This window comes from Paenibacillus alginolyticus DSM 5050 = NBRC 15375, from assembly GCF_000422905.1.
GTDB classification, from domain to species: domain Bacteria; phylum Bacillota; class Bacilli; order Paenibacillales; family NBRC-103111; genus Paenibacillus_E; species Paenibacillus_E alginolyticus.
Window position 1 is genome coordinate 1 of sequence record NZ_AUGY01000033.1, and the last position, 81,183, is coordinate 81,183.

Here is an 81,183-nt window from a genome sequence, read left to right on the forward strand (position 1 = left end):
CAGCGATAGATATCGTTCTTATCAAGCTTTGGCCAAAAATGGCTTCCACCATGAAGCCAAAAAGTACGACCTGAAAGAAAATCCAGATCATCTAAAGTGGCTTCATACGATCATCTCTAATGCGAAAGCTTTTATTGGTGGTACCTACCACGGCTTAGATCCTAAGCACCTACAAGCATATCTCGATGAGTTTTGCTATCGATTCAACCGCCGTGAGGTCAAAAGCGAGTTATTCAATAGGTTAGTTCATTGTTGCCTATCGTCTACGACGATTACCTATCCTGAGCTAGTTGGATAATCAAAAAAAATAAATATTTAAGCGTGATGGGGGTGAATTTATAGTGATTCCTTATATGCGAAGGAAACGGATTGTAGAAGAAGTAGGAAAAAAAGAAATCGTATATGTGGAAGAGCTGGCTAATTCGCTAAAAGATATTTCACTTTCTACGATAAGAAGAGACTTGAGATCGCTTGCCGAAGAAGGCCAAATTGAGTTGCTGCGCGGGGGAGCTGTAAGAGTAAAAGAGGATGCCTACGAGACTCCCATCCAAACAAAACAGTTCATGCACCTCGAGAAAAAGGATAAAATCGCCAAATTCGCTGCCTCTTTGGTTAATGATGGGGATGTTATTTACATTGATTCAGGCACAACCGTATTTGAAATGGTAAAATACCTCAAAAATAAAAATGTGAAAATGGTTACTTCTAACACAAAGGTCATTAACGAGCTGGAGGATACCAAATACACTTGCATGATATTGGGTGGAGAGATTACGAAATCTATAGCTTCCATCGCAGGTCCGATGACGGAAACTTTACTGGCGAATATGTTTTTTGACAAGGCCTTCTTGGGTGCCAGCGGTTTCGATACTCACAGCGGAATCAACACACCTGACCCTAAAGAAGCGAAAAAAAAGGAAATTGTTAAGAAAAATTCAAAGGAAACCTATGTGTTAGTTGATAGTTCGAAAGCGAATAAAACAACCTTTTGCAAGGTTTTTGATATTGATGAATGTATTATTATTACGGATGAAGCGAATGAAGTGTTAGAAGCGAAAGAGAATGCTAAGTATTTCGTGGTATCATAACCATGAAAAAAATTGGATTTATACGCCATGGTACTACGGAATGGAATTTGGCGGGTCGCATGCAGGGACAAATGGATACCCCTCTCGCGGAGATTGGAAGACTTCAAACCCGTTATTTGGGGGAGCGATTGCAACAGGAAACTTGGGACGGTATCATAGCCAGCGATTTGATTCGGGCGCAAGAAACTGCTGAGCTTGTGGCAAGCCTGGCAAATATCCCATTGTTAGGGATAGATGCTCGTATTCGCGAGAGGTCGTTTGGTGAATTAGAAGGCACTACTTTGCAAGAGAGGGTTTTAAAATGGGGGGAGCATTGGCGGGAACTGGATCTAGGCATGGAAACAAAAGATCAGGTGTTCATGCGCTGGCAATCGTTTTCGCAAAATATGGAGGACAAATATGCCGGGAAAAGGATTTTGGTTGTGAGCCACGGAGGTTTTATCGAGCCCGTCCTTGAGAATACATGTGGAAGGTTCATGAAAGGACATTTACTGAATACTTCCCTTACTGTCATTGAGCGTGAAGGAATGAAATGGTGCTGTAAGCTGTTAAATTGTACGAAGCATCTTGGTCCATTGGATACTTAATCATAGGTGTTAATTGCAAAAAACTCATCGAAACAACATAATAGCATGTGCTGCATGATGTGGGGAATTTTGTTAAACTAAGCTGAGTTTATTTTAAATCATGAAATGAAGCAACCAGAATCAACTGTTCTTCAACTGGGGACGAAAGCTGTTAATAATGAGCAAACTGCAACCATATATAACAATACTCAAATGAAGAAAAGACTTATAGATCAAGGCTTTAGACCACTGCAACAAATAGAAACAAAGTAACCTATGTTCCCGCATACGGTGCATGTGGAGTGTCTAATATTGATGGTTCGTAAATGAGATTTGACAGTATTGCATAAATGGAGTTATTGATATAGTTACTTAGTTCAGTTGGGAGCACGGCATGGTCAGTTACACTATACGAGCCTGAGGGTGATCCTCAGGCTTTTGTGTTTAATTGCAGGACATCATAACTAGGTTCAGAAGTTTGCTGTTAATAAGGAATTGTCATTTTTCACTATAGTGTAATTTACCCATTGGAGGATTTTCACTTATACTGTCGAATTATTATCCGATATATACAGTGGATTGGATACTACTGTTTAATAAGCGGAATTGTTGATTCTTCGACTATTAAGCGATAGGAAAAAGGTCGATGTGTTCCGAGCCGACTGGCCGCCGCGTGGAGTCAATGGGGCGGTTTGCATAAATTTCGATTCGGGGTTGAACCCATGGCTGAGCAAAAAATCGATAAAGATAACTTTGAGGATATCGTCGCGCTTACCCCGGTCCAAGAAGGAATGCTTTTCCACAATTTGACCGAACCGGATAGCAAGCAATATATGGAGCAGTTGACTTTGTCTTTCGAAGGGAAAATGGACGAGGGGATTTTCAGAAAGCTTGCGCAGCAAACAGTTTTGGTCCGATTATTTGGCGGGTTATCAGACGATAACGGTCTTGCCGACACAATCGGTTTCGCGAAACGGGACAAAGAAGCCGGTTGGCTTGATAAGGTGTCATCTTCAATCCTGCCCCTTCGATGATCTTCTATCATTTACCCGAATTGGCGTGTTATTTAAATCACAGATTCATTTTATTAATGGCTAGCCTTTTATTATTATCGGATGTGGCTTATCTGACAGATCTTCGCTTAAAGGCGGGAAATTTACTAGAGAAAAGGATATTTCAAAGCTTGTGGAATAGAAGACTATTACGTGAAAATAGAGAATTTTACGATATTGCCGGAACGAAAGCAGTTCCATTCATCAGGAACCTCAGGAGGGAGACTTCGCATGTCCACTTTTAAGAAGAACACCCGGCTGGTGAACGAGATGCGGAAGCATGGGCTGCTATGGCCGTTTCTGGGCACACTCCTCTTTGATGCCGTCGGCATAGGTTATCACTCCCGTCACTCGGAACAGGGTTTGCTGATGGGGGGAGCCTTCATCTTCTTTATCTGTCTAGCCTGGTGCTTTCGGAATCGGTGGAAAAGGCTCTTCGTCTTACTGTCTACCGTCAGCTTTGTATTCTACTCCCTGATGCTCGACGCCGCACATCCGAATATGGCAGAATTCGAGCAAATCATCTTTCAAGTGTTTCTGACTTATGCATTCCTTTATACTGGAATCGTCACCACCTATATGGTCGCTTTACTGCTCAGCATGTACCCTGCGACTTTCCTCGGAGGCCCGCAGCACTTGCTGGCGATCGACCAAATATTGGCCCTCATGACCGTACCCGGCATCTTGGCCATCCGGACGCGCAGGCTCCGTGAGCTGGCGCAAGAACGCGACCGTTATCGGATTGCCAGCATCACTGACAGCTTAACGGGGCTCTATGTCCTTCATTACTTGCTGGAGCGGGTCCAAGCGGACATCGACGAGGGCAAAGCCGTCACCGTTCTGCTCATCGACATGAATAAATTCAAACAAGTTAACGATACCTACGGCCATTGGGTCGGCAATCAGGTGCTGGTTCATGCGACGAATCTGCTCAGGCGGTTTCTGGAGGGTCGTCCCGGACTTATTGGCCGGCTGGGCGGGGATGAGTTCGTCATTTTCCTGTTAACCGAAGCAGAACAGGCCCCTTCCGGGGCTATACTGAGACAGGAACTCACCAAGCTGGTCACACAGCACCCCTTTGTTCAGGAGGAGGGCGTCCCGATTCCGATCTTATTCTCGGTGGGCATTGTTTCGACCGAACAGACGGGACTTAGGGACGTATCGGAGCTCCTGCAAGCAGCCGACAGGGAAATGTATGAGCACAAAAACCACTTGAAATCGCAAGAGAATCCTATGCCGCAAAAGAGGTAAATTTCGATTCTCACGTTGTGTAGCTGTAATAACACGGCATGGAATACCACTTTATCGAAGCTCTGCCGCGGGTATTGCTGTCAAGAGCGGCCAAACTCCAGCTCTGACGCCAAAGCCTGCGGGGCTCACCTTTGAGCAGACGGCGGCAATTCCACAGGCGGCTGTACTCGCTTTGCAGGGATTGCGCGATAAAGGAAAGATTCGAAAGAGCCAGCGGGTTCTCATCAATGGTGCGGGGGGCGGCGTTGGCACATTCGCAATTCAATACGCCAAAATGCTTGGGGCGGAAGTCACCGGTGTGGACAATGCCCAAAAGCTAGATATGTTGCGGTCCATCGGCGCGGATTGTGTCCTTGATTATGTGAAAGAGGATTTCACCGCCAACGGAACGCGATACGACCTGATTCTCGACGTGGTCGGAAACCGGTCGGTTTTGTCGATCAGGCGCGCACTAAGGCCGGGGGCACACATGCCATGGTCGGAGGGGCTCTTCCTCGCATACTCCAGACGTTGCTGGCGGCACCGCTGACGGCTTTGCTGGAAAAGAAGAGAATGGCCGTTCTTGTCCACAAGCCGAATCACGACGATCAACTGGTGTGGAAGGCGCTTATCGAAGCTGGCCAAATTACGCCCGTAGTCGATCGGAAGTATTCGTTAGAAGACGCTGCCCAGGCGCTTCTGTATTTCGGAGAAGGCCGCGCAAAAGGTAAGGTCGTCGTATGCATGGAACCGCCGATGGCTTCCCGGTGAAGACCTATAACAGGGGCATATTACGCCACCTCCCCCAAACATCCGTATCATTATTCGGCGGCGAATTGTGGTTTTGCTCAGCCACGGATCGCCTCCACCATGAAAAGCCCGACCTCATGCAGTCTGGGCTTTTCTTCTGCTCGAAATTGTAAACCGTTTGTAGACATCAGAAATATGTCGTCTAGTTTCTTACCATTGTTGTAGACAAAATGTCTACATGTAGAGTTTATATATTCCACACATATCGAATCAGTATGTCTATTGATTTATAAGGGGTATGAGTGAGAGAGTAATAGGTTTGGGGACGAATTGGGGAGGCAAAGGAACTTTTGTTTCCAATTAGATTTTATTTTGGTAATTGTGAACGTTTAAGATTAAATGCGGTGAACCGTACCATAAGTGAGGCGAAATTTTTGGCATTAACCGCTTGCTGGGCGCGGAAATGAAATAAATCGGTTACCTAAATTTTCATAGGCAACCGATCTTATTATGGTAAGTTCGAATTCAAGTTGGGCAAAAGACATTCTAAGCATCACGCCGCGAACTGGTCACTACAACAAACCCCGCACCTATGAGTGTTGGGTTTGTTTTTAATGAATCTTGTAGACATTCGTACCGCTCTCATGATCTGAGCGGTTTTTTCATCTAGTTTGATGGTCACTCCGGAGCCCAATGATTTGCTCGTTCGAGTTTTTGATATCTGTTATTCTCCTTTTGCCCCAGTCATACATCATTTCCAACAATGGCAGCAGCGTCATGCCCAGTTCGGTCATCGAATACTCCACTTTCGGGGGCACCTCAGGATATACCTCCCGATGTATAATGCCGTCATCCGTTAATTCTTTCAGCTGGCTAGTTAACATTTTATGTGTAATTTTCGGTAATAGTCTTTGAAGCTCGCTGAATCGCTGAGTGCCCTCTTTTCCGAGATGCCAGAGGATGATGAGCTTCCACTTACCGCCGATAATTGACAGAGTTAGTTCTTTCTCGCAATTGAAGTCGCCTTGTTTAAGCTTGTCGAGTATTTCTTCTCTTAAGTCTGACATATTCTTCCCCCTTACCGCTCAAAAGGCACTTTTTTGTAACCAGCGCACAAAAAAGTGCATTCTTTTTTTATTTCACAGTATCCATTAGAATCAAACCTATCGAAGTTCATTGTACCATTATACCAAAGAAACGGATCAATAAAACATCCGTTCAACCAATCAAAAGAGGAGTGAATATAATATGGAACTGCAATTGGCATTAGATCTTGTAAATATTCAGGAAGCGAAAGAACTGGTGAAAGAAGTCGAATCTTATATCGATATCGTTGAAATCGGCACGCCGGTTGTTATTAATGAAGGATTAAGAGCCGTGAAGGAAATCAAGGAGGCATTTCCTCATTTGAAAGTGTTGGCGGACCTTAAAGTGATGGATGCAGCCGGTTACGAAGTGATGAAGGCGTCTCAAGCTGGAGCCGATATCGTTACGATCTTGGGAGTTGCCGAAGATATGACGATCAAGGGAGCTCTTGAAGAGGCCAAAAAGCAAAACAAGAAAATTCTTGTCGATATGATCGGCGTAAAAGATATTGAAAGTAGGGCTAAAGAGCTTGATGCACTTGGAGTGGATTATATCTGTGTGCATACTGTTTACGATCTCCAGGCCATTGGGAAAAACTCCTTCGAGGATCTTACGACCATCAAGCGCGTCGTTAAAAATGCCAAAGTGGCGGTCGCTGGCGGTATTAAGCTAAGCACCTTGCCGGAAGTCATCAAGGCGCAGCCGGACTTGGTAATCGTAGGCGGCGGCATTACCGGTGCGGAAGACAAGCAGGCAACAGCGGCTGAAATGCAGAAGTTGATTAAGCAAGGATAAACATATTCATACGGATGGCAAAGCTTTTGCTTTCTGAATGATGCAAATGGGCAATGAAGCTCATGTAGTCGATGAAACCTTAATTGATGATCGTCCTCACTTTTGGTGGGGACGATTCTTTTTCCACACAAAACCGCTAATGAAGGGGTGAAAATGATGGATGCGATGACTTTTATTTTGTTCGGATCCACCGGCGACTTGGCCAAAAGAAAAATTTTTCCGGCACTGTTCAATCTCTATTTAGAGGGAAAATTACCGCGTTCTTTTTCATTGATCGGCTTGGGACGTAAACCATATACAGACGCTGAATTTAAAACCTATGTAGAGCTTTCTTTACAAACCTTCTCCAGAAGCAGGCCTAATGAGTTACTTATGCAAGAGTTTCTTCGCTTCTTCCGTTATCAGGACATAGATGTTACGAAAAAAGAGGGCTTTCGGGAGCTGCTCAACATCGTACTAGAGCAGGAAAAAGAGCTGGACATTCCTGAAAACCGCATGTTTTATTTATCCGTCGCCCCCGAGTTTTTTCAAACCATAGCGGCTAACATCAAGGAAAGCGGTTTGGCCACCGCCATAGGGTGGAAGCGGCTCATCATCGAAAAGCCATTTGGAAAGGACCTTATATCAGCTCGGGAGCTAAACGACAAACTGGTCCAAACTTTTGAGGAAAATGAAATTTACAGGATCGATCATTACCTGGGCAAACCCATGGTGCAGAATCTGGAAACTTTAGTGTCGGACAACCCTATTCTTAAGGCCCTATGGAACAATCGTTACATTGCCAATGTACAAATTACGGCGGCGGAAACGGTCGGAGTGGAAGATCGTGCAGGTTACTATGACAAAGCCGGAGCCATTCGGGATATGTTCCAGAACCATATGCTCCAGCTTCTGATGATGATTGCTATACACCAAATGGCGCATAGTCCCGATATTCCGATCGGCACACGAAAGAGCCATATTCTCAAATCGCTTCGTCCCTTGTCCAAAGAAAACGCAGCGCTCGATGTGGTTCGGGGACAGTATGAAGCGGGGGAAATCGGGGGTAACGCAGTGGCAGGATACAGAGAGGAGCATGGCGTAGGTGCGACTTCGATGGCCGATACTTTTGTCGCAGCTCGTTTGTGGATCGACGACCCGCATTGGAGTGGGGTGCCCTTTTACATCCGGACGGGAAAAAGAATGAGGGAGAAGTCGACCCGTATTGTCGTTGAGTTTAAAGATCCGCAGCAACATGCTTCTTCCAGCCGAAAGCGGACAACTTCCCCAAACTTGCTTACGATCCAGATCAATCCGGATGAAAAAATCACACTGCAATTGAACGGTAAAAATGTGTTGAAGAGCGGAGAAACGAAACCGGTATATATGGACTTCTCGCAGTCCTCGGTTCACATGCCTGAGGCCTACGAACTGCTGATATACGACGCTTTGAGGGGCGACGATACGTTTTTCGCGCGCTGGGAGGAAACAGAATCGGCTTGGGAGTGGGTAGAGCCCTTATTAGAAGCGTTCGAAGAAAACGTGCTGCCCTTGGAGTTGTATCCATCGGGTTCATATGGTCCCGAGACGTCTTGCCGCTTATTGTCGGAGCAAGGTTTCCATTGGTGGCATGATGAGCAAGAAGAAAAAGAACAAAGGAGGTTGCTTGTGATATGAAAATTGGGTTGGTCGGCTTGGGCAAAATGGGGTTGAATTTAGGTCGAAATTTGTTGGATCACAACTATGAAGTGGTTGCGTACGATCTAAATCAGACAGCGGTGAAAGAGCTTCAGATCCATGGTGCTGCGGGCGCCGCGAGCTTGGAGCAGTTAATTGGTTCCCTGGAAACGCCGAGAGTCCTCTGGATCATGGTTCCGCATTCCGTGGTCGATTCCGTGTTAGGCGAAATAAAGCCGTTACTTTCCAGAGGTGATATCGTCATCGAAGCCGGAAATTCTCACTATAAGGAATCCATCCGCCGGTATAACGAGTTAAATGAAGCAGGAGTCCATTTTATGGATGCCGGAACCTCGGGAGGGGTGGAAGGAGCACGATATGGGGCCTGCTATATGGTTGGAGGGGATCCGCTCGCTTGGCGTGCGACTGAACAGATTTTCCGGGATACCGCAGTGGAAAACGGCTATCTCTATGCAGGCAAATCCGGCAGCGGGCATTACTTGAAAATGATCCACAATGGAATCGAATACGGGATGATGGCCGCGATTGGTGAAGGTTTTGAGGTTCTGGAGAAAAGCGGATTCGACTTTGACTACGAGCAGGTGGCAAAGGTTTGGAACCATGGCTCGGTTATCCGTTCCTGGCTGATGGAATTGACGGAACGGGCTTTCTCGAAAGACGCAAAGCTGGAGGGGATTGAAGGCGTAATGTATTCTTCCGGCGAAGGAAAGTGGACGGTGGAGGAAGCGTTGGACCTTCAGGCTGCAACACCGATTATTGCGATGTCTCTACTGATGCGCTATCGATCCTTGGAACAAGATACGTTTACAGGCAAAGTGGTGGCTGCCTTGCGGAGCGAGTTCGGCGGGCATGCGGTGGAACGGTCACACCTAACGGAGTAAGCTTCAATTTCGGCATCATAGATATTCATAAAGCTTTAAGGAAAGTCTAAGCGAAGAACATCCAAATATTTGAAGAAAAGGAGTCTCAACTATGAATCGTTTTTACTATTCCGAGAGATGTTTATTACGGAGAAGGCTCTCTGGAAATATTGAAAAGTCTCCAAGGATATAAAGCCATGATCGTCATCGGCGGCCAATCGGTGAAGGTCTCGGGTTACCTGGAGAAAGTGGAAGCTTATTTAAAAGAACCGGCTTTCAAACGCGGTTGATCGAAGGGGTGGAGAACGGCCCATCCGTAACTACCGTTCAAAACGGCGCCCGGCAGATGACGGAATTTGAGCCTGACTGGATTGTCGCCGTCGGAGGCGGATCCCCAATCGATGCTGCCAAAGCAATGTGGATCCTGTATGAGCATCCGGAGCTTTCGTTTGAGCAAATAAAAGCCCCGAACCCGCTGGCCTGTTTTACGCAGCAAAGCACGTTTTGCTGCGATTTCTATGACGAGCGGAACGGGCACCGACGTTTCCCCTTTTTCCGTCACACGGATCGTGAAAAAGGAGTGAAGTACCCGGTATTCGGATACGAGATCACCCCAGATATCGCCGTTGTCGATTCGGAATTGACTTATTCCATGCCGCCAGAAATTGCGGCCTATACGGGAATGGACGCCTTGACTCACGGAATCGAAGCGTATGTATCAACTTTGCATGATCCGTTTGCCGATCCATTGGCGTTGCAGTCCATTAAATTGGCCGTGGACAACATTGAAAAATCGGTTACAGGAGATCAAAAAGCAAGAGGTGAGATGCACTATGCCCAATGCATAGCCGGTAGGGCTTTCTCTAATGGATTTTTGGGAATTGTACACAGCCTGTCCCACAAGAGCAGCGCGCTGTTCAATATTCCGCACGGTCTTGCCAACGCCCTTTATCTGCCTTATGTCATTGACTTTAACAAAAAGGCGGATAGCGTGCGTTACGCGGACATTGCCAGATTGCTCGGCTTAAAGGGAAGCACGGAAGAGGCGCTCGTCGATTCCTTAACGGAGATTCTCCGCGGATTGAACAAATCGTTAAGGCTTCCATTAACATTGAAGCAGTTCGGCATTACCGAAGCCGATTTCCAGAAAAAGCTGGATCAAATGGCAGCGGGGGCGATCCAGGATCCATGTACGCCCTCCAATCCCCGGCAAGTTACCAGTAGAGGACATGAAGCGAATTTTCATCTGTGCGTATACTGGAGATAAAGTTAACTTTTAATGTTGATTCTTCCTACTTGAAACCCAAAAAAATCCGGGTTTTGCCCGAATGGTTAAGATCCGGATTTGGTGGACAAAAAAGACCAAACAAACAAGCTGAGACCGGGTATTCTATTGGTATCAGCTTGTTTATGTGTTCGTGAATCAAAATCAGTACAGAGCGTTATGGCTCATAAGGGTTTCTTGCGTGGTGATCAAGTGGCGGAGAGAAATTTTGCCTTATTGATGATAGGTGAACCGTATCATAAGTGACGGGAATTGACTAACAAAGACGGAGTGAATACAATAGAAGATCATATTCGCCACTTTTCACAACTTGCTGTTTTTTGATGTGATTGTAATCGCTCAAGGCACCGTATTTTTTTCGACGCGGGACTTTGGATTGTATGATTTTTGTATCTTTGCTGACTAAGCGCGAACTTTTGCTCACTTTCATTCGCTACCTTCGCTGATGCCAGATGCCAATCCTAACCGTCATATCACATTCATTCAAAGCGAAGGCCGTCACGTTGCGGCATTTCGCTTTTTTAAATATTGAATGTTCCGTAAACAATGTGAAATCAGCTATAATATAGGGGTGGATGCCCGGGGTGTCAGCATGAGGAGATCACGATATGATGAATATTTTTAAGGATTTTTTGCTGCAATTGGCCATTATAGCAACCCTTGTTTTTACCTTTCATTTATTTTTTGCGGAAAGGTTAGGAAAAAATCATTTCAAAAGAGTCATCCAAACCTTATTATTTGCACTATCCATTTTGCTGTGCATGTCCTATCCTGCTAGTATTAACAATCATTTCAGTTTGGATATCAGAATCGTTCCTTTACTGTTAGGGACTTTATATAGCGGTATGGGAACAGGTATATTGCTAGCCGCCATTATCATTTTATACCGACTTTATCTTAGAATTGATCTGGGACTCTATACGACGATTCTGACCCTTGTGATAAGCATGCCGGTTTTCGTAATTTTTCAAAAGTTGTACATAAAAGCTAACATGGTCAAGCGGATAACCATTGCGCTGCTCCTATCCGGTTTATATTGTCTTGTTGGAATAACTTCAACGTATTTAGTTGGTAAATTGTCCTTTAACATTTTTAAGGCAGAACTTCTACATAGCATGATTACGTTAGCGGTTGTGTTTTTCTTTGTTTCACTTGATGAAATCATAAAGGAAACACTCAAAAAAAATCAGCAGCTGCAATCTAAAGTCAAGGACGCGGAAATTGCCTTTTTACGTTCACAGATCAACCCCCATTTCTATATAATGCTCTGAATTCGATCGCCGCATTATGTATCCACGAGCCTGGTAAGGCCGAGAAATTGACCTTGGATCTGTCGCAAGTTTTGAGAAGCGGTTTTGACTTCAAACAAATGGAAACGATGACAACTTTAGATAATGAATTGGAGCTCGTCAAAGCCTATCTCAATATCGAACAGGCACGTTTTGGCGCTAGATTGTGTGTCGAATACGATGTGAATGCCGATCTGGATATCCGGATCCCTCCGCTGATCCTGCAGCCATTGGTTGAAAATGCCGTTAGGCATGGACTGATGTCCAATGTACGGGGGGGAACCGTGAAAATAACGATTATCCAAAAGGAAGCGAGCGCTTCTGTCAACTTTACAGTAGAGGACAACGGATGCGGCATGAGCGATCAAAAACAGCAGGAAATCCTTCAAGAAGATACGACAAACAGAGGCATTGGGCTGAGAAATATTAGTCAGCGCCTCAAGCATCTTTATGGTGAAAGTATTTGTATTGAAAGCGCAGAAGCAAAAGGGACGAAGATTTACTTCGAGATTCCGGTACTTCCGCTAAGGCAGATGGGAGGTTGAAGCATGCTGAAAGCCATAATCGTAGATGATGAAGAATTATCGATATTACGGTTGAAGAACATACTCTCCGTGAGCGGTGAGATCGAAATCTGCCATACGTTTCTGAACCCGTGGGAAGCTTATGATTATGTGAAGACAAACCCGATACAACTTGCTTTTCTCGATATTTCCATGCCTGAAATTAACGGGATGAAGCTCTCCAGCTTGCTGCATGAACTCGATGTTTCCATAGACGTGATCTTTGTAACCGGTTATGACGATTATGCGGTTCAAGCTTTTGATCTGAGTGCGTTGGACTATCTGATGAAGCCCGTAACCGAACAAAGAATGTCCAGGACGTTGGACAAGATCCTAAAAAAACGATTAACTGCACCTGCTGCAATCGCCATGGAGATTGTCCGACAGGATCAAGAAATACTGACAGGGCAAGAATCACGGATTGTACGATTAATCACCGCAGGATTATCGAACAAAGAAATCGCCAATGAACTGAACGTTTCGGCAGAAACGGTGAAGACGCATATTAAAAATGTGTACAGAAAGCTGCAGGTTAACAATCGAGTTCAAGCCCTCCAGCGTGCGAAAGATTTGAACATAATTGCATGAGAATCCCCCAATCGGGGGATTTTTTTGCGAAGAAAACCAGCATAAAATTAGTATATAGCAAAATTTGTCGTCATTTAAGAGAAGAGTGCGATAGGGTTTTGTATTTGGTCAATACGAATAAACAGGAGGATGTTCAATTATGGGAATCTTAAGCGGGTTGTTGGGGAATGCCACGGAGATCGATGTACAGAAAGTCGAGAAAGAATTTGAACTCATACTCGCTCCTCAGGAGCAAATTGAAAAAGCGTTTCAGTTGATTCGCGATTTGCTGGTGTTCACCGATAAGCGGCTGGTTATGGTCGATAAGCAAGGCGTCACCGGTAAAAAAGTCGAATATCGTTCGATTCCGTATAAAAGCGTAACCAATTTTGCTGTCGAAACCGCCGGACATTTGGACTTGGATGCAGAGCTTAAAATTTGGGTATCCGGTATCCATGAACCGATTGTGAAAGAATTCAAAAAGGACAAAAACATCTTCGACGTACAGAAGACACTGGCGCGGTTCGTTTTAAAATAAAAAAGGACAACAGGCGGCGCCGGTATTGTACCGGCGCCGAATAAATGAAAAGAGGGCTATAGAGAATGGTGAACACGACAAAATCTTCCGGCTTCAAGGCGTTTGTCCACGGCCAAAAATTTGCCAACTTCATATTGACCGTTGTTTTCTTAAATGCAATCGTAATCGGATTTCAGAGCTATCCTGCGATTGACGAGGCTTACGGTTCGTTATTTCACACGCTCGATGTTATATTTTTGGGCATTTTCACCATTGAGGTCATATTGAAATTAGTTGTTGACCGGACTCGATATTTCAAGGACGGGTGGAATTTATTTGACTTTACCGTTGTTGCAGCGAGTCTTATCTTCATCAATTCCCAGTTTGTCAGTGTGCTTCGAATACTGCGGGTGCTGCGGATTCTCAAGACGATTTCCTCGATCCACTCATTGCGCAGAATCATTACATCGCTCTTCATGGCAATTCCAACCATTGGAAGTATTTCGTTATTAATGATCATCGTTTTTTTTATTTACGGAGTGGCAGGCGCCACGTTTTTTTCGGAGGCTTCCCCCCAATATTTTGGAGATTTATCCAAGTCCCTCATTACGCTCTTCCAGATCGCCACATTCGATGATTGGGCCAATATTTACCGCCCTATCGCCGAAAACTCGCAGTTTGCTTTGGCCTATTTTGTAACGTTCATTTTTATCGCTGTATTCGTCATGCTGAACCTGGTCGTCGGGGAAATTGTAAATAATGCGTCTAAGATCCCAAGTGAGGTTCAAGAAGATATTGCCGATATTGAGAAAGAAGTTCATGAAATCAAAGTAGACTCGTCTGAAATTGCACTGCTGCGGAAGGAACTTCAGGACTTGAAGCTCTTATTGATGAATGAGAGAAAAGAACTGATAACGAAATCAAGTTAAGGAGATGCCATTCCACGTGCAAGAGACCCTCATGAACATCACAAAGAAACAGAAAAAAGGATTAATCATTTGTGCAATTATTATTGTAGCCATATATTTGGGAATGACCGTGTATTTCGGTTTATTTATGTCAAACGTGCGAAAAACTTCAGTTATAGATCACAAGAACCGTATGGATGTTACTCAGGCAGAGGCCCAATATCCTCCGAAGAAACCCGATTTTACTGAGGTAAAGATTGGTTCTTACTTGGAGAACATACGTAATGTTTCCATAGCGGATTCGTCATTTTCTGCCGATCTCTATATCTGGTTCTCCTGGCAGGGCAATAAGGAACTAAATCCAGGTGATCTGTTTCAAATTGTAGGTGGAAAAATAGATTCTAAGGAACTTTCAAGTGAGCACTATTCAGACGACGGCAGCAATTATCAACGCTATAAGATTAGCATTACAGCAGATAAGGTTTATAACACAACGCGGTTCTCACTTGAAGACCATATGCTTAATATTCTTATTGAAGATAAAAAGAACGACGGTGCAGCATTAAACTATGTGGTGGATGACAAATCGGCTATGAGTTCCAGAGTGAAAGTTCCCGGTTATCGTGTCACTAAATTTGAAGAAGTGGTTAAACCGCACGAGTATAAGTCCACTTTTAGTTCGCCCAATGCTAAAGGCCAGTATCGGGTTTTCTCCCAGTATGCTATAGGTATTTCAATGATCAGAACCGACTGGAGCTTTTATTTTAAAATATTTCTCCCTTACTTATTGTCTGTTGGTCTCGGCTTAGTAGTATTATGGACAAAACCCGAACTTATCGATGCCCGAACGGGCCTCGGCGGCGCTTCATTTTTTGGCGTCATTGCCAATGCCTATGTAGTCAATTCCCTCGTGCCGGCAAATTCAGGCACATTCGGGCTTTTGGATATTCTCACTTTATCGGCGTTGCTTTCGGTCTTTTTAATTGTGGCCGCGGCCATTTTGTCCTATAACTTATATCAAAAACAAGAAAAGCCCGAATTATCGGTAGCATTCGACAGAGTTGTATTTTATTCCATTACGTTTGGATACTTGTTGTTATCCTTAGTTTTACCATTCTGTACTTATTTGAACGTTTGACCTAGAATAACCGCCGGAAAAGAGAAAGTCGTATTGCTACCGCCAAATAGCAATGCGACTTTTTGTACTTCTACTTATTTGCTAGAAAATTCGCGTTAGACCCGATACGGAGAACTGTACCATAAATAGTGGTAAAGCAAAGAGTTGAAGTAGCAGTTGTTTTTAATGCCATTGAAAAAAGTCTTTCTCTTATTGTCAACGTTACGATAACTAATTGAAATGATGAAAAGCCGTTAAGGGGTTCATAAGCCATCTTAAAAGATTATATTAGAACAGATTACTTACATGAAAACCCAGAATGATTAAGGTTTCAGCGGACTATAACAGATTGCATCGGAAGGTCGGATTGACTCGCATATAGTGCATATAGAGGTTGTTACAATGATGGAATGGAGGGGAGGGGGAGCCTAAATAGGCTATGCCCTTTTCTTATCAATTAGTTTTGGAAGTTTAACTGATTTCGGTTGAACCGTCTTCGTGAACGTCAATTTGATTAATCATCTTGTGAATCATATTTCGTAGAAGCTCCTCGTTGCTAACCACGAAGAGGGCGGCAAATTTAGTTAATTCCCACTTAAAAGTCGAAACTCGTGAGGTTGTTTGCTAAATCTGATTGATTTTTTTGCGTTAAAATTAAACTTCAATTGCACAATATGTTCACTTGAAATCTGGGGGAAGTAATATTCGATTGACAGTTTTATTTTTATCCCCTAAAGATTTATATACTCGCTTAAATTCAATAAGTAGGATACTGGACTTAGGAAGCATTATTTTATCGCAATCTTCCGTAGGTTTGGGTTTATCACCAATAAGAATGTTTCCATCAACACTTTGTCGTAAGATGTACTTATTGTAGAGCACTGTACCATTGTTTAGAGTGATTGTCGCTAAAATGACTGTGGTAGAGATTTTGTTAAAAATAATGACCATAGGTTGTAGGAAAGCTCTGTATAGTACATATAGTAGTAAAAAGATAATAGAAATGCCTATGTATGATTTAAAAGTAGGTAATACTAATAATGTATCAACAGATTCTTTCTGTTTTAGACTGAGGGAGGAATTAAGGTAACTCAGAATCCAATTGATGAAGTAACCAAAGTGAGAACTAAGGATAGCTAAATAAATTATAAATAGTATTGGAAATAAAATTGACGTTTTTTTATTCTTTTTAAATTTCTTTAAGCAAAAGGCCAATAATTTATCGTTTATCGAAAGAATTAGAAAACTGATAAGTAATAACATTGCAATGGCTTGGAAAATTAAAATCATTAAATTTGAAATGATAGGATTTTCCGTATATGGGTAAGTAATACTTAATGGATGTTCCATATTATTAAATGATGTAGAAAATACCGCCATATATGTAAGCACACTCATTGCTGAAAATTCAAGAATAAGCATTCTAATTACTCGTTGATAACCGGTTAAAAAAGCTTTTTCTTCAAGAGTAATAAATATAACTGGATGTGGAACAAAAATAAATTTTAACAAGCCTAATACTGTAAGTATGAGTGTTACTCCAATACCACTGAAAACCCAAGACACAGTTTGCTGATCCAAAATATCATCTCCTTATTATAATAGGAATATAGTACCATAGTTTCGACATATTATTAGATAATAGATTAATAGCTTCTCATTGATCATTGAAAAGCAAGGCTTTTACTATCTTTTTGTCGAATAAGTAAGAAGAATATAGAATTTTTAAAATTCTTAATTTCATACTTTTATAAAAAGGTGATAAATGTGACTCTACCTTCGGAGCTATTAAACATATTTTTAAGCAAGCAAAAATCCTACAAAATGATACTCGTTTTAGCACTCTTATCTGAGGTGCGTGAAACCGAACTAAGGGTTGTCTCTTTATTGAAATTAAAACAACGGTTCCTCTCGCTGCTTCAAGAGAGAGAATCAAACGGTCTTTTGGTCGACCGGCCACCTGAAAAAGCGGGAGCCACTTGGAATAGCATGACTGTAGGCAACGTACAGTCTGTCATTTCCACCCCAATTTCAGCACTCTCCTTCATTTTGGAACAAAATAGCGAATCCATCGGCTTTAAGAAAGAGCTATATGAGTCCTGGTCAGACGATGTTCTAAGTGAACTTTACAATTACGCTCAAACAGAATTAGAAAACTATTACAATCAGCAGACACCAGAAAACTTCTCCATAAAAGAAGCGCTATCCGATATTTTATCCACCTATCTAGCAGCAAAAAGAGAAACGTTCGCAGGACACAGACTCGGCAATCTTGTAAGACAACTGATACCAACCGAGTTAAGGAAGTTGCCTTTTACCCACTCGGAATTAAAGATAACTGGGTCAGTAGGACAAGGAAATTGGGCTACCATTCCTTGGATCGCTATCATGGATAAGCGAATCACAGAGACAACACGCCATGGCGAGTATCTGGTCTACCTTTTCGCAGAGGATATGAAATCCGTCTACCTGACGTTCCTTCAAGGAGTCACGATCCCAATCGAAACGAAAGGTAAGGCAGCGGCCTATCAATATTTCAAAGAAAAAGTGCAAGAAATTCGAAACATGCTCCCTCTCGAAGGCATGGTTAAAGACGATGCGATTTATCTAACATCTGGCGGCATTGGCCAGGATTATCAGGTGTCTACAGTAGCTTATTACCGTTACGATTTGGACCAAATACCAGATGATGAACAGCTCGTCGCAGACCTTAGCAATGCTTTAATTAACTATAACGAATATGTAAATAAGGTGCTCCATCCGAAAGATGAACCTGAGGCACTCATTAGTTTCAATTATACGATCAGTCATTTGTATGCTGGGCAAGGTATTTTGAATTATCTGCATGATAATGAGCCGAATCCTATCTCCTTAGAGGAATTAGTAACCAATCAAGGCAGTGTTCTTCTATCCGGGGATGATGTGAAGCATCCAAAGGAAAGAGTCCGACATCTGGGACGAGCATTGCAAGATTTGAATTTATTATCTATAAATGAGAATCAGTTCTCCTTGACCGAGCTAGGTCAGGAGTATACGAACCATTTTAGCGAGAATAAATGGGTCTTAAGTGATCTCCAAGTCAAGATAATTCGAGATCACCTAAATAACTCGGAAATTCAAACTCCGCTTACTAGAAGCATTAATAAAGCTATCGAACTATGTAAGGAGCTAGGCTCCTTCACCTTAGACGAATTCTCTCCAATGTTTAACAATGCTCTCGGCACTCTTGAGACTTGGGGAGAAGTTACCCAGAAGCAAAGGTCTATTTTTATACTCAACTGGCTAGAGATATTGAAGTTTGTTACCAAATCAGGTCAGCAGTACACGTATAACGAGTGGGAGGAGACACCTCTTGTGGATTCACTAACAGTAATCGAGCGAGTAGCTACGATTAAGAGTTTCATCGCCAGCAAAGGGTTCATGTACCCTGATCATTGGATCGAGAACTTCTTCTTATCTCTAAAAGCAAAGCCCTTCGTCATTCTGGCAGGAGTTTCAGGCTCTGGCAAAACAAAGCTCGTGAAGCTATTCGCTGAGGCAGTAGGAGCAACCGCGAGTAATGGCCAATTCTCATTAATCCCAGTCCGCCCGGATTGGAGCGATCCTTCTGATCTGTTGGGCTACAAGGATTTGTCGGGTGTTTTTCGACCTGGGAAATTAACTGAAGTGTTGGTTGAGGCTTCAAAGCCGAGTAATCAGCATAAGCCCTATTTTATATGCTTGGATGAAATGAATTTGGCTAGGGTTGAGCATTATTTCAGTGATTTACTGAGTGTGCTTGAGACGCAAGAGTGGGATAATCAACGGATTGTAACAACGCCGCTTATACATAGAGACTCCCTGCAAAATGAGTCAGATAAGCAATTGTACGGCAACCTGCATCTGCCAGATAATGTTTATATTGTTGGAACGGTGAATATGGATGAGACGACGCATCCTTTTAGCAAAAAGGTATTAGACCGCGCCAACACGATCGAGTTTAATTACATTGACCTTGGTCAGTATCCAAAGGGTAAAGGGATGCCGGTTAGTGAAGGTGCTGCGGTTCCTCCTAATTCATTATTGCGAAGCGAATATTTGCAATTGGTTGATGTTTATCGTGACTATAAGCAGTTAACGGAAGAGACGACTGAGTTATTGGTGAAGATCAATGGGATTTTGGAGCAGATTCATTCGCACGTAGGGTTTCGGATCCGGGATGCGGTGAGTTTTTACATGATTTATAATGATCGGTTTGCTTTGCTCAGTAAGGAAGCGGCATTCGATATGCAGTTGTTGCAGAAGATTTTGCCTCGTATTCAAGGGAGTAATTCGTCTGTGAAAAAAGCTTTGCTTCAATTGATGCAGGTGGCTCAGGATCGTAGCTTACCTATTACGGAGTATATGGAGGATGCCTCTAAGCTTTATCTCTCTCCAGAAACGTTAGCAGCATCCAAATATCCACAAAGCGCAAGGAAAATCGCCTTCATGCTACGGAGGTTAGAAGAAGATGGCTTTACCTCATACTGGCTCTCTTAATCAAAGCACGGAATTGCTGCGAATCGAGACGAATCTGTTCAATCTCTATATTCAGGGCAAGCCGTTCCATCCCACGGTTGAAACTTTGAATCTCCATCGTAATGGGGATGAGGAGTGGGTAGATGCCCATTTTCACGCTGCACCGCTGGTGGATTCGTTGGTCATAGATTCTATTTCTGTTTTCTCTCATGAACACAGGGTGATGACGAGTTGGAGTTCGGGCGATGTGTGTGCGCCGACTTTTTATGAAACGCAGGCCTATGAACTGGTCATTGAAAAGAAGGCGGATATCCCCTTAACCTTTCACCACGACAACATCCATGTGAGACAGGCGATTAAGCCGCTGGGGAAGATGATTTTATCAGGGATTCTTAATTTTCAAAATGAAGTTGGACTCTCTGAGCTGGAGCTTCGATTGAATGGTGAGGCTATTTTTCGTCTTCAGTTAGAGATTTTTCCATCGAAAATCGATTATAAGAATGACTATCAGATGATCCTTAACGATGTTAATGAACAGATTTATAATCTTTCCTTCGATTTTCTGCGGAAAACGTACAACCTGACAGGGTTAAAAGAAACGAATCATCAGAGTTTGACGGAGTATTTTACGATTTTGCTGCATGTATTTACGCAGCTTGTGCAGGCTGTTGAGAGGATCAAGCTGTCGCCACATTTTAAGCTTCAAAGCGAGAATCGTCTAGTAGATGCTGCACGTGTGAAAAGAGCCGGAAAAGAGAACATTGCCTACCTAGCCAAGCGCCCACATCTATTAGCTAAGGATCCTGTGAACGGGATCATTCAGGTAGAGGGCCAGCGGTTTACACCGACTCATTTGCTTGAGACTAGACGCCATGTTCATTATGATACGGCCGAGAATCGCTTCGTGAAATGGGTGCTTGTACGCATTGGGCAGAAGCTTAAGGATGTTAAAACGCGTTTAGCTCAAAAAAGTCGTATAGAAGATCCTAATCTTACGAAGAAGCTTAATTTTATGCAGAGTCAGGTGCAGCGGTTGTTACAGCATGATTTTTTGGAAGTTGGCGAGATGAGTCAGCTGTCTATTTCTCTGGTTTTGCAAATGGCATCGGGGTACCGAGAGGTATACCGTTATTATTTAATGCTGTTAAAAGGTTTGTCGATTCAGAATGATCTTTTCCGATTATCGATGAAAGATTTGGCTCAGCTCTATGAATACTGGTGTTTCTTGAAGATTCACCATCTTTTAAGCAAAAAGTATGAGCTGCTCAAACAAGATATTATCAAAATCAATCGGAGTGGGCTGTTCGTCACACTGGATAAGTCCCAGCAGGCGAAGATGGTGTATAAAAACCCGCCCAACGGGGAGATTTTTACGCTGTTTTATAATGCGCTGCCCAAAGATGATCAGCATAGTCCAACTCTGTCCCAGCGGCCAGATAATGTCCTGACTTTGAAAAAGAACGACGCCGCGGCGGAGTATAAATACATTTTCGATGCTAAATATCGCATTAATCCTGCTTATGAGGGTACGCCGTACTTCGAGAGATACCGGATGCCGGGGCCGGAAGAGGATGATATTAATACGATGCACCGCTATCGGGATGCGATTGTGTATTCGGAGGGGCAGGGGAAAGAGTACGAGCGGAGCATGTTTGGGGCTTATGTGTTGTTTCCCTATCATGATGAGGAGCGGTTCCAGCAGCATAAGTTCTATAAAAGTGTGGAGCTCATTAATATTGGGGCTTTTCCATTTTTACCGAATTCGACGAGTTTAATGGAGAAATTCCTGGACGAGATTATCATGGATAGTCCGGAGAAAGCCTATGAGCGGACGACGAGGCCGCGAGGGACTAAGGAGTATTACGGTAATAAATTGTCTGGGAAAAATGTGTTGGTTGGGGCACTGAGTAAGAAGCCGCAACTGGATGCTGCGTTGGAGCATGGATTTTACCATACGCCTTTGCGAAATATTACGGATCATAAGGTGTTGACTAGATTGGAATACGTTGCGTTGTATCAGTCGATTCGTTTGTTTGGTGCGGATGATGCGGGCATCTCGTGGTATGGAAGAGTGAGAGAGTGGAAGGTTGTTCCACGCTCGGCGATAACGGCTATTCCCTCAAGTCGAGGTGCGACGGATGAGCTTTATGTTGTGTTTGAGGTGGATGAATGGGTTAGAAGAGAGAAAGCGATAATTCCCGCGGGGCATGGGATTTATCGGATTTTGTATACGACGGATTATATGCTTAATAGGGCGAAGGAGGTCTCTGAACTGCGTTTGGAGACTGAAGAGGAACTTAGAGATTGGCGGGAGAAGCGGCGTGTGGGTAAGGTGAAGGTGACGCTTGATCGGGAGCATTTGGATTTGGGGAGTTCGGTGTTAGGGATTGGGGTAACCTCTTCAGACTGAGATAAATAAGGGGCACGATGCGAAAAAGTAATGGGAAGCGAATGATTAGATGCTATTGCCGTTGTGGTATAATGGTAATAGTAATCGAAAGGTGGGGTTATCCATGAGCGTGAATCGTGAAGAGTTGAAACGTTTGATCGACCATATTCCTGAACAAGATGCGGCTGAAGTTCTTGACTTTATTGGTTACTTGAACATGAAGCGAGAACGTGAAGCTGCTCAGCAATTGGATATCGAGGCTCTTTCTGAAGATGCGGATCTTATACCACAGGTTCAAAAAAGCCGCGAAGATAGAAACTCTGGACGCGTTTATGGCCAACAAGAAGGGCTCGATTATCTCCGTGTAAAGGTGGAGGAATTTGAGCGTGGACAAAGTTTATAATGTATATTGGTCGCAAACAGCTCTTGATGAGCTAGCTGGTATACTGGCTTATCCTCCTGAAGTGAAGGAAAGAATTTATTTGGAGTCTTTTAAACGACTATCTTACACACCAACCCTTACCGCTGTTTTGGTTAATTGGAAGGTTATTGGGCAAGACTTGGTCTCTACCAAGTCATTCTTGTGTTTGAGGTAGATGAAGATAAATCTGTCATTTGGATAGATGGAATTAAGCATAAGCGTGAAAACGTCTATTGGAAGAAGTGAATGGCAAAATTTCAACTAGCAACCTCCCCCCAATCATGCGGCGGAGGTTTTTTGTTTTGCAAATTATTGGAAGTTTTGAAAGATCTCATGTACCAACAAATGGTTTACTAAAAGATGAGCAAAATCACAAGAGAAGATACTTCTACTTGCTTTCGTTAATCACAATTAATGATTGGAGCAGTATAAATCATATCAACTTTTTTATCAATCTTCGTGAGTATGATAATGCATTTTTATCAAGACAAAGTTTGAACATCTCATCCGCTAAAATTCGTGGATTAACAGCATCCAGTAAATGCAGCATTCTGTACCAAGTTAAATAAATGGGAAGGTTTCGTGTGGAAACTCCCCGCATTTTACGATAGAAACGAAGAAAATCTATTTCAATTGATTGAATTGTGCTAGCTGAGTTTGCAGGCTTCACTTCAATCTGTAATGCCTGTTCTGTACCATGTAGCACATTAGCAAATAGTTGATTAGGGGCCTCTCGAACAGCCCGAACTGCGGTTGGAGACGGAAGAGGAATTGCGGGATTGGCGTGAGAAACGGCGTGTGGGTAAGGTGAAGGTGACGCTGGATCGGGAGCATTTGGATTTGGGGAGTGCGGTTTTGGGGATTGGGTTAGAGTAGTAATAGGAGAAATCAAAAGCACTCGATAATTGGGTGCTTATTTTCTGTTTAATAAAATAAGAAAGACTTGTATTAGAATAACTCTGGGGCGACTACACCTAATCATAATACGCGAAATGTTGCGTCCCTAATATTTATGTGAAGAAACTTTCATTCATTACGGTAGAATATCTAATATTCGCATGGATAAAATGAACAGGGATTCGACTCCCACGCTTTTCTGAACCCTTCCATGCCAGCGTAACAAAGTGAACTTTAATGCCATAAAGTGACTATTTCGCTAAGAAAGCGACGCTTTCAAAAAAACTACGACAATATTCGTGAAAAATAATAGAAATATAGAGATTTTCACTTTCTTCCACTTTGCATAAAAGCTAGAATCTGATAGGATATAAAGAAAGACGATGGATTTAGTAAGAATTAAAAGGAGGCACCTTTTCATGGAAAAACAATTGCTTGATTCCATAGATGAAATGACGCATCTGGATCAACTCGAGGCTGAAGCGATTTATATTATTCGAGAAGTAGCGGCGGAATGTGAAAATCCCGTGATGCTGTATTCGATCGGGAAGGATAGTTCCGTGATGCTGCATTTGGCGCTGAAAGCTTTTTATCCCGAGAAGCCGCCATTTCCTTTCATGCATATTGATACAACCTGGAAGTTTAAAGAAATGATCGAATTCCGCGATCGCAAAGCGAAAGAATTTGGGATCGAAATGATTGTTCACTCGAACGAGGAAGGTGTTAAACAAGGGATCAACCCATTTGATCATGGTTCCGCGTACACCGATATTATGAAAACTCAAGCATTAAAACAGGGATTGGACAAATACGGTTTTACAGCTGCGTTCGGCGGCGGAAGACGTGACGAGGAGAAGTCGCGTGCGAAGGAGCGGATATTCTCTTTCCGTAATAAAAACCATGCCTGGGATCCGAAAAACCAACGACCAGAAATGTGGAAGCTTTTTAATACAAGAATCAATAAGGGCGAAAGCACCCGCGTATTCCCAATATCCAACTGGACGGAAAAAGACATCTGGCAATACATTCGCAGAGAGAACATTGATATTGTGCCACTCTATTTTGCAAAAGAAAGACCTGTACTCGAACGCGACGGACATCTCATCATGGTTGACGATGATCGCATGAAACTCGAAGCTCATGAGAAAATTGAAATGAAGAAGATGCGGTTTCGTACATTAGGCTGCTATCCCCTTACTGGCGGAGCCGAGTCGGAGGCGGATACGATAGATGCCATTATTGAAGAAACGCTTGGTGCGGTCTCATCCGAACGGACAACACGGGTAATTGACCAAGAAGCGGCGGGAAGTATGGAAAGACGTAAACGGGAGGGTTATTTCTAAAATGAAAAGTCTGCTTAAATTTATTACTTGCGGAAGTGTAGACGACGGAAAATCCACCTTAATCGGACATATGCTATATGAGGCCAAGCTATTATTCGCCGACCAAGAAAGAGCGTTAGAGCTGGATAGCAGACTGGGCAGCCGCGGCGGCAAAATTGACTATTCCTTGCTTCTAGATGGGTTACTGGCGGAGCGTGAACAAGGGATTACCATTGATGTGGCTTATCGGTATTTTACGACGGACAACCGTTCGTTCATCGTAGCGGATACACCCGGACACGAAGAATATACCCGTAACATGGCCGTAGGCGCATCTTTTGCAGATCTGGCTATCATTCTTGTGGACGCGAAAAAAGGGGTTATTACTCAAACCAAGCGCCACACTCGGATTTGCGCACTTATGGGCATTAAACATCTTGTTTTAGCTGTGAATAAAATGGATTTAGTGAATTTTGATCCTAAGATATTTGATGCGATCAAACAAGAATTCTTGCAATTGACCGCTGAGTTTCACTTTGAAAGCATTCAGGTGATCCCTGTCTCTGCAACAGAAGGGGATAACATTACGAAAAAATCGCCAAATACCGCTTGGTACGAAGGCCTTGCTTTGCTGCCGTATTTGGAAAATGTGGACGTTCATCAGAACGACAATGCGAAGCAATTTATGATGCCGATTCAACGTGTATGCCGTCCGGACCATACGTTTCGCGGCTTCCAAGGGCAGATCGAGGGTGGGCGTATCGCGGTTGGCGATGAGCTGACAACGCTGCCTAGTCATGAGAAGGCGAAAGTTAAACGGATTCTCGTGGGAGACCAAGATCGGGATTACGCCTATGCTGGGCAGCCCGTAACGATTCAATTGGATCGGGAAGTCGACGTTTCGCGGGGCTGTGTATTCACGAAGGATAGTCAAATTCAAGAAGCGGACAGTTTTAACGCCACGATCCTTTGGATGGACGATTCCGTACTGACGCCAGGTAAAAACTATCTGGTCAAAGTAGGTACGAAAGTACTGCCAGGTACCGTAACGGCCATTACGCATAAAATCGAAATTAATACTGGAAAAACGGTTCCAACCGATCATATTGTCAAAAATGAATTGGCAAAATGTGAGTTTTCTTTATCAGACAAAATCGTTATTGATTCTTTTGAACAAAATAAAAGCATTGGCGGATTTATTCTGATCGATCGTGTCACCAATATGACATCCGCTTGCGGAGTGATCGAGCAAACCCTTCAAGGCTCAGATAAAGTTGTACAGTTAGATACGGAAATCACCAGAGAAGTTCGTGCTCAGCAAAAAGGTCAAAATCCTTTGACCCTTTGGTTCACGGGTTCGGTTTCAGATCAATCGGCCCTTGCGAAGGAAGTTGAAAAACGTTTGGTATCGACAGGTCATCACACCATGTTACTCAAGAATGGCCAAGGTGAATCGTTGCAGCGATTAGCAGAGGTTGCCAAATTGATGAACGATGCTGGACTGATTGCATTGGTATCGAATGATTCCCCGATCGAAAACGACCAGGCCGCGCGTGACATCATTGGCCAAGAATTTGTTGAAGTTTATGTAAACAGAACGGTTGCAGGCAGTTCGAGCACAAATACTACACCTGGGAACCCGGAAATCGTAATCGATACAAGCAAGTTTTCAATCGAAGAAGCTGCAAATTATGTAGTGAAACGAATTATCAAATATTTAATCAATGAGAGTAGTCGTGGACAATTCCTTAATTTCTAATACTTAAATAAATCGACGCAACGAAATAGTCTTTGAAAAATAGTATCCCTACATCACCGTGAATGGTGATGTAGGGATTTTTTTCTTGTGTCCGCGGCATGGGGCACCTGTTAAGACTCTATTGGTGTGAAAATTGGTGTTAAGTTGGTGAAAAAACCTCTCCTTGTTAGCGAAGTCTTTGGCGCAAAAGTAGGCTGGGACGAGAAGGAACGCATGGTTATTATTGATAAACAATAAGAATTTAAAGATCGCATTATAGAGGTCGTAAAGCTAAAGCCATCCTAATAAGAATGGCTTTAGCTTTTATTTTGTCGATAGTAATGTAAAGGTAGCAATCACAATCACAGTCTAATTATTGTTCCTTGTGATATAATGGTAATATTGTGATGGGGAGGGGTATTATGGATTTTGTTAAAATAGATCATTTAAAAAGAGAACTGGATGATCTCAGACCTTTACCATCCGCGGCTGTAAGGAACTTAGATGAGGTTTATCGCGTTGAGTGGACATACAACTCAAATGCAATCGAAGGTAATACGTTAACTCTACTAGAAACCAAATTAGTCTTAGAAGAAGGACTAACCATAGGTGGCAAAAAGCTACGTGAACACTTCGAAGTTATCAATCATTCGGAAGCAATCAACTACGTTCAGGATGTTGCAACTCGGAACATTGAACTTACAGAATATGTAATAAAGTCAGTTCATCAACTCGTTCTTAAAAACATTGACGATGAAAACGCAGGGCGATATCGGATGATTAATGTTATGATATCAGGCTCACAGCATACCCCACCGCATTTTACAGTAGTTCCTGAGCAAATGGAAAAGCTAGTTCAGTGGTATCATGAACAAAAAGATAAACTACATCCAGTTGAACTAGCCGCGCAGTTCCATTTCCACTTCGTATACATTCATCCTTTTTCTGATGGGAATGGGCATACAGCACGACTATTAATGAATTTATTTTTAATGGCATACGGATTTCCGCCTGCAATTGTAAAAGCTGAAAATGATGCAAGACTGAAATATTATGTGACTTTAGAAACAGCAAGTATAGGCAATGATCTAGGGCCATTCGTAGAACTAATTGCCGGATGTGTAGAGGATAGTTTGCAAAGATATATTGGAGCTGTAAAGTGACTTCGGTTAACCCTGTCTTTATTATGGATGGGGTTATTTGGTTTCTATGCGGGTTGTTTCGTTTGAATAATGAACTAAAAGATGCTATTTTGTGATTACGATTATGTACAATTAAAATCCTTCGGAAAAGAGAGCCAAACGCGATGAACAAAATAATCAGGTCGAAAGTAGAAGCCGAGCTTCAAGCCTTCGTCGGGACTGACGCTTATATCCACAGCGAAGCGACTTCATTTGTCTTCGTTCGCAATTTCAAGGTCAAGGTTACCCATGCCTTTATAGCGGGGGAAGGCCCTTTTCGTGCCGCTCTACGATTCGATGGGCATGGCTGGCTGCGAATGGAGGCACTCACGCATTATGAGGTAGATGGGAATGGTCGTCTTTTGCTGGCCGGCTATGATGACAGAGGTCGGATGAATGTTGCTCTGCACTTGGGAAAGGAGCCGTTTCCAGAATGAACAATATCGATAAAGCCAAAAAGCTGCTTGCGGTGTTTGCCCATCCTGACGATGAGTCGTTTATTTGTGGAGGTACTCTCGCCAAATACGCCAGTGAGGGGGTCGACATTACGTTGGTGAGCGCCACGCGGGGTGAAATGGGACGACGCATGGGCAATCCGCCCTATCTCAACCGGGAATCGATGGCGGCTGCCCGTGAAATGGAACTACGGCAAGCCTGCGAGAGCCTGGGCATCCAGCAGCTCCTATTTTTGGATATCCGCGACAAAACAGTGGAGTTTGCCGATGAGGATAGCCTGACAGCACGGATTGCGGCTCTCATTAATGAAGTGGATCCCGATGTCGTGCTTACGTTTCACGAAACGCTGGGTGGACACCCAGATCATTGCGCAATTGGAAAAGCGACGACGGCCGCGTTTCAACGAATAGGACATCGGGGCGCTTTATATTTCATTACGTTCGGCGACGCGATGGAGCGTCCGGAGCGGTTCGGGTATTCCCGTAAGGATGTCATCAAAATCGACGTGCTTGCACATCTGAAAGCAAAGCTAGCCGCGTTTCGGGCCCACCGATGCCAGACTGAAATCGACGAATGGGTATGGCTGCCCGACCAAGAGGCGCTGGCGAGATTCGGTAGATATGAATACTTTTTGAAGGCGGATAGGGAGGCTCCGGCGCGGGCTCTTGATGATTTGTTTTAGCGTCTGTCTCGGATCACATGGGTGTCTCGGCTAAAGCGGTTTTAGCCAAGGTTTGAAGCACTGTACTATCCATTGGCGGATTGTGCAGGCCTGCACGAACATCGCGGTAATACCGTTCCAAAGGCCGATTGCGGGACAAACTCGCGGCACCGACAATTCTCATCGCCAAGTCCACGATTTTGATGGCGTTGTTGGTGGCAACATACTTGGCCAAGCCGAGCTCAGGTTTCAAAGCGGGTCGGTCTTCCTTCTCACGATCCCAGCGATCCGCCGCCGCATAAAGGAGCGAGCGTGCGGTTCGCAATTCGATTTCCATCTCTCCGATCGAATGCTGGACGGAAGGGAGTGCGGCGATCGGTTCGTTCATATGGTTGGGGCGATAGGAGCGGGCAAATTCAAGGGCGTAATCACGTGCCGCCATGGCAATGCCCATGTAACAGGCCGGAATATGCAGAAGCCAGCCGCCCCCGTCATCCATGCCTTTTCCGGAGAGCCTCATGTCTTTGTCTACAAAAACGCCATCCAACACCACATCGTGACTTCCGGTCGCGCGCATCCCGAGTGTATCCCAGGTTTCCACCAAGGTCACCCGGTCCGTCCGATGAATCAGGAAGTCGTCTGTACAGTCTTCATCCGGGATATACGCCGATACTACAAAACGATCGAGGATAGGGGAAAGCGTGCTAAACGTTTTGCGTCCCGTAATCCGCCATCCGCCGTCTGTAGGTACTGCCGTCGTTTCGGGCTTTCCGCCACGGCTGGGACTGCCGGAGGCTGCTTCGCTAGCAAAGGTGTTGATCATCGTCCCGTCGCTCACGACGGAACGGCACAAATCGGCAAAAATGGCCTCCGGCCATTTCCGGGTTGTCCGGAGATGAAGGATCTGACCGACATGCCAGCCAACGGCCAATGCGGTTGATCCATCCCCGTAAGCGAGCCTCTCCTGCAGCATGACGAGGGCGTAAAGGGAGAGTCCATTCCCGCCGAATTCTTGAGGGACGGTTAGCTTTAAGTACCCGGCCTCACGCAGGTCTGCGAAATTCTCAAAAGGAAACGATCCCTCTTGGTCATGCTTCGCGGCCCTCCCCGCAAAATGGGCAGCCAGCTCCTCTGTTTTTCTGGCCCAAGCCCGCTCTTCCTCGCTGCGTATATATTGATCAATGACTCGATTCATCCACTACACACTCCTTTCCTTCTTATTATATCAGCTGGCGTATAGCCGAGTTAAACAGGAAACACAGATAGGGGATCTTCAGCTGTTTATTTGGAGCTTCCTTTTTATGAGGAACTTTCATCATACCCAAAGAACCCGAACGATTGGTACACAAATCGTTCGGGTTCTTTTGCGTCTTAGCGATTTTAAACGGGATAATCCGTTCGAAAGGTGTTTATCCCAAGCGGGAAAAGTTACGCATTCACATAACTTCGATATTCCACATATAAAAATAGGTGAATCACGCTTATAGATCTTTCATAATGAGGAGAAGTCCATGATCTTAATCGAAGGTACCAGCAATGTAGCCTTTGGAGAAGGTACGCTGTCTGAGTCAGAACTAACCATTTATCAAAAGAAGAAGAACAGCCCTATTGAGTATCGGTATGATTCCGTTGATACCCTGTTGTTTGAACTGTACATGCGAACGCAGATTATGGAGTCCGCGAAAGAGCTGAATAAAGCTCGTGTCTATTTTGCAGATTTCAAAAAAACGCTATGTAACCCGATGTATTGGCACTTAACTAATCATGGGAGGTTCCAGCTGAATAGCGGAGTTGCTCCACAAGATGCGATAAGGGATATATTCACAAATGGCAGCTCTTACGCATTCGAATGCTCAATGGCTGTCATCGTCGTCTTGTACAAAGCCCTATTAGAATCCATAGATCCTAGACAATTCGATATATTGTTTGCGGACCTTTTATTATTTGATTGGCATTCAAACAGCAAATTGCACCTAATCGACCGGACATGTAATGAGGAAGCTGTGGTTGGTGATGTGCTCTATTTTGAGAACCCCGACTTTGTACCTTCGGTACCCTGGTGGAAAGGAGAAAACGTCGTCCTGATGGAAAACGACCTTTTTTATGGACATGGACATGGCCTCGGAATTACTTCTGGGGAACAAGTCATTAAAGTCCTGAATAACAACAGAATGATTGGCAGTACAAAATCAGCATTTCTGTCAGATCGTTATGTTCATCCGGATTTCTCCTGCTTCGCAGAATTTCAGCATCGTTTACGGAAGAAACCCATTATTGCGAAAGTAGGAGATTGGATTTATGTTCGAAAAAGCTGAATTTTTAACAAAACATGGTAAATGTGCCCAATTTATATAGACAATGACCTATTTGCGAAACCTTGCATATGATGACGTATGCCTACTTCAGAAAGGGGAAAGAAAATGACAAATCGTAATTTATCGACGGAGGATAACCTCCCTATTTATCAAGCTGGAACAAGGACGGAGACCTACCATCCTGCTCAACAAGCTCCGACATTGACGGAGGCCTACCATCCAGTTCAACAAGCTCCGATATTGACAGGAGATAACCTCCCTATCTATCAGCAGCCTTCAGCAGCACCGGGAGCGCATTATCCAATGCATCCACATCACGAACATGCTCATTATACACATCCTCACCATGCTTACCATGCACATCTTCATCACGCCTATAACCAACAACACCATCATGCCTATCATCCCATGCACCATCTTGCGTACCATCCGATGCATCACCACGGTGCCTACTACCCACATCATCATTACATGCATCACCATCCTATGCATCACCATCCTATGCATCACCATCCTATGCATCATCATCCTATGCATCATGATCCCATGCATCATCATCAACACCATACTCAGCATCCTCACCATACACAACATCACCACCATACCGGGCAAACCCATCATCATCATCACCAACAGCATCATATGCCTTCACAATCAAACTAATGCGTTAACCGACCACCCACTATAAGCAGCCTACTTCAAACTTGTTCATTGACCCGCATACGAGGTGCATGTAAATAAATATTAAAACAAAAACCTAGAAGCTGTTGCTTCTAGGTTTTCTTGCTTTCGCGCGAAACTTCGTAATGCTTGATTAGCACAGTGTGCAGCTCAGGGGCGAGTTAGTGAAGCTGAGCGCCATTGCTCTAACCCCCAAGAATTGTTATATGAATCTACAAGTTTTGAATCTATCGGCCCTATTTTATCGCGTGATACAATTGAATCAATAAGCCAAAACCGACGATGGTTTTGGGTAAAGCGCCTCGTGCTCTTGGACTGAGGCTTTTTTGCCTATTCGGGAAATCCGGCGATTGCTTCGAAGAACGTATACATGCCTCCGTTACGCTTCGTATACTGAAGATATCCGACTATGTTATAGGGAGTGAATCACCACGATGCCAATCTGGCGCCGCTTGTTTCCGAACACCTTGAAAATTAGGCTTATCATGGCTTACATCACCCTCCTGATGGTTCCTTTGTGTGTTGCCATTTTTTATTTGTTTCAGCATTTCGAATCCATTCGCCAGAAGGACATGATGGACCAAATGTCGGAGCGTATGCAGCAGGTTCATACGTCTTTGACGGATATGATGGCATTCGCCTATAAGGCGAACATCATGCTGAGCCAGGATGAGAGTTTGATCCAGATTATGGACGATCCGGATAAGTATGACCCCCTTGACCGAAAGAAAGCGATTGAAAGCAAAATGTTTGGAATTAACAACAGCTTTTTCTTCCATCAAACGGAGCTATATTTTCGATTCATCGATCGGAAGGGCCATGTATACACCTCCTATGCTCCCAATGGGAAGTTGACCAATGGGCTGAAAGAAATGCAAGATTGGCAGAATAAGCTGCAAAACGGATCCCATCCATACCGCTGGGTGGCAGATGATTGGAATGATGTGAACGGCAGCCAAGGGAGCAAGCTTCTGAGCCTGTACACCATCTTGGATGACCAACTGCGGGGAAATTTCGGATTGGCGCGCATCAGCATCAACATACAAGAATGGTTCCGCAGCACGTTAAAGGATAGCCCGGCCAACAAGGATCTGACCATCTTTACAGGCCAAGGAGAGATCGTTCTGCAAAGCAATGAATCGGCTTTCCGCATGGATTTGATGCAAAGGATCATGTCTGCACGGGCGTCGGAAGGACATTTCGAAGACGAACGAGCCTTGTCTCTTGTCAATTTCACCTATCTAGAGGAACTGGACTGGTATGTGGTCAGCCAAATGCCTTTAAGCGAGCTGCAGCAGGAGATCCAGCGGTTAAGGCTTATTGCTTTCTTCTTTCTGGCCATTCTGGTCATTGTCTTCGTCCTGGTGACGATCTTTCTATCGGCCCGCATGACGGAGCCGCTGTATGTCCTGGAGCGGAGCATGGAGGAAGCATCGGACAAGAAGCTGAATGTCAAAATATCCATCGGCAAAGGTGCAACGGACGAGGTGCGCTCTCTAGGAGAAAGCTTCAACCGGATGATTGATGATGTCGTCGTACTCATAAACAAGCTTAAGCTGGAGGAGCGGCAAAAGCAGGCGGTTCGATTCCAAATGCTGCTCTCCCAAATGAACCCGCATTTTCTGTTGAACACCTTGAACACGGTCAAATGGATGGCAAGAAAAGAAAAGCAGGAAGCGATCGCGGGTATCTGTACCTCTTTGGGGTTCATTCTGGAGGCAAGCCTCAGCTCGGAAATTGAGCTGGTCACCCTTAAAGAAGAAATAAAACTATTACGCTCCTACGAATCCATTCAGGCGTTTCGCTTCCGGGATCATTTCACCATCCATTATGAAATGGATGAATCGGTTCAATACGCTCTAGTTCCCAAGTTTAGTCTGCAGCCTCTGGTGGAAAATTCCATGACACATGGCTTTGACGCGGCCAAAGGCCGCTGCACCATCTGGGTCAGGGCCAAGGCGGAGGGAAGCGAACTAATTCTTGAGGTAGAAGATAACGGCATCGGCATGGAGGAGGCCGCCCGCAGGCCGGTAAGGCGAAGCGGACACGGGATCGGACTAAGCAACCTGAGAGAAAGGCTGCAGCTGCTTTTTAAGCGGGAGGGCTCCATTGATTTTGTATCCGGCGCGGAAGGGACCCTGGTCCGGGTCCAGCTGCCTTTGCTGATTGCGACGCCTTATTCACAGGAAGGAGATGGTGGACATGTGGACGGTTTTGCTGGTGGAAGATGAAGGTTTTGTCCGGGAGGCCATCCGGGAAACCGTGGACTGGGGACGCCACGGCTTTTGCATTGCGGGTGAGGCAGGTAACGGAAGGGAGGCTCTGGCGGCTATCCTGGAGCTTAAGCCCGATGTTGTGATCGCCGATATTGTCATGCCTGGCATGGACGGGATTGAGCTGCTAAAGGAAACACGGAAGGCGGGAATCCGCAGTCGGTTTATTATGCTGACGGCGATGAGCCACTTTGATTACGCTCGGGACGCCCTTCAATACGGCGCCTTCAACTATCTATTAAAGCTGTCTTTAAATGATGATGTGCTGCTGGAAAACCTGGCACGGATCAAGGAGGAATTGCTTGAAGAGCTTCGGGGTGCGGGAGAGGCGCTTTATCCTCTTTATCACCGTACCTGGTCGGGCATCCGAGGAACAAGCACATCGGCTCATGAGGATCCGGCTGGAACGGTTACGGCAGCGGAGAAATTTCGTAGTCTGAGGCTTGATATTATTGCCGTGCTGAGCGGAGCTGTTCCCGCTGCTGCGGATCAGGCGGGTATCCGGCCGGAAGCGTATCTGTTGGTCCAATTCTTCTATGAAGGGGGACAGACAACCTTCTTTTGCTGGAGTTTTCAGGAGAAGGAAGACCATGCCCGCTGGAATAAGCCGAACCGTCCGGCCGGACTGACAGCCGGCAGCAGTCTGGCTCATCTGTCCCAGGATTGGCGCTCAGCGCTGAATCAGTTGAACGGCGATTGGTACGGCCGACAGGCAAGCCCGGTGAAGGAGCGGCATGAGCTGCCGCCTATCGCGGAGTTGGAAGCCGAATTGATCCGCTGCTTTGAAGAACGCAATGAACCCAAATGCGCTGAGGTGGCAACCCTTATCTGGGAGAGCATGGAAGCCTCGTCGTTCTCCCATATGGAAGCGAAAATGCTGGCGGCCCATCTTCTTCAAATCCTGGCGATGCTGGCAGGACGAAAATCGGAGGTTCTTGAGGGAATCAGCGTCAACTCGGCCATAAGCCATGAAACGCTGCTGGCGCATGTGCTGCAAACCATACGGGAGCTTATCCGGCACCTGAAGGAGGAACAGGTCAGCTTTACGGACCATCCCGAGGTGAACCGGGTAATTCAATATATGCTGGAGCATTACCAGGAAAATATCAAGGTTGCGGATTTAGCCAAGCTGGTAGCTATCAATGTGGATTACTTAAGCACCGTGTTCGGCAAAAAAACCGGACTGACGCCTATCGCCTATTTGCAAAACATCCGGATCGAACAGGCGAAGCGCTTGCTGCTGCATTCAAAGCTAAGTGTGGAGGAGATCGCCTTTCAATCGGGCTTTGCCGACGATGCCTACTTCATCAAAGTATTCAAGCGCATGGTTGGGCAAACGCCCAGCTCATTCAGACGGGAGAACAATATCTAAGTTTTGTACTATCAACCTGCAAGTTTCACCCCTTAGAAGCAAAGGCGCGGCTTGGTATAGTTGGGATGCATCAAACATCCGATTACAGGGAGGTTACAGGTAAGATGAGAAACAGAAAATGGATGCGTGCAGGACTGGCTGCGCTTGTGGCAGTGCCCCTAGCGCTTGCCGGATGCGGTGGAAAGGTCGGCAATCAAACAGAGGGAACGACTTTGCCTACGGCAAGCACGGCGCCTAGCGCAGCGGCAAAAAAGGAACCGATCAAGCTTACCATGTGGGGAGGCGTGCCGCCCGAGAATGGTCCTCAAGCTGTTGTAGACAACTGGAACAAGCAAAATCAGGATATCCAGGTGGAGTATGTGCGGTTCGTCAACGACGATGCGGGAAATCTAAAGCTGGATACGGCTCTTATTTCCAGCCAGCCCGTGGACATGTACATGAGCTATGATTTCGGCCTCTACGAGAAGCGGATCAAAGCAGGCAACGCTCTTGATCTGAGCAAGTTCACCGACTACAATGTCGACCAAAAAATGGGTACAGGCGCCTCTTTGTGGAAGGTTGACGGCAAGTATTACGGCGTTCCCACCCAGAAGGGCATGTCCTTTGTCTGGTTGAACAAGGACATGCTGGATGCCAAGGGGCTTAAGGTTCCCACGGACTGGGGTATGGACGAATTCAGGGATTATGCCAACAAGCTGAAGGGAGACAAGGTGTGGGGAGCGGCGCAGAGCGATTATTACTTCAATGTGCCTATCAATGGCTCCATGCTGAAGCAAGGTCTGCAGCTGACCAAACCGGACGGCACCTCAGCCTTCGATAATCCGCAGACGGTTAAGACGCTTCAGGTGTATTCGGATATGATGTTCAAAGACAAGAGCATTATGCCCCATACGGAGCAGATCACCTCGAAGCCGGCCCTGGATCAGATGTTTGTGAAGGGGGAAACGGCGATGCTGTTCTCCACTAACCAGATTTTCAGGACTACCAACAATGTGAAAGATTATCCCCGCACCTTCAAGGTGGCTGCAGCACCGGCTCCCAAGGTAAGCAAGGATCAGACCGACTATATCAACGCCGGCGGATTAGGTGATGTGCTCTCCATCAATCCCCGCACCAAGAATCCGGAAGCAGCCTGGAAATTTATGAAGTGGTATTCGGATACGGGGATGCTGCCGATGGCGGCAGGCGGAAGAGTGCCATCATCCAAAGACTTCCCCGCTGATGAGGCTATCGCTCTGATGTTCAAGGGCGTGGAGAACACCTATGATATTGATTCCATCAAGCGGGTTATGTTCGGCAGCCTTCCGCTCGGATTAAGCCGTCTTGACAAGAAAACGGGAATCGAGCAGCAGGTCATCTATGACAAGGTCTTCACTCAGAAGTTGACTCCCGAAGAAGGTGCGAAGGAACTGGCACGGGTGCATAACGAGAACTTGCAAGCGGCCAAAAAATAAGATACCTGAAAGCTAAAGGAGAGGCAGGGACATTCGTGCCGCGCTTCTCCTTTGCTGTAAGCCCATATTATAGAGAAAGGTGGTGACCGATCGTGAACTGGATGAAACGGCAGAGGCTGCTCGGCTATGTATTCATCGCCCCTAATCTTATCGGAATGATGATTTTCATGCTGATTCCAGCCCTGTTCTCCTTTTATTTGATGTTTACGGATTGGGTATTCGCTAGCGGGGAACCACCGCATTTTATCGGATTGGACAATTTCAAGATGATGGTGAGAGACGACTTATTTGCTATATCGGTCAAAAACACCCTGTTGGTGTTAATCCCTGTGCCGATTGCGATTATGCTGGGATTTATGATCGCGGTCATGCTGAACAATCGTGTCTATTTCCAGAAGACGCTGCGTGCCTTCTTCTTCGCTCCGTATTTTACAAGCGGCATCGCCATTGCCTTCGTCTGGATGGTGCTGTTCCAGCCTGCAAACGGTCCCATTAATGCCTTCCTGCATTCTATCGGCATAGCAGATCCGCCCAAATGGTTTGCCTCTCCCGATACGGCCATGTATGCGGTGCTCGTCATGATGATCGCAGGCGGCATCGGGTACAACATGATTATTTATTTGGCTGCCCTGCAGGAAATATCCTCAGAGCAGTTGGAAGCCGCCAAGATGGACGGAGCGACGTTTGGGCAGCTGCTGCGTCTTATTATTCTACCATTGGTCAGTCCGACGACATTTTTTCTGATGATTACCGGCTGTATCGGCTCCATCAAGGGCTTTGGCATGATCTATGCCATTACCCAGGGAGGACCCGCCAACAGTACGACGGTTTTCTCCATTTTCGCCTACAAGAAAGCCTTCAACTTCTATGAAATGGGATATGCGTCCGCCGTTTCGTGGACCATGTTCTTGCTTATCCTTTGCATTACGCTTATTCAGTGGGCAGGTCAGAAAAAGTGGGTCCATTACTAAGGAAGGGGGAAAGACGCAACATGAATGCAAGAAGCACCAGAATGATCAAAGAGCGGCTGGGCAAGGGCTTGAATACCATTATCATGGTCCTAGTCAGCCTGCTTTTGCTGTTGCCAATGATCTGGATGATTAGCACTTCGTTTAAGAAAGCCAAGGACGTCTTCACCTACCCGATCCAGTGGATTCCGCTTGACCCGGTGCTGACCAACCACATCAAGGTCTGGACGGCCGGAGACGGATTTGCCCTCTTTTATTTGAACTCTCTGAAGATTTCCGTGTTTCTGATGATCGGAGCACCGCTGCTCGCCGCTTTGGCCGCATATGGATTCAGCCGCATTGAGTTCAAGGGCAGGAACGCCATTTTCCTCTTGTATCTGTGTCTGATGATGATTCCGCAGCAAGTGCTGTTTGTCCCCAAATTCATCATGTTTGAGTGGATGCATATTTACAATACCCATTGGGCGCTGATTCTCCCGGGCTTGTTTACGGTATTCGGCGTATTTATGATCCGGCAGTTTTTCATGAGCATTCCCCATGAAATATCCGAAGCGGCCTTCATTGACGGGGCGGGGCATTTCCGGATTTTCTTTCAATTGTTCCTGCCACTCTCCAAGCCGGCACTGGCCACCTTCGCTATCATTGATTTTACATGGACGTGGAACGATTATGAGAACGCGCTGATTTTCCTGCTGGACAAGAAGCTTTACACGGTTCCGCTTGGCATGCAGAATTTCATGCTGGAAGCCGGCGTGGATTACAACTTGATGATGGCTGCCGCCACAGCAGGCGTCGTGCCGCTGCTTATCGTATTCTTTTTGGGCCAGAAGTATATTATTCAAGGTTTTTCAAGCTCTGCCGTCAAAGGATGATGAGCTACGGCAAGCAAAAAGTCTAGTATGAAACAAACGATGATGATGGAGGTACGAAATGAGGATAAGCAGAAGGGCAATTCGTGTATGGCTCATCATGTTATCAGTATTATTGGTATCTGGAGGACTTATTCCTCCAGGGGGAATTTCGGTTTCCGCTGCTGCGTCGGACGTAATTTACGCTCGCTTAGGAAACGATCCGATTTTTAACGGATTGACGGTGCTGCCCGGGGATACTTCCACGACCCCGCAAGTGGCCGTGAAAGGCGGCGAGCAAAGTTGGGGGACGAACAAAAGCGGAGGCGTTCAGTTTATGTATTTGAATGCGGCTCCTGGCTTTTTCATTGAAGGGCAGAGCCAGGTAGAGGTTTCGGTCGATTATTACGACGGTGGGACCGGCAAATTCAATCTGATGTATGTAAAGCAAGGCGCGTGGCAGGAAGAGAAATATGTTCAGCTAACCGGAAGCAACACTTGGAAGACGCATCGATTTTACGTTTCCGATGGCGCTCTGATTACAAAAATGCGTCTAGGCCTGTACGGACCCAAGATGGGGAGCAGCCAAGAGGATGTCTTCATTAAATCGGTGACCCTGGCCAAACTGCCGGATTACAGCACGGCAAGCTCGGTGCGGGCGGTGTTGAAGAGCAACAGGACCTATGAGGGCATTAAAGTGCGGCTGGGCGGCAATGAAAAGTACGCCGAGCCGATAGTCTCCTATGGTTCCAGGGAGGGGTGGTCTACGCAAATCAGCAATAATTACGCCTACATGTACTTTGATCTCGACAGTTCATATGGAAGCGGAAAAAATCAAAAAGTGGCAGTCGACTACTTCGATCGCGGCACAGGTAAGTTTAATTTGCGTTTCACCGCGTCAAATGGCAGTACCGAATCGGAGATGGTGCAACTGACGGGGACAAATGAGTGGAAAACACGCGTTTTTCAGCCGGTGGACGCTGACTATACGACGATTCGATTGGCAGGGAGCGGGGAAGATGTCGTCATCGGCTCCATTAAGGTTTCGAAAGCGGACGATCCGGAGCCCGTTCATGAGGTTGTTACGGCGACATTAGGTGCGAATCCCGTATTCAGCGGCATGCATATGTTTCCCGGGGACCCGCAATTGCGCGACCAGAGCGGCAAGGCCGAAGTCATCGGGGGCAAGGACAGCTGGCGCACGGATAAAAGCAATTCCCGCAACTTTCTTTATATGGAAGTGACCGATGAGGAATTTGTCTCTAGAGGAGATCGTCGCGTCGAAGTGACGGTCGAATATTTTGACGGACCTGTTGGGAAGTTCGCCTTGTCATATCTGAATGACACCGGCTGGCATGATATGAAGCATATTCGACTGACGGGTTCGAACAGCTGGAAAAAGGAGCGGTTTATCGTGCTGCAGGCCGACTTGAGGCGAGTTATGCGCCTCGGCATTTGGTCGAGCGAAATGGGTACCACCAGCGAGAAGGACGTTAATTTCCGTGAGGTTTCAATCCGGCCTTTGGACAACTACAGTGACGCGCAGTCGGTGAAAGCTCAGTTAAATAGCGACTGGAAGTACGAGGGAATTAATGTGTTCCCGGGAGACAATGCCAAAAATAAAGCGCCGATCGTTGTAAGATCAGAAAAGGAAGGCTGGTCGACGGATACGGCGAATAGCGCGAAATACCTCTATTTCAATGTAGATGATACGTATGTTTACGATGTGGATATGCCGATCGAAGTTGAGTTGACTTATCTCGACGTTGGCAAAGGCACGATCGTTACCGAGTATGATGCCGTGAATGGCGGGTTTACGAAAGTAAAACCGATTCAATTGACGGACTCGGGGACATGGAAGACGATTACCATCTCTCTGCCTCACGCTAAGTTTTCCAATCGTGCCAACGGCACGGATTATCGTTTTTCTTATGCAAAAGCATCCGTAGATACGGCTCAGGATGTCGTGATCTCGGCGGTCACCGTGAACAAATACGTGCCTGAGACGCGGGATATGAAGATCATTCCGACGACAACGGGAAATGTATTTCTTGTGGGAGAACCAATCAGCATTGACTTGAAAACGGTTGCAAAACAGGTGGATTGGAAACTAGAAAATTATTGGGGTGCGTCTTTCGGCAACGGATCGGCTCCCGTCGGCAAGGATGGGAACCTGACCCTCCCGCTGCCGTCGCTGGATAAAGGTTACTATAAACTTCAATTAACGGCCAAAGACGGAGAACAAATCGTTAAGAATGCGACGACTTCGGTTACAGTGCTCGCTCCCAAAGCGGATCTCGCCGACGCCCCTTCGTCATTCGGCGTTGCGACCCATTTCGGCCAGAATTGGGATCCTATTCTGATTCCGCTCGTTTCCAGACTGGGTGTCAGCATGGTACGCGACGAGCTTAATTGGGGTGCGATTGAGAAGGAAAAGGGCGTTTATCAATTCCCGGAGCGGTACGATTCGTATATGGCAGCCTTAAAGCAGCAACGAATCTCGCCGTTTATCGTGCTGACATATAACAATAACCTATATCCCGGCGGCTTTCATATTAAAGACCCTGCAGGGGTAGCAGGCTTTGCGAATTACGCGCGCGCCGTATTGAATCATTACGGTGATCAGATCAAGAATGTTGAAGTATGGAACGAGTATAACGCCTTTGGCGGCGGAGCATCTGCGTCGTATTATTATCCGCTGCTGAAAGAGACATACAATGCTGTAAAGGAGCTTCGCGAGGATGTGCGCGTGATCGGACCTGCCGGAGTGACCATTCCTTACGATTGGATTGAAGAATTGTTTGCGATGGGCGGTCTGAACTATCTGGACGGCGTCTCCGTGCACCCGTACCGTTTTCCGGAAATCCCAGAGGGCGGCGATCTAGCTTTAGACAAGCTGAACAAGCTGATTGCAAAATATAATACTTCTGGTAAGGAAATACCGCTTTGGCTGACAGAGATGGGCTGGCATACGAAGTTGGGCGGAGATGGCGTCTCGGAGGATAAACAAGCGGAATACCTTGCCCGTTATAATATCCTGGCGATCTCCGAAGGCGTGGAAAATATCACCTGGTACGATTTGAAAAATGACGGTACAGACGCAGAGAACCGAGAGCATAACTTCGGTATTATCGTAAACGAGGAAGATGGACGGGGCGCCTATACGGCCAAGCCAGCTTTTGCAACTTACGCGGTTCAGACGAGGCAGTTGGCCGGAGCGGAATATATAGGGCAGGAGCAGGTTTATGGCAACGTAAGAAGCTATCTGTTCCGCAAGAACGGCGAAGATCTGCGCGTTCTATGGTCGCTTACTCCGCAGAAAGTGGTCTTGTCGACGGAAAGCCCTGTGATCGTAACGGATTTCACTGGAGAAGAGCAGACGCTTATGCCTTTGAATGGCAAAGTCTATTTAAAGCTTGGCAATCAGATGTTTTATGTGAAGGGCAACATTTCCGGCATTCAGGCTGGCGGCTTATTCTCTGCAGATGACGTTGTTGCGGCCGTGAACGATCATGTTCGCATACGGGTAAAGCTCGATAATACGGGCAGCACTACAGCGATGGAAGCCGAGGTTGAAGTGGCCGGCGTCACGCAGACTGTATCCGTCCCGGCGAACGGGCAGCTTGACGTGCCGATCTCCCTGCCCGTGGTTCCAGAGATTGGGAGCCGGACCTATATTGCCAATGTGAAAGTAGACGGCAAGCCCAGCGCTCACTTGCTTGTGAACGCCCGAATCGAGAAGCCGTTCGGCGTGGCGGTCGAGCCGTATATCGTATCCCTTGGCGATCAGACGGGTCAGTTGAAAATCTCTTATACGAACAATTCTACCGTATCCGGTTATACGCTAACGAGCTTAGATTGGCAGATGGGCGAGCTTTCCGGCTCGAAAACATATAACGAAGCAATTCCACCTGCTTCCGCGTGGCAGGGCAGCATAGATATTCCGATTCCTGCATACGGCAAACCTTATGTTTACCAAGTGAAGCTGAAATTTAAAGAAACGGCACCCGTAACGTTGGATGGCTACACCGAGTTCAATCCGATAATCAAGAAAACGGCTTCCGGCGAACGCTTGCAGGAAGTCCAGGTTCCCGGATACGCTCTGAATCTAATTGAGACGGGCAACAATCGGGTGAGAAGCTGGAAGGGGCCGGATGATTTAAGCGGCGATTTCTGGTTGAACTGGGATGAGGAGCATTTCTATTTGACCGCCAAGATTAAAGACGACATCCATTATCAGGATCAATGCGGTTCCTCATCCTGGACCGGCGACGGGATCCAGTTTGCTCTCTTCTCAGGCGTTGCGGGAAAGGAGATACCTGATAAGTACGAGTATGGTTTTGCGGTTTGCCCGAACGGGCAAACCGTCGTTCACCGCTGGAGCACTCCGCAGGGCGTTGAAGTGGGAGACGTAACGAATGTGGAAGCAAAAGTGATCCGAGATGAAGAAACGAAATATACGTATTACTATATTGCCCTTCCGTGGAAAGAGCTTGCTCCAGTCCATCCAAATAAGGGAATGATGAGCTTCAGCTTGTTGTTCAACGAGAACGACGGAGCAGGCCGGAGAGATTTCTTCGAATGGGGTGGCGGAATCGGCTCTTCGAAAGACTATAAGGAGCTGCGTCCGATGCAGTTTATGAGGGCAACCGTGCAAGAAGCCGACAAAACCGCGCTGATGAGCGCGATTTCCGGGGCCAGACAGCTTCATGGCGCAGCCGTGGTCGGCAATAAAGCCGGTCAATATCCGGCTTCGGCGAAAGAAGAGTTTCTAACGGCTATTGAGGCGGCGGAACCGGTGGTGGCCGCTACGGGAGTTTCGCAGGCAGCGGTGGATGCCGCAGTGACGCAGTTGAGTGCAGCAACGGCTAAATTCAAGGCAGCCGAAATCAAAGAAGATCTGGGTGAAGGCAAGTCTACTTTGACAGGTGTACAGCAGGTGAACCAGGGCCAAAACTTTAATGTAACGATGGGATTGACTGGCTTTACGCAAAGTGTATACCAGCAAGTGTATGCGCAAGATTTGACTCTTCATTATGATCCAGCGAATTTGCAATTTAATTCAGTTACTTCACTGAAAGACGGATTTCAAGTCATCGATCAAAAGGAGGCCGTGCCAGGGCAAGTCCGGATTTTGGTTTCCAGTGTGGGCGCGAACCAAGGGGTGCTGGCTCAAGGCGACTTGTTGACTATCAAATTTACGGCTAAACCTGTCACTCAGGCAACCTTTACGACAATTTCTGTAAGTAATGTCATTATTGCCAATGGACAGGGGAATGAACTGCAAGTAGGCGGAGCCTCTCGCGAGATACAAATAAGTACTCCTGGTATACCTGTAGATAAGTCGCTGTTGAATGCGTTGATCACAAGCGCACAGGCCAAGTACAATACTGCAGTGGAAGGCAATGGGGACGGGCTGTATGCGATTGGCTCCAAAGCGCAATTGCAGTCTGCTATCGATGCAGCCACTGCGACAGCAAACAATACGAATGCCACACAGCAGCAGGTAGATAGTGCGAAAGCCGCATTGGAAGCTGCCATTCAAGTGTTTAACACGAAGAGAATAACGGCAGATGTCAATGGAGATGGAATTATTTCTATTGGAGACTTGGCTATTGTAGCAGGGACTTATGGTAAGCAGCAAGGTCAAGCGGGTTGGAATGAGAAAGCGGATATCAATCATGACGGTAAGGTTGATATTGAAGACCTGGCAATTGTGGCCAGAACGATTTTACGATAAAAAAACACGCATAATGTGTGCTGGAACGGATTCTTACTCGTATTAGCGAAGATAGGATTGAGGGGGAGAGCTGAATAGGCTCTCTCTCCAATTATTCAGAAATATGTACCGAAAGGGCGTACTTCATCGATGTTAAAAAAACTCCTCGTATTCAGTCTGACGTTACTTTTGACTATGTTCTTACTTCCTCAAATCGTTATACATGCAAACTCCGGACCAACCTTTTTACTTTCCATCACGAACCAAAGTGTTTCTGAAGGAAATGACTTCCAGGTGACGGTAAGCGGAAAACAATTAAGCGATATGTACGCATATGAGGTTAATTTAACCTTTGATCCCAGCCATTTGAAGTTTGTAAAGAGCGTTAGCAAAAGTGAAGGCTATACGGTTAATCCGATTGTAAACGGGAATAAGATTCAAATCGCGCATACGCAAATAGGCAATAAACCAGGCGAGAACGGGGATGTAACACTGGCTACACTGACATTTCATGCGGTTAATCAGGGTTCGGCCAATATTGAACTAGACAGTGTGAAACTAATGAATTCGCAATTAGTGCCTAATATTGTTTCGATAAAAAGCAAGCTATCGGTTCTTGTAAAGCGATCGGGTAACAGCGGCAAACCTGCGGTGGATATATTCAATAGTGATATTGTCAATGTAATAAACTTAGTTCGTTCTATCGAGTCCAAAGTAATGGAAGCCAAGAAGTCTACTGCCAAGATTGAACTGGCTGACATTGAAGGGCACTGGGCTGAAAAGACCATCGATACGTTCGTGAAACTGCACGTTATCGATGGGTATGAAAATGGAACTTTTCAACCGGATGGCAAAATTACACGCGCGGAGTTTGCAGTGATGATCTTCCGTGTATTCGATATCAGCGGCGACATGAATCATTCACTTGTTCTGAACGATATTGATCGCCATTGGGCTAAAAACGAAATTGAGAAACTTGCTAGCGCAGGGGTGATTGCCGGTTACGGAGACGGAACCTTCCAACCGGACAAAACCATCAGCCGGGAAGAAATGGTCGTTATGTTGTCCCGAATTGTCAACTTGAGTAAAGCGGACAAGGATACTTCCAAGGGCAACTTTGCCGATATGGCAAGTGCAAGCTCCTATGCAATGAATCAAATCAAAGATGCAGCAGAGGCAGGCATCATCAGCGGGAAGAATGACGGGATATTCGATCCGCAAGGCAACTCCACACGAGCAGAGGCACTTACAATCATTCTGAATGCATTGAACCTTGATCCTCAAGTGAAAACGCTCTTGGACAGCTTGAACTAATCTAAGGCGGATGGTCCCGTAGTCATCATTGTTGCTTATGCAGAATTACCCATCAAGCGAGCGACCCGAGTCCAGTTTGGAATGGAAAGCAACAATTCCGATTTAAAATTGTAAATGAGAGATTGAAGCTGGGTTACTGGAACGAATCGGCACCGTAGTCTGCTAGTTCTATACTACAGCGACAGTTTAGGCGCGCCGCGGCCAGCCCCGGTTAAGGACGCTGAACCCACCTGGGGCCCATGCAACCGCGCATGGGCCTCTCTTTAACCATTCTAGTGACTATGATCGTGCTCATGTTTGTGATCATGATGGTCGTGATCATGATCGTGGTGGTGTGTATGGTCATGATCGTGATCATGATCATGCGTATGCTCGTGGTGATGGTGGTGATCGTGACCATGATAGTGATGATGATCCTCATGTGCGTGCTCATGATGGTGGTCATGCGCCAAATGCTCGTGCGTGAGCTGCCATTTGCCAATGTACGGATCGATCTGTCCGACGACGATGCCTGCGATAATGCCGGCCCCTGTCGGCGTTGTCATCTCCATGGCGTATGGTGTAGAAGCAATCGGCACGCCAACCATCATTTCAAGCGTTGCCGGCGCCGGCACTGGGTAAATGCCGTGGTCGATATGGATCGTGCCGGAACCGAGTGGCACTGGCGAAGCGTAAATACGCTCAATGTGCAAGGAGTCGATGGCCAGCGCTACGCCGACAATATCGACGATGGAATCGATGGCGCCTACTTCGTGAAAGTGAACTTTTTCGATGGAGGTGCCATGAATTTTGGCTTCCGCGATCGCGATTTTTTCAAAAATCGCCAAGCTCAGCGCAGTAGCGCGATCCGAGAATTTCGCTTCGCGAATGACTTTCACGATTTCGGAATAGTGACGGTGATGCTTCGGCGGATGCTCCGGATCGAGCACGACGTCTAGCTTCGTCGCGGAGATGCCGCGTTTGATCACGCGCTTCCAGTCCAGCGAGTAGGGCTCGAGTTTGATTTTGGACAACTCATCTTCAATATAAGCGCGGTCTGCTCCCGCATCGACTAAGGCGCCAAGCGTCATATCGCCGCTTATGCCCGAGAAGCAGTCCAAGTATAGAATACGCATGGTGGTTGATCACGCTCGTTTCGACATATTTTTGTTGATGAGACCGGCGTAGTAGCCTGCGCCAAAGCCGTTGTCGATGTTGACAACGGAAATGCCCGGCGAGCAGCTGTTCAGCATGGACAGCAGCGGGGCGACCCCGCCCAGATGGGCGCCGTAGCCGATGCTCGTCGGCACTGCGACGATCGGCTTCGCCACGAGCCCGCCGACGACGGAGGCGAGCGCGCCTTCCATGCCGGCTACGACGACAATCGCATTCGCCCCGCGAATGAGCTCCAGCCGGCGGAACAAGCGGTGAATGCCAGCTACGCCCACGTCGAAAATACGTTCGACATGGCTGCCCAGGCATTCCGCTGTAAGGGCCACCTCCTCCGCCACGGGGAGGTCGGAGGTGCCTGCGCAGACGACGGCGATATAGCCGTCGTGTACTTTCAGCAGCGGGCGCTTGAACCAGGTGAGGGCCCGCGCCGTTTCGTGATAGGTGACCCCTGCCACGTTCGCGACAACCTGAGCGGCTTTCTCCGCATCTACCCGCGTGGCCAGCACGCGGTCCGTGTGTTCCATCAGCCGCCGGAAGATCGTCTCGATCTGCTCGGCGGTTTTGCCTTCCCCAAAGATCACCCCCGGGAAGCCTGTCGGCTTCTCGCGCTCGACGTCGAGCTGCGCGAAGCCGAGATCAAGGTTGGCAGGGCCTGCGCTGCCGTCCTTGATAATTTGCTTTTTGGCTTCTTCAACATCCAAATCGCCCGTTTGGACGAGCTTTAGTATTTTGTCTAAATCCATCATAGGGAAGCTTCTTTCACCTTATCTTTGGTTTCTTTGGAGAGTACCTCATTCAAGCTGCCTGTGCGGTAGCCTTGCAAGTCGAGCGTGACATATGTGAAGCCAAGCTTGGTAAACTTCTCGTAGATCGCTTCGCGGTGCTCGACGACTTTCATAATCTCGTCCGGCATGACCTCAATGCGGGCAATCTTATCGTGGTGACGCACACGAACTTGATACAGGCCAAGCTGGGACAAGAGAAACTCGCCTTCGTCGAGCTGGTCGATTTTCCATTTTTCAATGATCGTACCGCAGGGAATCCGCGAAGAGAGGCAGGCAAATGAAGGTTTGTCCCATGTGCTCAGTCCGAGCTCTTTGGAAAGCGCGCGAATCTCGTCCTTCGTCAGGCCGGCTTCTTGCAGCGTACTGCGCACGCCCTGCTCATTCTTTGCTTGAAGGCCCGGCCGGTAGTCGCCCAGGTCATCCACGTTGGAGCCGTCCAAAATATAAGGATAACCCAGTTCTTTCGCGATATTTTGCAAATGGGAATAAAGTCCTGTCTTGCAGTGGTAGCATCGATCAGGATTGTTGGCTACGAAATTGGCGTTCTCCAATTCCTTGACCTCTGTTCTATGCAAACGGACGCCGAATTGCTCCGCCAATTGAACGGCCGCATCAAACTCCCTCGAGGGAAACGTTGCGGTGATGGCGAGGGATAAGCGCTTCCGAGATGTCGATGAGCAGCACTGGGCGTTCCGGACTCTGCAAGCGTTGTCGGCCAAGCACATCATTAATGGGGTAGCGGCTGATCGGTTTGACCCCGAGGGTACGACGACGCGGTCTGAGTTTACAGCTTTGCTGGTCCGCACACTGGGCTTGGCCAAAGCGCGGACAGCCGCTCCGTTCAGCGACGTACTTGCAGGCGCCTGGTACGCCGAAGATGTAGCGGCCGCATATGAGGCGGGCCTTATCGAAGGAGAATCGGTAAGCCTTCGCTCCGGATGAGCGGATTACTCGCGAACAGATGGCAGCGCTGACTGTAAGGGTTTATGAATATTTGAATGGCACGGTTGCCACCGGCAGTACGGAGCTTGAGCGTTATGCCGACGCTGACCAAGTCTCGGCTTGGGCTCGTGAAGCTATTATGAAGGCCGTGGCTGGCGGGTTCATGCAAGGCCAGGCGCCGGATCGCTTCAATCCGCAGGCCGAGGCTACCCGGGCGGAGGCCGCGCAGTTGATCCGTAATCTGCTGCAGCGCTATTAATTAGGAAGAAGAAGGGATATCTAAAAAGCGGCGGAACAGAATGGTTATCCTGTTCCGCCGCTTTTCCGTTCCGGGCATATGGTCCCGGGGAATCGATCTTCATGATGTAGCTTGGATCTATTCGTATGAGGAGGATGCGAAGATGTTGACTGGATCACGAGGTTTTTCGTTGACAGTTGTTCCTATACAGACTTTTACGGTATCCTTGGATTTGATTATATCCAATCTGCGGGATTGGTGATTGATTCCAAAGCATTGAAAGAGAATTCGATCAACTGTTCTATTCTTATCTACTGCGTGAATAAATATTCAAGGATATATTGGCCTGAAAACTCCAAGCCTAGGCTGGCCACTTCGCAGTACATTTTTTTATACAGTACAAGGAGAGGGCGAGTAGAATTATATGACGCGGCCAAGCATGATAGTATTGGGAAATTTACCAAGCGAGTAATGGTAAGCTTTAGGTCTGCAAGGTAGGTGAAGTAGAAGTTCCTTCAACTGCACTTCCCAATGATACGGTAACGGATGGACGGGATGCCTCCGATGGCGGTGGTTCCGACAGCGTATACTTCCCACTTGAGAATCACTCACGTGATTTCCTAGCTAAGAATATTAGCTCCATAAGTGTGGATGGTAAGAGACTGAAGCTATATGTGGACAACGATGAAGTTATAGGGAATGAATACCAGACCGATATCGGCAGAATTGATCTCATTTGGAGTATTATTTGCTGGACGTGTTATTCAAGCAGTGGGTGCAGCAGTTTCAAAGGGATGGTCAGACTCATTAGACTGGCGGAAAGTCAGTTATACCTATAAAACGGGATCGGCGGAAACCTCTTTTTCCCTTGTATTCCTGTCCGAAAATCAGCAGATTCTCTGGCTCGATGATCTGTGCATGATCAAACTGGGCGGAAGTGAGGATCTGGTACAGAATGCCGGTTTTGAGGAAACTCCGAATGGGGATGCTGACCCCGCCAAGGATTAGTATTGTATTACGGATTACCTGAAGGCCGATACTTTAGAAACGCTTAAAAACGCGGAAAAGCAAATATTGCTGTGAATTTGCTCCTCTCTCCCCACTATTTCCCGGATTGGATGCTGAAAAAATACCCGGGGCTCAAGAGCAACAGCGCGGGGAACATCAAATTCGTGATTGGTCAACCGAAAACAAAAGAAGTCATCGAGGATTATTTGCGGACCGTGATCCCTTTAGTTAAGGATTACAAGTCCTTGTTGACGGTTACGATAACCAACGAGCCGGTATACCAAACCAATCGCGACCCTTATTATTTGCCTGCGTGGCATGACTACCTGAAGGAGCTGTACGGAAACAAGCTGGCTGAGCTGAATCAGGTATATGGAACGGCTTATACCACTTTTGAGCAGATCCAGATGCCTTCGGCAATTGCAGCCACGCCTATTGTATATGATTGGGTAACCTTTAATAACAAGGTGTTCTCTGATTGGCATCAGTGGATGGCGGACATTATTCATGAGATGGCTCCGGACCTGCCTGTACAGTCCAAGACGATGGCAAAGCTGCAGGATAGTCTGAATTGGGGCGTAGACTACGAGCAGTTCTCGGCCTTCAGCCAGATCCATGGCAATGACGCCTACAATGTCATCGGAGACGGGCCTGACGGGTTTATCAAAGAGCTCAGCTTCTATGATTTGCAGCGTTCCTTCCATCAGGCACCGATTTTCAACTCGGAGCATCATTTCATTAAAGACGGAGACGACCTGTATATTCCCGAGCAGGCAAAGCGGGTAAGGGCTATCTTGTGGCAAGGCGCCGTTCATGGCAAAAGTGCTTCCACAAACTGGGTGTGGGAACGCACCTATGATACTACCAACGATTTTATGGGCAGTCTTCTCCACCGGCCTGATGTGGTGGCGGATATCGGCAGGACCAATCTTGATCTCAACCGGCTGGCGGAAGAGGTGACGGCGCTGCAGAATGTGAAGCCCCAAGCCGCCATTCTATATTCCCTGGCTTCCGGCATCTACAACAATGCCAGCGAGGATACGCTGCGAAAAAGCTATGCGGCTTTAGCCTACAGCGGACAAAGGATCGGTTTTGTCAGTGAGAAGCAGGCCGCTCAAGGAGGCCTTGCCGGATACAAGCTCTTGATTGTGCCGGCTGCTGCGCATGTAAGCGCGGATACCCTTGCCGCCGTGAAGGCATTCGGCGAGACAGGCGGCAAGGTGGTGCTGGTCGGCGAAGAATCTCTTTCGCGCAACGAGCATGATCAACCGCTATCTGCTGTGCTGCATGATGCCGTCGTGAGCCGGGCGATCGTCATGCCGGCTGCATTTGGCGCAGGTAAGTTGATGTCGCCAGGCGTCGCGGATATCCGGGAAACTCTAATTCCGTTGCTGGAGCAAATGAATGCGCTTCCAGTGCGGGTGACGGATGCCGGTACAGGTTCTTTGGTCACTGATGTGGGTTGGCAGACGGCCGTGCATAAGGGGCGGCTGCTGCTGAACCTGGTCAACTGCAGCGGGGAAGCCAAGCACGTCATGGTGCTGCGGGAAGAGCGTCCGGCAAGCGTCTCTAAAGAGCTAATAGAGGATGTTTCCGTGAATGCTTCCGATCTGGAGCTGGCGCCTTTTACACCGTACTTGTTGGATCTGGGCTCATCTGCCTCGGTTAATAAAAGTGTGCTGAGCGGAAGTCCGGACCGGGTTATGGCAGATGGCATCAGCGTGGCGACAATCAAGCTGGAGCTGAAAGATAAGGATGGAAACGCCGTTACCACGGGCGCCTCTGTTCAGCTTGCGGCTTCTCTTGGACAGTTAAGTCCGATTGTGGAGGAGAACGGAGTGTATACGGCAACCCTTACTTCAACCGAAGCAGGTACAGCCCTTGTTGAGGCCACTTTGGATGGTGTGCCGCTGCCGCAAAGGGTTCAGATTGTATTTTACAAGATAAGCCAGGAAAGCCCATCTTCCTATGTTCCTCCCGTAAGCAGTCTTACGACGGGCAAGCTGACTTTGGCGGCCGGAGAGGCAGGGGATGTGGGATTGGGCCAGGAGGTGCGCCTGCACATTCCTGCCGGAAGTTTAAACACTTCCGTACGAATTACCATTGAGAAGCTGTATGATATCAAAGGGCTGACAGTCCGTTCGCCGGGTACATTCTTAAGCCCTGTCTATGAAATTACAAAGGATGTGGAAGGCCCCTTTACCCATGCGGTGACCTTGACGCTGCAGTTTAAGCCAGGGGAGATTAAAGACGGCCAAAAGGCTGCTATCTTCTACTACAACGAAAAAGCGCGTGAATGGGTGGAAATCGGCGGTACAGTAAACGGGAACGCCATCACCGTCCAAGTAGATCACTTTGCCAAGTTTGCCGTGTTTGCCATGGACAGCAAGCCGGAGCATCCGGGCAATACCTATCATCCCGCAAATCTACCAACGGATATTGAAGGCCATTGGGCGGAGTCCGGCATCAGGGAGGCGTTAGCCCAAGGTTTGGTCAATGGATATGAGGATTACACCTTCAAACCAGACAGGTCGGTGACCAGGGAGGAATTCCTGGTGCTGTTGGTGCGGGCTATGAAGCCTGCGGCAAGCGGCGGGAATCTTGATTTTGCGGATTCCGGCGCCATCAGCTCATGGGCGAAGCAAGCTGTGGCCGATGCCGTATTTGCTGGATGGCTGGAGGGTTACGAGGATAGCACCATTCGTTCCCAGTCGTTTATTTCACGCGCTGAAATGACGGTGCTGCTCATGCGCGCCACCGGTCAAACAGGGATCGCAAGCCCGGCAACGGGCAAGGCTTTCTCGGATCATGCCGATATCCCACAATGGGCCGCCGGGTATGTATACGAAGCAGCCCGGAAGGGCGTTATAGAGGGGGATGGAGAACGGTTCTATCCGGATGGACTAACCACACGGGCAGAAACGGTTATTGCCATTCTAAGGTTAATTTCCCTTAAGCGTTAAGCTGGCAAGGGAAGCAAGCTTACCCGGTAATAGGAAGAGGGAGCAAAAGAATTCCGGTTGTCATCTGCGACAGCCGGAGTTTTTTTGTATGACGATCATCCGCTCTTCAAAATGCTGAAAATTGCATAAGCAATCTAGGCGTGCTTAATGTTGGCTAATACGCCCTGAAAGCAATGTTTACCAGCAAATAAGCATGTGCTGTGGTCTAATATGACGAGATGCTTCGATATTAGAATGAATAAGCAAACTGAGCGTGCTTAAACATTTAAAGGACCTAGTCACAGGCCAGGTTTAACTCTTACACCCAACTCTGATAATGGAATGTCGTCATATACTTTTGGGGTCGGTTTCCTTACAATTAACACTATTAACTAACATAAGGGATGTGGTGTAGAAGTATGTTATACTTCCGTTAGCGACAAGTGAAAAGGAGATTTATAATGCCTACGATTACGAAAAGACCATTCGATCAAGAGTTCCAAACGATATTAAGTGAATTGCAATCCGGGTACCATGCAGGGGAATTGAGTAAGAAGGAAAGCTCAGAGCTGCCTAATGATGTATATCTCATTGAAGTTGAAAATACGATGGTGGGGTATGCCGTGGTTTGGGAATACACGAGTGCGAAGCAGTTGATTCAGAAAGCGGAGAAAGATTATTTTAACGATGATGAAAAATACTTAGAACAAGACTTCTATATTGATATCAAGAACAAAACAGATTATGTATTTATAGAAGCATTGGATGTACTGAAAGAATTTGAACGAAAGGGCTATGCAGCATTCTTCATGGATTGGCTTAAACTGACATACCCGAATAAGAAAATGTATGTTTACTCATTAGAAAAGTCACGTAATTTTTGGTATAAGCAGGGTTTTGAGGTTGTAGGTCATACAGTATGGATGTCGTATAATTAATTCTCGAGTTGAGGTAGGATCACCTCTGTATAAACGGAGGCGATCCTACTTACTCAAAGGTAACGATTTTACTTATTAACCAGATAAGCCGCAACTTCTGCTAATCGCGAAGCGTAACCCCATTCGTTATCGTACCAAGTTGCAACGGATAGGATTTCACCCTGCAGTTGGGTCAATGGTAGGTCAATGATGGAGGAGTGGGGGTCGCCGACGATACGAGATGATGCCCATTCACCTTCCAGAACATCAAGAACTCCCTTTAATTGACCATCTTTGGCAGCACTGCGGAAAATATCATTTACCTGCTGTACCGTACACGGCTTTTCCGTCACAAGGTTTAATTCAGCAATACTTCCAGTGCGCGTTGGAATGCGGTATGCCTTTCCGGTAATCTGCAAATCATTCCAGATAAATTTAAGGGCTCTTGCAGCTCCTGATGAAGATGGAATGATATTCTCAGCTGCAGCCCACGAATCTCGGCGATCCTTCATAGGCTGATCCGTTAGCGACTGGGTGTTCGTGTAAGAATGGACGGTGGAGAAAAGACCATACTTAATCCCGAAGTTTTCTTTGACTATTTTGACCACTGGAGCCAATGCGTTGGTCGTACAACTCGCCATACTAATAATTTTATGCTTTTCTGGATCAAAACTATCCAGATTTATCCCTTTCAGCAAGACAGCGTCACAATCTTCAAGACTCTTGCTAGGCCCACTAACTAATACTCTATTTGCCCCGCGATCCAAATGAACTTGAGCAACAGCTCGGGTGACAGCTCGGCCTGTACAGTCAATTACCAGATCTACATCTAATTCTTTCCAATTAGGGACTTCCTTCGATGAATCGATAAACTGAATTTCGCGTCCGCCGATCACCATACTGCCTTCTTGTGCCGATACGACTTCGTGCCAGCGCTTATAATTGGTATCAACTTCGAACAGAGCGGCAAGTGTTGCTGCGTCTTTAATATCGGAGATGGACACGGGAACGAATAGTTGATCCTGTAAAGCCACTCTTAACAATTGTCTGCCAATACGCCCAAATCCATATATTCCTATTTTGCCCATGGTATAACCTCCATTGAATAATATGAATTTCCTTACAGGTACGCCACAATTTTATCACGTTTTGGTCCCTATCACACAGGAAGCATTTATTTATCAGCTAATTTGGCCTGTTCTTGTTTTAATCTTTCAGGGGTAACATTATCTCCGTTCGGATCAATAATAGTAGAATTCAAGAGCAAGCTGTCTATTGAACCACGAAATATTTGAAGATATTCTTTTCGCAAATTGGCTTGTTCTGTTTTTTCAATCTCCGTTAACCCGATTTCCCTCTCTTTTCTTGAAAGCTCATTAATTTTATTTAAAATGGTAAGCATGGTGAATCACTCCTTTTATGATTTGTGTAAAGTTGGTAAATTTTTATTCAGAAGTTTTCAAAATATCATGATCAACGTATCTTTCCCCATTCATTTCGCTTATGACATTTATCGCCACTCTAGCTCCGTCACCGGCGGTGATGATGGCATGTACGCTAACGCCAGCTGCTGTACCTGCTGCCCAAATACCATCGAAACTTGTTTGGCCATTTGTATCAACCTCAATGATCGTCTTAATTCGCGGTTCGGTTGCTGGTTTTGTTTTCAAGCCCAAATGTTCCGCAAGCTCTGTTAAAGCTCCTGTTGCAATAATGATATATGCAGCTTCATGTTGTCCGATATTGGTTTCAATGCGAAAACCTGCATCTATTTTAACGATATTTTGAACCTTCTCTTCCTGCAATGCAGCGCCAAATTTAACGGCCTGTTTCTTCCCAATATCGATAAGATCAGGGCCGGATATTTCTTCAATACCATAATAATTTTCAAGCCAAGCCCTTTTTGTCATGCTTTTGTCATTATGGAGGAGTAAAGTATTCTTTCCTGCTTTTGCTGCAAACAATGCTGCACTTGCTCCAGCCGGACCTGCGCCAATCACTGCGATATCATACATATCAACAACTCCTTCGAATGTGGTTAATTTAGTTTAAATTATCTCAAATTTAAGATTCTTAGTTATGAGATAATAATAGGCTTTATAAAGTGAAAAGTCAATAGGTATTTTATTAGCAATGGAAAGAACTAACTTAGTTTTGGTGGTTATAAATTAATCATGTTTGTACTAGGAACCGATAAAATACGTATGATAGGAGTTAAAGAAATAAAACATGAGTTTTAAGGGGAAATGTTCTCATTCAAAGAATCCGAGTATGCCCTTATAAACAACTTTATGGTTAGTATTATTTTTTAAAATTATAATTAATGTGATTAACCTCTCGAGATGGGAGGTTTTTTCGTTTAAGCATTAATAAATTCCCACCCCATACTTACTCCAATGTTACTAACTGACAACTTTTTCAGTTCTTATAAAGACTTTTGTTTCCTTGTATAATAGCAGTGAACGAATACAGTTTATGGATGGAGGGCTGAAAGTGAACTTTAGAACTCTTGGAAAAACGGGATTACAGATATCGGAAATCGGGTATGGTGCATGGGGCATCGGCAAAACGGCTTGGATCGGTGCATCCGACGATGAATCGATCGATGCGCTGAATCGTTCCATTGAGCTGGGGCTGAATTTTATCGATACAGCCTTGGGTTATGGAGACGGTCACAGTGAAAGACTGGTCGGGCAAGTTGTAAAAGCCCACGATAAGCCAATTTATGTGGCTACCAAAATACCTCCAAAAAATAGACAATGGCCTGCTCGGGACGGGGTTCCTGTGGAAGAAGCGTTCACTGCAGAGCATGTTATTGCTAGTACAGAGCAAAGTTTGCGAAATCTGGGCTTGGATACGATCGATGTGCAGCAGTTTCATGTCTGGTCGGACGAGTGGGTTGGTCAAGGAGATTGGCTGGAAGGGATCCGCAAACTTAAAGAGCAAGGTAAAATCCGCCATTTTGGCGTATCGATTAATGATCATCAACCGAACAACGCCATCAAGTTGATAGAATCTGGGCTTGTAGATACAGTACAGGTCATTTATAACATTTTTGATCAAAGCCCTGAGGATCAACTGCTGCCTGCCTGTGCCGAGCATAATATCGGTGTCATTGTCAGAGTTTCGCTGGATGAAGGCGGCTTGACGGGGCGAATTACCCCGGATACGACGTTCAGTGAGGGTGACTTCCGCAATAACTATTTCCGAGGTGACCGCAAACAGCAGGTGTATGAACGTGTTCAGAAGATCGCTTCCGATCTGGATATTTCCATTGATAACATGCCGGAAATCGCACTGCGGTACGTGCTCAGCCATCCTGTTGTTTCAACAGTCATTCCGGGGATGCGCTCAGTTCGTAATGTGGAGAATAATATGCGGGTTGGAGATGGGCAAGGATTAACAAAGGAACAAATCGAGAAGCTCAAGCCGCATCGCTGGATTCGGGATTTCTATAGAGGTTGATTCATTAATGAATAAGCGGTTAATCCTTTAGGGGATTAGCCGTTTTTTTATACCAATTTGTCAGTCTACCAAGCTTAAAATTCCGGAACCGAATGTCCAACTGACGTTAGGGTATGATTGCCTATACATTCTGGAAAAGATGATATAATAAGACTACTAAATAGGTGCCTATGAAAGGAGAAGTCATGGACGGAATCAAAATTAATTATGAATCTATAGATGCATATATTTCTATGTTTCCACCAGATGTTCAGGAGATCCTTAACAGATTAAGAGACGTAATCAAAGAGTCGGCTCCAGGTGCAGAGGAAAAGATCAGTTATCAAATGCTTACGTTTGCTTTACATGGAAACTTAGTACATTTCGCCGCTTATAAAAATCATATCGGATTTTATCCAGCAGCTAGCGGAATTGAAGCTTTTAAAGATGAGTTATCCCAATATAAAGGAGCAAAAGGATCCGTGCAATTTCCAATAGAAAAGCCGCTTCCTTATGATTTAATAAGTAGGATTGTTAAATATAGGGTGGCTGAGAATCTAAGGAAAGCAGAGGGTAAATCGAAAAAGTTGAAGTAACTTTGCCTAGTATATCGAATGTCATTTTATATCGAATTTTTGAATATTTTGAATAATATTTTTATTGTATAAAAAAACCATTAAAAGTATAATTTCTTTAATGGATTTTTCCATTTGACTAGACATTCTTTTCAAACAAAGGGGAGGAAATACAATGAAAAATTGGAAAAATTGGATACTTATGATTTTGGTTCTGACAGCCATGGTTTATTCATCCGTTGTATCGCAACCTTGGGCGCCATAATCCCAAAAAGGAGCTAGGCGAAACCTAGTTCCTTTTCACTTTTAAATAAAGGAATGAACAAATATGATCTACTTTATACTTGCAGGTATTATACTTTGTCTCATGTTGAAACGTAATTTATTGACAATTGTGAATTCCTTTGCAGCATTTAGAATGCCTTATTTACTGATCGGTACCTTTGCGTTTCAAATTTTTGTTTATTGGTTGAGTATTCGAACGGGGCGCAATTATTCTATTCTGCTTGAACTCTCTTTCGCTGTAATGATCGCAAGTCTATGGATGAACAGGCATTTACCAGGCATTATTTTTATATGCTTTGGGGCTGTGTTTAATCTAATAGCGCTTATTATACACGGTGGATTAATGCCGGTATCAGAGAAGGCTATGATGATGTCTGGGTTTAATGGTTCTTCTCTTGATACAGACAATCCTCGACATCAATTAATGAATACATCCCATTTTTGGTGGTTGGGAGATTGGATTCCTTTTTTCAATCATGCGATAAGTATAGGGGATATTTTTGTAGGTTCCGGCTTTATTCGATTTCTATTAGGAACCGCTTCAAAGAGGGAGTAGCATGAAGGACAAAAACTGGTACACCATGGTATTATTCTTGACCGGAATATATACACTCTATATCGGCTTCGGATTTATTCAGTCCAATAAGGATTGGAAATCTATAATTATAATTTGCTTAATATTAATAGTTGATCTGTTTCCGACAAAGTTGCCAAATGGACTTTGGTACAGCGTTGGAACACTAAGTATTCTTTATTTAACGTATTCAAAAGGTATCTCAGCAAGCACGGTTCCGATCATACTCAGTACATTAATGTTTTTTTTGGTAGCTAGCAAACCTTTCTATAAAATTAACTGGTATCGCTTGTTTTCAACTTTAGGGATGTACTTTATTAGTATGGTATGTTCGGCGATTACATTGAAATTTATGAATCAATTACCACTCATCGTTCAAATTCTGGGTATTACCTTCGTTTTTGAAAATGTTAACTTTTTATTACTTGCGGGAATCATGAAGTTTGTAAATAAAGCTCCGTTTTTCAATAAAATAGCGTTAAAGCAAATTTATTTATTTCATGTTTGCATACTATCCATTCCTTTGTATCATCTAGTTCAGTCTACGAATGCAATTGATCTTCTTACTGAGACAATGATTACTGCCTTTCTCATGCTAGTTATTAACTTCCTAATCACAGCCTATAACAAACATATCTATAAAATAGAAGAAAGCAAACAACGCTACCAGTCTTTATTTGACCGTAATCCAGATATTGTTTTTACATTAGATCTATCTGGTAAGGTTACGAGCATTAACCCAATGTTAGAAAAATTACTTGGCTATTCTCCGGAGTCTATATTGGATGTTAATTTATTTGAATATGTGATTTCTACAGGGAAACAAGAAGCTCTACATCATATAGAACAATTATTGCTGGGAAATCCACAGCAATTTACAATGGGCTTTTCGACGAAAGATGGTTCTGGCCGTGAACTGTTCATAACTTGTGGTCCGACTGTAGTGAACGATCAAATAGTTGGGGTCTATGGAATTGCTAAGGATATTACCGAGCAAAAGCAAGCAGAACAGATTATTCATAGAATGGCGTACTTCGATGAAATAACCGGGCTTCCGAACCGGAGCAACTTTCAAGAGTGTATGGCGGAAACACTGGAAAAGACTAGCGACAACTCCTTAGCAGGATTAATGTTTCTGGATCTAGATAAATTCAAACAAGTAAATGATACGATGGGGCATCATATAGGTGATCTTCTTTTAGTTGATGTGTCCAAACGCATTATCCAATCCGTTCCGCAAGGATCTATCGTATCTAGGCTGGGGGGCGATGAATTTACGATTATTTTTCCGAATCTAAGTCATACAGAAGAGGTCATACCCATTGCCGATGCGATCTTACGAGCATTAGCCGAACCTTTTTATTTGAATAATAGAGAATTATATATAACGACCAGCATAGGGATTTGTGTATACCCTGACCATGGAATTGATGTGGAGACACTGATCAAAAATGCAGATGCCTCTATGTATCGTGCCAAAGAATCCGGTGGAAACACCTACAGCGTATATTCTAAAAATATTCAAGAGCTTAATGAAACCAAGCACAAGATACATTCTAACTTGCACAAAGCAATTGAGCGCGAAGAATTTTATTTGCATTTTCAACCGAAGATCGATTTGACTACTGATAAAATAAACGGAGTAGAGGCCCTTATTCGATGGGAAAATCAAGAATTGGGACCTATGTCGCCCGTTCAGTTTATTCCGATCGCTGAGGAGAGTGGCTTGATCCTGCCCATCGGGGAATGGGTGTTAAGGACGGCATGTAAGCAGAATAAAGCTTGGCAGGATGCAGGCTTCCCTCCTATTGTGATGTCGGTTAATCTTTCCTCGATTCAATTGCAGAATGAGCATTTAGTCCGTACGATTGGGCAAATTTTGCGGATGACGGAGCTAGATCCTCAGTGGCTGGAAATCGAGATAACGGAGAGCATGCTGCTGCAGAATACCCAACATACGATGAAGGTGCTTGAAGAAATAAAAGAGCTCGGTATCTCTATTTCCATCGATGATTTTGGAGTGGGTTACTCATCACTTAGCTATTTGAAGCATTTTTCATTTGATTATTTGAAAATGGACAAGTCTTTTATTGATAACTTAAACATGTCTCCAAAAGACGAATTGATTATAAGCGGTATTATCAAATTGGCACATAGCTTAAACATGAAAGTTATCGCCGAAGGGGTCGAATCGAGTGAACAGCTTTCTTACTTGCGTGAGCAAGGTTGTGATGGCGTTCAAGGGTATTTGATTAGTAAACCTTTGTCGGCAGAGGATTTTATTGAGCGGGCGTGGTCTCTAAAAAATGAGAGATCACATAATATCTAGATTTTATATAAGATTTTAACCACCGTCTGTATCACGATTTAATGTGAATGGACGGTTTTTCTTGTTCAAATCTCTATTATTAATGTGATAAACTAACCTTACAAAGTTACATTTTCCGGAGGAATTATGAACGATCTAGCAAGAAAGTTGGAGCTCGCGCTGAAAGAAATTGAACGATTGAATCAGGAGAATTTTCAACTGAAGCAAAAGCTTGCTGTTATTTCAAAAGATGATTCTGAGGTTGTTAATTTGAATCTTCCTCAAGATGCTATTGTGATGAATGAACCAATCGTTAAGATAGAACTCGAAAAGGGCAACGTCCATAATTACTCTACACCGAGTGAAAAGATTGCGTTATTTCGCAGTCTTTTTCGTGGTCGTGAAGACGTTTATCCAAACAGATGGGAAAGTAAAACGGGAAAATCTGGGTACTCTCCAGTATGTGGTAACGAATGGTCATTTGTTTGTAAGAAACCTCAGATCAAATGCTCAGACTGCTCCCATAAAGAGTTTCTCCCTGTAACGGATGAGATCGTATCACATCATCTTGATGCAAAGATTAACCGTACGATTGGTGTTTATCCAATGCTGCAGGATGAAACTTGTTGGTTTCTAGCAATTGATTTTGATAAACAAGATTGGAAACAGGATGTAGCCGCCGTCATAACAACTTGTGAAGAACTTCAGATTCCTGCTTCGTTGGAACGCTCCCGTTCGGGAAATGGGGGGCATGTATGGATATTTTTTGATCAGCCTATTGAAGCAAGTTTGGCACGGAAATTCGGATGTGCTCTTTTAACCAGGACGATGGAAAATAGATATGAGCTTGGTTTGGACTCCTATGATCGTCTTTTTCCTAACCAAGATACGCTTCCAAGAGGTGGATTTGGCAATTTGATAGCTCTACCTTTGCAAGGAGGCCCTCGAAAAGAAGGGAATAGTGTTTTTGTAGATAGGGATTTTATTCCGTATGAAGATCAATGGAGTTTTTTATCAGGTTTAAGGAAAATGAGTATTTCTCAAGTAGAAACTAAACTGAAGCAGATTACAAGAAATTCAAAGGTTTTAAACGTGGGTCTTTGGGAAGAGGAAACAGAAGAGGATAGACCATGGGAATTAAAGCAAATGAATTTGGACGTAGAAGAAATGGATATGATACTGCCATCGAAGGTTCATATCACTTTATCTAATATGATCTATATTGAAAAGAACGGATTATCAGGTAAAGCAATTAATCGTATTAGGCAGCTCGCATCCTTTCAAAATCCAGATTTTTATAAAACACAAGCAATGCGGTTGCCTACTTATGGCAAACCTCGCGTCATCGGATGTGCAGAAGACTTTCCTAAGCATATTGCTTTGCCCAGAGGGTGTCTCCATTTAGTCATTAATTTGTTAAATAAGTACAATGTTGAATGTTCGATAACCGATGAGAGAAATAAGGGGTTAGAGGTAGATATACAGTTTTCAGGTCAACTCTCAATCCTGCAGGATACAGCGGCGAGATCAATTTTAGCTCATGATACAGGTATTCTCTCTGCTACAACGGCTTTTGGAAAAACGGTAGTTGCAGCATCAATTATTGCTTCGAGAAAAGTAAATACCCTAGTGTTGGTACATCGCCGTGAATTGATGGATCAGTGGAAGGAAAGATTAAATACTTTTCTAAATCTGCAAACAAAAGATATTGGTGTCATTGGGGGCGGGAAGGAAAAACGAACGGGTGTTATCGATATTGCTGTCATTCAAAGCCTAAATAATAAAGGTCAAATAAAGGATTACTTAACAGAGTACGGGCAAATCATTGTAGACGAATGCCATCATGTTTCGGCTTTTAGCTTTGAGCAAGTATTGAAAAAGGCAAATGCCAAATATGTAGTTGGTTTAACGGCTACTCCAACCAGGCAAGATGGTCAACAACCTATTGTTCTTATGCAGTGCGGTCCGATTCGAACTAGAATAGACGCGAAGTCACAAGCTTTAGTAAGGGGATTTGAACATAAAGTGTTGCCAAGGTATACATCTTTTCAATTGCCATCTCAGACGGTCAGTCCTTCTATTCAGACAATTTATCAGTTATTAGTAGAAGATGAAAAAAGGAATGAGATGATTTTTGACGATTTATTAAAATGTTTAGAACAAGGAAGATCACCGATCCTTCTAGCAGAACGAACAGCGCATGTAGAGTATTTTGAAAAGAAGCTTGAAAAGTTCGCTAAAAATGTGATTGTGTTACGAGGCGGTATGGGCAAAAAGCAGAGGGAAGCGATTAGGCAACGGATTGCGAGCATACCTGATAACGAAGAACGAGTTTTTATTGCAACGGGTAAATTGATTGGAGAAGGCTTCGATGATGCTAGGCTGGATACGTTATTTTTAGTTCATCCAATCTCGTGGAAAGGAAGCTTGCAGCAATACGCAGGGAGATTACATCGGTCACATGCTAACAAACAAGATGTTCAAATTTATGATTATGTTGACATTCAGGTACCACTTCTCATGAGTATGTATAGAAAAAGGGTAAAAGGATACCGAACAATGGGGTATAGCGGGATGGAATTGTAGATATGACAGAATAACCACCATAAATGAAAGGAAAGAAATTTACTATGACCAAGATTTCAATACCGGAGCTTAAGAAACAATTAAAAACTTATAAAGCTGAAGAGCTAGTCTCTATCATTATCGATTGTTATAAATCAAGTAGCGATGTAAAGAGCTATATTCATATGATGCTGGAGCCTGAAAGTACAGAAAATCAATTGTTTGATGCAGCCGAAAGGAAAATTTCGCAACAGTTTTTCCCTGACCGCGGCCATCCAAAGCTTAAATTGGCAGAAGCAAAAAAGGCTATTTCTGAATTCAGCAAGCTTTGCAACAATCAAGCGAGAACGATAGAATTGATGATCTATTATGTAGAACTCGGTGTGAGTTTTACTAGCAGTTACGGAGATATCGATGAACCATTTTATTATAGTATGGAGTCTATGTATCAAAATGCTTTAAATAAAATCAGAACAGATAGCGGAAGTGGATTGTATCATCTCTTTCGAGACAGGCTTAAGGGGATTGTTCGGAATACAGATGGAATGGGTTGGGGCTTTCATGATCAACTAGCTGGAATGTTTTATGAATTTGCAGCCGACTATGAAGATGAAATTGAGTAGTTATTACAGATAAAAGGAGATATGTCATATGACGTATCTCCTTTTAATCTCAATCAACGATAGAGATCATATATTCTCCCCGATTTTCACCAGGTTTTATTACTCCTAAATCTTTCAGTTTTGATAAATTCTTGGCAATACTTGATGAGGATGCATCTAATGTGTCGTCGAATAACTGCCTATGAAAGACCTCGCCATCTTCCATTCTAGCTATTAGTTCAAACATCGTTCTTGCGTGGCTCTTCCCAAGTATCTCTCGCATGTATTTAATTTTGTCATACCTTTGGAGTTCATTAAGCACTCTTGTAAGAGAGGCATTAACACACTCAAGGTAAAAAATGAGGAATGGCTTTAGATCGCCTTGTGTAGCCATCATTAGAGTATCATAATAATCTTCTATTCGTTTGTCGAAATACTCTTCAACACTAAATGCATCTTTGATCTTAGAGAGATCGTTATGAATTAATCCTACTAAGGTCGAATATGCTCGAGCCGTCCGTCCGTTTCCATCAGGAAATGGATGAACATATCCGATCAAATGATGGGTAATGCCCGATATTAAAAGTGGATGAAGCTTTTTCTCTTGAATGATTTCAGAATCATAGGCACTCATACATCCTGTTACACTAGTATATAACCAAGAGAAGAAGGCATTCATCAAATGGGGGGCCTGATTAAAAGCGGGAGGCTGATAACTAATGTTTCCATCGCCGTCTTGAAGTGCAACAGGAATTTGCCTATAGCCCTCCGGGTATCCGGTTAAATCTTTCATTAGTAATTGTTAATGGATTCTTTTTGTAATCTTGATAAAGCTTTTCAACTTCTTTATATTCTAATTTGTTTTGTTCTATTTTAGTTGTAAAATGTGCGGTCTTAACTAATGAATTACGCAGAATATTTGGTTTTAGCGGGTGACTTTTTAGACCCAGCCTTGCCAGTGCACCAATATTCCTTTCTGCTTCAAGAATAAGTTGTTGAATCTCGTAGTCGAAGGGATTAACATTAGGGCGATATACCAACCGAGCCCCATCATACATGAAATGTTCAGATGAAAAAGTATATGTCATTTTACATCACTCTTTTACACTTGAAAATCCTTATATATTAAGGGTTTATACTAGTAATTATTATATTCAATTACACTTATTATGTACACATTTAAATGCAGATAAACTAGCCTAGTTTTTCCTCAAAGAGTAACTATAGGTTAGCTCAAATTCATTCATTAGCTGAGAGAAAAAGTAGAAGCGGCATATTCCTTGTACAACCCGCATATCCATAATCAAAAGCATAAATAGCAGGCAAAGGTGCCTTAGGTCCAAGAGCGACACGTCGTTCTCTGCACCTGGGCACCTTTTTGTTTTCATTCATTTAGGCGAAGAGGTGAAAGGAGTGAAACAACAACCAATTCGGGCCATTCCGCTCGCTGTCAGGATCATCCCAAATGTGGATGCCGGCTTGGCTCTTCAGTTGGAATTGAAGCCGGGCATTCGCAGCCTCGGTCTGTTAACGTCCAGCATCGATGATGTGGGCTACACCGCTATCGATGAAGCAACGAAGAATGCAGCAGTCGAAGTGGTATATGCTCGTTCATTTTATGCGGGATCAGGTCATGCTTCTGGACCGCTATCAGGAGAATTTATAGGGATCATAGGCGGTGCATCGCCCGCCGAAGTGAGAAGCGGGCTTGATGCGGCTATCCAGGTGATGGAGACTGGGGCTTGTTTTTACTCCCTCAACGACGAGGGAACGCATGCTTACTATGCTCATGTTGTCTCCAGAACCGGTTCTTATCTGTCCACATTGGCGGAAATTCAAGAAGGAGAGCCTCTTGCCTATTTGATTGCTCCGCCACTCGAAGCTGTTTTCGGACTCGATGCTGCACTCAAGGCAGCCGATGTGCGAATGTGTAAGTTTTACGGCCCTCCGACGGAGACAAATTTTGGGGGAGGATTATTGACAGGCAGTCAATCTTCTTGTACGGCAGCAGCCGAAGCGTTCGCGGAGGCCGTTCAAAGCGTTGCTCGAGAGCCTAAGAAAATAGGGTGAAAAGAAGCGGGTGTTTACAAATGGATGGAAGATTGATGTCTTTGGGCATGATCGAAACGTACGGTCTGCCTGCTTTGATTGCAGCCGCAGATGCTGCAGCCAAAACCGCAGATGTGAAGGTAACGACTTATGAAAAAGTGGATGCCGGCATTGTAACGATCTATATTTTGGGCGATGTTGCAGCGGTCAAAGCTGCTGTGGATGCAGGTGCGGCAGAAGCGAAGCGAGTGGGCAAGCTGTTATCCACACATGTTATACCTCGACCTGATCCTGCTGTACACACGATGATTCAGGAGGCTTGGGCTAAAAACCAACCGAAAGCTTCATCAAAGGAGGAGCTCAATAAGGCTCCAGCGCCGCATGAAGTGAGCGCACCAAATTGGAGCAAAATGACCGTAGCACAGCTCAGAGAGCTTGCGCATCATACCCCCCGATTCCCAATAACCGGTCGAGATATCCAATTGGTTAGCAAAGCCGAACTGGTAAGGCTTTTCGCGGGAATGGAGGGGGAGAGCTAATAACATGAAGCTCGATAGCGATTTACAAGCGATCCAGGAGGTCCGCCATTTCCTTCAAGAGGCGAAGGCGGCACAAAAACAACTGGAGCAAATGACGCAATCGCAAATTGACGTCATCGTAGCAGCCATGGCTCAAGCGGCGGAGTCGGAAGCGGAGCGGCTGGGCGTTCTGGCCGTAGAAGAGACAGGCTTCGGAAAAGTCGCGGATAAAAAAGCGAAAAATCTCTTCGTTGCAAGAGATGTCTACTCGGCAATCAAGGATATGCAAACGGTCGGTATTATCCGCAAGGATGATGTGAAGCAAGTCTGGGAAATCGCTCAACCCGTCGGTATTGTTGCAGCCATTATACCTTCAACGAACCCAACATCGACGGTCTTGTTCAAATGTATGATCTCACTTAAATCAAGAAACGCCATCGTGATCAGTCCGCATCCATCGGCACTGCGATGTTCGCAGGAGTCGGCAGTCGTCATGCGTGCTGCAGCGGAGAAGGCAGGAGCCCCGCCCGGGCTGATTCATTGTCTATCGGTTCCGTCCCTTGAGGCGAGCGGCGAATTAATGAAGCATAAGCTGACCGATCTCATCTTGGCAACGGGCGGAACCGCAATGGTCAAGGCCGCTTACAGCTCCGGTAAGCCTGCATACGGTGTCGGACCTGGCAATGTGCCGGTTTACATACACAGGAGTGCGAATATCGCCCGAGCTGTGAGCTTAATTTTGCAAAGCAAAACGTTCGACTATGGAACCATTTGCGCTTCGGAACAAGCGCTTGTCGTCGATCAAGCGATAAAGGCGGAGCTGGTCGCGGAATTGAAGCGGCAGGGGGCTTACTTTTTGAACACGCAAGAAAAAGAAAAGGTCGGCTCGATCCTCACCATTGGAAAAGGAATGAACCCGCATGTGGTTGGCCGTTCTCCGCAAGTGATTGCGGGCAAGGCTGGCATAACCGTTCCAGAGGATGCAAGGGTACTTATCGCGGAGGAGTCGGAGGTAGGGCATGTGTATCCATTTTCCATGGAGAAACTCAGTCCTGTACTTGCTTTATATACCGTTAACGACTGGCAAGAAGGCTGCCACCGCTGTATCCAACTGTTGGAGCTCGGAGGTCTTGGACATACACTCGGCATTCATGCCGAGGACTTGTCGATCATTGAGGCGTTCGGTTTGGAGAAACCAGCATCGCGCATTGTGGTGAATACAGGCACTACGTTCGGTGGCATTGGTGCAACGACGGGGATTATGCCATCGATGACGCTGGGCTGTGGTTCCTATGGCAACAACATCACATCCGATAACATCGGACCTCAGCATTTGCTGAACATCAAGCGAGTAGCTTTTGGCATAAAAGAGATGCCGACGGAGTCCGATACGAACCGTGTTGTAGCTCTAGTGGCGGAAAATTTGGAAAGCTCTAATAAACTAGGTATTACGCGCGATGAAGTTGCGCAGATCATAAAAAGCGTGCTTTCCGAAATGCATTTGCATACATAACCCAAGGAGGAAATTCAAATGGCAGGAGAAATGACAGCTTTAGGTTTAGTGGAAACGAAAGGCTTGGTAGGTTCAATTGAAGCGGCAGACGCCATGGTCAAGGCAGCGAATGTGAGATTGGTCGGTAAAGTTCACGTTGGCGGAGGACTGGTCACGGTCATGGTTAGAGGAGATGTCGGCGCTGTCAAGGCAGCTACGGATGCAGGCGCTGCGGCTGCGGAAAAAGTGGGAGAGCTTGTTTCGGTTCACGTGATTCCTCGTCCGCATTCAGACATTGAGTTCATTCTTCCTAAACTCGAAGGTTAAATACGTCTATGACGCTTATTACGGAATCGCATCTGCGAATGCAACTGATTAAAGGTCTGCCGAATCCGTTTCCAATAACGGAAGGGGATAAGCTGACGCCAGCAGCGGCTGACTTTTTAAAAGATAGGGGAATTCCATTGCGGCGCGTGGCCCCTTCGGAGTCAACAATCCTTCCCAGGAGCGAGGATATGGGGCTCAAGCTCATTCCAGTCGGCGTGTCAAACCGGCATGTTCACCTTTCTCCTGGGCATGTTGAAGCGTTGTTCGGCGTCGGTTACGCATTAACGCCTCAACGTGAGTTATCCCAAAAAGGTCAGTTCGCTGCGCGCGAAACCGTGACATTGGTTGGTCCAAAAGGGATCCTCCAACATGTCCGCATTCTGGGTCCTTCACGTGGAGCTACACAGGTGGAGATCTCGCGTACAGACGGATATGCGTTGGGTGTTCACCCCCCGGTCCGATTATCAGGTGATATCCAAGGGACACCAAGTATTACACTCGTTGGTGCGAGCGGAACGATTGTTTTGCAGCAGGGACTGATCATTGCCAAGAATCATGTCCACATGTCCCCTGAAGATGCCCAAACCTTTCAGGTCAACGAAGGAGACCGCATCATTGTCCAAGCAATGGGGGAGCGGCCGATTATCTTTGCCGATACGATCGTGAGAGTTAGCACGCATTTTTCACTGGATTTTCATATCGACATTGACGAAGCGAATGCTGCCCATTTGAATACAGGGGATGTGGTTCGGATGATCGGCAAAAACGGTGAAATCACGCGCGCCGAAAGGAGGCAGCTCTAGGTGGAGATCAAGCAAATGGTCGAAACTATTGTTCGTGAGCTCATTGATTCATTGGAGAAGCAAGCGGCCAAGCGGCCAAAGGTGCTTTACATTTTTTACGACAGTACGGCTCATGAGGCTTTTACCGATCATTTTATATGGTTAAATAATCACCAGGTTAATCATGATATTTTGTTCCTGGATGGCGAAGCTTCTTCTTGGCTGGGTAGGCATCAAATTGAATGCGGCGGTCGTGGAAAAACGATTGCATCCGACGAGTTCGCCCCGTCGCCACTAGAGGTGCCTCTCGAATATGAGGGCATCGTGATCCCGGAAATTGATCTTGATAATGCGGCAAGGGCCGCTCTTGGCATGAAAGGGACCATCATATCGGAGATCATCTTTTCCACATTAGTTCTGAATAAATTTGTACTCATCGGCGATGATATTTCCGGGTTAAAACGGGCAGATCGGCGGACGCTCAGGACAATAACACTGCCTAAGCCTTATGTGAACCTTTTTGATTATTACAAAATGGAACTGCAAATGTATGGCGTTGAATTTGGTCCGTTGAAGCTGCTGGCTGAAATGGTTGTGAATAAAATCCGTTCGGATTCTGAAGTCGCAGAAGCGGACAGCACATTGAAAACAGACGAGCGCACCGAGGATAGCGGGCACATCTTTTATGAAGGAAAGCTCATATCAGCGGAATGGGTGACGCAGGAATCCAAAAATAAATCTCTTCGCTCGCTGCGAGTTGGCAAGAGAACGATCATATCTTCACTGGCCCAAGACATGCTGAAAGAGAAAGGCATCACGATCGAATATGCAGCTGAAAGGTGAGGTCCTATGTTTTTAGGAAAAGTAATCGGCAGTGTATGGGCTACGCAAAAAGAAGTGGGCATGGACAATTTGAAATTGCTTGTGATCCAGCCGATGGATTTCAGAGACAGCGAAGCGGGCACTCCGATTATTGCCGCAGACCGTATTGGAGCTGGTGTTGGCGAGAACGTGATTGTGTCCAGAGGGAGTCCGGCCCGAACCTTGTTCACAGATAAAATGGTTCCTATCGATGCAATGATCGTAGGCATTGTAGATAGCTATGAAGTCACGCAAGAAACCGAGGAGGAAGTATGGAAGAGCAGAAGCAAAGAGTGATTCAGGAATATGTGCCCGGCAAACAACTGACACTGGCTCATGTGATTGCCAATCCAGACCCGGTTTTGTATACGAAGCTCGGTATTGAAGAGAGGAATGCGATCGGGATTTTAACACTTACTCCCACGGAAACGGCCATCATTGCTGCTGACATTGCGACTAAAGCGGCAAGTGTGGGCATCGGTTATTTAGATCGGTTCACGGGCTCGCTCGTGCTCACGGGGGAAGTAGCAGCTGTGGAGATGGCGATTGAGGCTGTGAATGCTTTTTTGCAGGATAAGCTGAAATTTGCGACTGCACCCATAACGAGGTCATGAATTTATGAAAAAAGTAATGATCATCGGCGCTGTCCGAGCTGGAAAGTCAACGTTAATCAAAGCCCTGTTTGGAGAATCGGAGCCTGCGAGCAAAACCCAAAGTCTCATATATCGAGATTGGATCATTGATACACCCGGTGAATACAGCGAGAATCCTTTGTATTATCGCTCCCTGATAGCGACCTCTCATGAGACTGCAGCTGTTGTACTTGTGCAGGATGCTACTCGGAACAGAAACTATTTTCCTCCCGGATTTGAACAGGGGTTTCCGATGTTGACACTTGGGGTCGTGACTAAAATTGATCACCCGAAGGCAGACATAGATAGAGCCATAAGCCTTCTAAGGCAGTCATTGCCTGAAGGTGAAATCTTTTTAACATCGGCTGCATCCACTGAGGGAATTCAAAAGCTGAAGGAAAGACTAATGGAGATTGTAAAGGACTAAATCCACGATGTGAAGAGGGATTCATGGTGGCACCGATCATGGAATTGTGCAGGAATCACACGATTTTAAGCGAGGAAGAAGCCCAGACGATCAAGGAGATGGCCGCTCAGCTGCAATTGATAGCCGATGTGTCGGAATCGGATGTATTTATTGACTGCCCGCTTGCAGACAAGGGTTCGGCGCTTGTGGTTGCCGAGGCACATCCATCCTCAGCCCCATCCCTGTATAAAACATCCGTCGTCGGACAATATGCTTTTGCGCAAAATGAGCCTGCTGTAATGTTTTGTCTACTTTCCGGGCAATCCGTGATCGGGTCGAGAGGCATCTCACAGGAGCAGATTGCTATTCAGCAGAACGTCGTGCCAATCCGCTCAAGAAGCGGCAATGTCATCGGAGCCTTGATTATGGAAAAAGACATCTCCGAAAAGCTCGAGCAGGAGAAAAATGTGACGAGATTAATGGAAACAACCGAACAGCTGAGCGAAACGCTGCTTACTGTGGCGATGTCTCAAGGCAGTATGCAGTCGCTTATGCACGAAGGCATTGTTTTATTTGATGATAAAGAGTGTGTGACTTATACCAATCCCCGAGCTGCCGAAATGCTGAAGGAAATCGGTCATGTCGGTGTGATTAACGGGTACCCGATTGCCCAGTTGTTTTATGGCAGATTGGAAGGGAACCCTCTTATTGGCCACAAAGGACTCATCCATCAGGAGCTGCAAATTGGGCATGTATCCTTTGATCTAAAAGCCATGTCCATCTACCGGGATCAGCGGGAGGTTGGCGGCATTATTCTCATTCGCGACATTTCGGATATAAAAGAAAAAGAAAAGCAGCTAGTGATCAAATCCGCTGTTATTAAAGAAATTCATCATCGTGTAAAAAATAATTTGCAGACCGTCTCCAGTCTACTCCGGTTACAGATGCGAAGGACCAAGCTTGAAGAAGTGGAGAGAGTCTATCGCGACAGTATCAACCGTATAAACAGCATTGCTGTCATTCATGAAATGCTTGCTTATGAAGGAATTGAGACGATTCACTTCAACGATGTAGTGGACCGAATTACGAAGAACATTATCTCGTCCTCTTCCAAACCGGATCAGAACATTTACCTGAAAATTTCAGGGGATGAGCTTATTTTACAGTCCGAAGTTGCTACGACGCTTGCGCTTGTCGTCAATGAGCTTGTTCAGAACTGTGTGCTGCATGCTTTTGGGGAGAGACGTACCGGGGTTATTGAAATTTCCCTGCAATGTAGTGGCACCATCGTCTGTGTCCGTGTATCTGACAATGGCGTCGGATTGGATGGGGCAAACCATTCAGACAGGAAGGGTCATCTTGGCTTGAAAATCACAGAGACACTTGTCGAGGAAAATCTCAGCGGTGTCATTAACATAACTTCGGGTGAACAGGGTACGAATGTTCAAATCACTTTTCCGCTTTCCAAAGCGCAGCATAAGGAGGACGAATAGCCATGAAAAACGCCATCGTTGTTGTGGATGATGATCCGATCATTCGTATGGATATTCGCGAAATGCTGGAAGAGGGCGGATATTGGGTCGCAGGAGAAGCCAAAAATGGCGAGGAAGCGGTAGAACTCGTTGCCAGATTAAAACCGGACCTAGCCATCATGGATATTAAAATGCCGGTCATGAACGGTATCAAAGCGTCCCAAATTATACGCAAGCTGCAGCAGGATACCTCCGTTTTACTGCTTACGGCGTACAGCCAGAAGGAATTAGTGAAGGATGCCCGTGAGGCGGGGGTGGCCGCTTTTTTGGTCAAACCGGTGTCAGAGGAAGATTTGCTGCCCGCTGTGGAAATTGCTTTGAGTCAAAAAGAAAAAATGGATTCACTAAAACAAGACATCAAACAGTTAAAGCAATCCATTGAAGAGCGCAAAGTGATCGAAAAAGCGAAAGGCATCGTGATGATGGCATACGCCTTAAACGAGGAAGAGGCCTATCAGAAAATGCGAGCTGCGAGCATGACGACGCGTATTTCTCTTTCGAAGCTGGCGGCAAGCATTATCGTTGATGGTGTGGGGCCTTTATCCGGTGCGGTGCAGGATAGGTGAACGGGGAGATGAATAACCAGTGGATTACAAGTGTCGGCCTGGATATCGGAACGAGCACGACCAAGATGGTTATAAGTCGTTTGAAATTAGTGCGATCGTCGGGTGCTCTCAGCCTGCCTCGATTTGAGATCGCGGAGCGGGAATTACTGTACACGAGTCCGATTTACAGCACTCCGCTGAAGGGCGGCGATGAAATTAATGCGGAGCGCATATGGGAAATCGTGACCAAAGAGTACGAGCAGGCAGGAATCCGTCCGGCGGATTTGAAATCCGGCGCCGTGATCATTACCGGCGAAACAGCGAATAAAACAAACGCGAGACAAATTCTGCATCTGCTCGCCGAACGCTCGGGCGATTTCGTTGTAGCAACAGCAGGCGCTGATTTAGAAGGGCTGCTTGCTGGCAAAGGCGCTGGAGCGGAGCGCCGTTCCATGCAGATTCGAGGTGCAGTCGCCAATATCGATATCGGCGGGGGTACAGCCAATGCAGCTATTTTTCAAAGAGGCAAGCTGGTTGGAACGGTCACCTTTCATGTTGGCGGCAGGCTTATTCAATTAGACTCGAACGGTGTGGTTGTAGACGTATCGCCATCGATTCGTCCGTGGCTGAAGACGAACGGATACAACGTTAAAGCAGGTGACACAATCAGCTTTAGGTTCATAAAGGAGATCTGCATGGGAATGTGCCACTGCATGATGGATTATTTAGCCGGGCAGATCAATCCTGAGCATGATGAATCGCTTCGCTCCTTGCTGAACGGCGAGCCGCTTGCGTCAATGCCTCCCATTGGAGAATGGATGGTATCCGGAGGGATCGGCCTGTTGATGGAGGCGAAGCTGCCGGAAAACTTGGCGGATGTGGCGGTGCATCAAGATATTGGCCCTCTGCTGGCACACACATGGAAGGAACTATCGGTCCAATATCCGATTCGACTCATCCGTGCTGATCAAACGGTCAGAGCGACCGTCATAGGTGCAGGGATGCAGAGTACCGAAATCAGCGGCGCTACGGTGCATTTGGATGCATCGCTGTTACCGATACGTAATCTGCCCGTACTGGGGCTTGATATATCTCCGCAGATACTGGAACAAAATGGGCTGCTAGTGGATGCGCTAGATGCGTTGATGAAAAGCGGTGCAAGCCTCTTTGATCGGGATCAGTCACCTCCGTTCGGGCTTGCTTTAACAGGAATGAATAACCTTACTTATTCATCGCTTCAGCACTTAGCGGATCGACTGCATTTGAGCTTTATTCAACATTTTCCTGCTAGCGAAGCTATGGTGATCATCTGTGAAACGGATATCGCGAAGGCGCTCGGACAATCTCTAGCTAGACGCTGTGGACGCCGTCCGAAAGTCATTTGCATCGATCAAATCCGTGTGGAGCATGGGGATTATATCGATTTGGGCGAGCCGATATCTGGGATCATGATTCCGGTGGTGGTGAAGACGTTAGCCTTTCACAACAGAGCGGAGGGGATAAGTCAGTGAACCTGAAAACGACGTTGCTGGGTACAACCTTTCAATTCAAAGATTTAAAGGAAGTCATGGCGAAGGCAAACGAGGAGAAATCAGGCGATCAGTTGGCCGGCATCTCCGCACAGGATGCGAAGGAGCGCATTGCTGCCAAGCTGGTCCTGTCCGATTTGACGCTGGCCGATATCCGCAATCATCCACTGCTGCCGCCGGAAATCGATGAGGTGTCGCGGATCATTGAGGACGGAATGAATGAAAAGATATACACCGAGGTTCGCAATTGGACGGTAGCTGAGCTGCGTGAGTACTTGCTGCGGCAAGAAACGGGAAATGATGAAATTCGTAGACTTTCTCGCGGCTTAACGAGTGAGATGGTGGCCGCTGCCGCCAAATTAATGAGCAACCTTGATCTTGTGCAAGCTGCATCGAAAATGGAAGTTACAACGCATTGCAACATTACGATTGGCCAAAAGGGAGTGCTGTCTGGTCGGGCCCAACCCAATCATCCTACGGACAATATTCAGGGGATCAAGGCTGCTTTATTTGAAGCATTAAGCTATGGGATCGGGGATGCAGTTATCGGTATCAATCCGGTAATTGATTCAGCGGATAGCGTCAAAAATATTTTGCTGGTTACCAAAGAAGTGATGGAAAAGTGGCAGATCCCGACGCAGAATTGTGTCTTGGCACATATCAAAACCCAAATGCGCGCTATTCGTCAAGGCGCTCCTGCCGACATGGTGTTTCAAAGCTTGGCCGGCACGGAAGCTGGCAATAAAGCGTTCGGCATCGATATTGCGCTGCTGGATGAAGCCGATGAGCTTATTGCCAGGGAAGGCACAGGGACGGGGCCGAATCTGTGGTATTTTGAAACGGGCCAAGGCTCCGAATTGTCAGCCGAAGCGCATCACGGCATCGATCAGGTCACGCTCGAATCCCGTTGTTATGGCCTTGCTCGAAAATATAAGCCGTTTATTGTCAACACGGTTGTGGGCTTCATCGGACCTGAGTATTTGTACGACAGCAAGCAGGTCATTCGGGCTGGTTTGGAAGACCATTTCATGGGCAAGCTTCAGCAGCTGCCGATGGGGGTAGATGTTTGCTACACCAACCATATGAAGGCAGATCAGAACGATATGGACAATTTGGCGGTGCTGCTTTCCGCTGCAGGTGTCAATTACCTGATTGGTGTGGCCATGGCGGATGATTGCATGCTCAATTACCAATCTACCAGTTATCACGATATTGCCACTTTGAGGGAATTGATGAGGCTGCGCCCGGCCCCGGCTTTTGAACAATGGCTGGTGAAAATGGGGATCATGGAAAATGGCCGATTAACACCGCTGGCGGGAGATCCGACTATTTTTATGTAACATTGTTGATTCTTATGAAGCCAGTTTTGCTCTTGCAAAACTCTAAGGAGGAACAAACATGAACAAAGCTGTCCCCATGGATCAGCTTGTCGATATGGTGATGGCAGAGCTCGAGAAAAAGCTGTCCGCATCAAAAGCTGCTTATAATCCGGCGGCCATTCGCTCTATGAACTCTGTTCTAGATAATGAGGAAGCGCAACGATCTACCCAAGTAGAAAAGGTGTCACTGGTGTCTGAACTGGACTCAGCCCCGGCGCCCGAATTGGACACCTTCACCTCCAAAATACCAACTCCCAAATGGGAGGAAGGCATGAATGAGCTGCTTGCCAGCACCCCTGCACGTATCGGCGTATGGCGCACGGGAACGAGGGCGCTTACCAAAGAGGTGCTGAAATTTCGCCGGGACCATGCCGCTGCTGTAGATTCCATTTATGGAGAAGCGAGTCAGGCGCTTTTGGACGAATTCGGTTTGTTTACGGTGGAGACTCGTTACGAGAATACGGAAAACTATTTAAAACGCCCGGATATGGGACGTATTGTTACCGAAGAAGGAATTGCCGCCATCCAGAAAAAGTGCAAGATGAAGCCGCAGGTGCAAATTGTCGTTTCGGATGGGCTGAGCGCCAACGCGGTAGATGCCAATTTAGGCGATGTCTATCCTTCATTACTGGATTCGCTGAGTGCTTACGGGTTATCCACAGGTACTCCATTTTTCGTCCGTGGCGGGAGGGTCGCTGTCATGGATCACATTGGCGAAATTGTGCAGCCGGAGGTGCTTGTGCTTTTGATCGGGGAAAGACCTGGACTCGTTTCGTCAAAATCGCTAAGTGCTTACATCTGCTACAAACCGCGTAAAGGTACGGTAGAGAGCGACCGCACGGTGATTTCCAACATTCATCGCGGAGGTACCCCTCCTCTGGAAGGCGGTGCGCATATCGGCACAATCGTGAATAAAATGCTCGAGCAAAAGACGAGCGGTGTCAACTTGGAAATCTAACATCTAACCGTCAGTGTTCCCCTTAAGAATGTGCTTCGTTAAGAAGCTTTTCTATAAAGATGGTCCGGAGAAGGAGGTGGAGGCCGAATGGAACTGACGATTGGAATCGTAATTATTGCGGTAACGTGTTTGTTTGCTTTATGGATTGTCAGAATCGCCAACAAAAGCATTCGCGAATTCGATGAAAGCAAGCATGAAAGTTTCCTAGGGAAATGAGACTTGTGACTTGTTTGTACAAATCGTATTTATTTGATGAGGAGGATAAGAGATGAGCATACCTTCCAATCATCATGAAAAAGACAAAAGGGATTTAAACAAGTTCGGTTATGCCCAAGAACTGCTGCGTAGTATGGGTGGATTTTCCAATTTTGCGATTTCATTCTCCATCATTTCCATTCTTACTGGCGCTGTATCGCTATACGGTCACGGATTAACTTATGGCGGTGCGGGTATGATGGGCTTTGGCTGGCCGATTGTCGCCCTTTTTGTTATGTTCGTAGCGGCAGTCATGGCTGAGCTCGCTTCCGCGATTCCGACGGCTGGTGCCTTGTACCACTGGGCGGCTATTTTGAAAAACAAACGCTGGGGCTGGTACACCGCATGGATCAATCTAATCGGCCAAATCGGGATTGTGGCTGGTATCGATTATTCGGTAGCCCTATTCGCTGATCCGCTCATCGCGAGTGTGTTCGGTTATGAATCTAACAATACAACCGTGTTGATTTGTTTCACGATCATTTTACTTACGCATGGCATTCTGAATCATATTGGGATTCGTATCGTTTCAAGACTTAACGACTTCTCCGCATGGTACCATATCGCTGTGGTGGCGGTGCTTGTTTTGTCTCTTGCCTTTTTCACCAAAGGAAACTTGAATCCTGTCGATTATTTGTTTAAAGTGGGCGAAACATTCTCAGATAAACCGTATATGTTTGCTTTTCTGATCGGACTTTTGCAAGCGCAGTGGACATTTACGGGGTACGACGCCTCCGCTCATACCATCGAAGAGACCATTAACCCTCGTGTTCGGGCGCCTTGGGGTATTTTCACATCCGTTGCCTACTCGTTTGTCATTGGATTCGTGATGCTTGCTTTTGTTACCTTGTCCATCAAGGATGCCGGTGCTGCTGCGGGTTCAAGCAATGCCTTCATCTATGTCATCAGCCAAGCGCTTGGCGGTACATTCGGTTCTGTTATCCTATGGCTGGTCACCGCCGCGATGTGGTTCTGCGGTCTAGCTTCCATCACTTCCTTTTCACGTATGATGTATGCCTTTTCTCGAGACAAAGGGATGCCGATGAGCCATCAATGGGCCCAGATTTCAAAGAAATACCGTACACCTGCTAAAGCCATTTGGCTGGCCATAATTCTATCTTTCCTACTCGCTTTCATCGACTATATCATCAAAATGGTTAATCCCGATGCGACTTATACGACGATTGCGTTCCTAACAGCGGTTAGCGTTGTGGGCCTATATGTGGCTTACGGCATTCCGATCTATCTCAAGCTGAGAGCGAAAGCAGAAGGCAGATTTCAAGATAAGCATCTCGGACCGTGGAATCTCGGAAAATACAGCACGTTCATCTCAGTCGTCGCGCTTTTGTGGATCATCTTCATCTGTATCGTCATGGTGATTCCTCCCAATCAAATGGCCGGCTATGCCGTAGCTGGGATGCTGATACTTCTGATCATTATGGATTTGGCTTATTATAAAAATCACTTCCCTGGGCCACAGGCCGCACTTAACACTTCCATGGAAGAAATCGTTCGCCGGGAAAAAGAACTTGAGAAAACCTCCTCTGTATAACATTTGCTAGATTGGGGCATCCTTTTACTAGAGTTTAAGATTCTAGTAACGAGGTGCCTTTTTATATGCAGAAATCTTGGATATTATCGATCATTTGTATCTCCATTATAAGTATAATTTTTGGCTGGGTTCGCCATGCCGATGCGCAAGGTGAGCAAGAAGCACTTCAGTTATTGAACACAGTGAAACCGTACATGACGAGTGAGAATCAAATAACCTTCAAATATACAGGCTATTACAGTACGTGCAGTGGTATTAATCAAAATTTGCTGCAAGTTGGGAAGAAACTATCTCAAGCTTTTGGAACTCCTCAGGCAGAAGTGTTGAGTGAATCTAATTCACATCCGATCTATACAGCGAAATCCGAGGTTGCACCCGGAGCGGTCGTCACCGTAACCGTTGCAAGTCCGCTGGGACAAGCTGCCTGTTATGTCGTCTTGCGATTAGACGCTTCTGATGAAGCCGAACAGTCGGAGTTGGTTAATTGGCAAGAGCAAGCAGGCGAACAATTAAAGAGGCTGGGTATCAATGGCCAATGGAATGTTATGGTGCAAGGTTATGTTAATGAACAAGAACAGTCTGGTCAAAAGAGTTCCACTGAGCTGGTAAATGCTATTGCTCTAGCTTTTAAAGGCAAAATCGTAGAAAGCTATAAGGACCAGAAAACGGTAAGTGCGTCGTTGGCGTCTAAGGAGTTCCATTCTTCTGTTAAGAGCGGTAGCCAAACGGTGAATCTGCAGGTTGCTATGCATCAAGAATCTACGACAGGCAAGTTTCGACTAACCGTAGGCACTCCGATCATAACGATGGAGTATTGAAAGTACAGTGTGAAGGTGCAGTTAATGCTGCTCCTTTTTTATTTGCTTCTATTTTTGGGTCAGATCAAATTTAATAGTTTTCTCAGGTTTAATAGATAAATAGATTGGTTAGAATGAGTAACAAATAGAAAATAAAATTGAAGTATATAAGAAAGTAAGCAAGGAGGTGATCTTAACATGCTGAAGAAAGCCAATCAAAAGAAGCCGATCCTGCCATCGAATAATCCCGTTATTATAAATAATCGCTATTGTTTCCTGATGTGGGCCAAAACGGGTAATAAACGATATCTGAATATACTCCGAGGAGTGGGAATATGACAACGATAACCAAGCCGGTCATCCCTAGTATAATTGCAGAATCGATTGAAAGCCTCCGTAGTGAGGGATGGGTGGATGACGACTTCTTTAACTTTTCGCAATATGATGAGGAATGTCCAGAAGCTCGCATTTTATTTCATTACTTTCGGAACAATCGTGCAACTTTTGCAGCGGCTATCGTCAACAGTTATGTGGTTCATGAAAGGATTATGGAAACTAGAGCAGCAGAATAAGCTGCTAGTTGAACAAAATTATAATGCCTTTGTTTTCGGATTACTAAACATTAATCGGTTTGACGATTGCTTTCAAAAAAGGAGTATAAAGAACACGTGCTCAAGCGGCAGGTGTTTTTTTGTTACCACATAAGAAAATATAAGTTTTCGGTTCCCAAAAACCGAATTTCTTATTGGCGATAAAACCTCATATAGGGATCTTTGGTCGTAGAGCAAAGTCTCTCCGCTATAGGGATCTTTGGTCGTAGACCAAAGTCTCTCCTCGTTAAACGCGGTCGCTCATCTTTGAATAAGTAAGGGGATGTTATTAAAGTAGGTAAGTATCAACCTTATAAACTTTTTTGTAATTGGAAAAATAAAACATTGCAATACGTTTAATAACCATGGTATATTATCACTCCGGCCGCAAGACAGGCTGGTGAAAGTAACTTGAAAAAAACTAGTTGCAAAATAAAAATCAGTATGGTATATTACTTTTCGCTGCTTCGGTAACACGGCAGTGAACGAAAGAAATTGATCTTTGAAAACTGAACAACGAGTGAGTAAGCACGAACGAGAAATCGTTCAAAAAGAGATTGTAAAATCTCGCTAGCAACGCAAATGAGCAATTAAGCTTTCAAATAGTTTTACTATTATGGAGAGTTTGATCCTGGCTCAGGACGAACGCTGGCGGCGTGCCTAATACATGCAAGTCGAGCGGGTTTATCCTTCGGGATAAGCTAGCGGCGGACGGGTGAGTAACACGTAGGTAACCTGCCTATAAGATCGGGATAACTATCGGAAACGATAGCTAAGACCGGATAA

The 81,183-nt window shown here is 45.7% G+C and carries 76 protein-coding genes and 1 rRNA gene; 66 read left to right on the top strand and 11 right to left on the bottom strand.

Translation table 11 applies throughout. The features are described 5' to 3' along the window. The 7 genes from G519_RS43155 to G519_RS52185 form a co-directional block, all read left to right on the top strand. On the top strand, window positions 1–298 hold a 298-nt coding region (locus G519_RS43155), incomplete at its 5' end, for a transposase (protein WP_244280112.1). Window positions 299–341: 43 nt separating this feature from the next. Beyond that, window positions 342–1,088, top strand: coding sequence for a DeoR/GlpR family DNA-binding transcription regulator (locus G519_RS0115550; RefSeq protein ID WP_029195499.1), 747 nt, complete (start codon window positions 342–344; stop codon window positions 1,086–1,088). Between the two features lie 2 nt (window positions 1,089–1,090). Continuing rightward, the gene (locus tag G519_RS0115555; RefSeq protein WP_029195500.1) at window positions 1,091–1,675 is read left to right on the top strand and encodes a histidine phosphatase family protein; all 585 of its coding nucleotides are present in this window, start codon (window positions 1,091–1,093) and stop codon (window positions 1,673–1,675) included. Between the two features lie 701 nt (window positions 1,676–2,376). Beyond that, the gene (locus tag G519_RS0115560; RefSeq protein WP_029195501.1) at window positions 2,377–2,688 is read left to right on the top strand and encodes a hypothetical protein; all 312 of its coding nucleotides are present in this window, start codon (window positions 2,377–2,379) and stop codon (window positions 2,686–2,688) included. A 387-nt stretch (window positions 2,689–3,075) separates the two neighbouring features. After that, window positions 3,076–3,957, top strand: a complete 882-nt coding sequence (locus G519_RS0115565; RefSeq protein WP_161632926.1) for a GGDEF domain-containing protein — start codon at window positions 3,076–3,078, stop codon at window positions 3,955–3,957. A gap of 172 nt (window positions 3,958–4,129) precedes the next feature. Beyond that, on the top strand, window positions 4,130–4,486 hold the full coding sequence (locus tag G519_RS52180; RefSeq protein ID WP_029195503.1) for a zinc-binding dehydrogenase: 357 nt from the start codon (window positions 4,130–4,132) through the stop codon (window positions 4,484–4,486). Then, window positions 4,432–4,707, top strand: a complete 276-nt coding sequence (locus G519_RS52185; RefSeq protein WP_244280126.1) for a zinc-binding dehydrogenase — start codon at window positions 4,432–4,434, stop codon at window positions 4,705–4,707. Before G519_RS52180 ends, G519_RS52185 begins: the two co-directional genes overlap by 55 nt. A 641-nt stretch (window positions 4,708–5,348) precedes the next feature. Here the strand turns inward: G519_RS52185 and G519_RS0115580 are convergent. After that, on the bottom strand, window positions 5,349–5,753 hold the full coding sequence (locus G519_RS0115580; protein WP_029195505.1) for a winged helix-turn-helix transcriptional regulator: 405 nt from the start codon (window positions 5,751–5,753) through the stop codon (window positions 5,349–5,351). A 181-nt stretch (window positions 5,754–5,934) separates the two neighbouring features. Here G519_RS0115580 and hxlA point away from each other — a divergent pair, with 181 nt between their 5' ends. From hxlA to G519_RS0115635, 11 genes are all read left to right on the top strand, one after another. After that, window positions 5,935–6,567, top strand: coding sequence for a 3-hexulose-6-phosphate synthase (gene hxlA, locus G519_RS0115585; protein WP_029195506.1), 633 nt, complete (start codon window positions 5,935–5,937; stop codon window positions 6,565–6,567). Between the two features lie 156 nt (window positions 6,568–6,723). Further along, window positions 6,724–8,223 (top strand): glucose-6-phosphate dehydrogenase, encoded by a 1,500-nt coding sequence (gene zwf, locus G519_RS43165; protein ID WP_051253423.1) that lies wholly within the window; start codon window positions 6,724–6,726, stop codon window positions 8,221–8,223. Next, window positions 8,220–9,125, top strand: coding sequence for a phosphogluconate dehydrogenase (NAD(+)-dependent, decarboxylating) (gnd, locus tag G519_RS0115595; protein WP_029195507.1), 906 nt, complete (start codon window positions 8,220–8,222; stop codon window positions 9,123–9,125). The genes zwf and gnd overlap by 4 nt, the downstream gene beginning before the upstream one ends. A gap of 149 nt (window positions 9,126–9,274) precedes the next feature. Continuing rightward, window positions 9,275–9,394: an iron-containing alcohol dehydrogenase gene (locus tag G519_RS52975; RefSeq protein ID WP_161632927.1), complete on the top strand. Its 120-nt coding sequence runs from the start codon at window positions 9,275–9,277 to the stop codon at window positions 9,392–9,394. 8 nt (window positions 9,395–9,402) lie between these two features. Then, entirely contained in the window at window positions 9,403–10,371 is a 969-nt protein-coding gene (locus G519_RS43170; RefSeq protein WP_161632928.1) for an iron-containing alcohol dehydrogenase, read from the top strand. A 626-nt stretch (window positions 10,372–10,997) separates the two neighbouring features. Then, window positions 10,998–11,660, top strand: coding sequence for a LytS/YhcK type 5TM receptor domain-containing protein (locus tag G519_RS47520; RefSeq protein WP_029195508.1), 663 nt, complete (start codon window positions 10,998–11,000; stop codon window positions 11,658–11,660). A gap of 20 nt (window positions 11,661–11,680) precedes the next feature. Continuing rightward, window positions 11,681–12,223 carry a sensor histidine kinase gene (locus G519_RS47525; RefSeq protein ID WP_244280132.1) on the top strand — a complete coding sequence of 181 codons (543 nt, stop codon included), beginning with the start codon at window positions 11,681–11,683 and terminating at the stop codon, window positions 12,221–12,223. 3 nt (window positions 12,224–12,226) lie between these two features. Next, window positions 12,227–12,829: a response regulator transcription factor gene (locus G519_RS47530; RefSeq protein ID WP_051253424.1), complete on the top strand. Its 603-nt coding sequence runs from the start codon at window positions 12,227–12,229 to the stop codon at window positions 12,827–12,829. 139 nt (window positions 12,830–12,968) lie between these two features. After that, window positions 12,969–13,346 (top strand): PH domain-containing protein, encoded by a 378-nt coding sequence (locus G519_RS0115625; RefSeq protein WP_029195510.1) that lies wholly within the window; start codon window positions 12,969–12,971, stop codon window positions 13,344–13,346. A gap of 65 nt (window positions 13,347–13,411) precedes the next feature. Beyond that, window positions 13,412–14,254 carry an ion transporter gene (locus G519_RS0115630; protein ID WP_051253425.1) on the top strand — a complete coding sequence of 281 codons (843 nt, stop codon included), beginning with the start codon at window positions 13,412–13,414 and terminating at the stop codon, window positions 14,252–14,254. Window positions 14,255–14,285: 31 nt separating this feature from the next. Next, window positions 14,286–15,371 (top strand): hypothetical protein, encoded by a 1,086-nt coding sequence (locus G519_RS0115635; protein WP_127527896.1) that lies wholly within the window; start codon window positions 14,286–14,288, stop codon window positions 15,369–15,371. A 657-nt stretch (window positions 15,372–16,028) separates the two neighbouring features. Here G519_RS0115635 and G519_RS0115640 read toward each other — a convergent pair. Next, window positions 16,029–16,931 (bottom strand): hypothetical protein, encoded by a 903-nt coding sequence (locus G519_RS0115640; protein WP_029195513.1) that lies wholly within the window; start codon window positions 16,929–16,931, stop codon window positions 16,029–16,031. Between the two features lie 306 nt (window positions 16,932–17,237). Between G519_RS0115640 and G519_RS47535 the strand changes: the two genes are divergently transcribed. The 9 genes from G519_RS47535 to G519_RS43200 all read left to right on the top strand — a co-directional run bounded on the left by G519_RS47535 (window position 17,238) and on the right by G519_RS43200 (window position 28,933). Further along, window positions 17,238–19,868 (top strand): MrcB family domain-containing protein, encoded by a 2,631-nt coding sequence (locus tag G519_RS47535; protein WP_161632929.1) that lies wholly within the window; start codon window positions 17,238–17,240, stop codon window positions 19,866–19,868. After that, complete coding sequence (locus tag G519_RS0115650) at window positions 19,840–22,257, top strand: restriction endonuclease-like protein (protein ID WP_029195514.1); 2,418 nt, start codon at window positions 19,840–19,842, stop codon at window positions 22,255–22,257. The genes G519_RS47535 and G519_RS0115650 overlap by 29 nt, the downstream gene beginning before the upstream one ends. A gap of 103 nt (window positions 22,258–22,360) precedes the next feature. Next, window positions 22,361–22,639, top strand: coding sequence for a hypothetical protein (locus tag G519_RS0115655; RefSeq protein ID WP_029195515.1), 279 nt, complete (start codon window positions 22,361–22,363; stop codon window positions 22,637–22,639). Continuing rightward, on the top strand, window positions 22,623–22,832 hold the full coding sequence (locus G519_RS0115660; RefSeq protein ID WP_029195516.1) for a hypothetical protein: 210 nt from the start codon (window positions 22,623–22,625) through the stop codon (window positions 22,830–22,832). The genes G519_RS0115655 and G519_RS0115660 overlap by 17 nt, the downstream gene beginning before the upstream one ends. A 1,141-nt stretch (window positions 22,833–23,973) precedes the next feature. After that, window positions 23,974–24,897 carry a sulfate adenylyltransferase subunit CysD gene (cysD, locus tag G519_RS0115670; RefSeq protein WP_244280127.1) on the top strand — a complete coding sequence of 308 codons (924 nt, stop codon included), beginning with the start codon at window positions 23,974–23,976 and terminating at the stop codon, window positions 24,895–24,897. Window position 24,898: 1 nt separating this feature from the next. Further along, window positions 24,899–26,635, top strand: coding sequence for a GTP-binding protein (locus G519_RS47540; protein WP_064743467.1), 1,737 nt, complete (start codon window positions 24,899–24,901; stop codon window positions 26,633–26,635). A gap of 401 nt (window positions 26,636–27,036) precedes the next feature. Then, the gene (locus G519_RS0115680) at window positions 27,037–27,777 is read left to right on the top strand and encodes a Fic family protein (RefSeq protein ID WP_029195519.1); all 741 of its coding nucleotides are present in this window, start codon (window positions 27,037–27,039) and stop codon (window positions 27,775–27,777) included. A 143-nt stretch (window positions 27,778–27,920) separates the two neighbouring features. Further along, window positions 27,921–28,232: a DUF1806 family protein gene (locus G519_RS0115685; RefSeq protein WP_029195520.1), complete on the top strand. Its 312-nt coding sequence runs from the start codon at window positions 27,921–27,923 to the stop codon at window positions 28,230–28,232. Then, entirely contained in the window at window positions 28,229–28,933 is a 705-nt protein-coding gene (locus G519_RS43200) for a PIG-L family deacetylase (protein WP_036633071.1), read from the top strand. Before G519_RS0115685 ends, G519_RS43200 begins: the two co-directional genes overlap by 4 nt. A gap of 13 nt (window positions 28,934–28,946) precedes the next feature. Here G519_RS43200 and G519_RS0115695 read toward each other — a convergent pair whose 3' ends face one another. Continuing rightward, window positions 28,947–30,107, bottom strand: a complete 1,161-nt coding sequence (locus G519_RS0115695) for an acyl-CoA dehydrogenase family protein (RefSeq protein ID WP_029195521.1) — start codon at window positions 30,105–30,107, stop codon at window positions 28,947–28,949. A gap of 316 nt (window positions 30,108–30,423) precedes the next feature. On the opposite strand from G519_RS0115695, the gene G519_RS43205 reads away from it, so the two are divergent. The 9 genes from G519_RS43205 (at window position 30,424) to G519_RS47545 (ending at window position 45,856) form a co-directional block, all read left to right on the top strand. Continuing rightward, on the top strand, window positions 30,424–31,227 hold the full coding sequence (locus tag G519_RS43205; RefSeq protein ID WP_036633075.1) for a hypothetical protein: 804 nt from the start codon (window positions 30,424–30,426) through the stop codon (window positions 31,225–31,227). A gap of 105 nt (window positions 31,228–31,332) precedes the next feature. Then, window positions 31,333–31,890, top strand: a complete 558-nt coding sequence (locus G519_RS50220) for a hypothetical protein (RefSeq protein ID WP_154669576.1) — start codon at window positions 31,333–31,335, stop codon at window positions 31,888–31,890. Between the two features lie 452 nt (window positions 31,891–32,342). Next, window positions 32,343–34,139, top strand: a complete 1,797-nt coding sequence (locus G519_RS43210) for a cache domain-containing sensor histidine kinase (protein WP_036633077.1) — start codon at window positions 32,343–32,345, stop codon at window positions 34,137–34,139. After that, entirely contained in the window at window positions 34,111–35,553 is a 1,443-nt protein-coding gene (locus G519_RS0115720; protein WP_029195523.1) for a helix-turn-helix domain-containing protein, read from the top strand. Before G519_RS43210 ends, G519_RS0115720 begins: the two co-directional genes overlap by 29 nt. A gap of 104 nt (window positions 35,554–35,657) precedes the next feature. Then, entirely contained in the window at window positions 35,658–37,007 is a 1,350-nt protein-coding gene (locus G519_RS0115725) for an ABC transporter substrate-binding protein (RefSeq protein ID WP_029195524.1), read from the top strand. A 101-nt stretch (window positions 37,008–37,108) separates the two neighbouring features. Next, window positions 37,109–37,978, top strand: coding sequence for a carbohydrate ABC transporter permease (locus G519_RS0115730; protein WP_029195525.1), 870 nt, complete (start codon window positions 37,109–37,111; stop codon window positions 37,976–37,978). A 20-nt stretch (window positions 37,979–37,998) separates the two neighbouring features. Continuing rightward, window positions 37,999–38,847, top strand: coding sequence for a carbohydrate ABC transporter permease (locus G519_RS0115735; RefSeq protein ID WP_244280128.1), 849 nt, complete (start codon window positions 37,999–38,001; stop codon window positions 38,845–38,847). A 58-nt stretch (window positions 38,848–38,905) separates the two neighbouring features. Then, window positions 38,906–44,563 carry a cohesin domain-containing protein gene (locus tag G519_RS0115740; RefSeq protein ID WP_029195527.1) on the top strand — a complete coding sequence of 1,886 codons (5,658 nt, stop codon included), beginning with the start codon at window positions 38,906–38,908 and terminating at the stop codon, window positions 44,561–44,563. A 129-nt stretch (window positions 44,564–44,692) separates the two neighbouring features. Next, a complete protein-coding gene (locus G519_RS47545; RefSeq protein WP_051253427.1) occupies window positions 44,693–45,856 on the top strand; it encodes an S-layer homology domain-containing protein in 1,164 nt (387 codons plus the stop codon). 272 nt (window positions 45,857–46,128) lie between these two features. Here G519_RS47545 and larC read toward each other — a convergent pair whose 3' ends face one another. From larC to larE, 3 genes are read right to left on the bottom strand one after another with little or no spacing between them, the layout of a single operon-like run. Next, a complete protein-coding gene (larC, locus tag G519_RS43220; RefSeq protein ID WP_036633091.1) occupies window positions 46,129–46,971 on the bottom strand; it encodes a nickel pincer cofactor biosynthesis protein LarC in 843 nt (280 codons plus the stop codon). Between the two features lie 9 nt (window positions 46,972–46,980). After that, a complete protein-coding gene (larB, locus tag G519_RS0115755; protein ID WP_029195528.1) occupies window positions 46,981–47,754 on the bottom strand; it encodes a nickel pincer cofactor biosynthesis protein LarB in 774 nt (257 codons plus the stop codon). Further along, window positions 47,751–48,521 carry an ATP-dependent sacrificial sulfur transferase LarE gene (gene larE / locus G519_RS43225; RefSeq protein ID WP_084160181.1) on the bottom strand — a complete coding sequence of 257 codons (771 nt, stop codon included), beginning with the start codon at window positions 48,519–48,521 and terminating at the stop codon, window positions 47,751–47,753. The genes larB and larE overlap by 4 nt, the downstream gene beginning before the upstream one ends. Here larE and G519_RS0115765 point away from each other — a divergent pair. From G519_RS0115765 to G519_RS0115790, 5 genes are all read left to right on the top strand, one after another. Then, the gene (locus G519_RS0115765) at window positions 48,436–48,735 is read left to right on the top strand and encodes an S-layer homology domain-containing protein (protein WP_051253429.1); all 300 of its coding nucleotides are present in this window, start codon (window positions 48,436–48,438) and stop codon (window positions 48,733–48,735) included. The genes larE and G519_RS0115765 overlap by 86 nt on opposite strands. Before the next feature lie 19 nt (window positions 48,736–48,754). Continuing rightward, on the top strand, window positions 48,755–48,994 hold the full coding sequence (locus G519_RS0115770; RefSeq protein ID WP_029195530.1) for an S-layer homology domain-containing protein: 240 nt from the start codon (window positions 48,755–48,757) through the stop codon (window positions 48,992–48,994). A 678-nt stretch (window positions 48,995–49,672) separates the two neighbouring features. Beyond that, window positions 49,673–49,981 carry a hypothetical protein gene (locus tag G519_RS0115780; RefSeq protein WP_029195532.1) on the top strand — a complete coding sequence of 103 codons (309 nt, stop codon included), beginning with the start codon at window positions 49,673–49,675 and terminating at the stop codon, window positions 49,979–49,981. A gap of 65 nt (window positions 49,982–50,046) precedes the next feature. Continuing rightward, window positions 50,047–52,944, top strand: a complete 2,898-nt coding sequence (locus G519_RS47550) for an S-layer homology domain-containing protein (RefSeq protein WP_327195610.1) — start codon at window positions 50,047–50,049, stop codon at window positions 52,942–52,944. 440 nt (window positions 52,945–53,384) lie between these two features. Next, the gene (locus G519_RS0115790; protein ID WP_029195534.1) at window positions 53,385–53,861 is read left to right on the top strand and encodes a GNAT family protein; all 477 of its coding nucleotides are present in this window, start codon (window positions 53,385–53,387) and stop codon (window positions 53,859–53,861) included. Window positions 53,862–53,929: 68 nt separating this feature from the next. Here the strand turns inward: G519_RS0115790 and G519_RS0115795 are convergent, their stop codons facing one another. The 3 genes from G519_RS0115795 to G519_RS0115805 all read right to left on the bottom strand — a co-directional run bounded on the left by G519_RS0115795 (window position 53,930) and on the right by G519_RS0115805 (window position 55,855). Then, complete coding sequence (locus tag G519_RS0115795) at window positions 53,930–54,928, bottom strand: type I glyceraldehyde-3-phosphate dehydrogenase (RefSeq protein WP_029195535.1); 999 nt, start codon at window positions 54,926–54,928, stop codon at window positions 53,930–53,932. Between the two features lie 86 nt (window positions 54,929–55,014). Next, complete coding sequence (locus G519_RS0115800; RefSeq protein ID WP_029195536.1) at window positions 55,015–55,242, bottom strand: DUF896 domain-containing protein; 228 nt, start codon at window positions 55,240–55,242, stop codon at window positions 55,015–55,017. A 43-nt stretch (window positions 55,243–55,285) separates the two neighbouring features. Next, window positions 55,286–55,855: an FAD-dependent oxidoreductase gene (locus G519_RS0115805; RefSeq protein ID WP_029195537.1), complete on the bottom strand. Its 570-nt coding sequence runs from the start codon at window positions 55,853–55,855 to the stop codon at window positions 55,286–55,288. 478 nt (window positions 55,856–56,333) lie between these two features. Between G519_RS0115805 and G519_RS0115810 the strand changes: the two genes are divergently transcribed. The 6 genes from G519_RS0115810 to G519_RS0115840 all read left to right on the top strand — a co-directional run bounded on the left by G519_RS0115810 (window position 56,334) and on the right by G519_RS0115840 (window position 64,214). Beyond that, the gene (locus G519_RS0115810) at window positions 56,334–57,305 is read left to right on the top strand and encodes an aldo/keto reductase (RefSeq protein ID WP_029195538.1); all 972 of its coding nucleotides are present in this window, start codon (window positions 56,334–56,336) and stop codon (window positions 57,303–57,305) included. A gap of 185 nt (window positions 57,306–57,490) precedes the next feature. After that, a complete protein-coding gene (locus tag G519_RS0115815; RefSeq protein WP_029195539.1) occupies window positions 57,491–57,880 on the top strand; it encodes an iron chaperone in 390 nt (129 codons plus the stop codon). 307 nt (window positions 57,881–58,187) lie between these two features. Then, window positions 58,188–58,700 carry a DUF5317 family protein gene (locus tag G519_RS0115825; protein WP_029195541.1) on the top strand — a complete coding sequence of 171 codons (513 nt, stop codon included), beginning with the start codon at window positions 58,188–58,190 and terminating at the stop codon, window positions 58,698–58,700. A gap of 1 nt (window position 58,701) precedes the next feature. Next, on the top strand, window positions 58,702–61,047 hold the full coding sequence (locus G519_RS47555) for a sensor domain-containing protein (protein ID WP_051253430.1): 2,346 nt from the start codon (window positions 58,702–58,704) through the stop codon (window positions 61,045–61,047). A gap of 126 nt (window positions 61,048–61,173) precedes the next feature. Beyond that, the gene (locus tag G519_RS0115835; protein WP_029195542.1) at window positions 61,174–63,612 is read left to right on the top strand and encodes a TOTE conflict system archaeo-eukaryotic primase domain-containing protein; all 2,439 of its coding nucleotides are present in this window, start codon (window positions 61,174–61,176) and stop codon (window positions 63,610–63,612) included. Between the two features lie 44 nt (window positions 63,613–63,656). Beyond that, window positions 63,657–64,214, top strand: coding sequence for a DUF6155 family protein (locus G519_RS0115840; protein ID WP_029195543.1), 558 nt, complete (start codon window positions 63,657–63,659; stop codon window positions 64,212–64,214). Window positions 64,215–64,263: 49 nt separating this feature from the next. Here G519_RS0115840 and G519_RS43240 read toward each other — a convergent pair whose 3' ends face one another. Next, window positions 64,264–64,986: a Fic family protein gene (locus G519_RS43240; protein ID WP_244280130.1), complete on the bottom strand. Its 723-nt coding sequence runs from the start codon at window positions 64,984–64,986 to the stop codon at window positions 64,264–64,266. Then, window positions 64,952–65,281: a hypothetical protein gene (locus G519_RS52195; RefSeq protein ID WP_244280131.1), complete on the bottom strand. Its 330-nt coding sequence runs from the start codon at window positions 65,279–65,281 to the stop codon at window positions 64,952–64,954. Before G519_RS52195 ends, G519_RS43240 begins: the two co-directional genes overlap by 35 nt. A gap of 325 nt (window positions 65,282–65,606) precedes the next feature. Between G519_RS52195 and eutL the strand changes: the two genes are divergently transcribed. The 19 genes from eutL to G519_RS0115945 form a co-directional block, all read left to right on the top strand. Continuing rightward, the gene (eutL, locus tag G519_RS0115850; protein WP_029195544.1) at window positions 65,607–66,263 is read left to right on the top strand and encodes an ethanolamine utilization microcompartment protein EutL; all 657 of its coding nucleotides are present in this window, start codon (window positions 65,607–65,609) and stop codon (window positions 66,261–66,263) included. 20 nt (window positions 66,264–66,283) lie between these two features. After that, window positions 66,284–66,781, top strand: coding sequence for a BMC domain-containing protein (locus tag G519_RS52980; protein ID WP_029195545.1), 498 nt, complete (start codon window positions 66,284–66,286; stop codon window positions 66,779–66,781). Window positions 66,782–66,785: 4 nt separating this feature from the next. Then, complete coding sequence (locus G519_RS43245) at window positions 66,786–68,273, top strand: acetaldehyde dehydrogenase (acetylating) (RefSeq protein ID WP_064743470.1); 1,488 nt, start codon at window positions 66,786–66,788, stop codon at window positions 68,271–68,273. 18 nt (window positions 68,274–68,291) lie between these two features. Further along, window positions 68,292–68,579, top strand: coding sequence for a BMC domain-containing protein (locus G519_RS0115865; protein WP_029195546.1), 288 nt, complete (start codon window positions 68,292–68,294; stop codon window positions 68,577–68,579). A gap of 8 nt (window positions 68,580–68,587) precedes the next feature. Beyond that, on the top strand, window positions 68,588–69,382 hold the full coding sequence (gene pduL, locus G519_RS0115870) for a phosphate propanoyltransferase (protein WP_029195547.1): 795 nt from the start codon (window positions 68,588–68,590) through the stop codon (window positions 69,380–69,382). Continuing rightward, the gene (locus tag G519_RS0115875) at window positions 69,383–70,204 is read left to right on the top strand and encodes a hypothetical protein (RefSeq protein ID WP_029195548.1); all 822 of its coding nucleotides are present in this window, start codon (window positions 69,383–69,385) and stop codon (window positions 70,202–70,204) included. 6 nt (window positions 70,205–70,210) lie between these two features. After that, the gene (locus G519_RS0115880; RefSeq protein WP_029195549.1) at window positions 70,211–70,519 is read left to right on the top strand and encodes a EutN/CcmL family microcompartment protein; all 309 of its coding nucleotides are present in this window, start codon (window positions 70,211–70,213) and stop codon (window positions 70,517–70,519) included. After that, a complete protein-coding gene (locus G519_RS0115885) occupies window positions 70,495–70,836 on the top strand; it encodes a BMC domain-containing protein (RefSeq protein ID WP_029195550.1) in 342 nt (113 codons plus the stop codon). Before G519_RS0115880 ends, G519_RS0115885 begins: the two co-directional genes overlap by 25 nt. 4 nt (window positions 70,837–70,840) lie before the next feature. Then, complete coding sequence (locus G519_RS0115890) at window positions 70,841–71,281, top strand: EutP/PduV family microcompartment system protein (RefSeq protein ID WP_029195551.1); 441 nt, start codon at window positions 70,841–70,843, stop codon at window positions 71,279–71,281. A 23-nt stretch (window positions 71,282–71,304) separates the two neighbouring features. Beyond that, window positions 71,305–72,753, top strand: a complete 1,449-nt coding sequence (locus tag G519_RS0115895; RefSeq protein ID WP_029195552.1) for a sensor histidine kinase — start codon at window positions 71,305–71,307, stop codon at window positions 72,751–72,753. A gap of 2 nt (window positions 72,754–72,755) precedes the next feature. Further along, window positions 72,756–73,358, top strand: coding sequence for an ANTAR domain-containing response regulator (locus tag G519_RS43250; RefSeq protein WP_051253431.1), 603 nt, complete (start codon window positions 72,756–72,758; stop codon window positions 73,356–73,358). Between the two features lie 8 nt (window positions 73,359–73,366). Beyond that, window positions 73,367–74,848: an ethanolamine ammonia-lyase reactivating factor EutA gene (locus G519_RS0115905; RefSeq protein ID WP_029195553.1), complete on the top strand. Its 1,482-nt coding sequence runs from the start codon at window positions 73,367–73,369 to the stop codon at window positions 74,846–74,848. After that, window positions 74,845–76,206, top strand: a complete 1,362-nt coding sequence (locus G519_RS0115910; RefSeq protein ID WP_029195554.1) for an ethanolamine ammonia-lyase subunit EutB — start codon at window positions 74,845–74,847, stop codon at window positions 76,204–76,206. Before G519_RS0115905 ends, G519_RS0115910 begins: the two co-directional genes overlap by 4 nt. A 58-nt stretch (window positions 76,207–76,264) precedes the next feature. After that, on the top strand, window positions 76,265–77,203 hold the full coding sequence (gene eutC, locus G519_RS0115915) for an ethanolamine ammonia-lyase subunit EutC (protein WP_029195555.1): 939 nt from the start codon (window positions 76,265–76,267) through the stop codon (window positions 77,201–77,203). A gap of 87 nt (window positions 77,204–77,290) precedes the next feature. Next, a complete protein-coding gene (locus tag G519_RS52985; RefSeq protein WP_261304047.1) occupies window positions 77,291–77,419 on the top strand; it encodes a hypothetical protein in 129 nt (42 codons plus the stop codon). Window positions 77,420–77,471: 52 nt separating this feature from the next. Continuing rightward, window positions 77,472–79,010: an amino acid permease gene (locus G519_RS0115925; RefSeq protein ID WP_029195556.1), complete on the top strand. Its 1,539-nt coding sequence runs from the start codon at window positions 77,472–77,474 to the stop codon at window positions 79,008–79,010. A gap of 65 nt (window positions 79,011–79,075) precedes the next feature. Next, window positions 79,076–79,828 (top strand): YwmB family TATA-box binding protein, encoded by a 753-nt coding sequence (locus G519_RS0115930; protein ID WP_029195557.1) that lies wholly within the window; start codon window positions 79,076–79,078, stop codon window positions 79,826–79,828. 314 nt (window positions 79,829–80,142) lie between these two features. Continuing rightward, the gene (locus G519_RS0115940; protein ID WP_029195558.1) at window positions 80,143–80,379 is read left to right on the top strand and encodes a hypothetical protein; all 237 of its coding nucleotides are present in this window, start codon (window positions 80,143–80,145) and stop codon (window positions 80,377–80,379) included. Window positions 80,380–81,010: 631 nt separating this feature from the next. Beyond that, window positions 81,011–81,183 (top strand): 16S ribosomal RNA (locus tag G519_RS0115945); the annotation flags it as partial.

What these genes read in the sequence shown, in the direction of transcription:
- G519_RS0115555 (WP_029195500.1), top strand. Translation starts at nt 1,091, where the DNA reads ATGAAAAAAATTGGATTTATACGCCATGGTACTACGGAATGGAATTTG.
- G519_RS0115560 (WP_029195501.1), top strand. Translation starts at nt 2,377, where the DNA reads ATGGCTGAGCAAAAAATCGATAAAGATAACTTTGAGGATATCGTCGCG.
- G519_RS0115565 (WP_161632926.1), top strand. Translation starts at nt 3,076, where the DNA reads ATGGGGGGAGCCTTCATCTTCTTTATCTGTCTAGCCTGGTGCTTTCGG.
- G519_RS52185 (WP_244280126.1), top strand. Translation starts at nt 4,432, where the DNA reads ATGGTCGGAGGGGCTCTTCCTCGCATACTCCAGACGTTGCTGGCGGCA.
- G519_RS0115580 (WP_029195505.1), bottom strand. Translation starts at nt 5,753, where the DNA reads ATGTCAGACTTAAGAGAAGAAATACTCGACAAGCTTAAACAAGGCGAC.
- hxlA (WP_029195506.1), top strand. Translation starts at nt 5,935, where the DNA reads ATGGAACTGCAATTGGCATTAGATCTTGTAAATATTCAGGAAGCGAAA.
- zwf (WP_051253423.1), top strand. Translation starts at nt 6,724, where the DNA reads ATGGATGCGATGACTTTTATTTTGTTCGGATCCACCGGCGACTTGGCC.
- gnd (WP_029195507.1), top strand. Translation starts at nt 8,220, where the DNA reads ATGAAAATTGGGTTGGTCGGCTTGGGCAAAATGGGGTTGAATTTAGGT.
- G519_RS47520 (WP_029195508.1), top strand. Translation starts at nt 10,998, where the DNA reads ATGATGAATATTTTTAAGGATTTTTTGCTGCAATTGGCCATTATAGCA.
- G519_RS47530 (WP_051253424.1), top strand. Translation starts at nt 12,227, where the DNA reads ATGCTGAAAGCCATAATCGTAGATGATGAAGAATTATCGATATTACGG.
- G519_RS0115625 (WP_029195510.1), top strand. Translation starts at nt 12,969, where the DNA reads ATGGGAATCTTAAGCGGGTTGTTGGGGAATGCCACGGAGATCGATGTA.
- G519_RS0115630 (WP_051253425.1), top strand. Translation starts at nt 13,412, where the DNA reads ATGGTGAACACGACAAAATCTTCCGGCTTCAAGGCGTTTGTCCACGGC.
- G519_RS0115635 (WP_127527896.1), top strand. Translation starts at nt 14,286, where the DNA reads ATGAACATCACAAAGAAACAGAAAAAAGGATTAATCATTTGTGCAATT.
- G519_RS0115650 (WP_029195514.1), top strand. Translation starts at nt 19,840, where the DNA reads ATGGCTTTACCTCATACTGGCTCTCTTAATCAAAGCACGGAATTGCTG.
- G519_RS0115655 (WP_029195515.1), top strand. Translation starts at nt 22,361, where the DNA reads ATGAGCGTGAATCGTGAAGAGTTGAAACGTTTGATCGACCATATTCCT.
- cysD (WP_244280127.1), top strand. Translation starts at nt 23,974, where the DNA reads ATGGAAAAACAATTGCTTGATTCCATAGATGAAATGACGCATCTGGAT.
- G519_RS47540 (WP_064743467.1), top strand. Translation starts at nt 24,899, where the DNA reads ATGAAAAGTCTGCTTAAATTTATTACTTGCGGAAGTGTAGACGACGGA.
- G519_RS0115680 (WP_029195519.1), top strand. Translation starts at nt 27,037, where the DNA reads ATGGATTTTGTTAAAATAGATCATTTAAAAAGAGAACTGGATGATCTC.
- G519_RS0115685 (WP_029195520.1), top strand. Translation starts at nt 27,921, where the DNA reads ATGAACAAAATAATCAGGTCGAAAGTAGAAGCCGAGCTTCAAGCCTTC.
- G519_RS43200 (WP_036633071.1), top strand. Translation starts at nt 28,229, where the DNA reads ATGAACAATATCGATAAAGCCAAAAAGCTGCTTGCGGTGTTTGCCCAT.
- G519_RS0115695 (WP_029195521.1), bottom strand. Translation starts at nt 30,107, where the DNA reads ATGAATCGAGTCATTGATCAATATATACGCAGCGAGGAAGAGCGGGCT.
- G519_RS43205 (WP_036633075.1), top strand. Translation starts at nt 30,424, where the DNA reads ATGATCTTAATCGAAGGTACCAGCAATGTAGCCTTTGGAGAAGGTACG.
- G519_RS50220 (WP_154669576.1), top strand. Translation starts at nt 31,333, where the DNA reads ATGACAAATCGTAATTTATCGACGGAGGATAACCTCCCTATTTATCAA.
- G519_RS43210 (WP_036633077.1), top strand. Translation starts at nt 32,343, where the DNA reads ATGCCAATCTGGCGCCGCTTGTTTCCGAACACCTTGAAAATTAGGCTT.
- G519_RS0115720 (WP_029195523.1), top strand. Translation starts at nt 34,111, where the DNA reads ATGTGGACGGTTTTGCTGGTGGAAGATGAAGGTTTTGTCCGGGAGGCC.
- G519_RS0115725 (WP_029195524.1), top strand. Translation starts at nt 35,658, where the DNA reads ATGAGAAACAGAAAATGGATGCGTGCAGGACTGGCTGCGCTTGTGGCA.
- G519_RS0115730 (WP_029195525.1), top strand. Translation starts at nt 37,109, where the DNA reads ATGAAACGGCAGAGGCTGCTCGGCTATGTATTCATCGCCCCTAATCTT.
- G519_RS0115735 (WP_244280128.1), top strand. Translation starts at nt 37,999, where the DNA reads ATGAATGCAAGAAGCACCAGAATGATCAAAGAGCGGCTGGGCAAGGGC.
- G519_RS0115740 (WP_029195527.1), top strand. Translation starts at nt 38,906, where the DNA reads ATGAGGATAAGCAGAAGGGCAATTCGTGTATGGCTCATCATGTTATCA.
- G519_RS47545 (WP_051253427.1), top strand. Translation starts at nt 44,693, where the DNA reads ATGTTAAAAAAACTCCTCGTATTCAGTCTGACGTTACTTTTGACTATG.
- larC (WP_036633091.1), bottom strand. Translation starts at nt 46,971, where the DNA reads ATGCGTATTCTATACTTGGACTGCTTCTCGGGCATAAGCGGCGATATG.
- larB (WP_029195528.1), bottom strand. Translation starts at nt 47,754, where the DNA reads ATGATGGATTTAGACAAAATACTAAAGCTCGTCCAAACGGGCGATTTG.
- G519_RS0115765 (WP_051253429.1), top strand. Translation starts at nt 48,436, where the DNA reads ATGGCGAGGGATAAGCGCTTCCGAGATGTCGATGAGCAGCACTGGGCG.
- larE (WP_084160181.1), bottom strand. Translation starts at nt 48,521, where the DNA reads ATGATGTGCTTGGCCGACAACGCTTGCAGAGTCCGGAACGCCCAGTGC.
- G519_RS0115770 (WP_029195530.1), top strand. Translation starts at nt 48,755, where the DNA reads ATGGCAGCGCTGACTGTAAGGGTTTATGAATATTTGAATGGCACGGTT.
- G519_RS0115780 (WP_029195532.1), top strand. Translation starts at nt 49,673, where the DNA reads ATGAATACCAGACCGATATCGGCAGAATTGATCTCATTTGGAGTATTA.
- G519_RS0115790 (WP_029195534.1), top strand. Translation starts at nt 53,385, where the DNA reads ATGCCTACGATTACGAAAAGACCATTCGATCAAGAGTTCCAAACGATA.
- G519_RS0115795 (WP_029195535.1), bottom strand. Translation starts at nt 54,928, where the DNA reads ATGGGCAAAATAGGAATATATGGATTTGGGCGTATTGGCAGACAATTG.
- G519_RS0115800 (WP_029195536.1), bottom strand. Translation starts at nt 55,242, where the DNA reads ATGCTTACCATTTTAAATAAAATTAATGAGCTTTCAAGAAAAGAGAGG.
- G519_RS0115805 (WP_029195537.1), bottom strand. Translation starts at nt 55,855, where the DNA reads ATGTATGATATCGCAGTGATTGGCGCAGGTCCGGCTGGAGCAAGTGCA.
- G519_RS0115815 (WP_029195539.1), top strand. Translation starts at nt 57,491, where the DNA reads ATGGACGGAATCAAAATTAATTATGAATCTATAGATGCATATATTTCT.
- G519_RS0115825 (WP_029195541.1), top strand. Translation starts at nt 58,188, where the DNA reads ATGATCTACTTTATACTTGCAGGTATTATACTTTGTCTCATGTTGAAA.
- G519_RS47555 (WP_051253430.1), top strand. Translation starts at nt 58,702, where the DNA reads ATGAAGGACAAAAACTGGTACACCATGGTATTATTCTTGACCGGAATA.
- G519_RS0115835 (WP_029195542.1), top strand. Translation starts at nt 61,174, where the DNA reads ATGAACGATCTAGCAAGAAAGTTGGAGCTCGCGCTGAAAGAAATTGAA.
- G519_RS0115840 (WP_029195543.1), top strand. Translation starts at nt 63,657, where the DNA reads ATGACCAAGATTTCAATACCGGAGCTTAAGAAACAATTAAAAACTTAT.
- G519_RS43240 (WP_244280130.1), bottom strand. Translation starts at nt 64,986, where the DNA reads ATGAAAGATTTAACCGGATACCCGGAGGGCTATAGGCAAATTCCTGTT.
- G519_RS52195 (WP_244280131.1), bottom strand. Translation starts at nt 65,281, where the DNA reads ATGACATATACTTTTTCATCTGAACATTTCATGTATGATGGGGCTCGG.
- G519_RS52980 (WP_029195545.1), top strand. Translation starts at nt 66,284, where the DNA reads ATGGATGGAAGATTGATGTCTTTGGGCATGATCGAAACGTACGGTCTG.
- G519_RS43245 (WP_064743470.1), top strand. Translation starts at nt 66,786, where the DNA reads ATGAAGCTCGATAGCGATTTACAAGCGATCCAGGAGGTCCGCCATTTC.
- G519_RS0115865 (WP_029195546.1), top strand. Translation starts at nt 68,292, where the DNA reads ATGGCAGGAGAAATGACAGCTTTAGGTTTAGTGGAAACGAAAGGCTTG.
- pduL (WP_029195547.1), top strand. Translation starts at nt 68,588, where the DNA reads ATGACGCTTATTACGGAATCGCATCTGCGAATGCAACTGATTAAAGGT.
- G519_RS0115880 (WP_029195549.1), top strand. Translation starts at nt 70,211, where the DNA reads ATGTTTTTAGGAAAAGTAATCGGCAGTGTATGGGCTACGCAAAAAGAA.
- G519_RS0115885 (WP_029195550.1), top strand. Translation starts at nt 70,495, where the DNA reads ATGGAAGAGCAGAAGCAAAGAGTGATTCAGGAATATGTGCCCGGCAAA.
- G519_RS0115890 (WP_029195551.1), top strand. Translation starts at nt 70,841, where the DNA reads ATGAAAAAAGTAATGATCATCGGCGCTGTCCGAGCTGGAAAGTCAACG.
- G519_RS0115895 (WP_029195552.1), top strand. Translation starts at nt 71,305, where the DNA reads ATGGTGGCACCGATCATGGAATTGTGCAGGAATCACACGATTTTAAGC.
- G519_RS43250 (WP_051253431.1), top strand. Translation starts at nt 72,756, where the DNA reads ATGAAAAACGCCATCGTTGTTGTGGATGATGATCCGATCATTCGTATG.
- G519_RS0115905 (WP_029195553.1), top strand. Translation starts at nt 73,367, where the DNA reads ATGAATAACCAGTGGATTACAAGTGTCGGCCTGGATATCGGAACGAGC.
- eutC (WP_029195555.1), top strand. Translation starts at nt 76,265, where the DNA reads ATGAACAAAGCTGTCCCCATGGATCAGCTTGTCGATATGGTGATGGCA.
- G519_RS52985 (WP_261304047.1), top strand. Translation starts at nt 77,291, where the DNA reads ATGGAACTGACGATTGGAATCGTAATTATTGCGGTAACGTGTTTGTTT.
- G519_RS0115925 (WP_029195556.1), top strand. Translation starts at nt 77,472, where the DNA reads ATGAGCATACCTTCCAATCATCATGAAAAAGACAAAAGGGATTTAAAC.
- G519_RS0115930 (WP_029195557.1), top strand. Translation starts at nt 79,076, where the DNA reads ATGCAGAAATCTTGGATATTATCGATCATTTGTATCTCCATTATAAGT.
- G519_RS0115940 (WP_029195558.1), top strand. Translation starts at nt 80,143, where the DNA reads ATGACAACGATAACCAAGCCGGTCATCCCTAGTATAATTGCAGAATCG.